Raw genomic sequence first — 111,839 nt, 5'->3', positions numbered from 1 at the left:
CTGGCCGATACTGGCAGCGGCCAGGGGTTCCGGGTCGAAATGGGCAAAGAGCGTGTCCAGCGGCTGGCCGAATTCCTGTTCCAGCACCCTGGCGATGCCCTCAAAGGGCACCGGGTTGGCCTGATCCTGCAGGACGGCGAGCTCATCCACCCAGGCCTGGGGCAACAGGTCCGGGCGGCTGGAGAGCAGTTGACCGATCTTCAGGAAAGCGCCGCCCTGTTCCAGAGAGGTGTCACGGAAACGACGGGCATTTCGCTGATGCAGGCTCTCCAGTGCGCTCTCGCGCATGTTGCTCGGCAAAAAGGCCGAACGGGTACCCCACAGACGGTAGCTGGCAACGACCTTGGTGAGCATCCAGCCGGTTTTGCTGAGGCGCTTGAGGCGGGCGGGCCAGCGTCGCATCTCGTCGGCAAGAATCTGCATTTCCTCGTTCACAGCGTTGGCGCCCCGGCCCATCGCCTTCCAGGTTTTGACGGTCTGATCGGCGATTTCCCGGCCCTGCCAGGCGGTTTTCTCAATGGCCCGGATGCAGCCTTCCACCACCGCCAACCAGGCCTTGAGGCCGCTGTCATTTTGCTTCTGTTCGGCAAAATCATTGAGCGGCTGCCAGTTGGGTTCTGTCGGGGTGGTCGGACGTTGTGTTAATGACGTGTTTTTCATGACGCACGCCTCCGCTTTGTGAATGAGTGTTCACAAAATACCGGTCCCGGGGCGAATCTTCAAGAGAAAATAAACAAGTGTTCACAATTGTTCCGAGAGTCTTGTTGTTAGAGGGCTGCAGGCAGCTTTTATTGGCTCGCATGTCCACATATTAAGGTTTTTGCACGCTGAGGGGAAACAGGGCAAGCCGGGGGGATGCTATCCGCGGGTTCTCTTGCCGGGCACGGCTGAGGACTGCTAGGAATAACCGATATTGCTATGGGTTGATTGAATCAAGGCGTTAAGTACGAGGGGGATTTCAAGGATTGGCATGAGCGTCCCTGCCCGGGATCGGGGCGAGTGCTCAGGCCCTTATCGGCGTGACAAAGGTCCGGGGCGGTTACCCGCCCAGAAGCCGGTTTTCCGCCGCTTCCACTGCCTCCAGGGGCCCGTAGAGAATCACCGTATCTCCCGGTTCCAGAACCAGTTCCTCATCAGGGCGTTCCAGCGTCTTGTCCTGGCGCTTTACCGCCCGAATTTCCACGTCCCGCAGCGCGCAATCGGCGATGCTCCGGCCGATACCGCGGGCCTTGTCCGACAGCGTGACCGCATGCAGCAGACGGTAGGGGTTACCGGCGCTGTCGGTGGTGGGCAGGGTGTCACCATGGTAGTAGCCCTGCAGCATACGATAGCGCTCCCGCCGAGTTTTGCGCAGGGTGGCAATGACACGGTCGAAGGGCACATCCAGCATCATCAGTGCGTGGGCCACCAGCATCAGGGAGGCTTCCAGCACTTCCGGTACCACTTCCTCCGCGCCGGCGCTGATCAGGGCATCCAGATGGGTGTCGTCCCGGGTGCGCACCAGCACGCGGATATTGGGGTTGAGCTCTCGTGCGGTGTGCAGGATACGCTCTGCCAGCCGCGGATCGTCAAAGGTAACCACCAGAAGACGAGCATGCTGAATGCCCGCATTCACCAGAATTTCCTTGCGGCTGGAATCACCAAACAGGATGTGTTCGCCGGCGGCACTGGCTTCCTGTAGCCGTACCAGATCCCGGTCCACTGCCACGGCCTTCATGTGGAAGCGGTTCAGGTAGCGCATCAGGTTCTGGCCCACCCGGCCATAGCCGCAGAGGATGACATGGTTACGGGTCTCATCGGAGATCGGGATGTCCTCCGGGATTTTTTGCCAGCGTTGCAGTAGACGGCGGGTCAGGCGACCACTGTTATTCAGCAAGGCAGGCGTGCACACCATGGTCAGGACCACGATGGAGACCAGCAACCCCGCCTTGTCCGGGGTAAGGAGCTGATGGGAGACCCCCAATGCAACCAGCACAAAACCGAACTCCCCTGCCTGGGAGAGAATCAGGCCGCTTCGCATTGCGGTATCGCTGCGTTCTTTCAGCAGGCGCAGCAGTGCGAATATCAACAGACCCTTGAACAGCATCAAGGCGGCGGCGGCAATAATGATCCAGTGCCACTGATCGGCAAACAGGTTCGGGTCCACCAGCATGCCGACACTGATAAAGAACAGCCCCAGCAGCAGATCCCGGAAAGGGCGAAGATCGGCTTCGATCTGGTGACGGAAGTGGCTCTCGCCCAGCATCATGCCGGCCAGAAACGCCCCCAGAGCCATGGACAGCCCCAGCCAGTGAGTCACCCACGCGGCCAGCAATGCCAGCAGCAGGGCGGTCATGACGAAGACTTCATCAGAGCGGGCCCGACCGGTTTCTTCCAGCATGCGCGGCAGCACCCAGCGGCCGATCACATAGATACCGGCAAACAGCAGCAGGGACTTGGCCAGTGTCAGAGATGCCAGGGACCATACCGGGCCGGCATTTTCCTGGGTCAGGATCGGCAGCATCACCAGCATGATCACCGCGGCCAGATCCTGGAACAGCAAAATGCCGGTGGAGGTTCGGCCGTAGCCGGTATTGACCGAGCCCCGGGAAATCAGATCGCGGATAACAATGGCGGTGGAGGAAAGCGACAGGGCGCAGGCCGTAATCAGCGACAGGGTGTAGGAGAAACCCAGCAGCTGCATGACGGCAAAGACGGCAAGACCAGTGAGTAGCACCTGCAGCGGACCGGCACCAAACACAATCCGGCGCAGGGTCATCAGCCGGGGTATGGAAAATTCCAGGCCCAGGGTAAACAGCAAGAACACGATGCCGAATTCGGCCAGATGCTGAATGCCGTCGGTATTATTGACCCAGCCAAACCCGAACGGGCCGGCGGCCAGACCACAGAGCAGATAGGCAAGAATGGGGGGCATCCCCAGTCGACGAAACAGCACCACGGCGGCAACCGCAGTACCGAGCAGGGCCACAATCAGTGTCAGAGCGTCGTGCATAAAAAAATGGATTCCCCAATGTCCAGGCTACCAGTGTAGCAGCAGGATCCTGGCGGGTCAGAGCCGGATCTTGATAGACATCAAGGGAAGCCGGAAAGGCTTCAGAAGCAGCTGAATCGGTAGCTGTCGTCCAACGCCAGGGGAAGGGTCAGGGACTGGAAACCCAGTGCATTCATGTGCTCGCAGTGGTATCCACGGCCTGTCGCATCCTGACTGAACCGGTAGTCGATGTGCAGCACCGGTTTGCCGGCATCAATAAAGGGTTGCAGCAGATGGCATTCGCGCCATTCATGGCAGGACTCATTCACAGCGAAGTCCGCATAGTCCACCAGCTCGTTGACCTGTTGCAGGTCGTTTTTCAGAGAAACAGCCATGCCATATTTATGGGCAGTACGGAACAGGAAGCGGTTATAGGAAAGCTGTTGTCGGCTGTTGAGCGGAAAGCCGGTTTGATTGGTATAGCCATCCACATTGTCCGGGTCCACCCCGTCGCAGCCTTTCTCTGCCGCCAGTTCAATCCGGTCTGCCATGCGCTTGCGCACATTGAGGGAGCGGATATCCAGCCAGCGTTCCCCCGGCCAGTTACCCAGGCGCCGGCCCTTGTCCGTGGGCAGAAAACGGTAGCGGTCCGGGCGCCAGTTTTCGTAGGTGCCCGCGGAAAAATAGCAGATCACCTTTTTGCCTGCGGCTTGCAGGTCATCAATGACACTCTCTTCGGTATCGAAAAGGTCCAGCACATAGAGATCCACGTCGTAACCGGTGTTGACCTCACCCTGTAACTGGATATGCCACTGCACGTCCACAGGGGGCTGATAACGCTCGGCCGCCAGATTCCCGCCATCGGTGGGTAACGGCAGCAGCAGGGCGGATAGCAGACTCAGGGAAAGGTCCATAGCGGTTACCGGAATGATTTGCCCAGATGCTAACGGTTTTCCGGATTGGCGAATGTTGCGTTATGGCGTTTCTTTGTAAGAAAAAGCCGGGCCTAGGGCCCGGCTTTCGGTTGCTGGATCGTACTTCAGGGGAGCACGGTATCGTCGCGGGCACCCAGGTTCTGGATGCGTTCATCCTGGTCGGTATCGGTTTCCATCTGGTCGAACGGGGTTCCGGCGTCGAAGTTGGCCAGCAGGTATTCTGCCAGGGCGTCCTGTTCGCTGCCGGGGTCGGCAAAGGTGGCAGCATTGCTGCCTTCTGCGGGTACGGTTTCCTCTTCCAGATCCAGCCGGTTTTCCAGCGGGAAATCGAACGGGTAACCATCACCGCCCAGGCCACTGCCGCCTTCGGTGGCCAGGAAGCCCAGGGTCACCAGACGGAAGGTGCGGTTGGCATCGCCCACCAGGCTGCCGTTCTGCACCACGGTGTCGGCCACGGCGCCATCCACATCCAGTACTGCCAGGCTGCGGACTCGCTGGCCTGCCCGGTCTTCGTCGTCGCCGTTCAGTGCACTGAGTCGTGCCGGTTGTGCCGGGTCAAAACTGAAGCGCAAGCCAGCGACTTGCGGGAACTGCCCGGCGACATTTTCTACTTTGGCCACCGCGTGTTCGAGCAGCGCATGGAGCTCTGCGGCAGTGACGTCGCCTACTGTCAGGGTGTTGTTGAAGCGCAGTGAACCCTCCAGATCAAACTGGGAAATATCACCACTGGCTTTGCCAGCACTGTCGTTGGCGGCGGGCGGAAAGAATTCCAGTTCGTCGGCGGAGGTGGAGCCAGGGGGAAAGGCGAAGTAGCCGATGTCGTCACGGATGCCGCCGCCGTTCTTGATGGACACCTGTACGGCGGGGTCGTACTGACGGGCGATCCACAGGTTGGCATCTGCGGTCAGGTTGCCCAGGTTGGTTTCCTGGGTGCGCACCTGGCTACGGCGACCATCCAGAAAGACACTGGTATGGCCGAGGATGTTGCCATCCCGTTCTGCCAGTACCTGATTCAGGGTATCGACGATGGTGGTGATGTCCCCGTTAACGGTGCCTCCTTCAGCCATGGTGGCATCCGCTACGTAGGCGCCGTTGATGGTGTCGTCCAGGCGGTCGGTGAGCAACACACCATTCTCGTCAAATGCCACTACCAGCCGGCCCAGATACTTGTAGTCGCCATCGGTGTTGACCACCAGCACCGGTTCGTTGCTGGCGGAGCTGAACATCAGCGGATAGGTATCCTGAGCGTTGTCGCCCTCGCGCAGACGGTCGTTGTCGTCGGCCAGTAAGGTGTTGGAGCCGCCGGCGACGATAATATCCACGCCGTCCAGCAGGGTGGCCAGCTCCTTTTCTATGCTGAGGGTCTGCATGTGCGCGAGCAGGATGATCTTGTCGATACCCGCGTCTTGCAGCTCATCCAACGCTGGTTGAATCTCGGCGGCCAGGGCGCTATTCCCGCCAGTGGCCGGTTTGATGGTGATGTCGCCGGTGCTGGTGATATTGCCCAATGACGGGGTGGAAGCGCCGACGATACCGATCATCTCACCATTCACTTCAAGGGTACCGAAGCCGGCAAGTGCACCATTGGGCAGGCTGTCCAGGGGCTGGCCGTCCTGCTGAACAAGACCGCTCAGGAATCCATCGGTGGTGAAATCCAGATTGGCGCTCAGATAAGGAAAGTCGGTGCCGGGGTAGTTGCCTTCCATGCCGATGATGCTGGCGAATTCTTCGGTGCCCCCATCCAGGTCGTGGTTGCCCACCACGCTGGCCTGTACGCCCAGCGCATTGACCAGAGCGATATCCGCGCGGCCATTGCCTGCCACGGCGATGCCGGGCACCGCCGCCAGGGTGTCGTCAGCGGCGGCAAAATAGCGCGGGCCGGGGATGTAGTTGTCGCCGGAACTCAGTACCAGGGTATTGTCCGGGTAATCGCTGCGCAGTTTGTCGAGCACGGCAGAGAAAGGCTCCACGTTCTGCAAAGCACCGGTGGCGCCATCCATGTCGGCAAAGTGCAGCAGTTGCAGGGTGTAGGGTGCCGGCGTCTCGCCGCCGTTGTTGTCATTATTGTTGTCGCTGTCGCCGCCACAGGCGGCCAGCAGGGCGGCGGCGGTGGCAGTCAGCGCCCAGCGGGTAAATGTCGGCATGGTCATGGTCGTGATCCCGGTGGCTGAAATAGAAACAGCCCCCAGAAAAACAGTGGGCGATGACCACGCCATGACGGTTGGGCAACGGTTTGATGATGACGGTTGCTCAGCGTTAAAAGGTGACTTCCACGGTGACAGTGTCGGAATAGCTGCCAGCTTCAGCGTTGGGGTCGGCAAAGACACGCCCGAAAACAGTCAGGTTCTGCGCCGAGCCGGTGCCTTGCCCGATGCCTGTCCGTCGGGCTCCTGGCAGGTTTCCCCATACCACTGTGCGACCGCTATTCTGATAAAGCTCATAGGCAACCTGATCCGTGCCATTGCTCATTTGGCGGCTACCGGTGAGGCCGCCGTTGAGGCCCACCTCGAAATCCGTGGTGTTGGTGCAGCGAACGGTCACTGTGGAGGTGCTGTCAGCCTGGGTGAGGGGGGTGTTGCGGGTGCCGAAATCCAGATTGGTGGCGGACACCTGGCATTGGTCGGGGATATTGACCTGGGCGGTAAGGGTGTAGTTGTCAGTAATGGAGCCCGCGCCCGCACTACAACTCTGGTTGAGGCCGCCTTCACGAACGCGAACCTGGGAGTTGGTCATCAGGGCCTGGTGAAACTCTGCACGAGTGGTGCCCGGCAAGGGGCCTGGCAGTAATCCATACAGGGTGACAGTGCCGCTGTCCGTGCGGTTACCAAAGAAAGGCATGTTCACATTGATCGGGATGCCCACGTTGGTGGCGCCCCCCGGTTGCCCGACCACTTCGACCCTGGCCGCGGTTGTATAGACATTGAAAGGGATCGATGGGGGCTGGTTGCTATTGGCAACCAGTCGGCGGGGTAGCATGCCGCCGCTGTTGTCGTTGCCCACATGAACGCACATGGTGTTCTGGGTGGGCTCGAAAAAACCGCGGGTACAGGACCAGTTCACGGTCACCTGTGTCGTCACATTGCCGCCGGTAAAGGGGTCCACGTCTCCAAAATCCAGGGTGGGATTGCCCTGTAGGCTACAAATTACATCGCTCCACGCCGGTGCTGTGAGACAGAGTGCGACGCCAGTCAGCAACAGGTTTCCCGTTTTCATCATTCCTCCTCAACGGGCAAGGTCAGTTTCTTGCCGTTGGCGGTGACGCTGATCGCTGTCGGCTGGCCATCCCGGGGGTCGTAATCAAACCCTAAATCGCTATCGGGAAGCACATAACCGGCCAACCCTTTGCGGATCAGGCGGGGTTGTTGTTTGTCATCCAGCCAATAGGCATTCACAAGGCGGGCGTGGCCATTGCCTTTGTTATGAATGACAAAGCGATTCTGTTGCCGCGTTACTGTCAGGGCATGGGTCTGGTTTTTGTCTCCGACAAAAACCGGCACGGAAAGCCTGAGCAGGACTTTCAGTTGAGCGCCACGTTCCGATTCGGTATCCGGTACCTCACTGATTATCAGGCGGTAACTTTTTTCCTTGTCGGACACCGTCGGGCGCTGACGGACCACTCGCACCACCTGATCACTGTTGCCGGGAATCATGGTGACCGGGGGAGTGATGATCAGATCGTGTTGCTGTTTGAGTACCGTCTCCCCCTTTTCCTGTTCCCAGGCAAACAGCTGTAATTGATAGAAGCCATCCTCATTGGAACCGTTGGTGAGCGTGAAGGTGGCATTGGGCTGTGTAGGGCCCATCTGCAGGCGAATGGGCGCCACGGTAAGCTGCCCGGCTGTTAATGGCCCCGCCAGGGCTGACAGCAGGAAAACCAGAAAGATCGAAAAGCGTTTCATCATGATGCACATCATCCCTTATGGATCACGGGTGTCCGATGTTGGTCTGCAAGTAAAGGGACCCAGACGTGGCAGGGTTCCCGGCGCGGGTGTGAAATCGAAGCGCACGGTACACAGGCTGCCATCGTTAAGGATTCCCAGCTCATTACTGCCCGCTTGCAACCCCTGAATGAAGACCTCCCCATCGTAACCTACAACGGTGGCGTCGGCGTCACTGAACAGCACCCGGCTGCCGGCGGGAACGGGTTCGTCGCTGCCGGTGTGGATGACCAGAACGGCACTATGTCGTTGCTCCACCGAGAAGCGGGCAGTGATGCCGGTAAGGTCGGCGGGTTTGACCAGTAACTCCGTGTCTCCGATCCGGGCATCCACCGGCAGATCGTTGATGTCGATGTTCAGCTTGTTTTCCGTGAACGGAACCATGTCCGGCAACAACAATTTGCCGTTGCGGTTGGTATGGCCGATCACCCGGTTGGCCCGGCGCACTGGCACATCGGCGAAACCGCCGGCATCCACGATGGCAAAGCTGTTGTTCATGGTGTTGGCGGCAAACACATCCTCGTAGTTGGTCACCAGGGAGCCGCTCAGATTGGTAAAGGTGCTGGTCGTGTCCTCCTGACGGAACACGCCGGCCTGGACATCCAGATACGGCGTCCACCAGCGGCCGCTGGCCCGGCGAATACCGTCGGAGTCAGGGCTGTAGGCCAGATCCCAGCCCAGGTCCCAGAACTGTTCCACCGGCCGCTGCAGGGTCAGCAGCGTGCTGGTGCTGTCGTCCCTTTCATCATGACTGAAGCGGGCACCCGCCTGGACGGAGCGATCCCGGCCGCGGTCAAGGTAGTAGTTGAAGGACGCCAGCCAGGTCCGGTCTTCACTGTCCTCCAGGTTCTGGTTCACGCTCAGGGTAAGAGACAGCCGACGCCACAGCGTGCGGTTATAGCCGATCACCAGGAAGCGGTTTTCATCGTCATTGAATTGCCGGGTGTCCAGATAACTGGCATTGAGACTGCCATGCTGTTCCAGGTTCAGGCTGCCGTTGACCTGCAGGCTGCTCTCGATGGCCGGGCGCACATCCAGGCTGTTGCTCAGGTCCCGGTACCCCTCGGTGCGACGGGTATACTGGGCGCTGACCCCAAAGCGGCGGGTGCGGAATTCATGGCCGGCCACCCACTGGGTGCCCTGGCTGAGATCGTCCTCGCCATGGGCCAGGGCCAGGTTGCTGACGCCCAATAGCCAGGGTCGAAAGACGACCCCGGCACCGGCTGGTCAGTGATTCGCTGGCGCTGGCTGTGGCCTCCAGGGTAAGCCGGTCATTGAAGCCGTAACGTGCCACCCCGGTAGCCACCGTGTCGTCATCGTAATCGTTGGAGCGGGCGCTGTAGAAACGTCGGGGGGCGCCGACAGTGGCGGAATAGTCCCAATATCCCTCACGCAACAGTTGCGGGCTCACGTAGAAGGGAACGGTCTGGCTGACTTGCCGGCCCAGCGTGTCGGTGGTCACCACCTGTACTTCCCCCAGGCCGGTGAGCCGAGGGGAGGTTTCCAGCAGAAACGGGCCCGGCTGAACATCCTGTTCGGTCAGGCGCAAGTCGTTGACGAAGACTTCCAGGGCGGAGGGCAGTGTGGCAGAACCGCTGATTTGCGGCAGCGGGAAGGTGATCAGGTCCGGCCGCGATGCAAAATTCCGCGAGATCTGAACCCCGCCGAGTCGTACGGTGGGGGTCCAGCTGAGGGCACCACTGAGGGTGTCTCCGACCACATAGGTGCGCATCCGGTCCGGGTTGGTATAGCGCCAGAAACTGTCCAGGCGTACATAGTCCCCGGAAGTATCCGGGTCCGCATCATTCCAGCGTACTACACCGCTACTACTCAGGGCGCCCCAGTCACCAAACAGGCGCGCTTCATGGCTTGCCGAGGTGGTTTTCTCGCCATCGTCCTGCCAGGTACTGAAGGCATCGTAGTTCAGCAAGGCGCCCTGGCCACGTTGCACCGGGGTGTTGTTCTGGAATGTGCCTGCGGTCAGAGATTGTTGGGGCAGCCATTGCGCCGGCACCACCAGATTGATCTGTTGGGCGTTATTGTCATAACGGCCCGCGATACCCAGTTCGTTGAGGGTTTGCCATTGGGCCTGGGGCGGGGTCGGGAACTGAACACCGATTTTTTCCAGTTCCCGGGTCTCCACCGCCAGCTCCTGGCCATACACCTGGGTGGGCAGCATGTGCGGGGTGGCGGAACCGTTGAGGATCAGTTGCGGGTAGGCAATGTAGGCGGCGTTGCTTTTGCCGCTGGCCTGGGCGCGAAGGCGAGCAATGTCTGATTGCGACAGACTCTGGTTCAAGGATACCCGATTTTGCGGTGCCTCCCCGGCGTCAGCGAGCTGGGGTTCCTGGCCCTGGACCGATCCGGCGTAAAACAAAAACACCGCCAGCAGACTGGCACGGGCACTGGGCTCCCGTGTGTCTGGCAGGCGGCGTATTGACGCGGATGATGGCTTCACGCAAATGCATCCCCGATCCTGTCCGCCCCACAGCGGGGGCGGTAAATAGTGGTTATGCGGATCAGAATGTGACGGTCACGGTAATGGTATCTTGCAGATTGATACCGCTCATGCCGTCAATGTCGTCGGCTGCATCAATGGTGGCAGCGTCTACGGGAATCAGGCCATAGACGGGAAAGTCTTGTTGGTTACCGTCACCAACATCTGAGACCACGGAGGTATCGTCCCACTCGGTGGTTCTGGCGCTATTTTGGTACAGCTCATACGCTACTGTTGAATTTCCTGAGCCTTGGGAGACCATTTCGCGGTCAGCATTTGTTCCGCTAAGGCCGATGTCATATGCCGTGCCGTTAGAGCAGGTCACACTGATCTGACTCTCGGCGGTAACAGTGCCACCGTTCACGGTGGTTTCGTTTTCTGTGCCAAAGTCCATGTCAGTGGCTTGGTTAATGGTGCAAGAAGCAAGCAGCGTGAGCAGGACATCAAAGGTTTCAGTTTCCGTGGCCGCCTGGCTGGCCAGGGGAGCACCGAACAGTGCCGCGGTCATGGCAGAAGCAGTGAGAAGTTTCTTCATCTTGAGTCTCCTGGCCGGTCTGGGACCGGATTGTTGCATATGAATTTTGTGACGCATGTCGCAGTTTGTTTGTGATCGAGACATTGATGAATTTCGGCTGGTTAGTAAATAACCAACCTGTAAGAAGGGGTAAAATGCCGATGAACGGAATTTAGTACTCATTGAGTGGTAGCAAACAGGGTGTGAGTGGTTTGTGAAAACAGGGGCGTCTTGCGTGTATGCGTCCATGACAACACCTGCCACTGGCCGGGCAGGGTAAAATCAGGGGAATGAAAAACGGGCCCGCCATCTTGCGATGACGGGCCCGTGCTCCCTGGTCCAGAGGGAGGTAACCGATCAGGACTGCGGGGTGCGAATCACCAGAAGTCGTTCTTCTGTCATGTCGTTGATGGCCCAGCGGATACCTTCACGGCCCAGGCCGGAATCCTTCACGCCGCCATAGGGCATGTTGTCCACCCGCCAGCTGGGCACGTCGCCGATTACCACGCCGCCCACTTCCAGCTCGTCCCAGGCTTTCTGGGCCTTGTACAGGTCGCGGGTGAAGATGCCGGCCTGCAGGCCGAACTTGGAATCGTTGACGGTGTTCAGGGCGTCGTCGAAATCGCTGAAGCGGCTGACCACGGCCACCGGGCCAAAGGCTTCCTCTTCCACGATGTTGGTGCCCTTGGGGGCATTCTCCAGCAGGGTGGCTTCCAGCATGGCGCCGTTGCGCTGGCCGCCCACCAGCAGGGTGGCACCGGCATCCACGGCTTCGTTGATCCAGTTTTCCAGACGTTTGGCTTCGCCTTCGGAGATCACCGGGCCGATAAAGGTGTCTTCGTCCTTCGGATCGCCCATTTTCAGGGCGGCGGTTTTTTCCACCAGCCGGGCTTTCAGTTCGTCGTAGATGGCATCGTGAATCAGGATGCGCTGGACGCCGATGCAGCTCTGACCGGACTGATAGAAAGCACCGAAGACAATACGTTCCACCGCATCGTTCAGGTCCGCATCCTCATCCACGATCACCGCCGCATTGCCGCCCAGTTCCAGGATCACCGGTTTTTTGCCGGCACGGGCTTTCAGGTCCCAGCCCACGTCCGGGCTGCCGGTGAAGCTCAGCAGCTTGAAACGCTCGTCGGTGGTGAACAGGTCGGCGCCTTCGCGATGGCAGGGCAGAATGGAAAACGCGCCCTTGGGCAGATCGGTTTCCGCCAGCACTTCCCCGATGATGATGGCGCCGATGGGGGTGCGGCTGGCCGGTTTCAGGACAAAGGGACAGCCGGCGGCGATGGCCGGGGCGACCTTGTGTGCAGCCAGGTTCAGCGGGAAATTGAACGGGGAAATAAAGGAGCAGGGGCCGATGGGCACGCGTTTGACCATGCCCCGGTAGCCCTTGGCCCGGGCGGAGATTTCCAGGTTGGGCATCTCGCCATCGATGCGCACGGCTTCTTCGGCGGCCACCCGGAAGGTGTCGATCAGTCGACCCACTTCGCCGCGGGCATCCTTGATCGGTTTGCCCGCTTCGATACACAGGGCCAGGGCCAGTTCGTCGTAGCGCTCTTCAAAGCGTTTCACGCAGTGGTAGAGAATCGCCTGGCGCTCGTAGGGGGCCAGTTTCGCCATGGCGCCGGCGGCCTTATCGGCGGCGTCGATGGCTTTATCAATGGTGGCCGCATCGGCCATGGCGACGCGGGTCGCCACTTCACCGCTGTATTTGTCGGTGACATCCAGATCCTGGTTGGCGAAGACCGCTTCGTTGGCCAGGTAATAGGGGTAGGCGTCTTTTAGCATGTCGGTTCCTTAAGGCGTTTCAGTGGGCCATGAGGTTGGGTGCTGTTTGTTTGGCGTCGGATGTCAGACGTCGGACATCCCACGCTTAAATCAAAATCCCGGACGGTGACGTTTGGCCACATCGTCCGGGCTGTGGTCACAACTTGCTGCTCAACTCCCGAATTTCCTGATTGAGAATCCGGTTGTTGTCCGTGTAGTTCACCCGGCAGTCGATGACGTGGACGCCGCCGGTCTGGTAGCACTCTTCCACCAGCGGCGCCAGGCCGGCGGTGGATTCCACTCGATGCCCATAGGCGCCATAGGAGCGGGCATAGTCGACGAAATCCGGGTTGCCGAAGTCCAGGCCGAAGTCCTGGAAATCCATATCGTTCTGTTTCCACTTGATCATGCCGTAGCCATCATCGCGCAGGATCAGTACCACCAGATCCAGCTTCAGGCGCACGGCGGTTTCCAGTTCCTGGCTGTTCATCATGAAGCCGCCGTCACCGACGATGGCCATCACGCGGCGGTCCGGGTAGACCATCTTGGCGGCCATGCCGGAGGGCAGACCGGCGCCCATAGTGGCCAGGGCGTTATCCAGCAGTACGGTGTTGGGTTTGCTGGCCGGATAGTTGCGGGCGAACCAGATCTTGTACATGCCGTTATCCAGGGTAAGGATGCCATCCTCCGGCATGATCTTGCGGATCTCGTCCACCAGTCGTTGCGGGCGGATCGGGAAGCTGTCGTCCTGGATACCTTCGCGGATGTGTTTCTGCAGGGCATCGCGGATGCGGTGGAAGTCGGAGAAGCTCCAGTGCTCCTGGGGATCCAGACGTTCCTTGAGCTGCCACAGGCTGTTGGCGATGTCGCCCACCACTTCAATCTGCGGGAAGTACACCGGGTCCACCTGGGCAGAGTTGAAGTTGATGTGAACCACTTCGGCACCGCCGGGGCGCATGAAGAACGGCGGTTTTTCCACCACGTCGTGGCCCACATTGATGATCAGGTCGGCCTGGTCGATGGCGCGATGTACGAAGTCGCCGTCGGACAGGGCTGTGTTACCCAGGAAGTGCGGGCCGGTTTCGTCGACCACGCCTTTGCCCATCTGGGTGGTGATTACTGGAATGCCCAGCTTTTCCACGAACTGGCGCAGCATCTTGCTTGTCAGCTTGCGGTTGGCGCCGGCGCCAGCCAGCAGTAGCGGCTTGCGGGCACCCTGGATCGCTTCGATGGCCTTGCAGATGGCCTTGTCTTCGGCAATCGGGCGGCGGGTGGCGCTGGGCTCGGTGACCGGCATGGTGGAGTGTTCGCGGGCAATATCTTCCGGCAGTTCCAGGTGGGTGGCGCCGGGGCGCTCTTCCTGGGCCAGGCGGAAGGCCTCGCGGATGCGGGTGGGGATGCTGTCGCCGCTGACTACCTGTTTGGTGAACTTGGTGAGCGGGCGCATCATGTCGACCACATCGATGATCTGGAATTGCCCCTGTTTGCTGGTTTTGATCGGCTTCTGGCCGGTGATCATGACCATGGGCATGGCGCCCAGCTGGGCGTAGGCGGCGGCGGTCACGAAGTTGGTGGCGCCTGGACCCAGGGTGGACATACAGACACCGGCCTTGCCGGTGAGGCGCCCATAAGTGGAGGCCATAAAGCCGGCGGCCTGCTCGTGACGGGTGATCACCAGTTTGATTTTCGAGCCGCGCAGGGACTCCAGCAGGTCCAGGTTTTCTTCACCGGGAATGGCGAAGACATGCTCCACCCCTTCAGCTTCCAGGGCGCGAACGAACAAATCTGATGCTTTCATGGTGCGTTGTCTCCAGTTGATCCCGCTATGGATTTCGATTCTCAGCGGGAGTCCACGATGCGTGGCTGTCAAAATTCACCGCGGTTAATGCAAGGATGGTGCCGCATTTTCCTCATGCTGGTGCAGGAAAAGTGCCTTAAATTAGTGCGCCAGCTACGTGGCGAGCTTCACTATAGCGCGCCCGGGCCCGGAACAGGTATGCGGTAATCTGATCTGTTTCATTAACAAATGTGATATTTGCGCTTGAGGCTGCCGTCAGCTCACGGCAGAGTCAGCGCAAAGGAGCGATCACTATGAAAAAAGTCTGGATTATCTGTGCGTTGTCCCTGCTTGCGCTGCTGGTGGTGGCCGTGGCGGGAGTGCATCGCTGGTTCAATCCGCCGCCGCCGCCTGTGCAGCTGTTCACCAACGGTACCATCCTGACCATGGACCCGGGCAATCCCCGTGCGGATGCCATGTTGGTCAAGCGCGGTGAGATTGTTGCCCTTGGCGCCAGTGATACCTTGCGTGATCAGGTCAGTCGCGATGTGCGTGTGGTCGATTTGCAAGGCGGGGTGCTGATGCCCGGCTTTATCGAGGCCCACGGCCATTTCCCGGGCGAAGGGTTGTCGGCGGTGGCGGTGGATGCCAACAGTCCGCCGATTGGTGACCTGGACAGTATCTCCACCCTGCTGGAACGGCTGCGCACCCTGTCTCAGCGACGTCTTGACGGGGCGCTGCTGGCCTACGGGTTCGACGATACCACGGTGAAAGATCAGCGTTATCCCACCCGGGCAGAACTGGATACGGTTAGCGAAACCCGACCGATCATGGTGATGCATATCTCCGGCCATCTGGGGGTGGTGAATTCGGCTGCCCTGAAAGCCATGTCCATCAGCGAGAACGTACAGGATCCACCCGGTGGTTATTATGGTCGCGACGGCGACGGCCGCCTCAATGGCCTGCTGGCGGAGACGGCCTTCAATCCGGTGCGAGCCAACATCATGAAGTTGTCGGCTATGGACGGCTACCGGGTCATGCGACGGGCTTCGCGGCTGTACCTGTCACGGGGGGTGACTTTTGCCCAAAACGGCCTGGCTGACACCACCACCATCAAGGCGCTGGTACCGGCGTTGCGATTCGGGCTGATTCCGCTGCGGTTGAGTGTCTGGCCGGATGCAGCTGCCGAGCAGGCTCGAAAGAATGGTCAATGGGCCTTGCCGGAGGGTGAGCGGGTGCATCTGGGGCCGGTGAAGCTGGTCAGCGATGGCTCCCTGCAGGGCTATACCGGTTTTCTGGAGGAACCCTATTACAGGGTGCCCGACGATCATCCGCCGGAATACCTGGGCTTTCCCAATCAGTCTCCAAAGCAGCTTGCCCGGCAGGTGGTGCAGTTCCACTGTGCCGGCAGGCAGACCGCGATCCATGCCAATGGCGATGCGGCCATTACCATGAGCCTGGACGCGGTGGCGCAAGCGCGTCAGCAGTGCCCGGAAGTGGCAGTGCAGCCGGTGTTGATTCATGCACAGATGGCCACCCGGGACCAGTTGGCCCGCATGCAGGCGCTGGATGTAATTCCGTCGTTTTTCAATAACCATGTGTACTACTGGGGCGATCGCCACCGGGATCTTTTCCTGGGGCCGGAGCGGGCTTCCCGGATCAGCCCGCTGGCGGAAGCCGCCCAGCAGGGGCTGCGTTTTACCCTGCACGCGGACTCACCGGTGGTGCCGTTTCAACCGTTGCAGCTGGTCTGGAATGCGGTCGAGCGGCGCACCGCCTCCGGCGACTTGCTGGGGCCGCAGCAGGCGATTTCCGTGGAACGGGCTCTGCAGGCAGTGACCGTGGATGCCGCCAGGCAGTTGGGTGTGGACGATCGGGTCGGGCAATTGCGTACCGGCATGCGCGCGGACCTGGTCTGGCTGGATCGGGATCCGCGGGAATTTATCGGTGACTGGTCGTCTATCCAGGTGCGAGGAACCTGGGTGGATGGGGTACGCCGTTATCCGGAAAGGATCGCGGAGTAGGGGTGTGAGCCTAATCACTCTCTCTACGCCGCTGAGCCGGAGGCGATTTTTTCTCCAGCTCGTGGCGCCGATTGTGATGTGTAGTTTGCCTACATGAACAGACGGTAACGCGGGCTGGAGGAAAAATAGCCCCGGCCCTTCGGGTTGTGCTGAAAATGCCGCCATGCTGTGTTGCGAGTCTTGAATTTGGTCCACCAAACCCTGCGACTCGCGCCTTGCCTGGCGGCATTTTCAGCGACAACTCAGTGGCGTAGAGAGAGTGATTAGGCTCATGGGGGTCATCGATGCGGCCCCTGTCACTTCAGGCTGAGTGGAACTAGTGCCAGGTCCCTTCCAGGTTCTCGCACTGTTCCAGGAATTCCTCGGCGCTCATTTCAACCGTGTACGGGTCCAGGTGTGAGGCCACCTGTTCTTTCAGCTGCCCGACCACCTTGGACATGACTGTCAGGGTTTCTTCTACCTGTTCAATCGTTTCCAACAGGTCTTCGGCTTCTTGCTGGTAATCATCTCTGTCGTCGTAATCGCTCATGCGAAGCCTCCTGCAGTTGGGATGAGCCTGTGTTGCCCTGTTCAGGCTCTACTCCATGTTGCCAACGATGCCGGCACAAAACAAACGGGAAATCTCCGGGGTTGGTGAAAGTTTCGCCACTCAGGACAGGTGGTCATTGTCCTTTCGTTAACGGCTCAGTCCTGCTGGCCGGTTGTGGTGCCGCCGGTGCCGTCGCCAAGGTCGGTGATGCTGAAAAGTTTGTCACCTGTTGCGCGCATAAAAAAGGGCGCCGAAGCGCCCTTTTTTGTTGCAGCTTTTGTGGAATTTAATCCCAGCTCAGCGCACCGCCGACCTGATACTCGGTCACCCGCGTTTCGAAGAAGTTCTTCTCCTTGCGCAGGTCCATGATTTCGCTCATCCACGGGAAGGGGTTGTTCACGCCTTTGAACTGCTCCGGCAGGCCCAGCTGGACCAGGCGACGGTTGGCGATGAACTGCAGGTACTCTTCCATCATGGCGGCGTTCATGCCGAGCACACCGCGGGGCATGGTGTCGCGGGCATACTGGATTTCCAGCTCGGTGCCTTCCAGGATCATCTGGGTGGCCTTGTCGCGCATCTGGGAATCCCACAGGTGCGGGTTTTCCAGTTTGATCTGGTTGATCACGTCCACGCCGAAGTTCACGTGCATGGATTCGTCACGCAGGATGTACTGGAACTGCTCGGCCACGCCGGTCATCTTGTTACGGCGACCCATGGACAGGATCTGGGTGAAGCCGCAGTAGAAGAAGATGCCTTCCAGTACGCAGTAGAAGGCGATCAGGTTTTCCAGCAGTGCCTTGTCGGTTTCCACGGTGCCGGTGGTGAATTCCGGATCGGACAGATCGCGGGTGTACTGGATACCCCACTGGGCCTTCTTGGCCACTGAGGGAATCTCCTGATACATGTTGAAGATTTCGCCTTCGTCCATGCCCAGGGATTCAATGCAGTACTGGTAGGCGTGGGTATGAATCGCCTCTTCAAAGGACTGACGCAGGATGTACTGACGGCACTCCGGGTTGGTGATCAGGCGGTAGATGGCCAGCACCAGGTTGTTGGCGACCAGGGAATCGGCGGTGGAGAAGAAACCCAGGTTACGCTTGACGATGCGACGCTCGTCGTCGGTGAGACCGTCGGCCTTTTTCCACAACGCCAGGTCGGCGTTCATGTTCACTTCCTGGGGCATCCAGTGGTTGGCACAGCCATCCAGGTATTTCTGCCAGGCCCAGTCGTACTTGAACGGTACCAGCTGATTCAGGTCGGCGCGGCAGTTGATCATGCGCTTGTCGTCCACTTCCACACGACCGGCGGTGCCTTCCAGCTCGGCAACCCCTTCGCTGATATCCATTTTCGCCACGGTATCGCGGGCGCGGGCTACGGCGTCTGTGGTGGCTCGTTCTGTTCGTCCTTGTCGCTGCTCATCGGCTCCTCCAGTAATCGGCGCACTTCCCGCTGCCGATGTTTGAGCTTGAGGTGCCGCTTGGTCAGATACCGTCTCAGGTTGCGGCGGCGTTGGGGCTTTGGGCTGTTGTTTGGCGACAGGCGTCTCTTGCGCATTAAATTCGTCCCAGTTCAGCATGTGCTCTCTCCATTCCGTGCTTACAAGTTTGGTGGTGTTGATCACCGCTTGCGTATTCTTTGGTGGGTCGGACGTCAGAAGTCTGACGTCGGACGCATTTATCTTTTGTCGTCAGACGTCCGATTCCGGACGTCCGACCCATTTCCGGCAGCGCTTACTGGCAAGCCTCGCAATCCGGGTCATCAATGGAGCAGGCCTGTGGTACATCGGCGGCCTGGCCAAACTCGGCGGTCTCTTCCACCTTGGAGGAGACCCGGTTGAGCTTGCCATCATTGATGGTGGATTTTTCCGTCTGGGTGGCACCGATGGCGCGCAGGTAGTAGGTGGTCTTCAGACCCAGCAACCAGGCCATCTTGTAGGTCACGTCCAGTTTCTTGCCGTTGGCTTCGGCAATGTACAGGTTCAGTGACTGGGCCTGATCAATCCACTTCTGGCGACGGCTGGCGGCTTCCACCAACCAGCGCGGCTCCACTTCGAAGGCAGTACGGAACTGTTCTTTCAGGTCCGCCGGCATGCGCTCGATGGGTTGCACGGAACCGTCGTAGTACTTCAGATCATTGACCATCACGTTATCCCACAGGCCACGCTCTTTCAGGGCGTTGACCAGGTAGGGGTTCACCACGGTGAATTCGCCGGACAGGTTCGATTTCACGTACAGGTTCTGATAAGTCGGCTCAATGGACTGTGAAACACCGGTGATGTTGGCGATGGTGGCGGTGGGGGCGATGGCCATCACGTTGGAGTTACGCATGCCTTTCTTCGCCATCTCGCGCACGCTGTTCCAATCCAGGGTCTGGCTGCGATCCACCTTGCAGTAGTCTTCGCCACGCTGCTTGACCAGGATGTCGATGGAGTCGATGGGCAGTACGCCCTGGCTCCACAGGGATCCTTCGAAGGTCTGGTAGGCACCGCGTTCTTCGGCCAGTTTGGCGGAGGCCTGGATGGCGTAGTAGCTCACTGCTTCCATGGAGTTGTCGGCAAACTGCACGGCGCCTTCGGAGGCGTAGCTGATGCCCTGCTTATAGAGCGCGTCCTGGAAGCCCATGATGCCCAGACCCACCGGGCGGTGCTTCATGTTGGAACGCTCGGCCTGGGGCACGCTGTAGTAGTTGATGTCGATCACGTTGTCGAGCATGCGCACGGCGGTATTAATGGTGCGCTGCAGTTTGTCGGTGTCGAGACCATTCGCGTCCACGTGCTGGGCCAGGTTCACGGAACCCAGGTTGCACACGGCGATTTCTTCCTTGTTGGTGTTCAGGGTGATCTCGGTGCACAGGTTGGAGGAGTGCACCACACCCACGTGCTGCTGCGGGCTGCGCAGGTTGCACGGATCCTTGAAGGTGAACCAGGGGTGACCTGTCTCGAACAGCATGGACAGCATCTTGCGCCACAGGTTGATGGCGGGAACCCGCTTGAACAGCTTCATTTCACCGTTACGGGTTTTCTCTTCATAGGCCAGGTAGGCCTTTTCGAAGGCTTCGCCGTACAGGTCGTGCAGGTCCGGGGCATCGTTGGGGCTGAACAGGGTCCAGTCTTCCTCGTTGATGACGCGCTTCATGAACAGGTCGGGAATCCAGTTGGCGCTGTTCATGTCGTGGGTACGACGGCGGTCGTCACCGGTGTTCTTGCGCAGCTCCAGGAATTCCTCGATATCCAGGTGCCAGGTTTCCAGGTAGGCACAGACCGCGCCTTTGCGCTTGCCACCCTGGTTCACGGCCACGGCAGTATCGTTGACCACTTTCAGGAACGGTACCACGCCCTGGGAGCGGCCGTTGGTGCCCTTGATATAGGCGCCCAGTGCACGTACCGGCGTCCAGTCGTTACCCAGGCCGCCGGCAAACTTGGACAGCATGGCGTTGTCCTGGATGGCGCCGTAAATGCCGTGCAGATCATCAGGCACGGTGGTCAGGTAGCAGCTGGACAGCTGCGGGCGCAGGGTGCCGGCGTTGAACAGGGTCGGCGTGGAGCTCATGTAGTCGAAGCTGGACAGCAGGTTGTAGAACTCGATGGCGCGTTCTTCCCGGTTGTCCTCTTCCACGGCCAGGCCCATGGCCACACGCATGAAAAAGCACTGCGGCAGCTCGATGCGGGTGTCGTTGTGATGGATGAAGTAGCGGTCATACAGGGTCTGCAGGCCCAGGTAGGAGAACTGCAGATCACGATCACCATTGATGGCGGCGCCCAGCTTTTCCAGGTCGAATTCGCCCAGTACCGGAGACAGCAGCTCCAGTTCGATACCTTTGGTGATGTAGGCCTTGAGGGCATCGCTGTACAGGGCGTTCATTTCCTCGTGGCTGGCACGCTCGGCCACGCCCAGATACTGCAGGGCTTCGGCGCGGATCTTGTCCATCAGCAGGCGAGCGGTGACCTGGGAGTAGTTGGGCTCCACTTCGATCATGGTGCGGGCGGTGATCACCATGGAGGTGTTCACGTCATGAATGGAGACTCCGTCGTACAGGTTTTTCACCGTTTCGGTGATGATCTTGTCGGCGCTCACATCGTCCAGGCCGGAGCAGGCAGAACGGATCAGATGTTCCAGGCGCGCCATGTCCAGGGGAGCCTTGCTGCCGTCTTCCATGGTGACGGTCATGTCCACCTGGTGGGTGGGTTCGGGCAGGTTGTGATTTTGCTCGGCACGCTTGGCCGCCTGGCGCTCACGGTACAGCACGTAATCGCGGGCCACTTTCTGCTCACCGTTACGCATCAGGGCCAGTTCTACCTGGTCCTGGATTTCCTCGATGTGGATGGTGCCACCGGAGGGCATGCGACGCTTGAAGGTGGCAGTGACCTGCTCGGTGAGGCGCGCCACGGTTTCATGGATACGGGAAGAGGCGGCTGCCGTGCCGCCCTCTACCGCCAGAAACGCCTTGCTGATGGCCACGGTGATCTTGTCGTCATCGTAGCCCACCACTTTGCCGTTGCGCTTGATAACGCGCAGCTGACCGGGGGCGGTGCTGGCGATGGACTGGTCCTGGTCGCTCTCGCCGCTTGCCGGGGAGCCGGTCTGGTTGGGGTTTTGGCTCATATCCGTCTGCATGGTGCGCTCTCCGTTGTTTGTGCTGTTCTGCCTGTTGTCGGTTTGTGTGGTGGTGCCGGCGTGGTCTGATGCCGCGTAGGGCACACCACGCAAAACGCCACAGCGGTCAGGCCGTGGCGCAGTAAAATCCGTGTTGGGTGGTGCCTGGTGGTCTGATTTGGGTGTGGACCACTATATCTTGTGTCTTGTCCATGACGATGTACTTGCCCCTGGTCGCCAGAAAAGCTCTAAATGGCTGATGTGGCTGTATTTTTCGGTACGCTGGATGCGGTTATCCTGGGGTGGTAGCGATTTTACAAAAACCCAATATGTTGGGGTCGCCGCCCGACTTCAGTACAAGTTATAGTTGTGTCTATGGATTTGCAAGCACTTCGCCTGGGGAAATTTTGTGGATAAGTTGTGGACCACTGTGGGTGCATTTGGGTTGCACTTTTGCGGGGCAGGGCGGTACTAGATATTGTGTTTGTCAACGGAAAAAAGTACACCGTGAAGCAGCTTCAATGTACCTTTGGTATCAGTAAGGTTGCCGTGGACAGTGTCTATGCGTATAAACACCTGATAGGGATACGTTTGTTACAGTTTGCCGCCTTGGGCTCTGTGTACCAACGACAATAATGATACGAAGTGAAAAAGGATAAGGACGGGATGACAACGGTGCAGGATAACCCGCCAGCCATCATGATCGTGGAAGACGACGAAAGACTTGCCGATCTTACCTGTGAATATCTGCAAACCAATGGTCTCAATGTGACGGTAGTCAGTGATGGCGAAGAAGCTATCCGTCGCATTCGTGCCGAGCAACCGGATCTGGTGGTCCTGGATCTGATGTTGCCCGGAGCCGACGGTCTGACCGTCTGCCGCGAGGTTCGCAGCGCCTACAAGAATCCCATTCTCATGCTCACCGCCCGCACCGATGATATGGATCAGGTACTGGGCCTGGAGATGGGGGCCGATGACTATGTGGCCAAACCGGTGAAACCCCGGGTGTTGCTGGCACGTATCCGCGCCCTGCTGCGCCGGGTGGAAACCGACAGCGAACGGGACAGCTCACCGGCCCGGCTGGAATTTGGTGCCCTGGTGATCGATAACTCCGCCCGGGAAGTGACCCTGGCCGGGGAATCCGTGGATCTGACCAGTGCGGAATACGACCTGCTCTGGTTGCTGGCGTCCAATGCGGGCACGGTGCTGTCCCGGGAAACCATTTTCGAGAAGCTGCGCGGTATTCAGTACGACGGGCAGGACCGCTCGATTGATGTGCGCATTTCCCGGATTCGTCCCAAGGTGGGGGACGACCCGGAAAACCCCAAGCGTATCAAGACGGTGCGCTCCAAGGGCTATTTGTTCGTCAAGGAAATCGGCGCGGCCTGAGCGTTTCTGTGCCGCGGCGTGACGCTGGGTGACGCTTGAATAGTATTTTCCTGAGGCTCTACGGGGGCTTGTTGCTGGCGCTGTGTTTTATCGGCGCCATCACCTATGCCGCCGTGCAGCTGGTTAACAGCTACCGCTCGGATATTTACCGGGAGGAGATGGCGCGGGGTACCTTCTACCTGATGGCGGAAGGCTACCAACGCTATGAGCCCGGGGAGCGTGACCGCTGGAGCCAGGTGCTCAGCAAGCTGTTCAGTGCGGAGATCCAGCTGCAGTCTGCCAACGAGCTGGAACTGGGCTACCGGGAGACGTTGCATCTGGAAGACGGCCTGGTGGTGATGCGCCTGAATGATGAGGAAGGCTACGCCGATATCCTTTTTCAGTTGCCCGGAGAACCCGAATACATCACCACCCGCATGACCAAGGTGTCCGAGCAGCAGGCCCGGGCCACCGCCGTGCTGGTGCTGAACCATCTTTCCCACTTCCCCGAAGACGAATGGGAGCAGGCCCTGGGCCGGCTCCAGCAGCATTTCGGCTTCCCCCTCAATCTTGTGCCACGGGACCAAGTCTCCCTGGACCCGGAACAGGAGCAGCGGCTCAATCGTCGCGAAGTGGTTATCGGTCTGGATGACAGTACCCGTAACAACTCCAGTATCCGCATTTATGCTCCGGTGGCGCAGACCGGCAAACTGCTGGTGATCGGCCCCCTCAGTCTGTTCGACCAGTTCCCCATGGAATTGCTGCTGGTGGCCGGGGCCCTCAGCCTGTTGGCAGTGGCGCTGGCCACCTATCTGCAAGTGAGCCCGTTGCAACGGCGCCTCAAGCAGCTCGACCAGGCGGTGAGTCAATTGGGCAGTGGTGACCTGGGGGCCTACGCCAATATTGAAGGCAACGATGCCATCGGCCAGGTGGCGGCCACCTTTAATGGCATGACCGCCCACATCCGCCGACTGATTGAGTCCCAGCGGGAGATGACCCGGGCGGTGAGCCATGAATTGCGCACCCCGGTGGCGCGGCTGCGTTTCGGTCTGGAGATGCTGGCGGATATCGAGTCGGCGGAATTGCGCCGGGAAAAACTCAATGCCCTGGACCATGATATCGAGCAGCTGGATCAATTGATCGATGAAATTCTGACCTATGCCCGCCTGGAACAGGGCACCCCAAATATTGAATTCAAGCCGGTCCTGGTGGGGGAGCTCTGCGAGCAGCTGCGTGACGAACTGGAAACCATTCGGGGTGATACCGTTATCAGTGTGGAGTGCGGGCAGCCCACCCTGGAAGTGGAAGCGGAAGAACGCTACCTGCACCGGGTACTACAGAATCTGGTAACCAATGCCCTGCGCTATGCCGGCTCGCGGATCGTGATGGTGGTTGAGGGGACTGAAAGCCAGGTGGTTATCCATGTGGATGACAATGGTCCCGGCATTCCCGAGCACGAGCGCGAGCGTGTGTTTAAACCCTTCGCCCGGCTGGACAAGAGTCGCCATCGTGCCAGTGGTGGCTATGGTCTTGGCTTGTCCATTGTGAAACGGATTGTGGATTGGCATGGTGGGGATATCCGCGTGGATGAAAGCCCCATGGGCGGCGCCCGATTTACCGTCATTCTGCCGCGCCACCAACAGGGCCAGCATGTGCTGGGGCGGGTCAATTAAGCTGCAAGCTTTCTTCGCAGTCGCTGTAGGAACGGAGTGTAGCGGAGTAACGCACGTAGTTCCGTGCGGCCCGAAGGGTGAGCGAAGCGAATAAACTGCTTGAGGTGCGAACCGCGCTTGCGCGGATATCGACCGAAGGGCGGTCAGGGTTTTCAAAGCGCAACAGATGTCGACAACCCGGCAGCATCGTAGGGTGGGTTTAGAGGCTCTTAAATCGCCGATAAGGTCCATCGGGTTGTCCGTTATCGTTCAATCTGCCATCGCGCCATCATGTAAAATACGGTTCCTGGCGCCTCCACGCAGCGTCTGACTGATCCAGCCTCCAATTCTGATAACAGGGTTAGCCGAGCCATGTCATACATCCTTTCCATCGACCAGGGCACCACCAGCTCCCGCGCCATTGTTTTTGATGCCAGTGGGCGGGCCTGTGGGCAGGCACAGAAAGAGTTCCGCCAGCATTTTCCTCAGGATGGCTGGGTGGAGCACGATGCCCTGGAAATCTGGAAGGACACCCTGGCGCTCTGCCAGCAGGCCCTGAGAAATGCCCGTGTGGAAGCCCAGCAGCTGGCGGCTGTTGGTATTACCAACCAGCGTGAAACGACGGTGCTGTGGGATCGCCAGACCGGTGATCCGCTGGCCAGAGCGATTGTCTGGCAAGACCGGCGCACGGCAGAGTACTGCCAGCGCCTGCGTGATGCCGGCCATGAAGACAGTGTTCGCAGCAAGACCGGACTGTTGCTGGATCCGTACTTTTCGGCCACCAAGCTGGCCTGGTTGCTGGATAATGTGCCCGGCGCCCGCCAGCGTGCCGAAGCCGGTGAGTTGGCGTTCGGCACCATCGATTGCTGGCTGCTCTGGCAACTCACCCGTGGCAAGGTCCACGCCACCGATGCCACCAATGCCTCGCGCACCCTGTTGTTCAATATCCACGAACAGGCCTGGGACCCGGCCTTGCTGGAGTTGTTCGCTATTCCTGCCGCCGTACTGCCGGAGGTGCGTGACAATGCCGGTGAGTTCGGTTCCACGTGCCCTGAACTGCTGGGCGCCGCGGTGCCGGTGGCCGGCATTGCCGGGGACCAGCAGGCGGCACTGGTGGGGCAGGCCTGTTTTCAGCCAGGCATGGTGAAAAGTACCTATGGCACCGGCTGTTTCATGGTGATGAATACCGGCGAGGCGGTGGTGTCCCATAACCGTCTGCTTACCACCGTGGGCTACCGGCTCAATGGCAAAACCACCTATGCGCTGGAAGGCTCCATCTTTGTAGCGGGCGCCGCCATCCAGTGGTTGCGCGATGGCCTCAATCTGATTCGTGATGCCAGTGAAACCGAGGCACTGGCCCGCCGCGCCGGCTCTGCCGGTGGCGTCTATCTGGTACCGGCCTTTACCGGTCTCGGTGCTCCCTGGTGGGATCCCCACGCCCGCGGTGCCCTGCTGGGGCTGACCCGTGACACCGGCATTGCCGAAGTGGTAACGGCGGGGCTCGAGGCGGTGTGCTATCAGTCCCGGGACCTGCTGGATGCCATGGCGGCGGATTGCGGTACCCGGCCCACCACCTTGCGGGTAGATGGCGGCATGGTGGTCAATAACTGGCTCAGCCAGACCCTGGCTGACGTGTTGGGAGTGTGCGTGGACCGTCCCATGGTCACCGAAACCACCGCCCTGGGCGCGGCCTACCTGGCAGGGCTGGGCGTGGGTCTGTACGACTCACTGGACGCCGTGGCCGAGCAATGGCGCTGCGAGCGGGAATTCTCACCACTGTTGGAAGATGACGAGCGCCAACGCCGCTATCAGGGGTGGCGGGAAGCAGTGGCCCGGGTCTGTCAGAGCCCGGTCGGTGAATAGGCTGCAAGGGTAATGCCCGAAAAATCAGGGACTTCTGTGCCACTTTTTTCATTGGCACGGTGATGGACGGTCCGGTTTCAGGGATGAAAACTGTGACGCGGTAGACATTTAGGGTTAGAGTTCACACAACAATAATACTAAATGACTACCATTGGGTGCGGCTGCTGGTGGGAATGGCTGCACCGGATCGGGAATCCGGCATGGATCAATCATTAACGCTCAATCCTGCAGCCCTGCAGTCCCAGAGACTGCGCCGGGTGCTGTTTGCCATCCTGGCCGGGGGAAGCGCCCACACCCTGCTATGCTGGATTGCCCTGCAGCTGGATTTCTTCCGCGGCGGTTCCGCCCTTTTTTACGGCATGTTCGCTGCCATTTGGGTGGGGCATCTGGGCTTCGTCCTGTTCATGCTGCTGGGGTTGAATCGCCGGCTTTCCGAACCTTCCATGATCATGCCGCTGATGGTCTGGTCCACCACCGGGATTCTGCTGACTGCCCTGGTGGTGGACCAGGTGCGCCTGTGCGTGATGATGATTTTCTTTGCCATTGTCCAGATGGGAGTGCTGCAGGCGTCATTCCGACAGTTCGCCTGGCTGGCCGGTTATTGCGTATTCGGTTATGCGGTCATTCTTGGTGTGGTTTCCGGCTACTGGCCGGAGGTGGTGGACCTGCGGGGCGAATGGATACAGTGGGGGCTGTTCTCGGTCATGGTGCTGGCGATGATTCTGCTGGCCTCGGAAATTTCCACCATCCGCTCCCAGTTGAGTCGCCGCAACCTGCAGCTGGCGGACATTGTCGAGCGTATCCACGATATGGCCGTGAAAGACGAGATGACCGGCTTCTATCGGCGCCGCCATGCCATGGAGTTACTGGCCAAGGCCTGTGGCCAGTCGGCACGTGGCGCCTACCAGCTGGCCGTGGTGTATCTGGATCTGGATCATTTCAAGCGTATCAATGACGACTATGGACACCGTATTGGGGACCGGGTGCTGGAGCGCTTTGCCGAGGTGGCTCGCCGTCACCTGAGCGGGCAGGATTTTGCCGCCCGGCTGGGGGGAGAGGAGTTCATGCTGGTGTTGCCGGTCAGTGATCCGGATGAGGCCAGTAACCTGGCCGAGGGGATCCTGCTGGGTATGCGCAGCCAGCGCTTTGAGGAGGCACCGGGACTCGCCGTCACGGTCTCCGCGGGGTTGGCCATGTACCGGCGTGAAGAAACCCCGGAGCAGGTGATCCTGCGTGCGGATCGGGCGCTCTATCAGGCCAAGGAGTCCGGCCGCGACAAACTGGTGGTGGAGCAGAGCGAATGAATCAGGATCTGCGACAGGCGGAAAAGCTGACCCTCAGCGAGAAGCGTTTGCTCAAGCGGCATAGCCGTTCGGCCATTGCCATCATGGCCATGCATACCTTGTTATGCGTGGTGTATTTCCAGTTCGGCTATTTTGACGTGGCGCTGGAACAGGGGCTGGTGATGCTGTTCGTGGTCTGGGCCTCCCTGGTGGCCTACCAGCTGCTTCTTGCCACCGGCTGGACCCTGCGTCTGAGTGAACCGAGTCTGTCCTTGCCGCTGGTACTGCACTTCATGGTGGTATTCATGGTCTCCGGTTACTACGTGGACGAGTTCCGGCTCAGTGTGGTCACCCTGTTTTTTGCCGGCCTGTTGCTGGTCTCGTTCCGGCTTTCCGGCAAGGTAATGATCGGCGTGGCGGTGCTTGCCAGTGCGGCCTATGCGGTGATGCTGTGGTTGGCCATGAACGACCGCTGGGTGCAACTGAGTCTGTCCGTGGAAGCCTTGCAGTGGCTGGTGTTTTCCATGATCTCGGTGAGCTTTGCCATTACCGGCGGGGGCATCAATCGTTTGCGTGACGCCTTGGCCGACAAGAACCATCAACTGGCCCGGGCGGTGGAGCAGGTCCGTGAAATGGCCATACGGGATGATCTGACCGGCCTGTTCAATCGTCGCCACCTGCTTGAGATCCTGGAGCGTCAGCGGGCGCTGTTTGCCCGCAAGGGGCTGCCTTTTGCCATCTGCTATGTGGACCTGGACCATTTTAAACAGATCAACGACCGTCACGGTCATGACTGGGGAGACCGGGTGTTACGCCGGTTTTCCGCGCTGGCCCTGGCGGGCATGCGTGATGGTGACTATTTCGGTCGTCTCGGTGGGGAAGAGTTTCTGCTGATTCTGCCCCAGAGTGACGAGAGCGGTGCGCTGCGGGTGGCGGAGCGTTTGCGCGAGCGCTGGCGCGAAGAAAGCTTTATGCAGGAAGGCGGGCCCGGCGCCGTCAGCCTGTCGGTCGGTGTGGCCGCCTGCCAGGAAAACGAAACCATTGACGAGTTGATCAACCGTGCGGACCGGGGCTTGTACAAGGCCAAGTCCGGGGGGCGCAATCAGAGCCGGGTGGCGTGAAAAGGCAGTGAATAGTTAACAGTGAACAGTTAATAGTTCGCGCCTGACTTTTGTTTTGTGTTGAAACGCATGAGGCCGCGCCCAGGTTTTGGGCGCGGCCTCATGCGTTTAAAATTGCGGTCGTCTTTCGCGCGCGCTGTTCACTGTTAACTATTCACTGTTCACTGACCGTGAACGCCACCAGGTGCTTGGTCGCCAGTCGCACGCGTAATACATCGCCTTCCACCACGTTGGTGTGGCTGTCGGTCTGGCAGAGCAGGGTTTCGTCGGCGCCGACGCGCAGGTGATAGAGGATGGTGGCGCCGGTGAACTGGCGGCGGGTCACGGGCAAGGCCAGGTGCGCGCTTTCGTCGGCGATCACGTCTTCCGGGCGTAATAACACATCCACCTGGCTGCCCGGTATCAGTGCAGCATTGCTGCGCCCGGTGAGCTCCCCCAGGCTGGTCCTGACGGTGTTTTCATCGAGCACCTCCCCGCGCAGAAAAGAGCCGTAGCCGGCGAATTCCGCCACGAAACGGTTGGTCGGGGCGTGGTAGATATTGTACGGGCTGTCCCATTGTTCCAGCCGGCCCTGATGCATTACGCCGACCCGGTCGGCCAGGGCGAAGGCTTCTTCCTGATCGTGGGTGACCAGCAGGGTGGTGACATTTTCCTGGCGGAGAATATCGCCCAGTTCACGGGCCAGGGCTCGGCGCAGGTCCAGATCCAGGCTGGCAAAAGGTTCGTCCAGCAGAAGCAGGGCCGGGCGGGGGGCCAGTGCCCGTGCCAGCGCCACCCGCTGTTGCTGGCCACCGGACAGCTCATGGGGGTAACGGTCTTCCATGCCGGCCAGCCGGACCCGGTCCAGGCACTCGCTGACTCGCTGGCGTTGTTGCGCGCGAGGCTGTTTGCGCAGGCCGAACGCCACATTGTCGGCCACGGTCAGGTGGGGAAAAAGGGCATGTTCCTGGAACACCATGCCCAAGCTCCGTTGTTCCGGAGGCAGTTGACGGCTGCGGCTGGAGACCTGCCGGCCCTGGATATGGATGCTGCCACCAGAGACCGGTTCCAGCCCGGCAATGGCGCGCAGGGTGGTGGTTTTGCCACAGCCGCTGGGCCCGAGCAGGCAGGCAATTTCGCCGGTGGCCAGCTCCAGGCTCAGATCCTTTACCACGGCTTGCTGGTGGTAACCGCAGGCCAGGTTTTCAAGGGTAAGCAGCGGCGGGTTCATTGCGTTTGCGCCTTCTGGAGATGTTGGAGGCTGGCTCGGGGCGAAAGCCGGAAAATATTCGCCCTGCGAGCAAGACTCCAACGGTTTACGGGTTTGTATCAGTGCTGGCCTGTGAGCAGGAACTCCAGCAGCGCCTTCTGGGCATGCAGACGGTTTTCCGCTTCATCCCAAACCACCGAGCGCGGGTCGTCCATCATCTCGTGGCTGACTTCCTCGCCGCGGTGGGCAGGCAGGCAGTGCATGAAGAGGGCGTCCGGGTCGGCCCGATCCATCAACTCGGGGGTCACCTGGTAGCCTTCAAAGGCATTGAGGCGGGCTTGCTGCTCGTCTTCCTGCCCCATGGAGGCCCACACGTCGGTAACGACCAGATGCGCCCCTTTCACGGCTTCGTTCACGTCGGCTTCCAGACGCACCCGCTCGGGATAACGGTTGAGCAGTTCGCTGTCCGGTTCAAAGCTGTTGGGACTGCTGATCACCAGCTCGAAGTCGAACTGGTTGGCGGCATTGATATAGCTGGCACACATGTTATTGCCGTCGCCCACCCAGACCACCTTTTTGCCCTGGATGCTGCCACGATGCTCCACAAAGGTCTGCATGTCGGCCAGCAATTGGCAGGGGTGGAAATCGTCGGTGAGCGCATTGATCACCGGCACCGCCGAATGCTGGGCGAAGGTTTCCACGGTGGCGTGGTCGAAGGTGCGGATCATCACCGCATCCACCATGCGTGACAGCACGCGGGCGGAATCTTCAATGGGCTCGCCGCGCCCCAGCTGGGTGTCCCGGGGCGACAGGAAGATGCTGGCCCCGCCGAAGTGGGTCATCGCCACTTCAAAGGATACCCGGGTACGGGTGGAAGATTTCTCGAAGATCATGCCCAGGGTCTTGCCCAGCAGGGGCGTATGGCTCTGGCCATTACGCAGCATGGTTTTCAGTTCAATGGCGCGCTGGATCAGGTAGCCCAGCTCGTCCCGGCTCAGATCGGTGAGCGTCAGGAAGTGGCGGGTCATGCGACCTCCTGTTCGTTGGCGAAGTCATGAATGACCTGGGAGAGAGTCTCCACCAGGTGCTGCATCTCGGTCTGGTTGATCACCAGTGGCGGAAGCAGGCGTACCACGGAGCCTGCGGTGACGTTGATCAGCAGGCCGGCTTCCCGGGCCCGGTTGACCAGCTCGGCGCAGGGGCGATCCAGCTGGATACCCAGCATCAGGCCGCGTTGACGGATTTCCTTGATCATGGGCAGATCGGCAAAGGCGTCAGTAAAGGCGTGCTTCAGCCAGGCCCCTTTCTCCGCGACCCCTGCCACCACGTCATCGGTGAGGGTGTTGACCACGGTCAGCGCGGTGGCGCAGCCCAGCGGATTGCCGCCGTAGGTACTGCCGTGGTTGCCGGGGCCGAACACCCCGTCGGCCTTGCCGGCCACCAGGCAGGCGCCGATGGGGAAGCCGTTGCCCAGGCCCTTGGCGGTGGTCAGCACGTCAGGCGTCACCTTGTCGCCCACGCAGGCGAAGTAATCGCCGGTCCGGCCATTGCCGGACTGGATTTCGTCCAGCATCAGCAGCCAGTCATGCTGGTCACAGAGGGCACGCAGGCCGGGCAGATAGTCACTGGCGGGGACATTGATACCGCCTTCGCCCTGTACCGGTTCCACCAGGACAGCGACCACATTGGCGTTGTCGCCCAGGGCGCGGACCGCGTCCAGATCGTTAAACGGCACCCGCACAAACCCCTCCAGCAGCGGGGCAAAGCCTTCCTGTACTTTGGCATTGGCGGTGGCGGACAGGGTAGCCATGGTGCGGCCATGGAAGCTGCCCTCCATGACCACCACAGTGGGGCGGCTGACGCCCTTGCGTTGACCAAAGAGCCGGGCAATCTTGATGGCCGCTTCATTCGCTTCGGCGCCGGAGTTGGAAAAGAACACGCTCTGCATGCCGCTCACTTCGCACAGGCGCTGGGCCAGGGCTTCCTGGGACGGAATACGGTACAGGTTGGAGGTGTGCATAAGCTGCCCGGCCTGATCGGCCAGGGTGCGGGTTACCGCCGGATGGCAGTGGCCCAGGTTGCAGACCCCGATACCGGAGATGGCATCCATGTACTTGTGGCCGGCCTCATCGTAGAGCCATACCCCTTCACCGCGCACAAACGCCAGCGGTTGCCGTGCATAGGTGGGAATCAGATATTGCGACATAACAGGCAATTGATAATCGATAATGGAGAATTGATAACGGGCACCGGACCGTTGATCACAGCACCGTCTGTACGCGTCCCAAATAAAAAACGGCAGCCGAAGGCTGCCGGAACCGTCGATAATAGCGCACAATTCAGTGAATAGTTAACAGTGAATAGTTAACAGCGGTAGGCTGTTGTCCTGTTTTTAGTTATTAACTATTCACTATTAACTGTTAATTGCCTCTATGAATCCTGTCCAGCTCAGTATTTTCGCCAACCGCCTGTCAGGGATCTGTGACGAGATGGGGGCGGTGCTGCGGCTCAGCGCCCTCTCGCCGAACATCAAGGATCGCCTGGATTTCTCCTGCGCCGTTTTCGACAAACAGGGCAGGTTGTGTGCCCAGGCAGCCCATATTCCGGTGCATCTGGGGTCCATGGCCTATGCCATGGCGGATCTGGTCAGTGGCCGGGATTGGCAGCCCGGCGACCTGCTGGTGGTCAATGACCCCTATCTGGGCGGCACCCACTTGCCGGATGTGACGGTGGTGGCCCCGGTCTTCCAGGCATCCTCCTTGATCGGCTTTGCCGTGACCCGGGCTCACCACGCCAATATCGGCGCCCACAGTCCCGGATCCATGCCGGTGTCGACCCATCTGGAGGAGGAGGGCATCGTCATTGCTCCCAGCTGGCTGAAACGGGCGGGACAGTGGCAGGTGCCTTTGTGTCGACACCTGGCCGGGCTGGATGAGAGCGGGGGGCTGCCGGTGGAAAACCGGCGGTTTGCCGATTTTGTCGCCCAGGCCAGCGCCTGTGAGGCGGGGGCTCGGCGTCTGGCAGAACTGGCGGAACAGCAGCCCGACCTGGTTGCTGCCTTCGATGCCCTCAACGCCTATGGGGAAAAACGGGCCCGTGCCCGAATCGCAGCGTTACCGGACGGCTGTTACCGGTTCCGGGATTACATGGATGACGATGGTCAGGGTCAGCAGGACATCGTCATTGCCGTCACCCTGACCATTGCCGGGGAACAGGCCAGCCTGGATTTCTCCGGCACCGCTGACCAGGTGGCAGGCAACATCAATTGTCCGCTGTCAGTGGCCGCCGCCGCCGCTTATTACTGCTTTCGCTGCCTGATGGACAATGATGTGCCCGCGTGCGATGGCCTGTTTCGGCCCATCAGTTTGTCCGCGCCGCAAGGTTCGCTGCTGAATGCCAATCGTCCGGCGGCGGTGGCGGCTGGCAATGTGGAAACCAGCTCCCGGGTGGTGGATGTGGTGCTGGGGGCGCTGGCCCAGGCTGCCCCCCAGGCGATTCCCGCTGCCAGCCAGGGGACCATGAACAATGTGGCCATGGGCGCCGCCGGAGAGGATGGCTGGGATTACTACGAAACCATGGCCGGGGGCACTGGCGCCCATGCCGGTGGTCCGGGGTTGTCGGCGGTGCACAGCCATATGACCAATACCCTGAATACCCCCATCGAGAGTCTGGAGTCCCACTATCCGCTCAGGGTGCACCGCTATCAGCTGCGCCGGGGCAGTGGCGGTGAAGGGCAGTTTGCAGGCGGTGATGGTCTGGTGCGTGAGCTGGAATTCCTGGGCGATGCCCATGTGACCCTGCTGACCGAGCGCCGCCGTCACGGACCTTGGGGACTGGCAGGGGGACAGGATGGGGCGGTGGGGGAAAACCGTCATAACGGGGAGTTATTGCCGCCGAAAACCAGCTTTTCCGCTCGCGCCGGTGATCGTTTGGTAGTGGCTTCACCCGGTGGGGGAGGGTATTGCGATACGGAATGTAAATGAGAATGATAGTGAATTGATATCGATTCGTTTTCGCTGTATCTTCTCTGCGCTTACGATTTTTACATTTTTGTCATTTGCGTCGGGAAGGAACAAACATGCATTTACAGCGTCGCTTGCTTTGCTGTGCCATCGCGTCTGCCGTGGCCGCCGGGGCTGCTCCGGCTTTTGCCGATCAGGCCAATGAGCTGAAACCGGTACAGATCCTCGGGGATCGTCAGAACACCTTTAGCGTTAGTGGCTCTGCCCACGTGCTCTCCAACGAAGACCTGGAAGAAAAAGAAAACACCGATGTGCATCGCATGCTGCGGGATGTGCCCGGCGTTTACTTCCAGGAAGAGGAAGGTTACGGCCTGCGTCCGAACATCGGTATCCGTGGTTCCGGTCGTGATCGTTCCAGCAAGGTTTCCCTGATGGAAGACGGGGTGCTGATCGCCCCTGCTCCTTATGCTGCCCCGGCTGCCTATTACTTCCCCAGCGCCGGTCGCTTCTACGGTATTGAGGTACTGAAAGGCCCGGACACCCTTCGCTATGGGCCCTTCACCGTGGGCGGTGCCATTAACTTCCTGTCCACCCCGATTCCTGCCCGTGCCTCCGGCATGGTCAATGTGGAAGGCGGTGAAGACGGTGCCCAGCGGGCCCATGCCTACTATGGTGCCACTGAAGGCCAGTTCGGCTTCATGCTGGAAGCCCATCAGCAGCGCACCATGGGTTTCAAGGATATTGACCGTTCCAACCGCGACAGCGGCTTCGACAAGCGGGACTATGTCGCCAAGCTGCGCTGGCAGGCCCCGGAAACGGCAGATATTCAGCAGGCGTTTGAGCTGAAACTGGAGCATTCCAGTGAAGTGTCCGACGAAACCTATCTGGGTCTGACCGACCGTGATTTTGAGCGTGATGCCAACCGTCGTTACGGCATGAGCGACATCGATCAGATGGACAACGACCGGGATGCGGTTTCCCTGCGTCATACTCTGGTATTTGACGAGAATACCCAGTTGAACTCCGTGGTGTACCGCAACGAGTTCAACCGTAACTGGTACAAGCTGGCCAGCGTCGAAGGGCAAGGCATTGGTGGCTTTGTGGCCGACGCCAACGCCAATGGAGGTGCGAAGCAAGCGATCTTGCGCGGTGCCGATGCGGATGATCTGGTATTCAAGAACAATAATCGTGAATACGTCTCCGAAGGCGTGCAGACTGAATTGAACCACCGTTTCCAGACCGGTTCCGTTGACAACGACCTGATTGTCGGTGCCCGTTACCATCAGGATGAGGTGGATCGCTATCAGCCCACCGACACCTTTGACCAGCGCAATGGCAGCCTGGTGTACCAGACGTCCACTCTGCCCACCGGCGGTGATAACCGTCTGGAAAACGCCGATGCCATGTCCGCCTGGATCATCGATCATGCCTACATCGGTGATTTTATTGTCACCGGCTCCCTGCGTTATGAGAACGTGGAAAGCAAGAGCAAGCGCTGGGGTGATCCGGCTCGCAACACCGTCAGTGCCCGTACTGAAAACCGTAACGAAGAACTGATGGCCGGCCTGGGCGCCACTTGGCTGCTTAACGACAACTGGTCTGTTCTGGCCGGTGTGCATCAGGGCTTTGCTCCGGCGGGTGCTTCTTCCAAGAAAGGCACCGATGCTGAAAAGAGCGTTAACTACGAAACCGGTTTCCGCTATTGGAACGAGAACTTCAGTGCGGATGTGATCGCCTTCTACAGCGATTATGAAAACACCATCCAGAACTGCTCCATCGCTAATCCATGCCCGAATGGCAACGATTCCGGCACGCAAAGCTTTGGTGAGTCCGAGGTTCGTGGTCTGGAAGTAGGTCTGAATAGCGTGGTCTGGGAAGGTGACAGCGGTCTGCAAGCTCCGGTTCGTCTGACCTATACCTATACCGACGGCGAAATCACCAAGGATGCGGATGATCTGTCTGTGCTGGATGGCGATGTACTGCCTTACCTGCCGGAGCATCTGGCCAGCCTGACCTTCGGCTTGGAAAAGCCGGCGGCCTGGTCTGCGCTGATGTCTGTCAGCCACACTGAGGGTATGTGCATCGACAATAGCTGCGACCGTCCTGGCGAAGTGACCACCTTCAAACGCACCAGCGATTACGTGATTGCGGATGTGGTGGCTACTTACCACGTGAACAGCGATATGGAAGTGTATGCCAAGGTGAATAACGTGTTTGACGATCAGGAAATCGTCTCCCGTGACCCCGCCGGCGCCCGTCCCAACAAGCCGCGTACCGGCTACCTGGGCATGAAAGTGCGCTTCTGAGCAATGTGCCTGTAGCAAGGAAAAGGGGGCTTCGGCCCCCTTTTCTGTTGGTGGCGCCCCTTGAAGGGGGAATGCCACGGCCCCATCTGGGAGGGGCAGGGCCAACAGTGGTAGAATGGTGGCCAACCACAGCTAATACACCCCAAACCGCCAGGTAGTCAGTATGGATGTTATCCAGGTCATCAAAGACCAGATCGAAAAGAACCCGGTGATCCTCTACATGAAGGGCACCCCGCAGTTCCCCCAGTGCGGTTTTTCCGCCCAGGTGGTGGAAGCCATGACCGCTGTCGGCAAGCCGTTTGCCTATGTGAACATCCTGGAGGCGCCGGAAATCCGCCAGAGCCTGAAGGAATATGCCAACTGGCCGACCTACCCGCAGCTTTGGGTGGGCGGTGAGCTGGTCGGCGGCTGCGACATCATCATGGACATGTACCGTTCCGGTCAGCTCAAGGAGCTGGTGGACGGCGCCGCCGTGGATGCCGACGACAACGCCTGATACTGTCGTCGCGTCTGACAAAAACCCGGCCTCGCGCCGGGTTTTTTTGTGTCCGGCGTTGGGGCGGGCCTGACACTTTCGCTCAGCCAGTGGGATGATCCCGGTGTTGGCTCCGCTGCCGTAGCGCCTACAATCGAAGCGGATTATTCGCCGTCGCGAGGAAACCCGGTGAAACAACGCAAACCCACAGGTGGATGGCGTCGCTGGCATCGCTGGCTGGGCCTGCTGGTGGCCATGCCGGTGCTGGTGCTGTCGGTCACCGGGATTCTGCTCAATCATGTGGAGTCACTGGATTGGGCCAGTGAGCCGCTGCCGCCCACCCTGGCACGTAGCTACGGTGTGCCGATACCGGAGCAAATCAATGGTAGCCCGGTGGACGGGCACTGGTACGCTCAGGCCGGAGAGCGACTCTTTGTGGATGGCCGTGCCGTGGCGGCCTGTTCGTCGCCGTTTCAGGGGGCGGTGGCGGTGCAGGGGCTTATTGTGGCCGGCTGTGGCGGTGAGTTGCTGTTGTTGCAGGGAGAGCAACTGGTGGAGCGGCTACGGCCTGCCCAGGGCGTGCCAGCCTTTACCCGTCTGGGAGTGGCGGCAGGGGCACTGATCCTGGAGACAGATAATCGCTTACTGCAGTTTGATCCGGACAGGCTGGGCAGCGCGGGGGCGCCCTCGGGGGACTGGCAGCCTGCTCCGTTGGCTTCGGTACCATCGACAATACTGTCCGATTTGCAGGCGGCCAGTGTGCCGGCGGCATTGAACTGGCAGCGATTGTTGCAGGATCTCCATGCCGGGCGTCTTTTCGGGCGGGTCGGGCAGTGGCTGATGGATCTGGCGGCCCTGGTGTTGGTGGTGCTGGCGCTGACGGGAGCGCTTGTCTGGGCCCGTAGCCGGCGATAATTTGAACGGCTGAGGCCGAATTCACGGACATTGGCCGGCCTGCCTATTGAAAGCATGGCCATAATCCCCATGATAGTGCCATGCAGCGCGACGGTAGCCGTTGTACTATCGCTGCTCGGATTCAATGTTGGTTCCGGCACCCTGACGTGCCGGAGAGTCAATCTAGTCATAATGGAGAGAAGCAATGGGCGTTCTGGTAGGTAAACCTGCACCTGATTTTACGGTTCCCGCAGTACTGGGCGATGGCAGCATCGTTGACGAATTCACCCTGTCCGAAGCCATCAAGGGCAAGTATGGTCTGGTGTTCTTCTACCCGCTGGACTTCACCTTTGTCTGCCCCTCCGAGCTGATCGCTCTGGATCACCGCATGGACGCGTTCAAAGAGCGCAACGTGGAAGTAATCGGTGTGTCCATCGACAGCCACTTCACCCACAACGCCTGGCGTAACACCCCGGTGAACGAAGGCGGTATCGGTCCGGTGAAATACACCCTGGCCGCTGACATGAACCACGGCATTGCCCAGTCCTACGACGTGGAATCCGAAGGTGGCATGGCATTCCGTGGCGTGTTCCTGATCGACCAGAACGGCGTGGTACGCAGCCAGATCGTTAACGATCTGCCGCTGGGTCGTAACATGGACGAGCTGATTCGTCTGGTTGACGCCCTGCAGTTCCACGAAGAGCACGGCGAAGTGTGCCCGGCGGGCTGGCAGAAAGGCGATTCCGGCATGAACGCCTCCCCGGACGGCGTGGCCGAGTACCTGTCTGGTAATGCAGACAAGCTGTAATAAAAAAAGCAGCACAAAAAAGGGCGGCCCAATGGCCGCCCTTTTTTTGGCTGCAAACTTCTGCGGTATTCAAATGTAGGGTGCACTGAGCCTAAGGCGAACTGCACCATCAAATGCCGGATCGGTGCAGTTCGCCCTAGGCTCAGTGCACCCTACGCAATCAGAGGCGGTGTTCCGGGATTCAGAGGTGAGGTCCAGTCTTGTCTCGATGTCCTCAGTGCCCTCTGTTAAAAACCGCAGTTCAGTCCAGCTGTTTGGCCAGCGTCGGCGGCATATCCTTCGGCGGCGGGGGCGGCCAGCCGCCCAGGTCCTTGAAGCGATTGACCATGGAGCAGAACAGCTCCGCGGTTCGGGTGGCATCGTAGAGCGCCGAGTGGGCCTCGCGCTGACTGAAGCGGATGCCGGCGGCTTCGCAGGCCTTGGCCAGTACGGTCTGGCCATATACCAGTCCGGCCAGGGCGGCGGTATCGAAGCTGGAGAACGGGTGGAAGGGGTTGCGTTTGATATCGGCGCGTTCGGATGCCGAGTTCAGAAAGCCCTGATCAAAAAAGCTGTTATGCCCCACCAGCACCGCGCGGGTGCAGCCATGCTGTTTGATTGCCTTGCGCACCGGTTCGAACACGCCTTTCAGGGCCGTTTCCTCGGGCACGGCACCCCGCAACGGGTTGTCCGGGTCGATGCCGGTGAAATCCAGTGCCGCCTGTTCGATATTGGCCCCCGGGAAAGGGTCCACATGAAACTGGATGCGAGTGGAGGGGCGCAGATAGCCCTGGGCATCCATATCAATCAGGACGGCGGCAATTTCCAGCAGCGCGTCGGTCTGGGCATTGAAGCCCCCGGTTTCCACATCAATCACTACCGGCAAAAAGCCCCGAAACCGCAGCGCCAGGCTGGGGTGCTGATCATTCATGATCACTCCATCAGACACACGAATCCCGTCTTGCCGTCAGTGACGGCTGCGAGAGGAGGCTATGCTACCGGAAAGCCTGCAGGGGCAACAGGCGAGAAAGTGGATCGGAGATGACGCCAGCCGGGCAGGGCGGGTACAATACGCGGCCTCGATTCACCGGGGGGCGCCTGATAGCGGGGCCTCTCACATGCGGAGTCTTTCAATGTCCAAGATCAACAAGGTGGTACTGGCCTATTCCGGTGGCCTGGATACCTCGGTTATCGTCAAATGGCTGCAGGATACCTATGACTGCGAGGTGGTGACCTTTACCGCCGATATCGGTCAGGGCGAAGAAGTGGAGCCGGCCCGCGCCAAGGCAAAAGCCATGGGCGTGAAGGAAATCTACATTGAAGACCTGCGCGAAGAATTCGTGCGCGACTACGTATTCCCCATGTTCCGCGCCAACACCATTTACGAGGGTGAGTACCTGCTGGGTACCTCCATCGCTCGCCCGCTGATTGCCAAGCGACTGGTGGAAATTGCCGAAGAAACCGGTGCGGATGCCATCTCCCATGGCGCCACCGGCAAGGGCAACGATCAGGTGCGTTTCGAGCTGGGCGCCTATGCCCTGGCCCCGGGCATCCAGGTGATTGCGCCCTGGCGGGAGTGGGATCTGAACTCCCGCGAGAAGCTGATGGCGTACTGTGAAGAGCGCAATATCCCGGTGGATTTTTCCAGCAAGAAAAAGAAATCCCCATACTCCATGGACGCCAACCTGCTGCACATCTCCTATGAAGGCGGCAACCTGGAAGATCCCTGGTGGGAAGCGGAAGAAGACATGTGGCGCTGGAGCGTGAGCCCGGAAGCGGCGCCGGACCAGCCTACCTACATCACTCTAACCTACGAGAAGGGTGACATCGTTGCCATCGACGGCGAGCGTCTGAGCCCTGCCGAGGTGCTCGCCAAGCTCAACAAACTGGGCGGTGACAACGGCATCGGTCGTCTCGACATCGTCGAGAACCGCTATGTGGGCATGAAGTCCCGTGGCTGTTACGAAACCCCGGGCGGCACCATCATGATGCCGGCTCACCGTGCCATTGAGTCCCTGACTCTGGATCGCGAGTCCGCGCACCTGAAGGACTCCGTGATGCCCAAGTATGCGGAGCTGCTCTACAACGGTTACTGGTGGAGCCCGGAGCGTCTGGCCCTGCAGAAGCTCATCGACGCCACCCAGGAACACGTGAATGGCGAAGTGCGCATGAAACTGTACAAGGGCAATGCCACCGTGGTGGGGCGTCGTTCAGACAATGACAGCCTGTTCGACGCGTCTATTGCCACGTTCGAAGACGATGCCGGCGCGTACGACCAGAAGGACGCGGAAGGCTTCATCAAGCTGAATGCCCTGCGCTTGCGTATTGCCGCCAAGAACGGCCGCAAGTTGCGTTAAGGCTTCCGGGCGTTTCCCGTCCCGGAGCTGACCCCAGGAAAACCGCCACAGCCGGCAGGCTGCGGCGGTTTTTTTGTGCCTGTTGCAGGGGATTGGCGGTTACATAACGACAAGGAAAAGGCATTTAATTTGCACGGTAGTCTCAATTAGCCTGAGAGCAGCAACATTCTTACAACAACAGGCTGATCGAGGAGCTTGCCATGACTATCGGGCAATACCGTTTTTCCGTTAAGGATCTGGGGATTCTGACCCTGCTGACCGCGTCGTTACTGGTCGGCTGTGGCGGCGGGGGCAGTGATTCTGCAACACCTGCCTCTACCGGTGTCGATGAGGCCCAGCGCGAAGCGCCACAGCAGGAGGGAACGCCTGATGAGGTGGCTGAGGAGGTACCGGAAGAGACTGACGACGGCCCACGTTCGGTGATCTTCGTGGGCAATAACTGGGAAGGGGTGATTGATGTGATCGATGCCTCCAGCTACCAGCGCCTGGGTCGTATCAGCGGGATTCCGGACCAGAAGGAACGGGAAAAAGCGATTGCCCTGAACCCCCTCGATCTGCTGTTTTTTCAGGGTATTCGGGTATTGATCGGTGAGGGCAACCACCAGTATGTGGACGACATGTACAGCTCCCCGGATGGGCGCCTGCTGATCGTTTCCCGGCCCAGCTACGCGGATGTGGTGGCCATCGACGTGGTCAGTGGCGAGATCGCCTGGCGCTTTGAGGTGGACGGTTACCGGTCTGACCATATGGCCCTGTCACCGGATGGCACCCAGGTGGCGGTATCCGCCTCCACCGGCAACGTGGTGCACATTCTGGATGTGGAAACCGGTGAGGAGCTCGGCCGTTTCCCGTCGGGAGATTCCCCCCACGAGAATATCTATTCCGAGGACGGTGAGCGGATTTATCATGCCAGTATCGGCACCGTCTACACGCCCCTGGACAATCAACTGATCGGTGACCTGACTGACGGCCTGCTGGGACAGAACCTGCTGGATGCCACCAAGGGCGAGCGGGTGTTCCAGGTGGTGGATGCCAATAGTCTGGAAATCATCAAGCAGCTGGATCTGGAAAAAGACCTGGCAGAGGCCGGTTATGGCAATCTCAGCACGGCGGTGCGGCCCATGGCACATACTGCCGATGAGCGCTATTTCTACTTCCAGCTGTCCTTCCTGCACGGGTTTATCGAGTACGACATGCAGGAAGAAAAAGTGCTGCGTCTGGCCGAGTTGCCGGATTTGACCAATGGACTGCCACGGGAACTGTACGTGAATGATTCCGCCCACCATGGCATCGCCATGAGCGCAGATGATTCGACGTTGTGTGTGGCGGGGACCATGAGTGATTACGTGGCCCTGGTAAATCGCGAGGATTTCTCCCACCAACTGAAAACCGGCATTGGCGAGAAACCCTACTGGGTGACCACCAGCGCCGATGGCAATCACTGCTATGTGTCCTGGAGCGGGACCGACCAGATGTCCGTGTTCAATTACCAGACCGGCCAGGAAGTGGCTCGCGTGGACGTGGGGGATCATCCGCAACGCATCCGCGAGGGGAGTGTGCCGGAGGCATGGGTCGAGGCGCAGGGCAGCCTGTTCCTGCCCTGAATCGCGATGCATAGCGCGTTGCCCGTCGGGGCGGCGCTGGCGGCGCGATCGCCGCAATGCCCGCCAGTCTACAACGAAGCGGCTGTAGGCGTTCCTCTCGAGGGACGATCCACGCATCAGCGTGGAAATAGCCCCAAGCGCCGATCCAAGATTCGGTTCGGCGCAGATTCGTCCCTCGAGAGGAACTCCTGCAGTGGCTTTGTCGATATCACGGTTCGCGCTGCCAGTAACGTTGTTGCGGCGGGATAACGTCCAGACTGTCTGCCATGAGCGGCGATTACCTGGATGTTTTACAGTGTTCCCCTCCGTAAACCCACTTTTTCATTGTCAATCCTCCCCTCTGCCACCACTATTCGCCCTGTAGATAGCTGGGGCTCCGTGCCCGCTGAATTTTGCTGATATCAGGAGCGAAGCAAGCAATGCGAATCCTGCATACCATGCTGCGCGTGGGCAATCTGGATCGGTCCGTGGCCTTCTATACCGAGGTGCTGGGCATGAAGGAGTTGCGCCGCAAGGAATACCCGGAAGGCCGCTTCACCAATGTCTTTGTGGGCTATCAGCCGGAATCCCGGGGCGCGGTGCTGGAGTTGACCTTTAACTGGGATCAGCACGAGTACGATCTGGGTGATGGCTATGGCCATGTGGCCCTGGCGGTGGACGACGTGTACGCTGCTTGTGAACGTATTCGCCAACGGGGTGGGCGCATTACCCGCGAACCCGGCCCCATGAAACATGGCAGTACCATTCTGGCCTTTGTGGAAGACCCGGATGGTTACAAGATCGAACTGCTGGAAAGGGACTGATGGGCTCTCCAATGGCAACCAAGGTCACCGTCGGCTGGCGGGAATGGGCAAGCTTGCCCGAACTGGACATCGAAGCCATCAAGGTCAAGGTGGACACCGGGGCGCGGACGTCGGCGCTGCATGCTTTTCAGGTGGAAAGCTTTATGCGCGATGGACAGGAATGGGTTCGTTTTTCTATCCATCCGATTCAGGGGCAGGACCAGGTCAGCCATTGTGAAGCGCCGGTACTGGACCGTCGGGTGGTGACTGACTCCGGTGGTCACAAGGAAGAGCGCCCGGTGATCTGCACCGATATTGAACTGGGTGGCCGCCGCTGGCCCATCGAGATCACCCTGACCGACCGTGAAAACATGATATTCCGTATGCTGCTGGGACGCACCGCCATGGGCGAGATCATTGTCGATCCCACGGCATCTTTTTTATTAGGTGGAAACAAAGAGCAACCATGAAAATTGCCATTCTTTCGAGAAACAAGCGACTGTACTCCTCGCGCCGACTGGTGGAAGCGGGCGAGGCTGCCGGTCATGAAATGCATGTGATCGATACCCTGCGTTGCTATATGAGCATGGTGGCACACAAGCCGGAGATTCATTTCAAGGGCGAAGTCCTGGAAGGCTTCGATGCGGTGATCCCGCGGATCGGTGCCTCCATCACCCAGTACGGTACGGCAGTATTGCGCCAGTTCGAAATGATGGGCGTCTTCCCGGTCAATGAATCCGTGGCCATTTCCCGGTCCCGGGACAAGCTGCGTTCCCTGCAGCTGCTGTCGCGCAAGGGCGTGGGCCTGCCGATCACCGGTTTTGCCCACTCTCCGGATGACATTCCCGATCTGATCAACATGGTTCGCGGTGCGCCACTGGTGATCAAGATGCTGGAAGGCACCCAGGGTATTGGTGTGGTGCTGGCGGAAACCCGCAAGGCGGCGGAATCGGTGATCGAGGCCTTCATGGGGCTGAATGTGTCGGTGATGGTCCAGGAATACATCAAGGAAGCCGGCGGCGCCGATATCCGCTGTTTCGTGGTGGGCGGCAAGGTGATTGCGGCCATGAAACGCCAGGCCGCGCCCGGCGAGTTCCGTTCCAACCTGCACCGTGGCGGCAGCGCCAGCCTGATCCGCATTACCCCGGAAGAGCGCGCCACCGCCGTGCGGGCCGCTCGTATCATGGGCCTGAATGTGGCCGGGGTGGATATCCTGCGTTCCAACCACGGCCCCGTGGTCATGGAAGTGAACTCCTCGCCGGGCCTGGAAGGCATCGAAACCGCCACCGGCAAAGATGTGGCGGGGATGATCATGAAGTTCATCGAAAAGGATGCGCGCCCCTACCGGACCCAGACCAAGGGGTCAGGCTGAACCGACGCCTCGCAGGAGCCGTGCTTGAGGGTTGCAGCTCGCAGTCTCGGGTCGGCGTCCCGGGGGGAGCCGTTAGTCTGGTTGGGTCTGCAAGGTAGAGAAAAACAGAATGAAAAACAGCAAAGAACCGAAAAACACCCCTTTTGAACTGGATGGCGTGACGGTAGCGCCCGGTACCCGGGCCAAAGTGGAATTGCCGCTGGCGCAGCTTTATACCCAGACGCCCTTGAATGTTCCCATCCATGTGATCAATGGACGCAGACCCGGCCCGGTGCTGATGGTCAGCGCGGCCATTCACGGGGATGAGCTCAATGGCGTGGAAATCATCCGTCGCCTGCTGCGTCACTCTGCCCTGAAAAGCCTTAATGGCACCTTGCTGGCAGTGCCGGTCGTGAACGTGTTTGGTTTCATTCACAAGACCCGCTATCTGCCGGACCGGCGTGATCTGAACCGCTGTTTCCCCGGCTCGGAAACCGGCAGCCTGGGCGCGCGAATGGCCTGGCAATTCAAGAGTCAGGTGCTGGACCGTGCCACCCATGCGGTGGACCTGCACACCGGCGCGATTCACCGGGCCAACCTGCCGCAGATCCGCGCCGACCTGTCCAACGAGGATACCGCTGCCATGGCCAATGCCTTTGGCGTGCCGGTGGTGATCAATTCGGTGCTGGGCGAGGGCACGTTGCGGGAAGTGGCCGAGGCCCAGGGCATCCCGGTGATCACCTATGAAGCCGGTGAGGCATTGCGCTTCGAAGAATCCTGTATCCGGGCCGGTGTGAAAGGGGTGCTCAATATCATGCAGCACCTGGGCATGACCGGTAGTCGCCGCACCAAGGCGCCCACCGAACCCTATATTGCCCGCTCATCCAGCTGGGTTCGTGCAGAGCGGGACGGGGTCTTCCTGTCACTGGTGGCACTGGGGGCGTGGATCAAGAAGGGGGATCTGATCGGTCGTATTTCCAGCCCCTTTGGCGGGGAGGATGTGAATATCTTCGCGCCGGCTGCCGGCATCCTGGTGGGCCGTAATAACCTGCCGCTGGTGAATGAAGGGGAAGCGCTCTATCACATTGCCCGCTTCGAGGAAGTCAGCGAAGTGGCGCAGTCACTGGAAGTGTTTACCTCCGATATCGAAAAGGGCCCGACCCTGGCAGGTGAGCCGCCGATCGTCTGAGCGTCTCAACGGAAAACGTGACCACACAAAAAACGGGCCCTGGTGGCCCGTTTTGCTGTGGCTCGGCTTACGCCTTCTTGAGCTTTTTCTTCAGTTTCTTCAGCACAGATTCCTGCTTGTTGATCTTGGCCTTGCTCTGCTTGATGGCTTTTTTCAGCTTTTTCTTCTTGGACATGATGTCTCTCCATTTTCGCAAGTGATGGCCGAGCCCTCGGCTACTCGCCGGATGTCGACTCCTGGGCCTTGATAAAGTCACGAATAAACCGGCGGACTTCACGCGCGGCGCTGGTATCCAGCTCTTCGCAGAGCTCGATAAAGCGCAGACGTTCTTCGTCATTGATGCGAACGATGAGCTGACTGTTCTTCTTGGCCTTGCCTTTTTTTGCCATACAGAGACACACCACAGGAAAACAGGCTGCATCGTCGCTGGAATATTAGCGACTTGCAAACAGACTATTGGCTATCTTATAGATAGTCAATGTATATACATTTTTTTCAGGATAAGGGGATCTTAAAGGGGGAGGGAGCTTTTGGGGACGCCGTGACGGGGCGGGCGGGGCACGCAAGTCATTGTTGAGTATGGCTCTTTACTGATCGGGCTGGCGCGTTGCCGCTTTTTTACGTCCGCCCCCCTTGCCGGGCCGACCTGCTGCCGATCCTTTGCTATACTGCGCCGCGATATGGATACCCCGTTGATTGAGCATTTGGAGTGAATAGATGGTCGCTTTGGTCAAGCCGCATGGTGCGGACGCATTGAAACCCCTTTACGTTGCTGATGAAGATGCCCGCGTTGCCTTGCAGCAGGAAGCGGAATCTCTGCCTTCAGTGGTGATCAGCTCGGCCGCTGCCGCCAATGCGGTGATGATGGGTGCCGGTTACTTCACCCCGCTGACGGGCTACATGAACAAGGCTGACATGCTGTCAGTGGCGGAAAACATGACCACTGCCGATGGTCTGTTCTGGCCGGTGCCGATCGTCAACATGTTGAAGGATGTCAGCGCCATTGAAGGTGCCAAGCGCATAGCCCTGCGCGACCCCAATGTGGAGGGCGAGCCGGTGATTGCGGTGATGGATGTGGCGGCGATCGAGGAAGCCTCCGACGCCGAACTGGAAGCCGTTGCCGAGCAGGTCTTTGCCACCAATGACAAGGAGCACCCGGGTGTGGCCAATTTCCTGGCCGCCGGCAACTTTATCGTGTCCGGTGACATCCAGGTCCTCAATTACTCCTATTTCGCCGACGATTTCCCCGATACCTTCCGTACCGCGGTTTCCATTCGCAATGAGTTCGTTGAGCGTGGCTGGAGCAATGTGGTCGCGTTCCAGACCCGTAACCCCATGCACCGCGCCCATGAAGAACTGTGTCGCATGGCCCAGGAGGCGCTGAACGCCGACGGTATCCTGATTCATATGCTGCTGGGCAAATTGAAGAAGGGTGATATTCCGGCTGACGTGCGTGATGCCTCAATCCGCAAGATGGTGGAAGTGTACTTCCCGCCCAACACCGTGATGATCACCGGGTACGGGTTTGACATGCTGTACGCGGGCCCCCGTGAGGCGGTGTTGCATGCGGTATTCCGCCAGAACTGTGGCTGCAGCCATTTGATCGTTGGCCGTGACCATGCAGGGGTGGGTGATTATTACGGCGCTTTCGATGCGCAAACCATCTTCCAGGAAAAGGTGCCGGCCGGTGCCCTGGAAATCAAGATCTTCGAGGCGGATCATACCGCCTATTCCAAGAAGCTTGATCGTGTGGTCATGATGCGTGATGTACCGGACCACACCAAGGACGACTTTGTGCTGCTGTCAGGTACCAAGGTGCGTGAGATGCTGGGCCAGGGCATTGCCCCGCCGCCGGAGTTCTCTCGTCCGGAAGTGGCCCAGATCCTGATGGACTACTACCAGGCGCTGGACGCCGACAAGTAACAGGCTGAGTGCTCCGCACTCAATGCCCTTCGGGAAAAGCCTCTTTCGAGAGGCTTTTTTCGTTTCCGTCAAGGCGCTCGCCAGTGCGAAATGCCCCCGGCGCTGTCGTAACCCAGGACGGATAGCGCCGAGCAGCGGCGGAAAATTACCGATGTGGCTCCGGTTTTGCGGGCCAGGATCAGGTAAAATTCCGCCTAATTCATTTTCCGGGTGCCGCGGTTCACTGGCGAACCCCGTTAGCAAGAGTGAAAAGGGACAGGTTATGGCCGTTATTGTGGTCTGTTTGCTGGTCTATGTGGGCTGCATTGTGTTTATCCGTATGCGTAACCGGGAGCCGTTTGGTCTCAAGCGCCAGCTTTCCGATTTTTCCACCTTCATGGTGCCGTTCAATATTCCGGCATATCTATTGTCGAAGGTGCCCACCACGCCCCGCATGGACAAATCCTGGTTTCCGGAGCTGCAGCTGATCGAGGATAACTGGGAAACCATCCGTGACGAGGCGTTGGCCCTGTATCACGGCGGCAACATCACCGCCAAGGAAGACCTGCCGGCCAGCAGTTTCTACAAGGACAATCGCTGGACCAGCTTTTACCTGAAGGTTTATGACAACAAGCTGCCTTCCGCCTATGAGCTGGCACCGAAAACCATGGCCCTGCTGGACCAGCTGCCGTCCATGAACATTGCCCTGTTTGCCGTGTTGATGCCGGGCAAGAAGCTTAATCGTCACCACGATCCGTTCGCCTACACCCTGCGCTATTCCATGGGGCTGAGCACCCCCAACGATGAGGGCTGCGGCCTGACGGTGAACGAGGACGACTATATCTGGCGCGATGGCGACAGCATCATCTTCGATGAAACCTATATCCATTCCGCCTGGAACCGCACCGAGACCCCGCGAATCATTCTGATGACGGATGTGGACCGGCCCATGAAGTGGAAGTGGGTACAGAAGGTGTACTGGTACTTCGGCTGGTTCTTCAATCGCCTGTTCTTTATCGACAACCTGGATAGCAGCCATACCGGGGTGGGTAACAAGCTGGGCAAAGGGGTGCTGGCCTACAAGGGCTTCCTGAAGTCTGTAAAGCGGAAAAACAAGACGTTCTATGTGACCGCCAAGTGGGCCGTGGTGCTGGCGGTACTGGGGAGTATCGGCTACCAACTGGTGTAGCCTGGCGTAGAGGTTGGCAAGAAAAACTGCCGAGCGGTCGTGGTTTTGCGTCCGACTGGCTTGGGACGTATTACTGCCTCGTGCCACCATGCCGGTGAACATATCGGCAGGGAATAACAATAATGATAAGGAACATCATTGCCGGGGCCGTTATGGCCTTGGCGTTTGTCGGGGTCACCAGCGCAGAGGTGACGGTGGCGCCGGCGGGGGCGTTTTCCGCCAGCGGTAAACTGGCCATGAAGAAAGGTGCCATCCCGGTCAGTTGCCATACCACGTTTAACGGCCATGTCAGTGAGCAGGGGGCGATCCGGGTGACCGAGGTCATCTTCGGTGGCATCAACCCGTTGTGCAAAAGCATCAAGGCGCTGGCGCTGCCCTGGCAGGGCCAGGTAGAGCACCCGGGGCGCCTCACCGTGGATGACATGCAGGTCAAGGTCAGGGTGCCGTTACTGGGGGGGATCTGTGGGCCCGGGCCGGTGACCCTGGTGTGGGGCAACACGGACGGTTCGGCCACGTTTGATGCGGTGACCCTGGGCCCGGACTGCGCCATGGACGGAACCATGATCACCTCTCCCCAGGTAGATATCCGCCGTGCCAAACCCTCTGCCTCTTCCTCACAGGCGGTCCGTCAACCTGCTGTTACCCACAGCGGTGGCTCCTGAATCACGCCTGGGGGACTTGGCATGGCCTGAAAGCCTGCGCCTGCAAGGCGTGATTCAGACGCGCCAGGTTGATACTCCTGCGTATAAGCTTTGTTATTCCGGCCCGATTGGCGTTTCCCCTCGGGCCATGGCCCCGCTATCATGAGTTTTTTGAGTGACAGCAACTGTTTGCAAGGCAAGGACATAACAATGCAGAACGTGGTGGCGATTCCCGCTAACCCGGCGCTGGTCAACAGCACCGAAGACTTCCTTCATGCCGTCGAGCACGATCGTAAAGACAGTGCCGAGAAATTCATTCACATGGTGGACCATCTCACCGACCGGATTCTCAGCCTGTTTCTGGTGGAGCCGGCCAATATGACCGAGCTGTCAGGGGGCCAGAAAAAGGTGATCGATTTTGCCGTGTCCACCGCCGGCAAGGCGTCCAGCATGCTCACCCGCCAGATTTTCAAGAAGGTGTCCAACGCGGAATTCGCCCCGGTGGTGAAGAACGTGAAGGCCATGTACTGGCAGGCTGGCGACGACAACGATAATCACGCCAGTATCGCTTTCCCGGTGGAAGACAGCTTCGCCGCTGATTTCCGCAAGGCCACCGAGCTGTGTGCGGCAGGCAAGGGCACCGAAGACGTGGCTCTGGTCACCCGGGTGATGAGCGCCATGTCGGACAAGATCATCGATGAAGTCTTTGTCGCCAACACCAAGGAAGTGAAAATCGGTTTTGTGACCCAGAAGGCCTTGAACGTGGGTATCGACGGTAGCCGCAAGGCGGTGCATGCGGTCAACAACAAGGTGCTCAAGGACCTGAGCGATGACGAGCTGAAAGGTTATATGGCTCACTACCAGGGGTTGCTGCGGCAGCGGTAAGCGATGTTAGAGTCAGAAAAAAGGCGCCTCTCAGGCGCCTTTTTTCGTTCAGGACTGGGCTTGCGGCCGGCGGTTGCCTGCCGGGCGACGCCGTCGCTGGCTGTTGCCACCGGGGCGGCTGTTGTTGGCAGGCCGTGCCTGGCGGTTCTGGCCATTGCCGCCTCCGCCATTGCCTTTGCGAGCCTGGCCGTTACCGCCGCCATTGTCCGGACGGGAGTGGGCCGGTTTCGCTTTCTTCGGGCGTTTGCGCTTGGGTGGCTGTAGCGCCCCCGCTGCCGGTAGCGGTTCGCCGGGCTCAAAGCCGGCCACGATTTTGCGCTCCAGCTGTTGCTGGGTCAGCCGTTCGATATCTTTCAGCTGTTGGGCCTCATCGGCGCTGACCAGGGAGATGGCCTGGCCGGTGGCGCCGGCACGGCCGGTGCGCCCGATGCGATGCACGTAGTCTTCCGGCACATTGGGCAGGTCCACGTTGACCACCTGGGGCAGCTGCTCGATATCCAGACCCCGGGCCGCAATGTCGGTGGCCACCAGGGCGCGGATCTTGCCGTTCTTGAAGTCTGCCAGGGCACGGGTACGGGCATTCTGGCTCTTGTTACCGTGGATGGCCGCGGCTTCGATGCCGTTGCTTTCCAGTTGTTTGGCCAGCTTGTTGGCGCCGTGCTTGGTACGACTGAAGACCAGTACCTGGTACCAGTTGTTGTCCTGGATCAGGTGGGTAAGCAGGGCGGCCTTGCGCTGTTTGTCCACCGGGGCAATCCACTGGGTAACCAGCTCGGTGGTGGTGTTGCGCGGGCTCACATCGATTTCCACCGGGCTGTTCACCAGGCCCTTGGCCAGGGCGCGGATTTCCGGTGAGAAGGTGGCCGAAAACATCAGGTTCTGCCGTTTGGGGGGCAGCTTGGATAGAATCTTGCGGATGTCATGGATAAAGCCCATGTCGAGCATGCGATCCGCTTCGTCCAGCACCAGGATTTCCAGGCGGTCGAATTTCACCGCGTTCTGCTGATACAGATCCAGCAGACGACCGGGTGTCGCCACCAGGATATCCGCGCCGCCGCGCAGCCGCTGCATCTGTGGATTCACCTTCACACCGCCGAAGACCACGGTGGAGGTGAGGGGCAGATGCTTGCCGTAGGTGGCCACACTGTCGGCGACCTGGGCGGCCAGCTCCCGGGTTGGGGTCAGTACCAGGGCGCGTACCTGGTTATGGCTGGCGGGCTGGCCGGCGCGCAGGCGCTCCAGCAGGGGCAGGGTAAAACCAGCCGTCTTGCCGGTGCCGGTCTGGGCAGCAGCCATCACATCACGGCCGCTGAGTACGGCAGGGATGGCCTGGGCCTGGATCGGTGACGGGGTGTGATAACCCTGATCGGCAACAGCGGCCAACAGGTCATCCCCCAGTCCAAGGGAAGTAAAAGGCATGTAATTGGGTCTGACATAAGAAGGGGCGGCAAGCCTACCGCATCCCGGGGCGGAACACGAGCCCGGCGGTCCGGTGCCCGACGGTGCCTCATTCCCAGGCTCGCTAGCGTATCGGCGCGGTATTACTGAGGATTTCGTCGACCCCGGAGCGCAGCGCCTGGCGCTGCTGCTCCCGTCCCTCCGGCAGGAACGCCAGCACCCGGCCGCCGAGACGGTGATAGGCATCGACCAGAGAGTGCCGGAACAGGGGCAGGCCGTGAAACACCGGTGGCAGGGAATAGGTGCGACCGGCGCGTATGGCGGCCAGCGGGCGAAGCCCCATCAGCAGCGACAGGCCGGCTCGGCGGCATTCTGTCTGCGGCGCCATGGTGATAGCGGCGGGGAAGTGCTGGCGTAGCAATCGAGTGTGCTCCGGGTGCCAGAGCAGGAAACGGGCCTGGCGGCAGAGCCAGTCGCCTTTCTGTTGCTGGTCGGCCCAATGGCGCAGCGCTGCCAGGGTGCGTGCCGCGCTCTCCGGTTTGATGTCGAGAATCCAGCGCTGGTCGGTAAAGGTATGGGCGAAATGCTCGAAGGTAAGCAACGGCTGGCCATCATGGAGTCGATGGCGTAGGCATTGGTCCCTGTCCATGTCTTCGATAACGGCGTGACTGCCGGTGGTGCGAATCAGGGAGGCATCATGATGGAGGACGATCTGGCCATCATGGGTGGTGCGCAGGTCGGTTTCCAAGGTGTGGAAACCGGCTTCGGCGGCGGCCTCGAACGCATGCAGGCTGTTCTCTCCATGGCGTTGGTGCAGGCCGCGATGACTGATCCATATCACATCCATGGGAGTATTCTCCCCCGGACGCGGGTCAGGTTAAAGCGCCGCAGGTCGGGCGAGGATGCGGGATGGCTGGGCTCTCTCAGGCCGCGTGGGCGGCGGTGCTTTCCGCGTCAATGGATTCCCATTGGCCGCAATGATCCGCGTGGGCATCCTCAAAAACCCCTGCCAGGGCGTCAGGCACCCATTCCAGATCCAGCTGCACGTCTTGTTCCATGGTTTGTCCCCACAGTATCTTTTTTGAACAGGATCAAGAGTAGCGTGGCTATGGCCATGGCTCTGTTGTCTGGGTGTAAGCTTTTGCTTACAGAGAGTGACAAAGCGTGCTGCAAAATTTGGCGTAGCCCGGGCCTTTGTCACGGCAATGCTGGCTAAGGAGAGTGCGTATGCAGGAGTTAGGGAGCCTCTGAATAACGCTTTGCGTACTCAGCGTGACCTGAAGGGTGCAGCTGTTGTGTTTTGGTGCGACGGACAGGGTGGTTCCCTTTCCTAGCGACAAAGCGCAGCAGATGTGCCCTTCAGGTCGCGCCCTTCGGGGCTTCCAGGCTGGCCCACACTCGTTGTTGCACTTTCTCGACAGGCAACCAGCATGCCTTCAAAAGCGCGCCTAGATTGTGAGCCAGCCTGAAAGCCTGAGCATGCAAGGCGTTATTCAGAGGCTCCCTGGACTGGAACCAGGTCGTTACCCACCTGTACCAACTGGGGATTGCCTTTGTGTTGGCGTTACCGGTGGCTTGGAATCGGGAGCAGCGCGCCCGGGGTGCGGGCCTGCGGACCTTCCCGCTGGTATCCATTGCCGCCTGCGGTTACATGCTGGTGGGGATGCAGGTCTATAGCGGCTCTGATGCAGAAGCCCGGGTGATGTACGGGATTATTACCGGCATGGGCTTTATCGGCGGCGGGGCGATTCTCAAGGATGGGGCCAGTGTCAGTGGTACTGCCACGGCGGCCAGTTTGTGGAATACCGGGGCCATTGGCATTTCGGTGGCTTACAGCCGCTATGAAATCGCCCTGGTGCTGTCACTGATCAACTTTCTGATCCTGCAGTTCTCCCGTTCATTCAAACGGCTTCCGGTGGAAGACTGAAGGCGGATGGGCGGTACAGGCGCTTTTATGCCGTGGCAAGGATGGCCTGACGGACGCAGTGCAGGACCCCGGTCGGCCAGTCGTCGGCCAGCAGGTCTTTCAACTGTCGGTAGCTGAAGGTGTCCTCGGCCAGGTTGGGTTGGCTGAGCAGCGCATCCTGGATGATGCCGATCTCGGTTTCGCTGATCCCCAGCGCCTGCTCCAGGCTGAGCTGATGGGTGGTAACCAGCTGTGCCAGCTCCCGGTACACGGTTTGCTCGTTCAGATTCTGCTGGCGGGCGATGGCGGCCGGGCTCATGTTGGCCTGGGCCAGAGCGAGAATCTCGTTGCGATCCGGGCCGACGGGCTCGGCGACACCGGCGGCATCATCCTTCCCGTTGAGAATGTCCAGAAACGCATCCCCGTAGCGTTCCAGCTTGCGGTCGCCGACGCCGCTGACGGCGGCCATTTCCATCCGATTCCGTGGGCGAATGGCGAGCATGTCCATCAGGGTGGCGTCGTGGAAGACCACATAAGGTGGCACGCCTTCTTCATCCGCCAGCCGTTTACGGCAGGCGCGCAGGGCTTCCCAGAGAGTGCGGTCGGCGTCAGCGATATTGGCGTGCGCGCGGCGGGTGGAGGCTTTCCTGGCCTTGGCCATTTCCTTGCGCAGGTGAAGGGGCTGTTCGCCGCGCAGGTAGGGGCGACAGGCTTCGGTGAGTTGCAGCGCGCCAAAGCCGTTCATGTCCACGGTCAGCAGGCCACGGGCCACCAGTTGCCGATAAATGCTTCTCCACTGGCTGGCGCTGAACTCATTGCCGATGTTCCAGGTGGAGACATGGTCGTGACCGGCGCTGGCCACCTTGTCGGAGCGGTTGCCGGTGAGCACGTCGATCAGGTGATTGGCGCCAAACCGTTGGCCGGTGCGGTACACGCAGCTTAGCGCTTTCTGGGCGGCCTCGCTGGCATCGAAGGTCTGCGGCGGGTTCAGGCAGGTATCGCAGTTTCCACAGGGCTGCTCCAGGGTCTCACCGAAATAATGCAACAGGGCCTGACGACGGCACTGGGTGATCTCGCACAACCCCAGCATGGATTCCAGGCGCTGATGTTCGTTGCGTTTGTGCTGCTCGTTGCCGTTGCTCTGGGCCAGCATCTGCTTGAGTTTGATGGCATCTTCCAGGCCATAGGCCATCCAGGCAGTGGCGGGCTCCCCATCACGACCGGCACGACCGGTTTCCTGGTAATAGGATTCGATGCTTTTTGGCAGGTCCAGGTGGGCCACGAAGCGCACATCCGGTTTGTCGATCCCCATGCCGAAGGCAATGGTGGCCACCATCACCAGCCCATCCTCGCGCAGGAACCGTTGCTGGTGGTTTTCGCGGGTTTGCGCGGGCAGGCCGGCGTGGTAAGGCAGAGCCTTGACGCCCTGCTGGCACAGCCATTCGGCGACCCGTTCCACCTTGTTGCGTGACAGGCAGTAGACAATCCCGGCATCGCCGTCATGCTCGGCACGAATCAGGCGCAGGAGCTGATTCCGGGCGCCATCCTTGCGCTCGATACGGTACTGGATATTGGGCCGATCAAAACTGGAGACGAAGTGACGGGCCTGGGTCAGGTCCAACCGTTCGGCAATTTCCGTTCGGGTGCGTTGATCCGCCGTGGCGGTCAGGGCGATGCGCGGTACATGGGGAAATTCCCGGTGCAGCAGGGACAGTTGCAGATAGTCGTTGCGGAAATCATGGCCCCACTGGGAGACGCAGTGGGCTTCGTCGATGGCAAACAGGGCAATCTGTGCCTGGTGCAACAGCGTCAGGGTGCGAGGTTGTATCAGCCGTTCCGGGGCGATGTAGAGCATGTCCAGTTCGCCGTTGAGCAGGGCATCTTCCAGGGCGCGCTGCTGCTCCATATTCAGCGTGGAATTGAGAAATCCGGCTCTGACGCCCAGCGCCTTGAGGGCATCCACCTGATCCTGCATCAGGGCAATCAGCGGGCTGATCACCACGCCGGTACCAGGGCGAACCAGCGCCGGAATCTGGTAGCACAGGGATTTGCCGCCGCCAGTGGGCATCAACACAAGCGCATCGTCGCCCTGGATCAGGCTATCGATAATGGTCTGTTGCTCACCACGGAACTGGTGATAGCCAAAGACATGCTGGAGAACGGAGTGGGCATCGGATTGCATGGGGCGAGTATACCTGCCGCCGACCGGCACTGACATCCGCCCGCCAGCAAACTGTGCTAGGTTCTGGTGAAATTTCAGCGGGAATACTTGTCAGTGATGCGCGATATCTTTCGTCAGTTTCTGTTGCTGGGGCTGATCAGCTTTGGCGGGCCGGCGGCCCACGTGGGGTATTTTCACCGTCGCTTCGTGGAGGAATTGCAGTGGCTGGATGAGGCGGAGTTCGCTCGCCTGCTGGCGCTGACACAGTTTCTGCCCGGGCCGGCGTCCAGTCAGTTGGGCTTCGCCATCGGCCGGGTGCGCGGGGGGATCTTCGGGGCCTTTGCAGCGTTTGTTGCCTTTACCCTGCCGTCTTTTCTGTTGATGGCGCTGTTGGGGATTTACGCCGCCTCTTTGCCGGACTGGCTGCAGGGTGGGGCAATCACCGGGCTGAAGTGGCTGGCGGTGATCGTGGTGGCCGATGCGGTGTGGAATATGGGCCAGCGTTTCTGTGCCAACGGTCTGACCCGCTCCATCGCGGCCTTGGTGGCTGTGCTGTTGGTGCTGTGGCCGGCGTTGCTCGGGCAGATGCTGGCCTTGCTGATTGCTGCCGCCATTGGCTGGCACTGGCTGCGACCGGATCAGGGCGTGGCGGCACCGGGTAAACCGGTGTGGCGCCGTGGGCCGTTGCTGCTGTTCGCGTTGCTTACGGTTGTCGCCCTGCTGCCGGCGGGGCGGATGTTGGGCCTGTGGAATGATTTCTTTGCCGCCGGTTCCCTGGTGTTTGGTGGGGGGCATGTCGTGCTGCCCCTGTTGCAGGAACTGGTGGGGCCGCAGATGTCTCCGGATCAATTCCTCACCGGTTATGCCGCCGCCCAGGCAGTGCCCGGGCCCATGTTCTCGCTGGCATCTTATCTGGGTGCTGTGCTGCTGCCGGCCAGCCCCTGGTGGGGTGCACTGATCGCTACCCTGGCGATTTTCCTGCCGGGCTTTCTATTGGTGCTGGGACTGATGGAAGGGTGGCAGTGGCTCTCTTCCCGTCCGGCCCTGGCCGGGGCAGTAGCGGGGATCAATGCGGCGGTGGTGGGGCTGCTGCTGGCGGCCCTGTATCAGCCGGTGTTCGTCTCTGCGGTGAATGATCTGTGGGATTTGTTGATCGTGGTGACGGGGTTTGTGGTGCTGCGTAGCAAGACAGTGCCGTTATGGGGGATGGTGCTAGGCATGGCGGCGCTGGGGGTGATGACCAACCTGCTGTAGGAGCGCCTCATGAGGCGCGAATCCGAGCCTTTGGCGAGGGATTTGTCATCCGATCAGGCAAATTGCCAATAGATTCGCTGGTGCTATCTGCAGCCGGTTCTTCGCCTGGGCTCAGGTTCGCGCCTCCAGAGGCGCTCCTACGGGGGAGCTGGGGTGCGCGACAGGCGGCGCTTGCCTGAAAGTCGGAATCATGGTTCACTTCTTTTAAGAAATGAATATGGATTCCGATTATGGCTTACCGGGAAACCGCCAATGTGAAAGCGCGCAAGGCGGCCCAGCGTGACCATCTGCTGGTTTGCGCTGAGCAGCTGGTCCGCGAGGGCGGCTTTGCCAATCTCACCATGCAGACGCTGGCGGCCAAGGCCGGGGTAGGCGTGGGCACCCTGTATCGCTATTTCGACAACAAGGCGGTGCTGGCGGCGGAGGTCTTTCGTGTGGCCACCGAGCGTGAAGTGGCTGCAGTGGCAAAGGCGATGGGGCATCCCGGCAGCTTTTCCGAGCGGCTCTGCCATGTGCTGCAGGTCTTTGTGCGGCGTGCCCAGGCGGCACCGCGGCTGGCCTGGTCGTTGATCGCCGAGCCGGTGGATCCGGCCGTGGACGCGGAGCGTCTCACCTATCGCCAGCGCTACGCCGCGCTTTATCAGCAGTTGCTCAGCGATGGGGTTAGCCAGGGGGCGCTGCCCATGCAGGATACGGCGATCAGCGCGGCGGCGCTGGTCGGCGCCATTGCCGAAGCCCTGGTGGGCCCATTGTCCGACCCGTTGGCCAAAACCCAGCTGGCGGAATCCCTGACCCAATTCTGTCTGCGAGCCGTGGGGGTACCTCCGGCGCAGACCCAGTTTATCGAGCAGCAACAGACTGCATGATTTTTTCGGGAGAGCACCAATGACCGCCAAGCACGATAACCTGAAGCCGGACCCGCTGGCCCAGACCCACGAGGTCTTCAACCAGGCCCGGGCCCTGGAAGACTACAACGCCTACGACAACGATACGGCCCTGCGTGAAGCGGTGCGCCGCCACGGAGCCGGGTGGGCAGAAGACCGCCTGTCTGCCCACGGAGCCAAAACCGGCAGCGCGGAAGTGATCGAATGGGGCTTCCTGGCCAACGAGCACAAGCCGCAGTTCTTCTCCCACGACCGTCAGGGCTATCGCGTGGACGCCGTGAAGTACCACGAGGCCTACCATCGCCTGATGACGCTGGGTCTGGAGTCCGGGATTCATTCGGCTCCCTGGACAGACCCCAGGCCGGGTGCCCATGTGGCCCGTGCGGCACAGAGCTATCTGCAAGGTCAGGTGGAGGCGGGCCATGGCTGCCCGTTGACCATGACCTTTGCCTCGGTGCCCTCCATCAAGCTGACGCCCTCGCTGGCAAAGGAATGGCTGCCGAAGATTCTCAACAATGCCTATGACCCCCGTAATGTGCCGCATACGGAAAAGCAGGCGCTGACCATCGGCATGGGCATGACCGAAAAGCAGGGCGGTTCCGATGTACGCGCCAACACCACCCGGGCTTACCCGGTGTCAGCGGAAGGCCCCGGTGAAGCCTATGAACTGGTGGGCCACAAGTGGTTCACCTCGGCGCCCATGTGTGATGCCTTCCTGGTGCTGGCCCAGACCGACAGCGGCCTGAGCTGTTTCCTGGTGCCCCGCTGGCGTCCGGACGGCAGCAAGAACCCGATCCAGGTGCAGCGCCTGAAGAACAAGATGGGCAATGTCTCCAATGCCTCCTCGGAGATCGAGCTGCGCGGCGCTCTGGGCTGGATGGTCGGCGAGGAAGGGCGCGGCGTACCGGCCATTATCGAGATGGTGGCCATGACCCGCTTCGATTGCATGGTGGGCTCCACCTCCGGTCAGCGTCAGGCCGTGGCTCAGGCGGTGAACCATGCCATGGGCCGCGCCGCCTTCGGCAAGACCCTGATTGATCAGCCATTGATGCGTAACGTGTTGGCAGATTTGCAACTGGAGGTAGAAGGCTCCCTGGCCATTACCATGCGCATGGGGGAGGCACTGGATAACAGTACCCTGGACCCGGCCAATGAGCATGAGAAACTGCTGTTGCGGTTAGGTCTGCCGGCGGGCAAGTACTGGATCTGCAAGCGCACCCCGTTCCATGCCTATGAAGCCATGGAGTGCCTGGGGGGGAACGGTGTCACCGAAGACTTCATTATGGCGCGCCTGTATCGCGAGGCGCCCATCAATGCCATCTGGGAAGGCTCCGGCAACGTGCAGGCCCTGGACATGTTACGGGCCCTGGCCAAGACCCCGGCGGTGCTGGAGGTGTGGTTCGCCGAGCTGGCGAAAACCGCCGGCAGTGATAGCCGTCTTGACCAGGCAGTGACGTCGCTCAAGCGTGAATTTTCGGACATGGATGAGGCCGAATACCGGGCCCGGGACATCGTCGATCGCCTGTCCCTGACCCTGCAGGCCAGCCAGCTGGTGGCCGCCGGAAATGGTGCAGTCGCCGAGGCCTTTATCGCCTCCCGTCTGGGCGAGCACGGTGATCGAAACTATGGGACGCTGCCGCGGGGGCTGGATCTGGATGAGATTCTGCGGCGGGCAAACCCGTGGGAGGGCAGTTGACAGTGGACAGTTGAAAGTTGACAGCTACGCGAGAGGGTTCTCTGTTTTTTCAACGCTTGAGTACGCGGCCAAACCAAGGGCGCGGACTCAAGTGTTTAAGGCAAAGACGAAATCCAGATCGCGAGCTGTCAACTGTCCACTATCAACTGTCAACTAGAGTTTAAGTTTTCCTGCGATCTCGAACCACATGGCCCGGAAGGCCTGGGCGGAGGGGGTGTAGGGGGCAAACTCGCCGACCGGGGCGCGGTGATCGCCCATCTGTTCCACATGGGTGGAGTAGGGGATCCAGGTCTTCAGGCCGCCTTTCATGCTTTTGGGACGCTTGACCAGCATTTCCACATGCAGGTCCCGGTGGCGGTCCACCATGTTGAAAAAAGGCACCACGGTGAGGTTCTTGACGTTCTTGCTGGCCAGCCAGTCCAGCACCTGCTCATAGGCCCGCACTGACAGGTGGGTCGGGATCACCGGGACAAACAGGTAATCCACCGCGGCAAAGATGCTTTCGGCCATCGGGCTCAGGGTGGGCGGGCAATCCAGAATGACCAGTTCGTAGCTTTCCCCCAGGGGGGCAATCAGCTGCTTCAGGCGACTCTTGGCGCCGCCGTTTTCCATCAGCTTGATATCCGCGTTGCGCATGGAAATATCGGCGGGGATGGCATCCAGATTCTTCCAGCGGGTTTCCCGTTTCAGTCGACCGATGGGTTGTTTGCCCTTGATCAGATTGCCGGCCTTGTAGCCGTCGCCGTCATCCACCCCCAGATAGAAGCTGGCGGCGCCCTGGGGGTCCAGGTCCCAGAGCAGGGTACGGTGCTTCCAGCGCGCGGCATGCCAGGCCACATTCACGGCCGAGGCGGTCTTGCCCACGCCACCTTTCAGGTTGTAAAAGGCTATGGTTTGCATGGCGTCCCATTCCTGTAAGCTTACAAAAAGCGCTACGATATTGATTGTTAGTGCTGGCGCCGTGAGTTGTCCGGTGCAGCGGTTTGTGCTCAGGCTAGCATGAACCGCTGGGATGTCCCACGATCGGGGGGGGGGGCTCCGTCAGGTCCTGCGGGTTGTGATGAGGACCCACAGGCGGTTTAATAGCCAGCCAAAAAGTGCCCGCGAGGGCCGAACTCGACGCTACAGGTACCCAGGGTGACAGCGACGAAACGCTACCAGGTCTTTATCAGTGCCACCTTTCCCGATATGCAGGGGGCGCGCCAGGCATTGATGTTGCCGTTGATCGAGCACGGCATGATTCCCACGGGTCTGGACAGCTCCGCTGCGGATGGCAATACCCTGTTGCCGGTGATCCAGAAACTGATCGAAACCAGCGATTATTTCGTGCTGATCGTAGGTGGCCGCTACGGCACGCTCTCACCCATGGGGCTCAGTGAGCTGCACCGCGAATATATCTTTGCCGCCACCAAGCGCAAACCCATTGTCGCCTTTATCCATGATAACCCTGCCATGTTGCCCGCTGACCAGCAGGAACCCACCCGCGATGGCCAGGTGCGCCGGGATGATTTTGTGCGCCTGCTGGAAGAGAAAGTGGCCTGCTTTCGCTGGACCACGGAGAGCGGTCTGGCAGAGCTGGCCCACAAGGTGATCCCCAATCTGATGCGGGAACATCGAGCTGACGGCTGGGTGCGCGCAGACCAGGCCGGTATCGGTGGCGGCGGGGCTGAGGTCGAGGCCCTCAAAGCCCGTATCGAGATGCTGGAAAAGGAACGCGAAGACAGCATGAGCCAGGCCCGGCCCCCGCTGAAAACCCTGTCCCGGGGTGGCGATCTGGTGGCGCTGGATTACTCCTGTAATGTCTATGAAGGCGGTGATTGCAAACTGGCCATGGTCACCACCCGGATCAGCTGGGATCAGGCGTTCTCCTGTGTGGCTCCGCTGATGCTCAATCCGGCATCCGAACCGGTGATGCAGAAAGCGCTGGAAGATTTCATCGGTCGCAAGGCTCTGGGCGATGTGCAGCAGGACTTCCCCCGTGCCCATGCGGTGCGCAACGTGGTGCTGGCTGCCCATGCGTTCAACCAGATCAAGATCCATCTGCGGGCGCTTGGCTTGATTGCCAAATCGTCGGAGAAAGATAATCGCGGCCTGCCGTTGTGGCAGCTGACGGCCCACGGAGATAACACCATGAGCCAGGTGATGGCGGTAAAGCGGTCTATAAAAATCTAGTTAATAGTGAACAGTTAATAGTTAACAGCGGCGCGGAACAGCGTTGTCTGTTCTGGAAGCAAAGAGGCCGCGCCCATGGTTTGGGCGCGGCCTCTTGCGTTTCTAGTTACGAGGCGCTGGCGCGCGTCGCTGTTAACTGTTCACTATTAACTGTTAACTCAGCCCAGCTTCCCTTTCAGGAATGCTAGAACTTCATCCATGGCCACCTCGGTATTCTCCGCATCCCCTCGCCCTTTATATTCGAGCACCCCATTGTCCATGCCCCGTTCGGCGATGACGACGCGGTGGGGGATGCCCAGCAGTTCGCTGTCGGCCAGTTTCACGCCCAGGCGCTCTTTCTCGCGATCATCGAACAGCACCTCGATGCCGGCCTCTGTCAGCTCGGCGTAGAGTTTTTCGGCCAGTTCCCGCTCGCGGGGGCTCTTCTTGATGTTTACGGGTACCAGGGCCACCTGGAAGGGGGCGATGGCCGCCGGCCAGATAATGCCGCGATCGTCATGGTTCTGTTCAATGGCAGCAGCCACCACCCGGGTAACGCCGATGCCGTAGCAGCCCATGGGCATGACCACGGACTTGCCGTTTTCATCCAGAACCTTGGCGCCCAGAGCCTCGGAGTACTTGGTGCCCAGCTGGAAGATATGGCCCACTTCAATGCCACGCTTGATGGTCAGTGTGCCCTTGCCGTCCGGGCTGGGGTCGCCTTCCACGACATTGCGCAAGTCGGCCACCTGGGGCAGTGCCACGTCCCGTTCCCAGTTGATGTTGAAGTAGTGCTTGCCGTCTTCGTTGGCGCCGGCACCAAAGTCACTCATCACCGCTACGCTGCGGTCGATGACAATGGGGATCGGCAGCCCCACCGGACCCAGGGAGCCAGGGCCGGCGCCGATGGCCTGGCGAATTTCCTCCTCGCTGGCGAACTCCATGGGCGCAGCCACGGCGTCCAGCTTCTCCGCCTTGATATCGTTCAGCTCGTGGTCACCCCGAACCAGCAGGGCGATCAGCTGGCCTTCCTCCGCCCCCTTCACCACCAGGGTCTTGACGGTTTTTTCCATGGGCAGATCGAACTGCGCGACCAGCTCTTCGATGGTTTTGGCGTTGGGGGTATCCACCTTTTCCATGGCCGCACCGGGGGCCGGGCGCTCAGTGGCGGGGGCCAGGGCTTCCGCCAGTTCCACATTGGCGGCGTAATCGGAGCTGTCGGAGAAGGCGATATCATCTTCACCGGAGTCGGCCAGCACGTGGAACTCGTGGCTGGCGGCGCCGCCGATGGCACCGGTATCCGCTTCCACCGGGCGGTAGTCCAGGCCCAGACGATCAAAGATGGCGCAGTAGGCCTGGTGCATGACCTGATAAGTGGCGGCCAGGGATTCCATGTCCGCATGGAAGGAGTAGGCATCCTTCATGATGAATTCCCGCGAGCGCATGATGCCGAAGCGCGGGCGGATCTCGTCCCGGAATTTGGTCTGGATCTGGTAGAAGTTGGCCGGCAGCTGCTTGTAGCTGTGCAGCTCGTTTCGGACCAGGTCGGTAATCACTTCCTCATGGGTCGGGCCCAGGCAGAAGGGATTGTTGTGACGGTCGGTAATCCGCAGCAGCTCCGGGCCGTAGGCCGGTGCCCGGCCGGACTCTTCCCACAGCTCCATGGGCTGAACCACCGGCATCAGCACTTCCTGGGCCCCGGCACGGTCCATTTCCTCGCGGACAATTTGCTCCACCTTGCGCAGCACGCGCAGGCCGGTGGGCAGCCAGTTGTACAGGCCGGAAGCCAGCTTGCGGACCATGCCGGCACGCAGCATGAGCTGATGGCTGATGACAACGGCATCGGCCGGGGTTTCTTTGACGGTGGCAAGCAGGTACTGGGAAGTGCGCATAGGAGACAGTCTTTGACCGGTTATTGCTGAAGCCGGTTATTTTAGGGGCAAAGACGTCTTGTCACCAGCCATCATGATTGCTGCTGGGATTGTTGCACGGGCTTTCGTATCCTCCCCGTATCCAGAATTAAATGGCGAGTCATATGCTGAATGCACAAGAAGTACAGGACGTGATCTATCAGGGATTGCCGGCGGCGTCTGAGGAAGGTCTGCGGGTCGAAGCGGTGGGCGAACGACGTGCCCGGGTGCGCAGTCCGTTCCGGCCGTCCACTATTCGTCCGGGCGGTACCCTGTCCGGCCCCACCATGATGGGGCTGGCGGATGCGGCCATGTATGCGGCGATTCTTGGCGAGCTGGGTCGCGTGGAAATGGCGGTGACCCAGAACCTCAATATCAATTTCCTGTCCCGCCCGGCACAGAAGGATTTGATTGCCGACGCGGTGATTCTGCGTCTGGGACGGCGTTCCGCCGTGCTGGAAGTGCAGCTGTTCAGCGAAGGCAGTGACGAGATGGTGGCCCATGTGACCGGAACCTATGCGCTGCCGAGGAGTTGAAAGTTCAAAGTTGAAAGTTGCAAAGCGCGAGAAAAGCAGGGCAGAAATGTCTAGGCCGTGCCCGCGATGACCGGTCAAGGTGATTACTTCAGACGCCGGCATCCAGTAAAAAACTGCCTTGCGGCGCGGCTAAAGGGTCTATCGCATGGCAACCAATCTGGATCGCGCTTTGCAACTTTCAACTTGAAACTATTCACTGCAACTCCTTCTCCCAGATCAGATCGAGGCTGTTGGCGCGGGTGCTCGAGCGGGCTTCCAGGTGCAGCTGTCGGGTCAGGGTGTAGCGCAACATCACGGTGGAGACTGCATCGAACAGTCCCACCGCATAGGTCAGGTACAAGCGGTCAGACAGCTGTTTGCCCAGCATCAGGGCGGCATCGTCGGTTTCCCAGTCGCTGCCCACGCTGATTTCATCCACTCCCAGTTTGTCCCCGAGTTTTTCCGTGACGCCGCTGCCTTTTTCCAGGCCGTAGAGTGCCAGCGCCTGGGCGATGCGGTTGTTGTCGCCTTTGGAGCCTCTTTCCAGTGGTCGGCCGGTCAGCAGGTAGGACATGGCCTGGCTTTGTTCCATGCCCGGCTCCGAGAACAGGCTGGCTTCCGGTGCCTGCAGGGTGCCGCTGAGCTGTACCCCGACCACCACGTTCTCACTGGGTATCTTGCGGATGGCACGGATATCCAGCCCGGGGTTGTCCGGCGGGCCCTGGAAGATCAGTTGACCGTCACTGATGGCCAGGTTTTGGCCGTAAGCCCGGTAGCGACCTTCCCGGATTACCAGTTCGCCGTTCAGTTGAGGGGGTTGTTGCGGTTGCTGGTTCACTTGCAGAGTGCCGCCAAGCATGGCGTCCAGGCCAAAGCCCTTGAAGTGCACCTTGTCACCCAGGTTGACGATGACATCAATCCCCAACGGCAGGCCACTCTGCTGTTTTCCCTCCTGATGCACCAGGACCTGATCCTGACTGACGGTAACCGCGCCCTCGGGAAGCTCCGTGGGCTGGATTTCCGCCTCCGGGATGGTCAGTTTGCCGCCCAGCTGCAACTCATCCAGGTCGCCCTTGAGGGTCAGGCTCGGATTGAGCAGCACGCGGGCATCGGGTCTGTCCGCCACCCGCAACCGTTGGCCATCCAATGACAGGTTCACCGTGGCTGGCCACTCCCTGGGATCCAGTGTGCCGGTCAGGGTCAGGGTGCCTTCGCCCAGGGTCGCCGACCCGTTCACATCCAGTTGTCCCCGGGGCGAGCCCTGCACATCCATCTGCAGGTTGGTGACGGCGACGCCGAGGGCGGGGACCAGGGCGCTGCCGTTATGCAGACGGATGTTGCCGTCCATCAATGGTTGTCGAAGGGTGCCAGCCAGGGCGAAATCGCCACGGACCTGACCGCTGATTTCGCGCAGGTCGGTGGTAAGCAGCGCCAGCGGTGACAGACTGGTGAGCTGGAAGGCTACCTGGCCGCTCAGGGGGCCGTTGGCGTCCAGGCCATGCTCCAGGGAGGCGTTGGCGCTGGCCAGGTCGGAGACCAGGGTCAATTCGCTGGTCAGCCGCTGGTCTTGCAGCTGTCCTTTCATGGAGAGCTGCTCGATAACCAGCTCCTGGGGAGTGTCCGGGGTGCGCACGGCCAGGCGGGCATTGTCGGTTTGCAGCTGAAACTGCCCAGCCGGGTTTTCCAGCGGGCCTTGCAGGGAGGCGTCACCGTTCAGGTTGCCCTGCACGGTAAAGTCCGGTCCCAGCAAGGCGCCGGCCAGCGCCAGCGGCAGGGCGTCGACGGAGGCGCGGACGTGGACCTGGTTGGCGTCGTCCCGTTTGCCTTCCAGGCAGAGTTGGCTCGGCGCTTGCTCAAGACAGAAAGCGCTCAGGGACTGCTCTGTGGCGGACAGCACCAGCGACGTGTCCCGGCTTTGCTGCCAGCGCCCCAGTTGCGCGTGTACCAGGCTGGTATCGGACAGCGAACCCTCCCAGCGGGGCGCGTTATGGAGGGAGACCAGGCTGCCTCGCAGGCCTGTCTCCAGGCGGACATCGTCACGACGGAAACGTGCCGTGGCACGATGGTCGGCCAGGGTGCCGTTGAGGCTGAGCTGTGCGGTGGCCAGTTGTTCGCTGTTGCCCTGCTGCAACGTCCCGGTGTTCAGCTCAAGCATCATGGTTTGCGCGCCCGGGCCGAGTGCGCGGAACCGGGTTTGCAGGGAGGCCAGCGACCAATCCTGCCAGCCCAGCTGCCGGCCGTTCAGAGTGCCGGTCAGATGGGGGGTGGCCAGGGGACCACGGATTTGCACTTGACCGCTGAGCTGGCCCTGAATATCCGGGTAGAGCTGGTCCAGCCGCGGCAGGGCCAGGGTGGTGTCCAGGGACCAGTCGGGCAGGATGGCGCCGCGGCCGGTGAGCCGGTTGTCTCCCCAGCGGATGTTGCTTTCCAGTTGCAGGCCTTGCTGACGGCTTGCCACGGTGGTTGTGGCGGTCAGAGGCTGCTGGCGAACCCGGCCTGCCAGTTCTAGCCGGCTGGGTGACAACTGCCATTGCCCGTCTGCATGGGTGCCCTGGCTGTTGCCTTTCACATTGAGCTGGCCCGGGAAGTGCGGATGCAGCAGGCCGGTATCCAGTTTGCCCTCCAGCTCCAGGTCCCAGCTCAAGGGGCTGAACTGCAGCTCACCGTGTCCTGCCAGTTGTTGCTCGCCGTCATCAAGCTGCAGCTGCTGCAGTGCCAGGCCACCGTGGGTGAGCTGGCTGTTCAGTGACAGATGCACTGTCTTGTCGCCACTGCTCAGGCGACTCTCGCCTGTTATTTGCAGCGTTGCCAGTGGACCTCGGGTGGTCAGCCTGCCGTCGCCCACGGAGAGTGGTTGCGGCAACACCAGTGGCAACGGCTGTGCCGGCCACTGGTGTTCCAGGGCCAGGGGCCGTTCCGGATCAGCGAGTTGCCATTCGCCCTGGCTGTGAATTTGCACCGGGGCGCTCAGTTCATGATCCAATATCAAGGTCGAGAGCGATCCGCGGATATTGAGCTGGCCCGCTGCTTTCTGCGCGTTGAGGGTTTCGTTCTCGGCCAGGGGCATCTGCCAACGGGCTTGCCCCTGAATCTCCATGGGGGCGGCAAGACTGCCCTGGGCGGTGGCTTCCACGCTGATATCGGCCACCGTGCGGGTGGTCAGGCTGGCCAGTTGAAAGCGACGCCAGGCAGCCAGCTGTCGGGCATCCAGCCCACTGACCAGCTGGGTGTCGTTGAGGCGAAGTGAGGCCAGGGTCAGGGTGTCGATGCGTACCCCAAGGGGGAGTGCCAGGCTGTCAGGCAAACCGGCCGTGGCGGTGTCCTCTGTTTTCGGATCCGGGGGCAGTGACAGGCGGAGATCGCCCAGGGATAAGGTGGTGAATTCCAGCCAACCGCGGGTGAGGGAAGCGGGTACCAGCTCCGCCTCGAGACGATCCAGAGTCACCGACACCCCGTCCAGCTGATAGTGCACACCGGTGACCGTGACCCGGTCCAGCAGACTGCCCTGCCAGTCTTCCACCTGCAGATCGCCGGGGATCCACGCGCTGACCTGACCCAGCAACCAGCGGTTGCCGGTGGCCGTGCCCAGCAGCAGCCAGGTGGTCAGTACCACCATCAGGATCAGACTGAACAGCACCCCGAGCAGGCCGACACTGAAACGCTTGAGGGTTCGCTTTATCACAGGTCCGGCCCCATGCTCAGGTGCACGCGCCAGTCGCGGTGTTCATCCACGGCCCGGGCCAGGTCCAGCCGGATTGGTCCCAGCGGGGAGCGCCAGCGGATGCCGAACCCGGCGCTGCGGCGGATTTCGAAATCATTGACGTTATTGAAGGCATTGCCGCCATCGGTGAAAACTGCCAGGTGCCATTTCTCGGTAATCGGATGGTCATACTCCAGGCTGCCGGTGGCCAGATGTCGACCCCCAATCACATCCCCATTGTCGGCCCGTGGGCCCAGGGATTCATAGGCGAAACCGCGAACACTGGAGTCACCGCCGGCGAAGAAACGGATAGAGGCAGGCAGCTCCCGGACATCCGTGACTTCTGTATAGCCCAGGTCCCCGCGCATCAGTACGCGCCCCCCAAGCAACGGGAAAAGCAGCTTGCCACTGCCGGTCAGTTGCAGGAAAGAGGCTGTGGAAGACAGGTTACGATTGGCGAAACGGATTTTGCTGCTCAACCGCCAGCCGAAAGACGGATAGATGGGGTCGTTGGCCTTGACGCGGCTGAGCTGGAAGCCGGGAATGATCAGCTCGGCCTGATCCACTTCCCCGGCGATCTCGTAGGTCTCGCGCAGGTAGGTCAGTGACGTGGTGGTGACCCAGCGATTTTGCAACTCGACGATATAGTCGGCACCGGTGGTCCAGCGTTCATTGTCTTTGCTGTCGGTGACTTCATTGACATAGCTGGTGTGAAAATCCAGCCGTTCCCGTTGCGGATCTTTCAGCGGGATCTGGTAGCTGGCACCGGCCCCTTGCTGCACCTGGGAGACTTCCGTTTCCGCCCGGAAGCGGTGACCGGCCCGGTTCACCCGGCGATTTTCCACCCCCAGGCGCACCCGTGGTCCGGTATCGGTGCTGGCGCCGACGCCGGCGAGCAGTGACCAGCGATTGTTGTCTGTCAGGTTGATGCTCACGGGAATGGTCCGGCTGTCATCATCCGGGGTGCCTTTCTGGACCCGCACGGCACTGAAATACCCGGCGCCCAGAAAGGCCTGCTGGGTCTCCAGCAGCTGTTTGCTGTCGAAGGGCTCACCTTCATGAAAGCTCACGTAGGCATCGACCAGCTTGTCCCTCAGTTCACTGCCGGTCAGGGTGATGGCGCCGAAGTCGTAGCGGGGGCCGCTGTCCATATGCAATGTGATGGTGGCCTGACGTTTTCGGGTGTCCACGCTCAGTTGATTGCGGGTCAGTTGTCCCTGCACATAGCCACGACTGATCAGCTGTTGCTGCAGATTTTTTTTCAGGGAGGTGTACTGGTCATGTTGCAGTCGCTGGCCGATGGCCAGTTGCGCAGTGGCCACCAGCTGATTGAATGCAGGATCATTGGCGGCATCGCCGCGGATGCGGATGTCGGCCCGCTGCAGGATCACCGCCGGCCCGGTATTCACATCCAGCGTGACGCGTGCGCAGCCGTCTTGCTGGTCGGTTTGCAGGGATAAGGTGCTCTCGTAGTAGCCCATGGCCTGCAAGGCTTGCTGGCTATTGGCGAGGATCTGCCGGCGGATCAGGCCGAACTGGGCCGTGGGTGGCTCGCAGGGGTAGCGGGACAGATTGACCAGGGCGCGAATGTTGCTGTTGACCGCGTCGCTGGCGTTGCCAGTGATGCGCAGTTGCGGGGCGTCATCAGCAAAAGCCGGTACGGCGAGCAGCATCAGAAATAGCGTTAGGAACCAGGTTGTCTGCTGCTGTGCCCTCAAGTCTTGCATCCCTGTGCGCTGTTTCCCGGCGGCATGTGGATTTGATGCTGTGTCCCACCGGTTGGGTATGTTGCCACTCGCCCAACAGTGTAAGGCAAGTTGTGACAGTCAGTCTTCGCGAAAGTGCTTGTCGCGTTGGTAGTCACTGGCGGTAGGGCGCTTTTTCAGCCGTCGTTGCAGGGTACGGCGATGAATGCCCAGGGCGTCGGCGGCCCGTGAAATATTGCCATCATGGGCATCCAGGGTGCGCTGGATGTGCTCCCATTCCAGCCGTTGCAGGGACGGGGGCGTGGCGGGTAAGGGCAGGGCCGGGTTGGCCGGGTCGGTATCCAGGGCCTGCAGGATATCAGCAGGGCTGGCGGGCTTGGTGAGATAGTTGCGGGCACCACGATGGGTTGCCGCCACCGCCGCGGTAATGCTGCCGTAGCCAGTGAGCAGAATGATACGGCAGTCCGGGAAATGTTCGAGGATCGGGACAATCAGATCCAGGCCGTTGTCGCTGCCCAGATTCTGGTCGAGGATGGCGCCTGCCAGGTCTGGCAAGCGGGCAAGCAGGGCGAGGGCCTGTTCCGCGTTGTGGGCCACGGCCACACGATTGCCACGATGCTCCAGGGCGCGAGCGGTCTGTTCGGCCAGCGGCTCATCGTCTTCAACCAGCAGGAGTTGGCGCACAGTCATCTGGCGAGCTCCCGTGGCCAGTCGATACGAGCCTGGGTCCAGCGAGGTCCCAATTCCATTTCCAGGTGTGCGCCCATTTGCTCCAGCGTGGTGCTGACCAGCGTCAGGCCAATCCCCATGCCTTCCCGCTCCGACGGGGCGTGGGCGGGGCCGTCATCGCTAACTTGCAGGCGGTAACTCTGATCCCGGTCATGCAGCGTGATTGCCAGTCGCGAGGCGCCGGCATCCATGGCGTTATAACCCAGGTTGCAAAGGACCCGGAACCAGCCTTCCGGGTTGGCCACGTTGGGGTTGGTATCCAGTTGATGGGTCACAGAGAGGGTCGGTGCCAGATGCCGAAGGTGTTGTTGCAGCCTGGTCAACAGCTCACTGAAAGGCAGGGATTCCGGTAGCGGGGTGTCGTCGCCCTGTTTCAGGCGTCGGGCCACGTTTCTTGCCAGTTGTTCCATCTGTGTCACTTCATCACGAAGCGCGCCGGGCAGTTGTGGCGAATGCAACAGATTGTCTGCCAGCATTACCAGCGTCCCCAGCGGGGTATTCAGCTCATGGGCCTGGTCAGCCAGGGTCGCGGCGATCTGGTACATGTGCTCGCGGCGACCGGCCAGGTCAATGGCCTGCTCCTGCTGGCGTTGCTGTTGGCGCATCAGGCGCTGGATCACCTGTCCCAGCAAGGTCAGCATGACCAGCAGGGCGATAAAAACCGCGGCCATGCCGACCCCATGCAAACCGCTGAGTTGGTGGCTGAGAGCATGAAGGGGGCTGTCCATGGCCGGCATCTGATACCAGCTCATGGACACCATATAGCCGCCCAGTGCCAGGGCGGCCACCAGCATTCCGCTTCTCAGTGGCAGGGTCAGCGAGGCCAGCAGGGCGGGGACCAGCAGATAGAATGACAGCGGGTTGCCGGCGCCGCCGAACCCCTGGATCAGGCCGGTAAACAGGATCGTATCCAGGGCCAGTTCCAGTGTTAGCAGCGGAGCGTGGCGCTGGCGACCCACCCGGTGTGACAGCAATGTAATCAGGCTGGGCAGCAGCAAGGCCGCCAGCCAACCCAGCTCATTCAGGCGATAGCCGCTATGCCCCTGACTTTGCAGCACCATCAGGGCAAGGGTAATGATCAGCACCAACAGACTGCGCAGCCATATCAGGCGCAGTCGCCAGTTCAGTAAGGGGGGGCGGTTATCCATGGGGCTATTGTAAAGGCAAAGTGCCGCGAGTGGGTGTGGCAGTTTGTCCCGTCGGGTGAGTTGAAAGTTCAAAGTTTAAACGCGTTCCGGGGTGCCGCCTCCCGGAGCCTCACTCTCCGCGCTCATGGGTTTGAGCGCGGGCATGGCATAGCAGCGCACCAAGCGTTGTCTCGCGCTTTTGAACTTTCAACTTTGAACTTTTAACTGGGTTTCAGCAGCGCCCCGTCAAGCAACTCCCCGGCAAAGGCGGGCAGTTTCGGGTGGCGGCGGTGGCTGGCCTTGTGCAGGCGGAAACCGGCTCCACGGAAGATGCTGGCGGTATCACGGGTGAGTTGGCAGCCGCAGGCCAGGTGCTTCCAGGCCGGGTTCATGCCTTTTTGCAGGCGCTGCACCCACCGACGTTCGCTGAGTACATGCTCCAGTGCCAGCAGGGTGCCGCCGGGTTTGAGTACCCGGAAGGCCTCTGCGGCGGCCCGCTCCGGATCCGGGATGGTGCAGAATACCAGGCAGGCGACCACGGTATCGAAGTGGTGGTCCGGGTAGGGAAGTTGCTGGGCATCACCGGTTCGCAACACAAACCGCTCCGGCCGCGCACACTGGCTGGCCGCTTCCTGCGCCAGCGTTAACAGCGCCTGAGCCGGTTCGATGCCGTGGATCTCTGTGGCCGCATCGCCATAGAAAGGAAAGTTGCTGCCGGTGCCGACCCCCAGTTCCAGAACACGTCCCCGGGCCTGGCCGATGATCCGCTCGCGATCCCGGTAGACCGGACGGGTTGCCCAATCCAGTAATACCGGGAACAGCGTATCTTCGTAGAGTGACATCAGCCGCGTGGGGGCAACACGTAGTTTTCCGGATTGTTCAGCATATCCATGGTCAGCGGATCACTGATGATGCTGGTCAGATTACGGTCCGTCTGCTTGCTGAACTTGCGGCGCAGCTTTTCAAACTTGCGGAAGCTGCGGAAGTTCAGGGCATACAACCGCACTTCCTGCAGGCGCTTGTAGGAATACATCACGTCCAGGGCATCCATGGAAAATTCCGGACGGATTTTCATGGCCTTTTCCAGGTAGCTGATCGCTTCATTCAGATCGCGCTTGCGGTTCATGTAAATGAGGGCGTTGGCGTATTCATAGTTGACGATGGGAATGTCGCCAGCCATTTCCAGCGCTTCAGCGAAGGACTCTTCCACGGTGGTGGTGCGTGCCCCGTAGGTCATGCGGCCGGTGAACTTGCCGACCCGGCGCATGATGCCGGCATCCACGCCTGCGCGGAAAGCATGGGCGAGCGGTTGCTCCGGCATGACTTCCACCACTTCCTCGGCGCTGCTCTTGATCTTGCCGATATAGCGTCGTGCGACAACGATGGGGACCGGAGACTCTTCGGCGATACGCGCGATGGCATAGGCGTAACCCAGCTTCACGGTGGCCACGATCGGCGCTACCTCCGGGTCATCCTCGGCCTCCTTCATATCGTCGAAATATTCCTGGGCCTGGTTCGCCACGTCCTGCAGCATCATGTACTTGGTGCTCTGGCGGTCCGCCAGGTAAATCGCATACATGAGCTGGGAGAACAGGGAAGGAATCTTGCCGATGGCGCCCAGTTTCAGGCCCTCTTCCCGTGCTTTCTGGAAATCACCGGCAAAGAACATTCGCCACACTTCCAGGTAACGACGTTCCAGACCGTCGAAATCCTTGCCATCCCAGTTCTGGATGTCTTCAGACATAAAGGGGTATTTCTTGAACTGGGTGCGCATGTAGTCCGCAGAGGGGTAGGGGACTTTCAGGCCGCGCATCAGGTAATCCCATTTTTCCCGGATTTGCGCGTCGGTGTAGGTGAAGTAGCTTTTCTTGTAGGGGACGTCGTTCCATTTTTCCTGGAAGATGCGTTCATCCACGGGGATTTCCTGCATTTGCAGTTCTTCCGCGGTGACTTCGTCCATTTCATCATCGTAGTCATCGTCCCGCGCCGCATGAAGTTGCAAGCTCAATGTACAAAGCGCGATCAGACAAAGGGAGTGCCAGAGTCGTTGAGGATATGCTGTCATGATGGTTACAGCTCTTGTTGTTGTTGTGTGTTTTATCAGGGTAGGGAATACAACGTGCTGTAGTCCTTGCCGCCCGCTGCCTGTGAAGACAGAGGAAACAAAAACGTCAGCGAAGCCTTGTCAGGCTTTTCCCAATACCCCGTTTTGGAGGCGATATGATCGCCGGGCCCCGATAGCCCTTGTAATGGCTTAACAATGCCATGGGCTTGGGCGGTGGACAAGTTTCTGAGGGTATCTATTTCCCTTGGGAAATGTATCTGTAGGGTTGCTGCCCGACAGGAGTCAGGCGACGGGGGAGGTCTCAGGGAGCCGCTGGGCAACACCTCGCCGGGTACGCAAGGGGTTACTCAGAGACTCCCTGGCAGCCAGCTAGCGGGTGCCGCCGGCATCACGAAGCAGCTGGGCATAGTCGCTGCACTTCGGGTGGCTCTCGATCAGGGCCAGCAGGGTGCGGCCCTTGGGGTCACGGGCGTTGATATCCCGGCCGTTTTCCTGAAAGAACCCGATGAAGCGCTCGAAATCTTCGGCCCGCAGGGCCCGGTAGGCTTTCTCGAGCACGTGGAAGTCGGCGTCGACCCCTTCCTCGCTGGAGAAATCCAGGAAAACCTTGATCTGTTCGTCGGTCATCGGCTCGCCGATTACCTTCTTTTTGTCCTTACGCTCTGCCATGGGCGCGCTCCTAGTGTTGTGCAGGGGCTGAATGCTGGCGCCTCGGAGTGGCTGCGGTTGGCCAGAAAACAACCAGGGTCAGTCAGCGTGATATCAGTGGGCGCGGATTATAGAGGCTGGGGTGGCCAGGGGCCAGAGGAGGGAAAAGAGAAGGTCAACCGCCGGGCCGGAGCCCGGCGGTGGCAAGCGGCATCAGGATGCCATGTCCTTGAGCTTTTTCAGCGGACGCACTTTTACCATGGTGCGGGCCGGCTTGGCGGCGAACGTGGTTTCTTCGCCGGTGAACGGGTTGATGCCCTTGCGTGCCTTGGTGGCGGGTTTTTTCTGGGTGACGATTTTCATCAGGCCCGGCAGGGTGAACTGGCCAGCACCGCGTTTCTTCAGATGACCTTCCATGATGTCGGCCAGCTCATCGAATACGGCGTTGACGTCTTTCTTGGTCAGGCCGGTGGTATCGCTGATCTGGTTAACGATCTGGGTCTTGTTCATCGGTTCGGTGATGGTTTTAACCTTGCGAGCCGCAGTAGCGCTGGTGGCTTTGGCAGCTGTCTTTTTCTTTGCAGCCATGGATTACTTACCCCTTGTTTTGTGTCTTCCTGAGAATGTGTGTCTCCGCCGATCGGCGGGGAACCGGTCTTGCTTCCCTGTCAGGTACGCCCCTGGACTGCGCAAACTCAGAGGGCCACTGAATTGGTTCGCATCTGTTATATGCCATGAATTTTCACTGCACAAGCCGTGAAACCACTATTTTTTACGGACTTTCAACAAAAATGGGGCGGATGTGGCCTGTTTGGCAGGGAATCGCCCCCCGGCATGGCTCGCAGGCGGTGGAATCGCTATACTGTGGCGCCTTTTTCAGCGACCCGGGGACTGGCACTGCCGACAGATGCGGTTGGCCCCGGGTAGCGCCCTCAGAAATACAAGCGGAAGTTAAGCATGCGAAGCCATTATTGCGGTGATTTGCGAGCCTCCCACGATGGAGAAACAGTTGAGCTTTGCGGTTGGGTCAGTCGCCGCCGTGACCACGGTGGGGTGATTTTCCTCGACCTGCGTGACCGTAATGGTCTGGTGCAGGTGGTGTTCGATCCGGACACCGTGGAAGCCTTCGCGCTGGCCGACAAGGTTCGCAGCGAATACGTGGTGCGCCTGACCGGTCTGGTGCGTATGCGCGATGAAGCGGTGCGCAACAGCAAGATGGACACCGGCGATATCGAAGTGCTGGGCAAGGAACTGACCATTCTCAACGAGGCGCAAACGCCGCCGTTCGAGCTGGATGCCCATTCCGCCGCTGGCGAAGAAGTGCGCCTCAAGTATCGCTATATGGATCTGCGTCGTCCCGAAGTGCTGCGTAACTTCCAGTTCCGTTCGCGGTTGACCCACGTGGTCCGCGCCTTCCTGGAAGGCGAAGGCTTCATGGATGTGGAAACCCCGATCCTGACCCGGGCCACCCCGGAAGGTGCCCGGGATTACCTGGTGCCCAGCCGTACCCATCCCGGTAGCTTCTTCGCCTTGCCGCAGTCTCCGCAGCTGTTCAAGCAGCTGCTGATGGTGGCGGGCTTCGACCGCTACTACCAGATTGCCAAGTGCTTCCGAGATGAGGACCTGCGCGCCGATCGTCAGCCGGAGTTCACCCAGATTGACCTGGAAGCTTCCTTTGTGGAGGAAGAGGACATCATGGGCATCACCGAACGCATGGTGCGCTCGGTGTTCAAGGAGCTGCTGGATGTGGAGCTGCCGGACTTCCCGCGCATGCCGTTCTCTGAAGCCATGCAGCGTTTTGGTTCCGACAAGCCGGACCTGCGTATCCCGCTGGAGCTGATCGACATCGCCGATTTGCTGGCCGGTGTGGACTTCAAGGTGTTCTCCGGCCCGGCCAACGATCCGAAAGGGCGTGTGGCGGCCATGAAAGTTCCGGGAGGGTGCAGCCTGTCCCGCAAGGACATCGATGGCTATACCAAGTTCGTCAGCATCTACGGCGCCAAGGGGCTGGCCTATATCAAGGTCAACGACCTGGCTGCCGGGGCCGAAGGTCTGCAATCGCCGATCCTCAAGTTCCTCACCGAAGAGGCCATCCAGGGCATTCTGGAGCGCACCGGCGCCGAAACCGGCGACCTGATCTTCTTCGGTGCCGACAAGGCCAAGATCGTCAACGAAGCGCTGGGTGCGCTGCGCGTCAAAGTGGGCCACGACCTGAGCCTGGTCGAGGGCGACTGGGCGCCGTTGTGGGTGGTGGACTTCCCCATGTTCGAAGAGGACGAGGGTCAGTACTACGCCCTGCATCACCCCTTCACCATGCCCAGCTGCAGCCCGGAAGAACTGAAGAGCAACCCGGAAGGGGCCCTGTCCCGTGCCTATGACATGGTGCTCAACGGTACCGAACTGGGTGGGGGTTCTATCCGTATCCACAACCCGGCCATGCAGCGTACCGTGTTCGAGGCCCTGGGTATTTCCGATGAAGAGGCGGACGAAAAGTTCGGCTTCCTGCTCGACGGTCTCAAATACGGTGCACCGCCCCACGGTGGTCTGGCTTTCGGTCTGGATCGCATGGTCATGCTGATGACCGGCTGTGACTCCATTCGTGACGTGATCGCTTTCCCGAAAACCCAGACCGCCTCCTGCATGATGACCAATGCGCCGTCACCGGTGGACAGCAAGCAGCTGCGTGAAGTGGGTGTGCAGGTACGAAAAGAAGACAGTTGATTCGATAACAACCGGCGGCGCGGCCCGGCCGCGCCGGTCTGTTCGTAGCAATTACGGGAGACACCATGGCAGGACACAGTAAATGGGCCAATATCAAGCACCGCAAGGCGGCCCAGGATGCCAAGCGCGGCAAGATCTTTACCAAACTGATTCGTGAAATCACCGTGGCGGCCAGAATGGGCGGCGGTGAAACGGCGGACAACCCGCGCCTGCGGGCGGCGGTAGACAAGGCCCTGGGTCAGAACATGACCCGCGATACCATCGACCGGGCCATCAAGCGCGGCGCCGGTGGTGATGACGATGCCAACATGGAAGAGATCACCTACGAAGGCTACGGCAAGGGAGGCGTGGCGGTGCTGGTGGAAACCATGACCGACAACGTCAACCGTACCGTCGCCGAGGTGCGCCATGCATTCTCCAAGTTTGCCGGTAATCTGGGCACCAGCGGTTCCGTGGCCTTCCTGTTCACCAAGCGTGGCGAGATCTTCTTCGAGCCCGGCGTGGACGAAGAAAAGCTCATGGAAGTGGCCCTGGAAGCCGGTGCCGAGGACGTGGAAGAAAACGACGATGGCAGCTTCCTGGTGATTACTACGCCGGACAAGCAGTTCGGTGATGTGGTTGACGCCCTGCGCGAGGCCGGCCTGGAGTTTGCCGATGCGGAAGTCACCATGCATCCCTCCACGGAAGCGGAGATGGATGCGGATACCGCTGAAACCGTGCAGAAGATGATCGATATGCTGGAAGATCTGGACGACGTGCAGAACGTTTACACCAATGCCAGCTGGCCGTCGGAAGAAGAGGAGTAGCTTCCAGCGGTGAGCTGCTAGCGACGAAGAAAACAAAAAACCCCGCGAGTCGGGGTTTTTTGTTATCTGGCGTGTGCGTCTTTCGAGCCGGACTACAATCCGGCTGGAAGTTGCCCCAACTGGACATATGGACAGCTGTAAGGTACAACTGAACCAGTTTTTATTTTCGGGTCAGCGGCTTATGGCATTACTACTGGGGATCGACCCCGGCTCCCGGCGAACCGGCTACGGTCTGGTGGAGCAGGTGGGCAACCGCAGTCGGGCAGTGGCCTTCGGGACCATTACCACGACCCATAAGGACATTCCCCCGCGCCTGGGTGAGATTTTCGCCGGTATTCACCAGGTGGTGATGGATTATGGTCCAGCGGAAGTGAGTATCGAAAAGGTGTTTATGGCCCGCAACGCGGATTCCGCCCTGAAACTGGGGCAGGCCCGGGGAGCGGCCATTGCCGCGGTGATGCAGGCTTCGCTGCCGGTGTTTGAATACTCTGCCCGCCAGGTAAAGCAGGCAGTGGTAGGGCGCGGCGGCGCGGAAAAGGGGCAGGTGGCGGAAATGGTCAAGTATCTGCTTGGCCTGGAAAAGCGCCCCCAGGAAGATGCCGCCGATGCGTTGGCCATCGCCTTGTGTCATGCCCATATGCGTGTGTCACTGGCCCGGATGGGCGGAGCCACCGCAGTCAGAAACGGACGAATACGCTAAAAAGGACAGTAAAACACAGCCATGATAGGACAACTGCGCGGAACCCTGCTCGAGAAACGCCCTCCGGTGCTGTTGCTGGATGTGAACGGGGTGGGCTATGAAGTGGAAGCCCCCATGACCGTTTTTTACAGCTTGCCGGAGACCGGTGAGCCGCTCACCCTGCACACCCATTTCGTGGTGCGTGAGGACGCCCAGTTGCTGTATGGCTTTGCTGATCGCTACGAGCGCGAGCTGTTTCGGGCGCTGATCAAGGTCAACGGCGTCGGCCCGAAAATGGCCCTGGCCATTCTCTCCGGCATCGAGGCAGACCGGCTGGCGCAATGCATTCACGATCAGGACACCACCTCACTGGTGAAAGTGCCGGGCATTGGCAAGAAAACCGCCGAACGACTGGTCATCGAAATGCGTGACCGGCTCGACAAGATTGATGGTGGTCCAGTGTCCCTGCCGGGGCAGACGCCTCTGGCCCAGCCGGACGATGCCCGCTCCGATGCCATCGCTGCCCTGGAAGCGCTCGGTTACCGTAACAAGGATGCCGCCGCCGCCGTTGGCAAGGTGGCAGAGGAAGGCGCCACCAGTGAGCAACTGATCCGCCTGGCACTGAAAAGTCTGGCGCGCTGACCCTGGTAGGAGCCATGCTCGCATGGCGAACCTGGCGGCGAATCCACTGAAGGGCGTTTGAAAACCTGACGTTTTTTCGTGGCTCGCATTGCAGCCTTGGCATCATGGTTTACTTTGCGACCCATCACAGGGCGCCTTCGGCAGGCTCTTCCAGGAAATCTACAGGGAAAGATGACTGCCGGTACCAATCCGTCTACGCTAGCTCAACATCACTCTCATAACGCTGGGTCTCCCTACTGCAAGCATGGAAAACGACCGTCTGATTTCAGCTGCCGCTGTTGGCACCGGTGAAGAACAGCAGGACCGGGCCATCCGCCCGGCCAGTCTGGCTGACTACAAAGGCCAGCCGAAAGTCCGCGAGCGCATGGAAATCTTCATTGATGCTGCCCGCGGCCGCCAGGAAGCGCTGGATCACACCCTTATCTTTGGCCCGCCAGGTCTGGGTAAAACCACCCTGGCGCATATCATTGCCCGGGAAATGGGCTGCGAACTCAAGTCTACCTCCGGGCCGGTACTGGAAAAGGCCGGCGACCTGGCGGCCATCCTCACCAACCTGGAAGAGGGTGATGTGCTGTTCGTGGATGAGATCCACCGCCTGTCACCGGTGGTGGAAGAGATCCTCTATCCCGCCATGGAAGATTACCAGCTGGATATCATGATCGGTGAGGGGCCGGCGGCCCGCTCCATTAAACTGGATCTGCCGCCGTTTACCCTGGTGGGTGCCACCACCCGGGCGGGCCTGCTGACTGCCCCTCTGCGTGATCGGTTCGGGATTGTTCAGCGGCTGGAGTTCTACTCCGTGGAAGATCTCTCCGGGATTGTGATTCGTGCCTGCGACATTCTTGCCATTCCCATTGATGATGCCGGCGCGCTGGAAGTGGCACGTCGTGCCCGTGGTACGCCGCGCATTGCCAACCGGCTGTTGCGCCGGGTGCGCGATTACGCGGAAGTGAAGGGCGAAGGGCGAATTACCGAAGCCATGGCCCAGCGTGCGCTGGACATGCTGGAAGTGGATAGCTGCGGCCTGGACGGCACTGACCGGCGTTTGCTCGACATGATCATGCATAAATTTGATGGTGGTCCGGTGGGCCTGGAGTCCCTGGCGGCGGCGCTCAATGAAGATGCCGGCACCCTGGAAGAAGTGGTGGAGCCCTATCTGATTCAGCAGGGCTTCATCCAGCGTACCCCGCGCGGCCGGGCTACCACCAACCATGCCTGGCGGCATTTCGGGTTGCAGCGGCCGCGCAAGGACGGTGATTTGTTTAATGATTGAAAAAAAGCCGCAAAACGGGGAATTTACCCTGCCGGTGCGCGTCTACATCGAGGACACCGATGCCGGTGGCATCGTCTATTACGTGAATTACCTGAAATTCATGGAACGGGCGCGCACGGAATTCATGCGCACCCTGGGTTATCAGCATTATGTGCTGGCCGATGAGAACTTCCAGTTTGTCGTGCATTCGGCCAATGTGCAGTACCGTCAGCCGGCTCGCATTGATGATGCACTGGTAGTGACCGCCCGCTTGAAGCAACTGGGCAAGGCGACGCTGTTTTTCGAGCAGCAGGTTCGCCGGGCTGACACACTGCTTTGCCAGGCCGAGATCAAGGTTGCCTGCGTGAATGCAGATACATTGAGGCCCGCCGGGATCCCGGTGGACCTGTACAACAAATTCAAAGCAGCCAGCGAAGGAGAAGGGCTTAATGGTTGAGGCATCCAGTATGTCCGTCATCAGTCTGATCAGTCATGCCACCATTGTGGTGCAACTGGTCATGGTGCTGTTGGTGCTGGCGTCGTTGACGTCCTGGTACATGATCGTCAGTCGGTATCGGGTAATGGGCCGGGCCCACAAGGCGGGGCGAGCGTTTGAAGAGAAGTTCTGGTCCAGTGATGACCTGGCGTCGCTTTACAACCAGAGTCGCAAGGATCCGGACGTGGACGCAGGCACGGAAGCCATTTTCCGCGCCGGTTTCCAGGAATTCGTGCGCCTGTCGAAAAGCACCCGTGGCGCTGAAGCGGTGATGGATGGCAGCCAGCGTGCCATGCGTGTAGCCCTGCAGCGTGAACAGACCCGCTTGACCAAGCACCTTCCTTTTCTGGCGACAGTGGGGTCCACCAGTCCCTATGTGGGGCTGTTCGGTACGGTGTGGGGCATAATGAACTCATTCATGGCCCTGGCCAACGTGAAGCAGGCCACGTTGAGTGTGGTGGCACCCGGCATCGCCGAGGCCTTGATTGCTACGGCCATTGGTCTGTTTGCCGCCATCCCGGCAGTGATGGCCTACAACCGTTTCTCTGCGCAAAGTGATGCTCTGCTCACCGAAAACGAAATGTTTGCCGAGGAGTTCTCCTCGGTACTGCACCGTCAGGTTCACGGACGCGAGGGGTAAGCCATGAGCGGCGTGAAGATCAGGGTGCCGCGCAAGCTCGTTGCCGAGATGAACGTGGTGCCCTACATCGATGTGATGCTGGTGCTGCTGGTGATTTTCATGGCCACGGCGCCGATGATGACCCAGGGCATCAATGTGGACCTGCCCGACAGCAACAGCGAGCCCATTGATACCACCAAGGATGAGCCGGTGATCATTTCGGTGACCGCTGATGGCAGTTACTACATTGATGTGGGCAGTGACAGCCGCAAGTCTGCCAGCCTGGAAACGGTGCAGGGGCATGCCTTGCGGATTCACAAGCAGAAACCTGCCACCCTGTTTTTGGTCGAAGGCGATGGCCAGGTGGCCTATGCCAAGGTAGTCCAGTTGATGGGTGCCTTGCAGGAAGCCGGCATTACCCAGCTGGGTCTGGTAACGGAACCGCAGGGCAGCAATGAGTGATCGTGGCGCCGCGCTGCTGTTTACCCTGTTCATTCACCTGCTGGTGTTTGGGCTGCTGGTGTTCAGCTGGAGCACCGACCCGGCATTGCACAAGGCGCCGGTGATCCCTCCCCATGTGAAAGCCACCATGGTGGAAACGTCCAAACAGAAAAAGGCGCCGGTGAGCAAGCCGAAGCCGGAGCAAAAGCCAACGCCGAAACCGGAACCGAAACCCAAGCCAAAGCCGAAACCCAAACCGGAGCCCAAGCCCGAACCCAAGCCTGAGCCTAAACCCAAGCCCAAGCCGAAACCGGAGCCTGCCAAAAAGCCGGCGCCGAAGCCGAAACCGGAGCCCAAGCCGGATCCCAAACCGGTCATCCCCGAGATTGAGGAGCCGAGCCTGGAAGAAATGCTGGCCGAGGAAGAGCTGGAAATGGCAAAGCCTGCGGAGCCAGCCCAGCAGGAAACACAAGATGCGGCCAGCAATGCGGATCAGTCGGATGTGGAAGTGGCCAGCTTTACCGATGCCATTTCCGCACAGGTAGGGCAGCGCTGGCGGATTCCCGGCAACTATCGCAACCGGGATGACATCAAGACACAGGTGCGGATTCAGATGATTCCCGGCGGTGAGGTGATCAACGTGTCTGTGGTGAAAAGCAGTGGTTATCCCGATTTTGATGAGTCGGTCATGAATGCGGTGAAGCTGGCCAGCCCCCTGCCGGTTCCAGATGGCCCGCTGTTTGATAAACAGTTTCGCTCACTGGTGATCGAATTTGATCCTGGAGTTGCACAATGAAGTTGGAATATAAGGCACAGAAAATCTGGCGGATTGGCCTGGCGGCCATCCTGATGTTCGGCGCCGTGATGGCCCGGGCAGAATTGCTTATCCGGGTCACAGAGGGCCGGGTGGATGCGGTGCCCATCGCCATCGTGCCTTTTGAGGGTGCGCAGAACGCGCCCGAAGATGTGTCACAGATTGTGCAGGCGGATTTGCACCGCAGTGGCCAGTTCAAGCCATTGCCGGCGGAGGATATGCTCAGCCGCCCGCGCAACGAAAGTGAGGTCATCTACCGGGATTTCCGCGTGCTGGGGGTGGAGTACATCATCACTGGCAGCATGAAGGCCCAGGAGAGCGGTGGGTATGAAGTGAGCTACGCCCTTTTCGATGTGAATCGTCAGGTGAAGCTCATGTCGGAGACCTATCGCCCGCCGGTCTCACAGCTGCGGGATGTGGCCCATGCCATCAGTGACCGGATCTATGAGCAACTCACCGGTATCCCGGGGGCGTTTTCCACCAAAATTCTCTATGTGACGCATAATCGTAGTGACAAAAACCCTTTCCAGCTGCAATATGCCGACGCCGACGGGCACCGTGTTACCACTATCCTGCGTAGCCAAGAGCCGATCATGAGCCCGACCTGGTCACCAAATGGCAGGAAAGTTGCTTATGTCTCTTTCGAGGATGACGGGATGCCGGCCATTTATACCCATGACCTGGCAACCACCAACCGGGAAAAGGTGTCCAGCTTCAGGGGTATCAATGGCGCCCCGGACTGGTCACCGGATGGTCAGAAGCTGGCGCTGACCCTGTCGCGGGACGGTAACCCGGAGATTTACATGCTGGATATCGCCAGTAAGCAGCTAACACGGCTGACCCAGCATTACGGGATTGATACGGAGCCTCGCTGGCTGCCGGATGGTGAGCACCTGGTGTTCACCTCCAGCCGATCTGGCGGGCCCCAGATTTACAAACTGAACATAAATGATAAGTCGGTCCGGCGAGTGTCATTCGAGGGTGCGTATAATGCCCGCCCGGATGTCACGCCTGACGGTCGTTATCTTGTTTATGTACACCGGCGTAATGGAAATTTTAACGTCGGGGTGCAGGACCTCCAGCGGGGCACATTCAATATTGTGACCCGCACAGACATGGATGAATCGCCCAGTGTTGCGCCCAATGGAAGTATGGTAATTTACGGGACGCAAGATCGGGGGACGGGGGTTCTGGAAGCCGTATCCATCGATGGCAGAGTGAAAGTGACGCTGCCGTCGAAGGAAGGTGAAGTCAGAGAACCGGCCTGGTCGCCGTTCCTCTGAGTGATTCTCGGAGTCCAATACTAGGAAATTATAGGAGCTTTTCGCATGCGTTCATTTCTTAACCCGCTGTTCGCCCTGATGTTGGCAGCTGCCCTGGCAGCCTGTTCCAGCACCCCGACTGAAGATGACAGCTCTGCAACCGACGATATGTCCCAGCAGACTGATACCTCTCCGGTAACTCCGGTTGAGCCGTCTACTCCGTCCAAGCCGGACACCAGCAGCATTCCGCTGACAGCTGACAACTTCTACAACCATCCGTCCAACTACGATGGCACCACTGACAGCCGGGTGATCTACTTTGCTTTCGACAGCAACACCGTTCCGGCGGCAGCTTTCGAAACTCTGCGTGCCCATGCTACCTATCTGAAGAACAACTCCAACGCCAAAGTGCGCCTGGAAGGTCATGCTGACGAGCGCGGCACCCGCGAGTACAACGTGGCTCTGTCCGAGCGTCGTTCCAAGGCCGTAGAGAAGTTCCTGCGGGTTCAGGGCGTGTCTTCTTCCCAGCTGGAAATCGTTTCCTACGGTGAAGAAAAGCCGGCGGCATTTGGTCACAGCGAAATGGACTGGGCCAAGAACCGTCGTGTAGAAATCAACTACACTGCCGGCCGTCCGTAAGGCATGAAAGCAGTAAAGAGAACGCGCCTGCTCGCAGGCGTCGTGCTCGGCTCCCTGGTGTTCTGTGCGCAAGCACAGAACACCGGGCCGCTGGCCGTTGAAGAGAGAAGCCTGGCGCAGGCCCGCTCCGGTGGCAGCAGTGCCGGTAGTAGTGCAAGTCAGGATGGGTTGCTGCTTCTCATGCAGCAACAGCAGCAGTTCGAAGAGCAGATACAGCAACTCCAGGGTCAGATCGAAGAGTTGCGGCATGAACTACAGGTCATGAAGGACGCTGAACGTGAGCGCTACCTGGACCTGGATACCCGAATCAATACGTTGGCTGAGCAGAGCAAGACCGAGCAGCCAGAAGAGAGCGCCGACAGTGCGGCGCCCAATGACCCCGAAGCCGACCGTGATGCCTACAGTGCCGCCAAGGACAAGCTGATCAAGCGTGACTTTGATGCGGCGGCAGAAGCCTTCGAGGGTTACCTCAATGATTTTCCCAACGGGCAATTCCGTGCCCACGCCCACTTCTGGCTGGGCAAGGTCTACAGTAACCTGAAGACCCCGAAGCCGGAGAAGGCCCAGGCCCAGTTCCAGGCAGTGGTAGACGACTACCCGGAACACAGTAAAGCGCCCACCAGCCTTTATACCCTGGCAGTGATGCAGGCCCGTGACGAGCAGGTCTCCCAGGCCAAGGTGAACCTGCACAAGCTGGTCAAGCAGTATCCGGACAGCTCGGAAGCCAACCAGGCGAAGACGCTGTTGGAACAACTCGATAAGTAATCCCTATCGTTGCCTTGCCGGCGGCACAGACGCCGGCAAAGGTGATAGAATCCGCCGCATTTCCCCCTCCCGGGTGCTCAGGAGATGTTGTGGACCTCCGTCTGACCGAAATTTTCTATTCCCTTCAGGGCGAGGCGCGAACGGTGGGCCGGCCCACGGTGTTCGTTCGTCTGACCGGCTGCCCGCAGCGTTGTGTCTGGTGCGACACCGAGTACGCTTTTTCCGGTGGCGAGAAATGGCCTCTCGAGGCGATCCTGGATCAGGTGGCCGGTTACCAGGCCCACTACGTGACGGTCACCGGCGGCGAGCCCCTGGCCCAGCCCAACTGTCTGGGGCTGCTGACCGCCCTGTGCGATCAGGGGTATGAAGTCAGCCTGGAAACCGGTGGCGCCATGGATATTGCGGAGGTGGACCCGCGCGTCTCCGTGGTCATGGACCTGAAAGCGCCGGGCTCCGGCGAGCAGCACAACAACCGGCTGGAAAACATTCCGCTGCTGCGCCCCCATCACCAGGTCAAGTTCGTGCTGGCGGACCGCAAGGACTATGACTGGGCCCGATTCATGCTTGATCAGCATCAGCTACACCAGCGGGTCGGCGACGTGCTGTTTTCTCCGGTACAGGGGCAGTTGGCCCCGGGAGAGCTGGCTGACTGGATTGTGGCGGACCGCCTGCCGGTGCGGTTTCAGCTGCAATTGCACAAACTACTCTGGAATGACGCCCGCGGGCGCTAGCTGACAGGTTTGAAGGAGAGCCATCAATGAAAAAAGCCGTGGTATTGCTGTCCGGTGGTCTGGATTCGGCCACCTGTTTGGCCATTGCCCGGGATCAGGGCTACCAGTGCCATACCATTGCTTTCGACTATGGTCAGCGCACCCGTTCCGAGCTGGATGCGGCGGAGCGGGTGTCCGCAGCCCTTGGCGCGCTCAGCCATCGGGTGATTGAACTGGGCATGGGCAATATTGGCGGCTCTGCGCTCACCGACCATTCCATTGCGGTGCCGGAGGAGGGCGGTGAGGGTATTCCTGTCACCTATGTGCCTGCCCGTAATACCGTCTTTCTGTCTCTGGCCCTGGGTCTGGCGGAGGTGGTGGAGGCCCAGGCCATCTATATCGGTGTCAACGCGGTGGACTATTCCGGCTATCCGGATTGTCGACCGGCCTTTATTGAGGCGTTCCAGACCATGGCCAATCTGGCCACCAAGGCGGGAGTGGAAGGCAGCCCGATCACTGTGGAAACGCCATTGATGCACTTGAGCAAGGCGCAGATCATCCAGCAAGGCACGGCTCTGGGGCTGGATTATGGGTTGACCGTGTCCTGTTATCAGGCTGACGAGAATGGCAATGCCTGTGGCAAATGCGACAGTTGTCGCCTGCGCAAGCAGGGCTTTGAAGAGGCATTGGTCAAAGATCCAACAAACTATCAGTAAAGGGGAAAAAAAATCGGTTTCCCCCTTGTCACCCGGAAATAAATCCGTATTATTTGCGCCTCCTTCGGGAGCGGGTCGTTAGCTCAGTTGGTAGAGCAGTTGGCTTTTAACCAATTGGTCGCTGGTTCGAATCCAGCACGACCCACCAAATTTAAAGGGCTCGCCAATGGCGGGCCCTTTTTCGTTTCCCCACTTTCTCCAATCCTCCCCACTTTTAGGGCTTCAAGGTTGCTCATTTGGTCTTGATCCGGTCCTGAATCGTGTAGTGCTTTTTGGTGGTTTGGGCCGTGGTGTGGCGCAGTAACTCCTGGGCCCGCTGCAGGCTTTCCCCGTCTACCGCTTTCTTCCGCAAGTCGTTTTCCGTGAACCGTTCGCTGACATGGCCCATTTTGACTGCTTTGGCCATGTACCTGGTCCACATGGTGTTGAAGCTGCTGGTGTCGCCCTCGAAATCGATGTAGGGCCGGCCGTTGCGGGTCAGAAACAGGTGGGCGCTACCGATCCGGCGGGGCGGGATGGCCAGAATCTCTTCCACGACGGTTCTCAGCTCCGGGGTCCATTCCACCAGGTACTCGTCATAAGGCGGTTTGTTGTTCCTGAACTGGATCCCGTCTTTGGTCAGGTGATTGACAGTCAGGCGCAGAATCTCGCCTTTGCGCCGGCCCCGGGTGAGCAGCTTAAGGCTGATGTAGAGCTGCCACTTGCGCGGCAGGGTTTCCGCGAAGGCAATCAGGTCTTGGTCGGTGACTCTGTGCTTGCGGGTGCCGGCGGAAAATTTGAAGCGTAGGCCGCGCATTGTGTGGCGGTCCAGGTCGCCCCATTCGATCATGCAACTGAGTGCATGAGATAAGGTCTCCATGTCCACATTGGCCCATTTCTGGGATTTCACCTTGCTGACGTGGTCCCGGTACCGGTAGATCATCGACGGTGTGAGCTCGTGGGGTGCTAGATCGCCAAAAGCGGTCATAAGCCGAGGCAGCGAATAAGAGCGCTGTTTCTGGGTGCTGGCTGCTTTCTTGGGCATCACCTCGGCCCGGTACCGTGTGAAGCCCTGGCGGAGCGTGTAGGCCCGTTCCTGGATCCGTTTGCGGCGGGCCCATTCCTCGTAAGCCTCTGCTTCGGTCCGGCCAAGTTTAAACTCGGCCTTGCCGTCAAACAGCTCGCGCTCTCTATCCGGTACCCGATACCAGAAGAATCCCTTCCTGAAGCGCCACCCGGTGGGCAGGCGGCGGTTGTCCTTGTTGCGTTTCTGGGGCATCAGGCTACCTCGTCTATGTGCAGCCGGTCTTCGGGGTCGTCGGGTTTGCCCTGTGTAGGCGCTGTGGGGGCTCCCAAAGCCGTTCTGGCAGCTTCGCGCATGGCAATGAGGGTTCCGCTACGGTTTACCCAGCAGGGCACGCCACGGTGCTTCAGGTAGCTTTCCTGATCGCTTACCCGCTTGTAGCCAGTCAGGGCCTTGGCTTCCTCATAGCTCAGCAGTTCATCTGTGATCATGTGGCCTCCCAGGGTAGCCAGGCGGCAGTGGCGTTGATCGACAAGATTCGGCGCTGGTGTTCCGCCTTGTCATCTGGGGCCGGGTTGGTCCGGCAGGGTTTGGCTAATGGGCAGCTATCGCAGCCAGCGATAGGACCGTGGCGGCGGTATTGGCGCTCGCAGAAGGCCTTGGCTTTCTTGCTCAGGGTCTCCAGGCCCTGCTGCTGCAGGCGCTGCTCATCGGTGATCATGGTGGCTCCTGTGGTCATGCTGCTGCCTCCATTGATTGAACCATATTTGCCTCCACCAGTGCCCGGCAGGGGTAGGGTGAGACGCTGTTGCCGCACATCTTCACCTGGTCGGCCTTGGTGAGGCGGGTGCCGTCGAAGGTGTGGGTGTGGATGTAGTCGGCCGGGAAGCCCTGGGCGGCGAACAGCTCGTGGGGCTGCAGCATGCGCATGCCGATATCCACGATCTGGTAGGGCTCGCCTTTCACCATGACCAGGCCGAGCCGGTCTTTGGTGGGGATGGTGTGCAGTGGCTCTTTCAGGGCCTGCCACTGGCCGCCCTCGCTGTAGTACTTCATCAGGAAGGCGTGGACCATGGCCGCTTTGCCACCACCCCCAGCAGTGACGGTTCCGATGGGCTCCCTCATGCTGCTGCCCACCCTGTTTCCGAAGTCCCGCTGAATGTGGGCAGTTACTAACCCGTGGTGATTGCCCTGGGCGCTGATGGTGTGAAGGGGGGCGCGAGCAGCATGGCCCACATTGGTGCCGCGCAGCTTCACCATGTGGCTGGTCACCAGGCTGTGGTGGTCCACGGTGGTGATGGTGCCCAGGGGTTTGCGCAGGTCGGTACCGACTACGCCGGTGTAGTGTTTGGCGAGGAAGGCTTTTACCAGGGCATAGCCGTTCTTGCTGGTGACGGTTTGCAATGGATCGGTCAGCTGCTGCCCCCTGAAATAACCGTACCCATGATTGGTTTTGATGATGAAGGGGTCCGGATCCTCAACGACAAAGCGGCGGATACCCTCAGCGATTCTGCGACAAGTGTTGTCGGCCAGCGGGCGCTTGCGGTCGAAGATGCTGGGGCAGGGCAGGCTCCAGTCGATGATGTCCGCCGCGGTGCGGTAGGGCTTGAGGCCCGGGCCGTGGGTGGGTTTCGGCCAGGCGATGGGCTGGCCGTCGCAGCGAGCTACCAGGAATAGGCGCTTACGGATGGTGGGGGCGCCGTAGTCGTGGGCGCGCAGTTCTTTCCACTCTACCTGGTACCCGTGGCTTCTGAGGGCATTCACGAAGCTGCGGAAGGTGTGGCCCTTGCGCTTGGGGCAGGGCAGGTGGATCACGCCGTCAGGGGTTTTCTTCTTGATCACCGGGCCCCAGGTGACGAACTCTTCCACGTTCTCGAGCATGATCACCCGTGGCTTCACGGTACCCACCCAGCGCATCACTACCCAGGCCAGGGCGCGTACCTGTGGGGAAATCGGCTTGGAGCCCTTCGCCTTGCTGAAGTGGCGGCAATCTGGGCTGAACCAGGCGAGGCCCACCGGCCGGCCCTGGGTGACCTTGCGCGGATCCACATCCCACACGGATTCGCAGTAGTGCTTGGTGTGGGGGTGGTTGGTTTCGTGCATGGCCAGTGCCACCGGGTTGTGGTTGATGGCGATATCCACGGGCCGGCCAATGGCCTGCTCGATACCGGTGCTGGCACCACCGCCGCCGGCGAAGTTGTCCACGACCAGTTCATCGAAGTTGAAGCCGGCTTGGGGGTGGGTGCGGAAGTGGTTCATCTCGAGGCCCATGCTTTGGTAGGTTTATTGATCGAGTGCTCAGTTAAAGTCATGATCGAAATCGCTTTCATACAGATCATGAGGAAAATATGTGGGATTGGTTGATAAGTGAGCAGGGGAAAATGCTTGCGACTTGGCTTCAGGTATTCGGGACTTTGGGTGCGATATTGGTCAGTCTTTTCGTTACAAACTTTACTCTGCAGCGTCAGAGAAAAGCTGCGATTAAGAGCAAGCAGGATGAAAGACTTCAGAATCTTGCGAGAGGGACGCTGCTTATTTTTAATGTGAGAGAAGACCTTCAGATACTTAAAGACGCTTCTGCTAACAACGGGGGTAAAAAACCTGTAAGGGCGCTCAAGCATATTTCTAATCTGATAATTGAGGATTATAAAGCTCTCCGGGATGTGATGCTCCGTGACCTTCCGAATAATGGGGCTCTTCTTCTTATGGCGTCGGCAAGCAACCATATAAAAGAAATTGAGCAGGCTTTTGATGCTTGGATTGCAGGGAAGCACCTGGAGGAATATGAATCTCTGCTTCATATGGTGATTTCTAAGCTCGACTTTTATGGCGATTTGCTGGATAGATATCAGGTTGAATATTCCAAAGACATAAATGCCCTTCTCGAAATACCTGATCAGGATGAAATCGCTGAACAGGATCGCTTGATAAGAAAGGGTGCGTGACTGATTTATGATTAAAGTCATGGATTCCTATTACCTCAACAAAAACACCTGAAACCCGGCATCGGTGACGGTCATGTCCAGCTCGGTGAGCATGTCGTCGATGCACTGGGTGGCGGTGTCGAGCACGTCCACCAGGTTGCAGGGGTTTTGGTTGCGGATTTCGTCTGTGCTGCGGTCGGGCCCGTTTCCCGCGTGGATCTTGATCAGCCATTTCCGGCTCCCAAGGCGGCGGGCCTTGGGGCTGATCCATGGTTGTTCGACGTGCACCGAGAAACGGGCGACCAGCATGATTGGCTCCTGTTAGGCGCTGAAGACGCCGATGGTGACCGGCAGGATGTCGCCGAACTTCTGCTGCAGCAGCTCGGCGAATTCCTCGGCCATTTCCTCTTCATGCTGCTCCGGGCGGATGATCCGCAGGGCCAGCAGGGGTTTGTCTTCGTCGGCGCGCAGGCTCATGCGAAGGGTGAAGGTGCGTTCACCCAGGCCAACATAAGGGGTGCAGGTGAACTGGATGAAGCTGGGCAGTGGTTCGCTGTTGCTGCTGGCTTCAACTTGTTCCAGCGAGGAACGGGTGGCGCTGAGCTGTCCCTCGGTGTGGTCGCTGGTGCTGCCTGCCTTGATGGTGATCCGGCGGATGGCGGCGATCACCTTGCTGGCTGACATTTCCTGCTCATTGCTGGTGAGGCCACAGATGTTGTCGCGCCAGTCTTCCAGCCATTCGGCCAGCTGCTGCTGGGTGCGGGTGTTGCCGTCGATGTTGTTAAGCGCAATGAAGGCGGCGGTACGCTTCAGCTTCATCTGAGCCTGGCTGTCGGCATGCCCGGGGGCTGAGAGATCGCCAAGATTGAGCACGGCAGTGGCGGTCATGTCGTCGGGGTAAACGAAACATTCGGCGCCGAGGTCGGCTTTGTTTTCCGTGTAGTTCACAAAGTCGTCGATGCTGCGAGTTACAAAGTGACCCCGAAACCGGTTTCGCCGGGGTTTGAATTTCTCCAGTTCCAGCACCTTGGTGTCGTCAGGAAGGGCGGCTACGTCAAGATTGAGCTCGGCTGCCGTGAAGTTGAACGCCAGGCGAGTGCCGTTATCCTGGATGTATTCCAGCATGCTGGTTGATGTGATTGCTTCCATTGGGTTATTGCTCCTCTGTGACTTGGGTTTTCAGGAAATCCATCTGGGCATCGGGAGCGATGGTCATCTTGCCGCCCTTGCCCACATACATCGGGGTGGTGGTGGTGTCCTCTTCGGTGGCTTTGCCCCGCAGAGTGGGGCGGGACACCTTGAGGGTGTGGCTGATCTGGACCTGGTGGGATTCGCCGATTTGCTGGATATCCAGCTCCAGAACGATTTTCCCTTTCTTCCTGCCTTTGCCGTGGTCGATGGTGCCGGCGGCAACATCGGAGAGGGCCTGGCCGAGCTTTTCGACGAAGACGCCGCCGTCCAGCTCACTGATAAAGTCTTCTACGTTGGTACGCATGGTTCTCTCTCCCGTAAGGGTGGTTGGTGGTTAAAACTCAGGTGAGCGCCAGAGTCAGATAAAGTCCGAGGCCTGCGAGGCAGAGCAAGGTGATCATTACGCGCTCGCCTCGGTGTGGTTGCCGCTCTGTCGGCAGAGGAAGCTGCATAAGCCGCTCACGGCGGCGTGGGCCAAACAGGCGGCTTTGGCTGCGTCCGCTGTCGGGTAGCAGCCGATGCACTGGTGAACCGATGCCTGCCAGTTCAGGGGCTGATAGGCGGGTTTTGGGGGCCAGGCGGTGAATACCCGGGTTTCCCCGGTTTGGCTGAGGCTGACCCGGTAGCTGCCGTTCTTCAGGCTGTATTTGCTGACGGTTTCCCATGCCATGTATCTCCCTCATTGCCTTACGCGGCGCGTCTGATGCGGGCCCAGAGCTCAACCAGGCCGGCTTCGGTAATGTCGATACGTGTCCGCCACTTCCAGCCCACTACGGGGTGGTGGTATTGGCGGTGGTCTTCTTTGAGCCAGCCCTCGCGCACCCAGGCCGGGTGGGCCCGTTCGTCTTCGGTGATAGCGCCCATGGCCCGCAGCTGGTGGCGTAGCTGGCTTGGCTTGGTGCCAAGGCGCTGCGCTGCTTGCTTGATGCGGTAGGTGGGCTGGCTCATGGTGTTACTCCCCCTTCACTGGATGCATGGCCCTGGCGCTGGTGGCGCGGCTGACGGTGAGGCCGAGCTTGCGGTAGGGCCCGGCGTACAGGTTTTTTACGACCCAGTAGCCCACCATCAGCGCCCGTTGCTCGCTGCTGGCCCGCACATAGGTGGTGTGGGCCTGCTTGGCTTTGCGCTGGCCGTGTTCGCGGAGGCCCACGAGCACGGCATAGTTCGCGGGCTGGTGTTTGCGGGGCATATTGCGAAGGGCTGCGCGTTGCTGGTCAGTGAGCATGGCGGCCTCCGAATGGCTCCCTGCCGATCAGCCGGCCCGGTTTGGCGGTGTGCCACCATTCCCGGGGCTGGTCAGATTGGTAAATTCGGTATTCGTAGTGGGGCCAGTGGACGCCCAGGCCGTGCAGAAAGCCCCATTTGTGCTTCCAACCGGTGTGGATGAAGAGCGTCCAGGTTTCCGGCTTTACCCCGGCAATTCGGTGCAGGGTTGCCCGGGTGATGTGGTTGAGCCAGCGCACTGGGCGGGTCTCTACGGTGGCCACCACCAGGTCCGGTTCAATCCACCGGGCGAAGGGCGCGTGGTGTTCTTGGTAATGGCCGGTAAGCACTAGGCTGATGGCGTGGTTCCACGGGTGGTTGTGCAGGCTGCGTTCGTGGTCGTCGCGCACGAACCGGTGCAGGTAGACCGTGAGTCCCAGCAGCTGACCGATGAAGTACCGCTCCATATAGGGCTGGCCTTCGATCTTGATCAGCCGGGTGGGGCGGTTGGCTGTGAGTCGGTAAAGCAGGCGGGCTAGCAGGTTCATGCTGCACCCCCAGCCCATTGACTTGATGGTGCAAGCTGGAAGATGGTTATCCCTTTGATATTGGGAGGGAAACCATGATTTGTGATAATTGGCTGTGTGTTGGTACTTGGTTCGGCAGCGGTGCTGGTGCTGCTTGGGTGCAGGCTCTGCTTACTTTTATGGTTTTTCTTTACTCGGTCAATTCTACGAAAAGAACCTTCAGGGAAGATCAAAAGCGCACGCGCAGAATTTTTAGCCACGAGCGTGAATTGGAGCGTGAGCGTCAGGCTAAGCAAGACCTTAAGGATGAGGCTGCAAGGTATAAGCGCTTTGAAGATACGCTGACCTATATATCGCTTTCCCTTGGCTTCATTTCTGGAGCTCTTAAAACCACGAGAACGAGAGCGGAAAACCCGGAAACCGCGAATATAATTGCGTTTGAATACACAATCCGAAATTTGGAACACACAGAAGAGGGTATGAAGCTGATCTTGCAAGAACCCATGCCGACGATGGCGACCTTCGCTAGAATAAGAACAGCTATTATTCTTATCCATAGTGCTATTACGTTTATAAATTTGGGTAAAGAGCATCCAAATGAGAAATTGGTTGAAGCTATTAATGGCGTCATTGAACCAATTAATGAAATTAGTCAGCAGAATGATAGGCTTCTGAAAAGGGTGAGAGCTGTTGCTAGAAAGCTGAAAATAGAAAGTTCTCATATGACACCTTGAGCCTTTATGTAACCCTTTTTCGTACATGCCCAACTCCTGACGATCGCGCAGGCGGTTTTGATCAGGTCTTCCTTTGTGCCGTTGTTCAACAGGTACTGATCGCCTTGGACAAAAGTGATCGGCTGGTTGGTGCTGTGCTGGCTGTCGCTGGTCGCTTCCGGGCGGCTGACGTGGATCACCAGGCCCTTCATCGCCCGCACCCAGTAGGCTTCTTCTTCGGTGCGCAGGTCAGTGATCACCGCCAGTTCGGGGGTGTCCTGGCTTTCTTCCAGTTCGCGCATGGTGTCCACCAGGCGCACGATCAGATAATCCGGGCGGATGGTGGTGCGGATGGCGTCACCCAGCTGCTCCAGCAGGGCGCGGATGGTTTGGTCGCCCTGTTGCTTGAGCGCATGAATCTCTTCCACAGTGAGGCCTAGGGCCACGGCGGCCATTTCATACAGCGGGGCCGCAAACGACACTTCAGCAGTGTGGTATTGGGCGCCAAGTGCCTGGGCGGCGGTGTTCTTGCCGGCGCCGCCGGGGCCGGTGAAGGCGATGATTCTCATACAATGGCTCTCTCTATGGCTTCGGCGGCGGTGGCGTACACGACGCCGCCAACGCGGCTGCTGAAGTTGCAGATGGATACCTGGTCGGTACCACCGGTCGGGCGGACCATGCAGTTGATATCCTTCTGGAAGCGGTAAACCGTCACGTCCAGATCCACACCGTGCACGGTGATGCGGTTCGTCACCGGGTTCTGGCTGTGCTGGCCGGCCTTGATGGCCGCGCGCAGGCTGCGCTCTTGCTCGGTGGTGAGGTTCACGCCGCCTTCCTCCCGGCCTTGTACCGCTCGCACTTCTTCAGGTACTCATCGGCCATCTGGTTGATCTGGGCGCGTACCCGAAGGGTGGTGTTGCTGACAGGCACTTCGCTCAGGTAGTGGTCCAGCAGGCGGCCGGTGTTCACCAAGGCCTTGTCCATGTCGGCCGTGATGATCAGGCGGCCAAAGGCCCGCTTGGCGTTGTGGATCAGGGCCGGGATGTTGGTGTGGTTGGTATTCATCACTGTCACCTCGGATCAGGCCGCAGAGGGGCCATCGCCATTCGTCCTGGCATCAAGGAATGCATGCCGAGTAGCAGGCTTGGGTGCGTGGTGGTTGCTGAAACGGTTCAGGTTGACAAGCTGGGCAGTCTTCCCGGTGATGACGGCGACAAGGCCTGTGCGGGCCTGCAGGGATTTGATGCAGGCTTTGCTGGTGGCAGTGGGGTGGATGTGGATTGTTGACATGACTTTCTCCCGAATACTTTGGTATTAGTTAAAAGTACCAAAGTAGTCATGTCAACTACTAAAAGACTATTTGTAGTATTTTAGTATTCAGAGGGAAGCGCGGGGCTGGAGATGCTTTCTTTGGATATGAGTGGCAGGAGGGAGGGTGCAGAAGGGTGCTTTAATGGGGGCCGCCATCGGGGCTTGTAGCTTAGAAGTCGTACTCCATCCTTTTTACCACCCCTACGATGTTGCAGTTGCCGTTGATTTCTATCATGGGGTAGGCCGGATTCAGGGGCTTGAGCCACTTTCTTCCTGCGTCGATCACCAGTTTTTTCAGGGTCACTTCGTTGCTGTCAACCAGCTTGGCGACGACGAGCTTGCCGTTATCGGGTGGAAGATCTGGATCAACCAGCACAATGGACCCTTCAGGAATGGAGGGGTTGCCGTTGGGGTTGGTCATGCTGTCGCCCACTACTTTCAGCCAGATCGCGTTTTCTGAGGTGCCAGCGGGTACTGATCGATGCTCTATACCGTCGCCAGGCGAGTAGAGGTCGATGGCTTCTGCCCATTGCCCAGCTTGCACGTGGCTGATGACAGGTGCGGTTGCTATTTGATTGGAGTAGCGAGCGGGAGATTCTGCCAAGTTTGAGTGTGGAGATTTCGGGCCGTGGCCGGTTTGTAGCCATTTTGCAGACACTTCGAGTGCTTCTGACAAGGCGAGATCGTAGCGGGAGGTTTGCTGATCTCCGCGTTCGATTTTTGAGATGGTGCCTTGTGGCACACCAGAGACCTCAGCCAGTTGTTGCTGGCTGTAGCCTTTGGCTGTCCGGGCATTGCGTAGTCTGTCGCCATATTCCATTGGGAAATTTAATACCCTTGTAGTATTAAAAACAAACTACCTAGGTATTGACCTTCCAAATACCTAGGTAGTAATCTGCTGGCATGGAGGATGCCCATGTCACTTAAAAACTATCGTCAGAAAGCAGGCTTAACTCAGTTGCAGTTGGCAGAAGCTGCAGGGGTCAGTCAGTCGCAGATTACCCATCATGAGTGTGGCCGCCGGGCGAATATTTCCCTGGGCCAGGCCCGGGCGATCGTGCGAGCGCTGAATGATCGTGGTGTTAAGTGTTCCCTTGATAGCGTTTTCCCCTGTGAGGAAGCCAAAGCAGCTTGATTGGTTACACGATAGTGGCAGCGGGCCTGCCTGTTTAGAGAAACCCGGGAGAGAGTTTCATCATGCCTATTCCACGCATGAGCCGCATTGAGTTGGCTCAGAAGATCTTGCCTGATCTGAAAACAGCGCTGTCGATGACAGCAAAGCGGCAGGGACTGAAGAAGATTGCCGCGACTTACGACCTTCACCCCCAGCAGCTGTACAACAACCTCAACCTCAACGATTCCGAACGAAATCCGACCCTGCAGCAATTCGAGTTAATTACCGAGTACGCCCGTGACCATGGCGATCTGGATCAAATTCTGGATGCGCTGGCGTTGATTACGGGCTGTGTTTGGTTGCCGATGCCTGCTGAGGAGGATGTGGGGAAGACTGAGCTTTTCAGTGAAGTGGCTGAGTTGATTACCCGGGTAGGGAAGATGACCAGCAACACTCGTGATGCCTTGGTTGATGGGCGGGTTGATGCGGATGAGTTGGCGGTGCTGGAGAAGGACTTGCTGCGGCTGGTTCAGGCGGGGTTCCGGTTAGTGGAGGCTGCGAAGCTGTTTAGCGAGGTGCCCCATGGGTGAGCCGTTGCCGATTCATGAGGCGGAGCAGGGCTTGCTGTATATCAGCCCGGATTGTGACCGGGATACATGGTTTTCCATCGCCGGAGCGCTGAAGGATGAATATGGCGAGGCGGGATTTGAGCTCTTCGATAGCTGGAGCCAGCAGGGCCAGAGCTTTGACAAGGGGGGTTGTAAGACCACCTGGCGTAGCGCCAAGGCGGGGCATTACACGATTGCTACGCTGATCAAGCTGGCTGTGCAGGGCGGGTGGCAGCGGCCCAGGCGAGAGCTTACGGCAGAGGAGAAACGCACTCTGCGGGCGGAGAAGGAGCGTCGTCGCAAAGAGCGGCAGGCGGAAGTCGAGAGGGATGAAAAGCGACACCAGGCCATGCAGGAAGCCGTGAGTGATGCTTGTTGGGCGATATGGCAGGAGCACACCCATGCCATTGGCAGTTCGCCTTACCTGGGGAAGAAGGGCGTTGGGGCCTATGGTATCCGGTTTTTCAAGCGGTCTGTGTTGTTGGTGATTGATGATAGGGACTGCCGTTGCCAGGTGCTGACGGGTATCGCTGTGCGGGAATTCTTTCGCACTTTGCCCAGGCCGAAGCCTGAGCATATTTCATTTCTGCGATTCTCTCATGAAACCATAGCGGTGCCGCTGGTCGATATCGATGGAAAGCTGTGGGCGATCCAGTCGATCAATGGGCTGGGTACCAAGATGTTCCCGAAGTATGGCCGGAAGAAGGGCTGTTTCCATTTGTTTGGTTCCCTGGAGGGGGCTGAGCTTGTGGGTTTTTCAGAGGGTTATGCCACTTCTGCCTCGGCGTTTGAGTTGGGGAGTGGCTGGCCTGTAGTTGCCTGCTTTGATTCGGGCAATATGCTGACTGTCGGTAAGGCTTTTCTTGAGGCCGGGTGGCTGGAAGGAAAGACGCCGGTGTGGATGGCGGATAATGACAAGCTGAACCCGGAAACCGGGAAACGGGCGGGGCAGGATGCTACCGCGGCCTGCCAGGCTGAGCTGGGAGGGGTGGTGCATCTGCCGCCGGCGCCGGTTGGGGAGGCTGCTTGATGTTAGTTGAAGTCTTTAAACCGCAGCCCTTTGCCGGTGTATACAGGGACGGGCTCGGCGATGCCGGTAATGGCGTTCTGTTGTGGGTCGATTCTGCATCCGTATTCGTAGCGAAACTCAAGGCCATCGGGATGATGTCCCTTCATTTCTATTCCACGCAATATGTACTCTCCATCTGTGTTTTTATTGATGCGGCCACTGAAGAGTTTATAGAGGTCTTCATCGCCCTGCGGGGTGAAATTGGTGGTTCCCTCGAGTTCAAGCCATGCTTTGCACTGCTGGCCCCATTCGGAAACAGCTCCATGGCGGATACAGTTATTGTTTTGCCTTGGGCATTCTTTCTCGGCCTGAGAAATGGTAGTGATGTGACTCCAGTTTGGGGTGGTGGTCTTATTGGCGCTCTCAATTCTACTTTCGGCTGGCTGTTGGGTGGCCGGCTGTTGTTCGACGGGGTCACTGTCACTGGTGAACATGTAAATGGCTCCTACCCACACCCCAATGCCGGCAACGGCGGCAACCAGCACATTTGCTTTGTTATTCATTTCGATCCCTGCTTTCGTCTCTCTCTGAACTCTGTTTCTACCCGGTTGGTCCGCTCTGTGCAATCACATGCAGGGGGTGCCCATGGCGGATAATGAATGGACGGGTGACTGGAATGACTTCCACCAAGCCCTGGGTAAGCGTGAGGCGAAGAAACGTTTCCAGGCGCAGCTGCAAGATCTGCTGGCTGCTAACGATAGTTCTGTTACCGCCTCTCCCGCGCCCTCTGATACCGGCGGGGATACTTCTTCTGGTGGTCCGATTATGGATCTGGAAGAGGCGCTTAAACGGTTCGCCTGGACAGTGCCTGATGGCCGGATCTGGGATAACCAGACGCACAAGCTGCTGAAGGAAAAGCAGGTCAGGGACTGGATCGGTGCTGAGGTTTATAAGGTGTGGAAGGGTAGCGACAAGCGCCGGGCTGTTCAGCATGCTGATGTGGTGCGTAAGGCCTCCGCCGCCCAAAAGAGGGGGGGAGGGGAATTAGCTATGGCGCTCCGGCGCTTTGTACTGCTTTATCCTTCGCAGAATGCCTGGGACAGGGAGCGTCGTGAGGTTGTCGGGTTGAATGACCTGAAGCCGCTTTTGCACCGCTGGTACTCCCAATGGCTTGAGCATCCGGATCGTGAGTTGATCGACCGGGATAAGCTGGTTTTTGATCCTCTGCAACAGCACAGCCCTGAAGACGGTTACATCAATATGTTTCGCGGGTTGCCGCTAAAGCCTGCTGGTGAGCTGGTGCAATGTAACTACATCCTGCGCCTGGTGGATCACCTGTGTAATGGTGATCAGGTTGTGGTGCGGTGGTTTCTAAGGTGGCTGGCGTTTCCGTTGCAGCATGTGGGGGCGAAGATGGCCACGGCGGTATTGATGCACTCAGAGACGCAGGGCACGGGTAAGAGCCTGTTGTTCGAGCGGGTGATCAAACCCATGTATGGCGAGTATGCCGCTACTCTTGGGCAGCATCAGTTGGAATCACAGTACACCGATTGGCGCAGTCAGAAACTGTTCGGGCTGTTCGAGGAGATCTTTAGCCGGGATCAGAAGTACAGCCATACCGGTACGCTGAAGCACATGATCACCGGCGATACCCATCGCATCGAGAAGAAGTTTGTGAGTGGCTGGGAAGAATCCAACCACATGAATGCGGTGTTCCTTTCAAATGAGTTACAGCCTTTTCCTGTTGAACCTAGCGACCGGCGCATGCTGGTGGTGTGGCCTGAAACGAAGTTAACGCACGATCTGAAGCAAGGTGTTCTGCATGAGTGTGAGCACGGTGGGCTTGAGGCATTCTATCAGTTCCTTTTGCAGATTCGAATGGAGTGGAGTGATCGTGATGATCCTGAACCTCTCCCTTTCGATACTCACCGTGAACCCCCGATGACAGAAGCCAAAGCTAGGCTGATTGATTTCGGGCGGCCAAGTTGGGATCTATTTCATCAGGATTGGAAGGCTGGGCACATGGGCCCGAAATTCCCTTATGAGACGTGCCTGGTGAATCACTTGTACAAGTTGTACCGGCAGTGGTGTTCAGATGCTGGTGAGCGATCTATGACGCGCGAAAGGTTTTCTGGCGCCCTTTCCGGTAGGGAGCGGCGCAGGCGCGATGTGAAGTATCAGATGGGCGTTAACGAGCGTAAGGGCACGTTTTTCCAGGTGGGTGAGCCTCCAGAGGGCAAGTCGCAGAAGGACTGGTTGGGTGAGTTTGTGCTCCGCTGGGAGAAGAACCTGGAGCCAAAAGATGATTAGGCCGGAGGGTGGCCGGATGCAGGCCGGAGGGTGGTGTTATCGTAAGCGCCTGAAATCCATAGAAAGGCCGGAGGGCCGGAAGGGCCGGTGGGTTGTCACGCGCGCGTGGGTGCGCGTGTTTATGTTCTCTACGGGGTGCGGTTTAAATTCAATGTACCCACACGCGAGAAACATCCTCCGGCCCTTCCGGCCCTCCGGCCTTTCGTTATTTTTCAGTATGTTAAGGGTCGCTTACCCTCCGGCTTACCCTCCGGCCTGCATCCGGCCTTCTATTTTTTCATGTTCCACGACAAACAATTCAGAAATGGTCAGGGGAGAGTTATGAATCCGATCCGGTTGATGGCGAAGATGACGGCGAAAGGGCTGTTGATTGATGGTTCCGGCTTTGGCGGTGGTTCTGTAGTGATTACCCAGCATGATGTGGCTGGGGCTATGGGTATGGGTAAGCTGCCTGCTGAGGCAGTGCTGGTAGGGCGGGCCAAGTTCTCTGACGACAACCAGGCTCAGCTTTCGTTGGCGGGGTGGGTGCAGACTGAGTTCCGGCGGGTGTGTATGCGCAATGGCTGGAAAGCGGACTACTGCGAAGGCTTGGCTACGCTGTGTGTGTTTGAGCTGGTTTACCCGATGCGGTGCAGCCACTGCATGGGCAGGGGCAAGACCTGGCAGCAGGAGCCGGAGCAAGCTGATGACGGCTCGTTATTGCGCATGGCAGATCGGTGGCTGGTGTGTAAGCCATGCAAGGGCACCGGGCAGAGCGTGTTGACGGTGCGGAACCGGGCGGCAATTGCGAAGATCAGCAAGAGCCGATTCAGTGAAACTTGGGCAGCTCGTGCTGATGACATGATGAAAACGCTCTATACCCTGGAGGATATGGTGCTGCGCCACCTGTGGCACCAGTTTTCTGATAGGGCTGCATGAGAGAATTCTAATTATTTTTCTCTTGACCTGTTGACGACCGGGACAGAAATGGCCATGATTTTCCCAACGTGGAAAAGCCCGCCCTGAGAAATCTCGGCGGGTTTTTTTTTTGCCTGTCTTTTGAGCCCGCTGGTGTTTGCCTGCGGGCTTTTTTTGTTTCTGATGCAGCGAAGCTCAATGGTAGAGCGGCGAGTTTCTACACGCGACACACGCCTTGTATGGGTAACCCATCCATGCACAGGAAAATGTGTATGTCAGTGAGGTGCTGACCGGAGCAGGTTCAATTCCTGCGGCTGCATCCAATTTTCTCCCGGTCCCGCTTCGGCGGGGCTTTTAATTTCTGGTGGTGGGGGCTTTATGCAAGACGATCCGGGTGTGCTGGCGCAGTTGGTGAGCGCTGGTGGTGACCTGGCGCGCCATGCGTGGGCCCTGGCCATGGGCGCCTTTGGCGCCATGCTCGGGTATGTGTACCGGCATTATCAGCGACGCGAGGAAGGTGAAGAGGTGCGACCGATTGACTGGCTTCGAATGTTACTGGAAGGCCTTACCTGCGGCTTTATCGCAGTGACAGTTTCCTACGGTCTGGAAGCTACGGGTGCACCGGTTGCCATGGGCAACTTCATTGGTGGCTCACTCGGTTTTGTTGGCACTAAAGCTGCCAGTGAATGGGCCATCATGTTTGCTAAGAGGAAGACAGGCGGATGAAGGGCCACCGGTTCGGTAAACGATCCATGGGGCACCTGGCCGAGGTGCACCCGCATCTTGCCATGCTGGCCGTGCGAGCTTTGCAGTTGTCGCCAGTTGATTTCGGGGTGACCGATGGAAAGCGGACGATGGCCGAGCAAAAGCAGGAAGTTGCTGAGGGAGACAGCCAGACCCTGAACAGTCGCCACCTGACCGGTCATGCAATTGACGTGATGGCGTATGTGGATGGGCAGGGCAGCTGGGAGTGGGAGTACTACGAACAGATTGGTGAAGCCTTCAAGGCTGCCGCCGATGAGTTGAAAGTTCCCATTGTTTGGGGCGGCGACTGGCAAAGCCTTAGGGATGGCCCGCACATTGAGCTGGCCCGGAGAGCCTACCCATGAGCCCGGCCACTATTCGCGGTATTGCGCTTCTGCTGGTCGTGTCAGTGATCTATGGGGCTGGGCTTTTCACGGGCCGTGCCATGGTAGGGCAGGAGTTTGCTGAGTATCGAGAGGATACCGCATTGGATGCGCTGGTTGACCAGGCGCACTTCACTGTTGAACAGAACAAGCTGAACACAAAACTGGCCGATCTGAGCCAGTTGCACCAACAGGAGAAAGCTCGTGCTGAAGCTGCTGAGAGCAAGCTGCTTGCTGATGTGCAGTCTGGTGATCGTCGGCTGTCAGTCCTCGCCAACGGTTGTACAGCCACCACATCGGCCACCTCCGGAAGCTTGGATGATGCACCCCCGCGAACCGAACTTGACCCAGCGCATGCTGGACGAATTGTCACCATCACCCAAGACGGAGACGACGGAATCCGAGCGCTGAACGCCCTGCAGGATTATGTGTGCACGGTTTGCCAGCCTGAAGAGGCTGGCTGGTCATTTTGTGACCGCGATGGCCGAGCGCGGGTCCTTCCGGAGACCGAGTGAATACGGGTGCGCGGAGCGCGGGTTGTTTGCAGATCTGCGATTGCATAGGGGGTTGTAGTTGTTCCCCGGTTATTGGGTGATTTCATGGACATTGATTCTCAGGTAAGTGCTTCAGCGTTTGGCAGGCTGGTAAATATCAGCCAGCAGGCGGTGAGCAAGCATGTGGCGGATGGCCACCTGAGAAAGAGCGGCACTCTGGCTGAGTGGCTGTTCGATTACTGCGAGCACCTGCGGGTGCAGGCTGCGGGCCGTGGCGGTGACAAACAGGCCGATCTGGCCGCCGCCAAAACAGAAGAGGCTCAGGTGAAGGCGGCGCTTGGCCGCCTGGCTTACAACGAAAAGCTGGGCACCTTGGTGATCGCCGATGATGCAGCCCAGGCCGTAGTGAACTGGGCCGCGTATGCGAACCGGGAAATTCGTGGCGCTGTTGAACGCCTGCGTCAGGCACTGGAAAAGGAGCATGGCATTTCTATTGATGCCAGCACATTAAGCGATGTCGTTGAACCTGCAATCGAGCGAATTGGTGAGTTTGCGGGCGACGTTGCGGAAGGTCTTACTGACAGCAGCGAGTAAGTTTCGGCCTCGCCGCCATGTGCCCACGGCCCAGTGGATGCAAGACAATTATCACCTCCCGGAAGCCATCGGTGATCTGGCTGGGCTTTACGATTTCTACTACTCCCCGTATTTCCTCGGGGTGGCTGCGGCGCTGGATGACGCCAGCGTGGATGAAGTGGATTTGATGAAGGCGGCCCAGCTGGGCTGGACCTACTTCCTGATCGGGTACCTGGCAAAGCGAGTGGACTGCCATCCGGCACCGCTCATGGTGCTGTTTGCCAAAGAGAAAGACGGAAAGGCCTTCCACGATGAAAAGCTGGTGCCTGCGCTGAGCTCCACGCCAGCCATGAAAGGCGTGATCGATGTGACCACCAGCCGAAAGGCTGGCAACCGCTGGGATCTGAAATCCTACCCGGGGGGCTTTCTAAAGCTGGTGGGTTCCAACAGCCCTGGCAACGTGAAATCCACCAGTTCGGTGGGTGTGGGTGTGGTGGAAGAGCCTGACGACACCAGCGTGGACGTAAAACGTCAGGGTGACGCCATCGGCCTGCTGGAAGAACGCCTGAAGCGATACATCGGCAGCAAGCTGATTGTTGGTGGCACCCCCACGATCAAGAATCTCAGCAAGACTGAACACCGGGTGCAGGAATCGGATTGCCGGGTTCTGCCGGTGGTATGCCATGAGTGCGGCGAGAGCCATGTGCTGGCTTGGGAGAACGTTAGCTGGCTGGATGCGGATGACGACAGTCCTGTGCATGAGGTCTACGGCAGGGCCCTGCCGGACACCGCCGTTTACTGCTGCCCCCACTGTGGCAGCGGCTGGGATGACGATCAGCGGCAAACCAACATCCGAAACACCGTTTTCAACGCGGTGGAGGCCGGTGACCCGCTGTGTGGCTGGGTGCCGACGCGGCCTTTTCACGGCAAGGCGGGCTTTACTGAACTGAGTGAGCTGTATGCCTGTGTCCCCGGCACCACGCTTTCGGATGTGGTGCGGGACAAGCTCAAGGCGGATCACCTGGCAGAGAAAGGCGATCTGTCCGGCCTGATCACGTTCACCAACCAGAAGCTGGGCCGAACGTTCGAATACGAAACTGCAGCGCCGGATTCTGAAGAACTGCGCAAGCGTGCTGAGGATTACCCCGAACTGATTGTCCCTGCTGGAGGCCTGATCCTCACAGCCGGGGTGGATGTGCAGCGTGATCGCCTGGCGGTGGTGCTGCGCGCCTGGGGCCGTGGCATGGAAAGCTGGCTGCTCTACTGGGGCGAGTTCTACGCCAAGGTGAGCACCACGGATACCAGCGACCCTGTGTGGAAGCAGCTGGATGATTTTCTGTTCACCCCGCGCAAGCATGAGAACGGTTTCAGCCTGATCCCCAAGGCCGTGAGCATTGACTCCGGTGGCCACAGCACCGAGCAGGTTTACAACTGGGTGCGGCCTCGCCAGAAACGTGGCGTGATGGCCATCAAGGGCAGCAGCAACGACTACGGCAAGCGCGAGATTTTCAGCGCCCCGCGCAAGGCTGATTACAAAAACGGCCACAAAACCAAGGCCGCCAAGTTTGGCCTGCAGGTGTACCAGGTGGGCACCCATAAAGCCAAAGACCTGATCTTTGGTGAAGGCGGCCGGCTCAGCCTGAAAGGCGAAGGGCCCGGGCGCATGCACTGGTTCAACTCAGTGCGTGACGACTACTACGAACAGATCACGGGTGTGATCAAAGCCCCCAGCGCCAGGCTGGGCGGCAAGCTGATCTGGCACGACAAGCCAGGCCAGCCGGTGGAGGCGGCAGACTGTGAGGTTTACGCCTTGCATGCGGCCTACAGCCAGCGCCTTCACACCTGGAAAGACGACCGCTGGGATCAGCTGGAATCTCAGCTGAAACAAAGCGACCTGTTCGGCGCTACAGAGAAGCCGGAACACACCGGTGATGAGCGCCGCAAATCCTCTTACTGGTAACCGCCCATGGCTTACACGCAATCAGACCTGGATCGCATCGAAGCGGCGATTGCGACGGGCACCCTGCGCATTACGCACAATGGCAAGACCACGGAATTCCGAAGCCTGAACGAGATGATCCGTGTGCGGGATCTGATCAAGGGTGAATTGGCTACCGGCAGCACGACGCCTGCGCGTCAGCACTACGCCCCCAGTTTCGACAGGGGGTACCAATGAGCTGGTTGGATCGCGCCATCGGTTGGTTTTCCCCTGAAGCCGAAGCCCGCCGCACCCGTGCCCGGGTGGTAACGGATCGCCTACGCGCAGTGAACGGCTACGACGGTGCTGGCAAAGGGCGCCGCAACAAGTGGACCCGTGGCCGCGACAGCAGCGCCAACGCTGAAAGCCGTGCGGCCCTGCCGTTGCTGCGTGCCCGGCACCGTGAAATGGTGCGCAACAACCCTTATGCGGCCAGCGCCCTGCGGGTGCTGACCACCAACATTGTCGGCACAGGCATTCGCCCCCGGGCGATGGTGGAAGATGCTGACATGAAGAAATCCCTGCAGCAGCTGATGCTGGGCTGGGCAGAAACCACGGCTGTCGATTACGACGGGCGGCTGGATCTGTACGGCTTGCAGGCCCAAGCAGTGCGCACTGCCATGGAAGGCGGTGACGCACTCATTGTGCGCGTCACCGAGCGCGACCCAGCCTTGCCGATCCCCCTGAAGGTTCGGCTGCTGGAAGGCGATTATCTGGACCACACCAAGAACGGACCCATGGAAGGGGGTTATGCCGTTCAGGGCGTGCAGTTTAACAACGAACATAAGCGGGTGGGCTACTGGCTGCACCGTACCCACCCCGGCGATGTGCTGGGTGGTTTCAGCGCCAGCAAGCTGACTCCCGCTGAAGACGTGATCCACCTGTATGAAATGTTGCGCCCTGGCCAAGTGCGTGGCGTGCCCCGCGGTACCGCCGCGCTCATGCGCATGAAGAGCTTGGATGATTATCAGGATGCGCGTATCGAGGCTGCCAAGAGCGCAGCCTGTTTGGTGGGCGTGGTCGTCGAGCCGGAAGGTGATGTGGACAAGCCCGGCAGCGTGCTCCCGGAGAAGCTGGAGCCGGGCATGTTCCCGCGCCTGAAAACCGGTGAAGACGTTCGCTTCAACAACCCGCCCAGCGTGACCGGTCATGGTGAATTCGTCAGCACGGAGCAACATGCGATCGCGATTTCCTACGGGGTCCCATTTGAAGCCCTCACGGGTGACCTGAGCCAGGTCAACTACTCCAGCGCTCGCATGGGCTTCATGGAGTTCGGCCGCAATGTGGAGCAGTACCGCTGGTCCACCCTGATCCCAATCCTTTGCCAAGGCCTGGCCCGGTGGTTTAACGATACCGCCATGCTGGCAGGAAAATTGTCTGGCCCGGTTCGCTGGGAGTGGTCGCCCCCCCGCCGGGAAATGATCGACCCCAGCCGCGAAGTGCCGCCCATGGTGGATCTGGTTCGTGCCGGTGGCAGCACGCTATCTGAGTGGATCCGCACCATGGGCCATGAGCCTGATGATGTATTCACCGAACTGGCCGAAGAACGGAAGCGCCTCGATGACGACGGCCTGATCCTGACTACCGATGCCGGCAAGGTCAGCAACGCAGGCGTCACCAATGCCCGGGGCCCCGGGCAGCAATTCCCTGAACCTGGGAACGACTGACCGGAGAGACTCATGAAATGGAAACTCAAAGCGCTGGCCCAGGGGGTCAGCGGTGGACTTGCTTTGTCCGCAACAAACCAGATCAACGCCAAAGGTGAGCTGCTGCTCTACGGCGTCATCGGTGATTGGTGGGATGGCTTGGACGCCATGACCATCGTGAGGGAAGTGGAATCCCTGAATGAAGGAACACTGCCAGTACGGATTCACTCAGAAGGTGGGTTCATCACCGAGGGGCTGGCTATCTATAACGCGCTGAAGAATAGCCAGCAGCTCGTAGAAGTCACCATTGACGGTATTGCCTTGAGCATGGCCAGCGTGATCGCCATGGCTGGTGATGTGGTTCGTATGCCAGCCAATGCCTTCCTGATGATCCACAAGCCGAACGGGCCCAGTGTCGGCGAGGCGGACGATCACCGCCGCATGGCTGATGTGTACGACCAATTTGAAGACAGCGTGGCGGGCATCTACGCCACCAAGACCGGCCTGGATAAAGACACTCTCAAGGCAATGATGGCCGCTGAGACCTGGCTGAACGGTGAACAAGCCGTAGAAATGGGTTTCGCGGATGAACTGATCGAACCGGTACAGGCTGTCGCCCAAGCAGATCTGGCCGCTTTCCAAAATGCTCCGGCAGGAGCGTTGAACCTCTATCACCGGCCGCAAGGCCAACCCCCGGCGGCCACCGCCGCCACCAACCTCAACCAAAAAGGTAATGTTATGAACCTTGATGATCGCGCGAAGGCGGTGGGCCTGACCCGCCGGGAAGGCGAAACCGATGCGCAGCTGAAGGTCCGCGTCGAAGCCGCTGAAGCCAATGCCCAGGCCGCACAGAATGCTGCTGGTTGTGAAGGCGATGATGACACTCCGCCGGCAGCTGCAGCCACTGGTGCCCAGAACCGTGGTGGCCGTACCGATCCTCCGCCGGTACCGGCAGGTACCGATGCCCAGGCGGCGGCGACTTCGGCTGTTGCTCAGGAGCGCACCCGCATCAGTGAGCTGCGCAACCTGGCCCGCACCCATCGCATTGAAGATGCTGACCTGAACCGCATGATCGATGCAGGCACCAGCGTGGCGGATGCTCGCAATGAAGTGCTCAACCTGCTGGCTACCCGCAGCCAAAACAACGTGCCGGGCGGTCATGTGGCGGTAGTCCACGATGGTGAAGCCCTGCGTGTTGGGCTGGTCGGTGCCCTCATGAACCGCGTGAACCCCGGCCAGCACCCGTTGACTGATGGCTCCCGCGAATTCCGCGGCATGAGTCTGATGAACATGGCGGCGGAAGTGATTCACTCCGGTGGCGGCACCACCCGTGGCATGACCCCCATGGAGATCGCGGCCAAGGCCATGCACTCCACCAGCGACTTCCCGGCCATCCTGGCGGATGTGGCGAACAAGACCCTGCGTAACGGCTACGAAGCTGCCCCGCGTACCTTCACAGCCTTCTGTCGCCAAGCCAGCGCCAGTGACTTCAAGTTCATCAACCGTGCCCAGCTCGGTGAAGCGCCGGAACTGGAAAAGGTGAAGGATTCCGGTGAATTCAATTACGGCTCCATGGGTGAAGACAACCAGCGCTACAAGCTGGAAACCTACGGCAAGATCATCGCCCTGACTCGCCAGACCATCATCAATGACGATCTGGATGCTTTCAGCCGTGTGCCTGGCGCCTTTGGTGCCAGTGCTGCAGAACTGGAGAGCAACGTGGTGTGGGGCCTGATCACCGGCAACGTGAAGATGGCCGATAACAAGGCGCTGTTCCATGCCGATCACAACAACCTCGGTACCGGTGCTGCCCTGAGTGTGGATAGCCTCTCTGAAGCGCGCAAGAAGATGCGTCGCCAGACTGGCATCAACGCCAAGCGGCCGCTGAATCTGATGGCCGAATACCTGATCGTGCCGGCGGCACTGGAGACCAAGGCCCAGCAGATCGTTGCTGAGATCCTCAGCGCCAAGAGCGCGGACGTGAACCCCTTCGCCGGCAAGCTGCAGGTGGTGGTAGAGCCGCGTCTGGATGACGCGAGCGAAACGTCCTGGTACCTGTCTGCCGCGCCTGCCCGCATCGACACCATCGAATACGCTTACCTCACCGGTGAGGAAGGCGTGTACATCGAAACCCAGCAGGGCTTCGACGTGGATGGCGTGAAGATCAAGGCGCGGCTGGACTTCGGTGCCGGTGTTATCGATCACCGTGGCCTGTTCAAGAACGCCGGGGCATAACCCCGGCTGACCGTCTCTCCCCGCGGTGCCCTTCGGGGTCCGCACCTAATTTACCAATGATGCAAAGGTGCAATCATGGCTAAGAACTTCATCCAACGCGGCGATAACATCACTGTTATCGCCGCTGCCCTAGCCGCCTCTGGCGACCTGATTGTCATGGGCTCCCTGTTCGGTGTGGCATTGCACGATGCTGCCGCCAACGAAGAGCTCACCCTGAAAACTGGCGGTGTTTGGGAACTGCCCAAAACCTCCGCCGATACTCCCGCCGTGGGGGCGGATGCTTACTGGGATGACGCAGCCGGCGAAATCACCACGGTAAGCACCGATAACACCAAGGTCGGTGTGTTCGTAGAAGCGGCGGCGGGTGGTGAAACCGTGTGCCGGGTGCGTCTTAACGACGCCTTCTGACCATGAGCCAGTTCGATGGCTACAAAACGGCGCTGGATAGCGCCGTTTTCAATTTCTACGGTGACCCGGCCACCATCACAGCCGGGCCACTGAAACCGGAGCGGGGCAGCAGCCCGGTAACCGTCGCCACCCTCGACTACGAAGACGTGCGCGATGACATGGACGCCCTGATCGCCACGCTGATTTACGTGGAATACCCCAAAGCCGCCTGGCCCTACCCGCGCCGGGGTGACCAGATCGCCCTGAACGGGAAGACCTGGACCATTCAGCGGCTGGAGCGTGACGAAAACACCACCCTGATTGTTGAGGTGACCCAATGAGCCGTGCCACCCGGGACATGAAAATCGTGCTGGATGCCATTGCCCAGATTGGGGGAAAGCATAGCGCTGTGGCAATCCAGAGCGTTCTGAGTGATGCGGCTAAGCAAGGCCGGGAAACGTCGGTCAGCGAAATCAGCAAACAGGTTGCACTGAGCAAGTCCTATATCGCCCGGCACCTGCGGGTAATGCCGCCGGCGCGCAAGGGCGATTCCTGGGAAGCCGGTGTGCAGGCAACCCGGCGGGGCGTGCTGCTTTCCCGATTTGAAAACCGTGGCTTGCGGGTGCCGAAGAAACACCCGGGGCGCGGCAAGGGCAGCACGAAGCACGGTGGCGTAACCGGCATGATCAAAGCTGGCAGCCGTTACACCGCGAAAAGCTTTTTCTATGTTCCTGGGTTGCGGGGCAGTGGAGCCACAGGTATTGCGGTGCGTACCGGCCAAGGGCGGGGTGCATTCAAGGTGATGCATGGCCCCAGTGTGAGCCAGGTGTTCCAGTCTGTGCGCAATGATATCGCGCCGGAACTGCAAGAGCGGGCAGCGCGCAAAGTAGCTGGCCTGTTGCTGGAGCTCTTCGAATGATACCAAGCGAAGCTATTTATGCCGTTTACCGTGAGCGGCTGAAATCCATCACTACTGCCAACGGGTATCACAGTGATGCCGGCCTTGAGGTTTATGAGGGGTGGTTGGCTCACGCCCTGGTGATGGATCAGCAGCAGGAATTTCCGTTTATCGCCCTGCAGCCGGGGCAAGATCGGCGGGCCAGCAAAAGCAGCGGTGGGCGGCTTGTTCGCGAGATCAATTTCGAGATCATCGTGGCCGAAAAAGCCGCTGATGGGGTGTCTGCAAGGTTGCTGCAGCATGAGTTCGATTTGATCCATGCGTTGGCCGATCGCAACAACACAGAGCAACTGAATGGCACGGCCCTCAGCAATGAGGTGGGTGATGCCGACTACAACATTCCCGAGGATGGTTACCCGGTGGCCTGGGTGGCGCTCACGGTAACGGCCCGCTACCAGCTAATTCTCGACCCTGATTCCCAAACCTAAACCCGAAACCTGAATCATCGGCGCCCTGCGCCAAAGGAGATAATCATGTCTTACCAGGACACCGGCCTCATCTTCGCCGGCAAGGTATTCATTGCCCCGGTAGAGCAGGGCGTTATCGGCGCTTTCAACGGCCCTATCAACGTCCCCAGCTTTGAGCTGACCCCGCCCAGCACCGAGGTCCGCAACCGCGTTTCCAAACAGCCTGCCTCCTATGGCCAGGCGCTGGACGTAGTGAACATTCCGGGCGATCCGGCCCAGATGTCCATTTCCTTCGACTCCCTGCCGGCGGTGTTGTTGGCTGAAGCTCTGGGTGGCACCAGCGCGTCTCACTCGGTCACTGCCGGTAGCGTGACTGATGAAGCAATTACGTTGGTAGAGGGCCAGTGGGTCAAGCTGGCGCATTCCAACATTGATGGTGCCTCTGTTGTTGTCACTGACCCAACC

111 protein-coding genes and 2 tRNA genes (2 of these 113 running past the window's edge) are annotated in these 111,839 nt (G+C 59.6%); 64 read left to right on the top strand and 49 right to left on the bottom strand.

Annotated features, from left to right (window positions below):
- The 11 genes from C4S63_RS02420 to C4S63_RS02370 all read right to left on the bottom strand — a co-directional run.
- Positions 1-660 carry the start of an AarF/ABC1/UbiB kinase family protein gene (locus tag C4S63_RS02420; protein ID WP_103916588.1) on the bottom strand. 933 nt of this gene lie to the left of the window's left edge, so the window shows 660 of its 1,593 coding nt (coding positions 1-660); its start codon is at positions 658-660; its stop codon lies off the left edge, out of view.
- Between the two features lie 379 nt (positions 661-1,039).
- The gene (locus C4S63_RS02415) at positions 1,040-2,992 is read right to left on the bottom strand and encodes a monovalent cation:proton antiporter family protein (protein ID WP_103916587.1); all 1,953 of its coding nucleotides are present in this window, start codon (positions 2,990-2,992) and stop codon (positions 1,040-1,042) included.
- 101 nt (positions 2,993-3,093) lie between these two features.
- Positions 3,094-3,885 (bottom strand): endo alpha-1,4 polygalactosaminidase, encoded by a 792-nt coding sequence (locus tag C4S63_RS02410; RefSeq protein WP_103916586.1) that lies wholly within the window; start codon positions 3,883-3,885, stop codon positions 3,094-3,096.
- A gap of 125 nt (positions 3,886-4,010) precedes the next feature.
- Positions 4,011-6,056, bottom strand: coding sequence for a bifunctional UDP-sugar hydrolase/5'-nucleotidase (locus tag C4S63_RS02405; protein WP_103916585.1), 2,046 nt, complete (start codon positions 6,054-6,056; stop codon positions 4,011-4,013).
- Between the two features lie 106 nt (positions 6,057-6,162).
- Entirely contained in the window at positions 6,163-7,122 is a 960-nt protein-coding gene (locus tag C4S63_RS02400) for a spore coat U domain-containing protein (protein ID WP_103916584.1), read from the bottom strand.
- The gene (locus C4S63_RS02395; protein ID WP_160052699.1) at positions 7,119-7,808 is read right to left on the bottom strand and encodes a molecular chaperone; all 690 of its coding nucleotides are present in this window, start codon (positions 7,806-7,808) and stop codon (positions 7,119-7,121) included. The genes C4S63_RS02400 and C4S63_RS02395 overlap by 4 nt, the downstream gene beginning before the upstream one ends.
- A 15-nt stretch (positions 7,809-7,823) precedes the next feature.
- Entirely contained in the window at positions 7,824-9,035 is a 1,212-nt protein-coding gene (locus C4S63_RS02390) for a fimbria/pilus outer membrane usher protein (RefSeq protein WP_103916582.1), read from the bottom strand.
- The gene (locus C4S63_RS02385) at positions 8,959-10,302 is read right to left on the bottom strand and encodes a fimbria/pilus outer membrane usher protein (RefSeq protein ID WP_103916581.1); all 1,344 of its coding nucleotides are present in this window, start codon (positions 10,300-10,302) and stop codon (positions 8,959-8,961) included. Before C4S63_RS02385 ends, C4S63_RS02390 begins: the two co-directional genes overlap by 77 nt.
- 61 nt (positions 10,303-10,363) lie before the next feature.
- Positions 10,364-10,876: a spore coat U domain-containing protein gene (locus C4S63_RS02380; protein WP_160052688.1), complete on the bottom strand. Its 513-nt coding sequence runs from the start codon at positions 10,874-10,876 to the stop codon at positions 10,364-10,366.
- Between the two features lie 336 nt (positions 10,877-11,212).
- Positions 11,213-12,646, bottom strand: a complete 1,434-nt coding sequence (locus tag C4S63_RS02375) for an aldehyde dehydrogenase family protein (RefSeq protein ID WP_103916579.1) — start codon at positions 12,644-12,646, stop codon at positions 11,213-11,215.
- 136 nt (positions 12,647-12,782) lie between these two features.
- Positions 12,783-14,423 (bottom strand): acetolactate synthase large subunit, encoded by a 1,641-nt coding sequence (locus C4S63_RS02370; protein ID WP_062816851.1) that lies wholly within the window; start codon positions 14,421-14,423, stop codon positions 12,783-12,785.
- A 293-nt stretch (positions 14,424-14,716) separates the two neighbouring features.
- Here C4S63_RS02370 and C4S63_RS02365 point away from each other — a divergent pair, with 293 nt between their 5' ends.
- Positions 14,717-16,426, top strand: a complete 1,710-nt coding sequence (locus C4S63_RS02365; protein ID WP_103916578.1) for an amidohydrolase — start codon at positions 14,717-14,719, stop codon at positions 16,424-16,426.
- 316 nt (positions 16,427-16,742) lie between these two features.
- Here C4S63_RS02365 and C4S63_RS02360 read toward each other — a convergent pair whose 3' ends face one another.
- From C4S63_RS02360 to C4S63_RS02350, 3 genes are all read right to left on the bottom strand, one after another.
- Complete coding sequence (locus C4S63_RS02360; RefSeq protein WP_035248960.1) at positions 16,743-16,955, bottom strand: hypothetical protein; 213 nt, start codon at positions 16,953-16,955, stop codon at positions 16,743-16,745.
- 286 nt (positions 16,956-17,241) lie between these two features.
- Positions 17,242-18,531: a ribonucleotide-diphosphate reductase subunit beta gene (locus tag C4S63_RS02355; protein ID WP_062816882.1), complete on the bottom strand. Its 1,290-nt coding sequence runs from the start codon at positions 18,529-18,531 to the stop codon at positions 17,242-17,244.
- A gap of 154 nt (positions 18,532-18,685) precedes the next feature.
- Positions 18,686-21,568 (bottom strand): ribonucleoside-diphosphate reductase subunit alpha, encoded by a 2,883-nt coding sequence (locus C4S63_RS02350; RefSeq protein WP_062816883.1) that lies wholly within the window; start codon positions 21,566-21,568, stop codon positions 18,686-18,688.
- A gap of 645 nt (positions 21,569-22,213) precedes the next feature.
- Between C4S63_RS02350 and C4S63_RS02340 the strand changes: the two genes are divergently transcribed.
- The 5 genes from C4S63_RS02340 to C4S63_RS02320 all read left to right on the top strand — a co-directional run bounded on the left by C4S63_RS02340 (position 22,214) and on the right by C4S63_RS02320 (position 28,834).
- Positions 22,214-22,936 carry a response regulator gene (locus tag C4S63_RS02340; protein WP_062816885.1) on the top strand — a complete coding sequence of 241 codons (723 nt, stop codon included), beginning with the start codon at positions 22,214-22,216 and terminating at the stop codon, positions 22,934-22,936.
- A 35-nt stretch (positions 22,937-22,971) separates the two neighbouring features.
- Positions 22,972-24,588, top strand: coding sequence for an ATP-binding protein (locus C4S63_RS02335; RefSeq protein WP_062816886.1), 1,617 nt, complete (start codon positions 22,972-22,974; stop codon positions 24,586-24,588).
- A 351-nt stretch (positions 24,589-24,939) separates the two neighbouring features.
- Positions 24,940-26,430, top strand: coding sequence for a glycerol kinase GlpK (gene glpK, locus C4S63_RS02330; protein ID WP_103916577.1), 1,491 nt, complete (start codon positions 24,940-24,942; stop codon positions 26,428-26,430).
- 200 nt (positions 26,431-26,630) lie between these two features.
- Positions 26,631-27,734 carry a diguanylate cyclase gene (locus C4S63_RS02325; protein ID WP_062816888.1) on the top strand — a complete coding sequence of 368 codons (1,104 nt, stop codon included), beginning with the start codon at positions 26,631-26,633 and terminating at the stop codon, positions 27,732-27,734.
- Complete coding sequence (locus C4S63_RS02320; protein ID WP_062816889.1) at positions 27,731-28,834, top strand: GGDEF domain-containing protein; 1,104 nt, start codon at positions 27,731-27,733, stop codon at positions 28,832-28,834. The genes C4S63_RS02325 and C4S63_RS02320 overlap by 4 nt, the downstream gene beginning before the upstream one ends.
- Positions 28,835-28,988: 154 nt before the next feature.
- Here the strand turns inward: C4S63_RS02320 and C4S63_RS02315 are convergent, their stop codons facing one another.
- The 3 genes from C4S63_RS02315 to C4S63_RS02305 all read right to left on the bottom strand — a co-directional run bounded on the left by C4S63_RS02315 (position 28,989) and on the right by C4S63_RS02305 (position 32,229).
- Complete coding sequence (locus C4S63_RS02315) at positions 28,989-30,044, bottom strand: ABC transporter ATP-binding protein (protein ID WP_103916576.1); 1,056 nt, start codon at positions 30,042-30,044, stop codon at positions 28,989-28,991.
- 98 nt (positions 30,045-30,142) lie between these two features.
- Positions 30,143-31,051, bottom strand: a complete 909-nt coding sequence (argF, locus tag C4S63_RS02310) for an ornithine carbamoyltransferase (protein ID WP_062816891.1) — start codon at positions 31,049-31,051, stop codon at positions 30,143-30,145.
- Positions 31,048-32,229: an aspartate aminotransferase family protein gene (locus C4S63_RS02305; protein WP_062816892.1), complete on the bottom strand. Its 1,182-nt coding sequence runs from the start codon at positions 32,227-32,229 to the stop codon at positions 31,048-31,050. Before C4S63_RS02305 ends, argF begins: the two co-directional genes overlap by 4 nt.
- A gap of 226 nt (positions 32,230-32,455) precedes the next feature.
- Here C4S63_RS02305 and C4S63_RS02300 point away from each other — a divergent pair, with 226 nt between their 5' ends.
- The 5 genes from C4S63_RS02300 (at position 32,456) to C4S63_RS02280 (ending at position 38,468) form a co-directional block, all read left to right on the top strand.
- On the top strand, positions 32,456-34,006 hold the full coding sequence (locus tag C4S63_RS02300) for a hydantoinase B/oxoprolinase family protein (RefSeq protein WP_103916575.1): 1,551 nt from the start codon (positions 32,456-32,458) through the stop codon (positions 34,004-34,006).
- Positions 34,007-34,101: 95 nt separating this feature from the next.
- Entirely contained in the window at positions 34,102-36,291 is a 2,190-nt protein-coding gene (locus C4S63_RS02295; protein ID WP_103916574.1) for a TonB-dependent receptor domain-containing protein, read from the top strand.
- Positions 36,292-36,454: 163 nt separating this feature from the next.
- A complete protein-coding gene (gene grxD / locus C4S63_RS02290; RefSeq protein WP_062816895.1) occupies positions 36,455-36,787 on the top strand; it encodes a Grx4 family monothiol glutaredoxin in 333 nt (110 codons plus the stop codon).
- 168 nt (positions 36,788-36,955) lie between these two features.
- Positions 36,956-37,681 (top strand): PepSY-associated TM helix domain-containing protein, encoded by a 726-nt coding sequence (locus C4S63_RS02285; RefSeq protein WP_103916573.1) that lies wholly within the window; start codon positions 36,956-36,958, stop codon positions 37,679-37,681.
- A gap of 184 nt (positions 37,682-37,865) precedes the next feature.
- Positions 37,866-38,468 carry a peroxiredoxin gene (locus C4S63_RS02280; RefSeq protein ID WP_062816897.1) on the top strand — a complete coding sequence of 201 codons (603 nt, stop codon included), beginning with the start codon at positions 37,866-37,868 and terminating at the stop codon, positions 38,466-38,468.
- A 241-nt stretch (positions 38,469-38,709) separates the two neighbouring features.
- Here C4S63_RS02280 and rnt read toward each other — a convergent pair whose 3' ends face one another.
- Positions 38,710-39,378 carry a ribonuclease T gene (rnt, locus tag C4S63_RS02275; RefSeq protein WP_062816898.1) on the bottom strand — a complete coding sequence of 223 codons (669 nt, stop codon included), beginning with the start codon at positions 39,376-39,378 and terminating at the stop codon, positions 38,710-38,712.
- 202 nt (positions 39,379-39,580) lie between these two features.
- On the opposite strand from rnt, the gene C4S63_RS02270 reads away from it, so the two are divergent.
- The 6 genes from C4S63_RS02270 (at position 39,581) to C4S63_RS02245 (ending at position 45,730) form a co-directional block, all read left to right on the top strand.
- Complete coding sequence (locus C4S63_RS02270) at positions 39,581-40,804, top strand: argininosuccinate synthase (protein WP_062816899.1); 1,224 nt, start codon at positions 39,581-39,583, stop codon at positions 40,802-40,804.
- Positions 40,805-41,004: 200 nt separating this feature from the next.
- Positions 41,005-42,408, top strand: coding sequence for a YncE family protein (locus C4S63_RS02265; protein WP_103916572.1), 1,404 nt, complete (start codon positions 41,005-41,007; stop codon positions 42,406-42,408).
- Between the two features lie 419 nt (positions 42,409-42,827).
- On the top strand, positions 42,828-43,211 hold the full coding sequence (gene gloA, locus C4S63_RS02260; RefSeq protein ID WP_062816901.1) for a lactoylglutathione lyase: 384 nt from the start codon (positions 42,828-42,830) through the stop codon (positions 43,209-43,211).
- Entirely contained in the window at positions 43,211-43,660 is a 450-nt protein-coding gene (locus C4S63_RS02255; RefSeq protein WP_231883050.1) for an ATP-dependent zinc protease, read from the top strand. The genes gloA and C4S63_RS02255 overlap by 1 nt, the downstream gene beginning before the upstream one ends.
- The gene (gene rimK / locus C4S63_RS02250) at positions 43,657-44,562 is read left to right on the top strand and encodes a 30S ribosomal protein S6--L-glutamate ligase (RefSeq protein ID WP_103916571.1); all 906 of its coding nucleotides are present in this window, start codon (positions 43,657-43,659) and stop codon (positions 44,560-44,562) included. Before C4S63_RS02255 ends, rimK begins: the two co-directional genes overlap by 4 nt.
- Before the next feature lie 109 nt (positions 44,563-44,671).
- Complete coding sequence (locus tag C4S63_RS02245) at positions 44,672-45,730, top strand: succinylglutamate desuccinylase/aspartoacylase family protein (protein WP_062816903.1); 1,059 nt, start codon at positions 44,672-44,674, stop codon at positions 45,728-45,730.
- A 215-nt stretch (positions 45,731-45,945) separates the two neighbouring features.
- Here C4S63_RS02245 and C4S63_RS17420 read toward each other — a convergent pair whose 3' ends face one another.
- Positions 45,946-46,119: a hypothetical protein gene (locus C4S63_RS17420; protein ID WP_197461915.1), complete on the bottom strand. Its 174-nt coding sequence runs from the start codon at positions 46,117-46,119 to the stop codon at positions 45,946-45,948.
- A gap of 328 nt (positions 46,120-46,447) precedes the next feature.
- Between C4S63_RS17420 and sat the strand changes: the two genes are divergently transcribed.
- The 4 genes from sat to C4S63_RS02225 all read left to right on the top strand — a co-directional run bounded on the left by sat (position 46,448) and on the right by C4S63_RS02225 (position 50,347).
- The gene (gene sat, locus C4S63_RS02240; protein ID WP_082810852.1) at positions 46,448-47,653 is read left to right on the top strand and encodes a sulfate adenylyltransferase; all 1,206 of its coding nucleotides are present in this window, start codon (positions 46,448-46,450) and stop codon (positions 47,651-47,653) included.
- 262 nt (positions 47,654-47,915) lie between these two features.
- The gene (locus C4S63_RS02235; RefSeq protein ID WP_062816904.1) at positions 47,916-48,821 is read left to right on the top strand and encodes an aspartyl/asparaginyl beta-hydroxylase domain-containing protein; all 906 of its coding nucleotides are present in this window, start codon (positions 47,916-47,918) and stop codon (positions 48,819-48,821) included.
- 122 nt (positions 48,822-48,943) lie between these two features.
- Positions 48,944-49,483, top strand: a complete 540-nt coding sequence (locus C4S63_RS02230) for a hypothetical protein (protein ID WP_062816905.1) — start codon at positions 48,944-48,946, stop codon at positions 49,481-49,483.
- Between the two features lie 189 nt (positions 49,484-49,672).
- Positions 49,673-50,347: a hypothetical protein gene (locus C4S63_RS02225; protein WP_062816906.1), complete on the top strand. Its 675-nt coding sequence runs from the start codon at positions 49,673-49,675 to the stop codon at positions 50,345-50,347.
- A gap of 48 nt (positions 50,348-50,395) precedes the next feature.
- Here the strand turns inward: C4S63_RS02225 and C4S63_RS02220 are convergent, their stop codons facing one another.
- The 3 genes from C4S63_RS02220 to C4S63_RS17575 all read right to left on the bottom strand — a co-directional run bounded on the left by C4S63_RS02220 (position 50,396) and on the right by C4S63_RS17575 (position 52,803).
- On the bottom strand, positions 50,396-51,766 hold the full coding sequence (locus C4S63_RS02220; RefSeq protein ID WP_062816907.1) for a DEAD/DEAH box helicase: 1,371 nt from the start codon (positions 51,764-51,766) through the stop codon (positions 50,396-50,398).
- Positions 51,767-51,869: 103 nt separating this feature from the next.
- Complete coding sequence (locus C4S63_RS02215) at positions 51,870-52,592, bottom strand: glycerophosphodiester phosphodiesterase family protein (RefSeq protein ID WP_062816908.1); 723 nt, start codon at positions 52,590-52,592, stop codon at positions 51,870-51,872.
- A gap of 76 nt (positions 52,593-52,668) precedes the next feature.
- A complete protein-coding gene (locus tag C4S63_RS17575) occupies positions 52,669-52,803 on the bottom strand; it encodes a hypothetical protein (RefSeq protein ID WP_255357632.1) in 135 nt (44 codons plus the stop codon).
- A 446-nt stretch (positions 52,804-53,249) separates the two neighbouring features.
- Here C4S63_RS17575 and C4S63_RS02210 point away from each other — a divergent pair, with 446 nt between their 5' ends.
- Positions 53,250-53,672 (top strand): MgtC/SapB family protein, encoded by a 423-nt coding sequence (locus tag C4S63_RS02210; RefSeq protein ID WP_063508667.1) that lies wholly within the window; start codon positions 53,250-53,252, stop codon positions 53,670-53,672.
- Positions 53,673-53,697: 25 nt separating this feature from the next.
- Here C4S63_RS02210 and recQ read toward each other — a convergent pair whose 3' ends face one another.
- Positions 53,698-55,833 carry a DNA helicase RecQ gene (gene recQ / locus C4S63_RS02205; protein WP_103916570.1) on the bottom strand — a complete coding sequence of 712 codons (2,136 nt, stop codon included), beginning with the start codon at positions 55,831-55,833 and terminating at the stop codon, positions 53,698-53,700.
- A gap of 96 nt (positions 55,834-55,929) precedes the next feature.
- On the opposite strand from recQ, the gene chrA reads away from it, so the two are divergent.
- The 3 genes from chrA (at position 55,930) to C4S63_RS02190 (ending at position 59,646) form a co-directional block, all read left to right on the top strand.
- Complete coding sequence (gene chrA, locus C4S63_RS02200) at positions 55,930-57,066, top strand: chromate efflux transporter (protein WP_103916569.1); 1,137 nt, start codon at positions 55,930-55,932, stop codon at positions 57,064-57,066.
- 230 nt (positions 57,067-57,296) lie between these two features.
- On the top strand, positions 57,297-57,932 hold the full coding sequence (locus C4S63_RS02195; protein ID WP_103916568.1) for a TetR/AcrR family transcriptional regulator: 636 nt from the start codon (positions 57,297-57,299) through the stop codon (positions 57,930-57,932).
- Between the two features lie 19 nt (positions 57,933-57,951).
- Positions 57,952-59,646: an acyl-CoA dehydrogenase family protein gene (locus C4S63_RS02190; protein WP_103916567.1), complete on the top strand. Its 1,695-nt coding sequence runs from the start codon at positions 57,952-57,954 to the stop codon at positions 59,644-59,646.
- Between the two features lie 153 nt (positions 59,647-59,799).
- On the opposite strand, the gene C4S63_RS02185 is transcribed toward C4S63_RS02190, so the two are convergent.
- On the bottom strand, positions 59,800-60,546 hold the full coding sequence (locus C4S63_RS02185; protein ID WP_062816914.1) for a ParA family protein: 747 nt from the start codon (positions 60,544-60,546) through the stop codon (positions 59,800-59,802).
- A gap of 237 nt (positions 60,547-60,783) precedes the next feature.
- On the opposite strand from C4S63_RS02185, the gene C4S63_RS02180 reads away from it, so the two are divergent.
- Positions 60,784-61,818, top strand: coding sequence for a DUF4062 domain-containing protein (locus C4S63_RS02180; protein ID WP_082810853.1), 1,035 nt, complete (start codon positions 60,784-60,786; stop codon positions 61,816-61,818).
- 158 nt (positions 61,819-61,976) lie between these two features.
- On the opposite strand, the gene C4S63_RS02175 is transcribed toward C4S63_RS02180, so the two are convergent.
- Positions 61,977-63,689, bottom strand: a complete 1,713-nt coding sequence (locus C4S63_RS02175) for a proline--tRNA ligase (protein WP_103916566.1) — start codon at positions 63,687-63,689, stop codon at positions 61,977-61,979.
- A 143-nt stretch (positions 63,690-63,832) separates the two neighbouring features.
- On the opposite strand from C4S63_RS02175, the gene C4S63_RS02170 reads away from it, so the two are divergent.
- Positions 63,833-64,243, top strand: coding sequence for a PaaI family thioesterase (locus C4S63_RS02170; RefSeq protein WP_063509041.1), 411 nt, complete (start codon positions 63,833-63,835; stop codon positions 64,241-64,243).
- 193 nt (positions 64,244-64,436) lie between these two features.
- Here C4S63_RS02170 and C4S63_RS02165 read toward each other — a convergent pair whose 3' ends face one another.
- From C4S63_RS02165 to C4S63_RS02130, 8 genes are all read right to left on the bottom strand, one after another.
- Positions 64,437-67,904 carry a translocation/assembly module TamB domain-containing protein gene (locus C4S63_RS02165; protein WP_234999909.1) on the bottom strand — a complete coding sequence of 1,156 codons (3,468 nt, stop codon included), beginning with the start codon at positions 67,902-67,904 and terminating at the stop codon, positions 64,437-64,439.
- On the bottom strand, positions 67,901-69,595 hold the full coding sequence (locus C4S63_RS02160) for an autotransporter assembly complex family protein (RefSeq protein WP_234999908.1): 1,695 nt from the start codon (positions 69,593-69,595) through the stop codon (positions 67,901-67,903). Before C4S63_RS02160 ends, C4S63_RS02165 begins: the two co-directional genes overlap by 4 nt.
- Before the next feature lie 153 nt (positions 69,596-69,748).
- On the bottom strand, positions 69,749-70,318 hold the full coding sequence (locus tag C4S63_RS02155) for a response regulator transcription factor (protein ID WP_063509044.1): 570 nt from the start codon (positions 70,316-70,318) through the stop codon (positions 69,749-69,751).
- Positions 70,315-71,505 (bottom strand): HAMP domain-containing sensor histidine kinase, encoded by a 1,191-nt coding sequence (locus C4S63_RS02150; protein WP_103916564.1) that lies wholly within the window; start codon positions 71,503-71,505, stop codon positions 70,315-70,317. Before C4S63_RS02150 ends, C4S63_RS02155 begins: the two co-directional genes overlap by 4 nt.
- A 200-nt stretch (positions 71,506-71,705) precedes the next feature.
- Positions 71,706-72,326: a class I SAM-dependent methyltransferase gene (locus tag C4S63_RS02145; RefSeq protein ID WP_062816921.1), complete on the bottom strand. Its 621-nt coding sequence runs from the start codon at positions 72,324-72,326 to the stop codon at positions 71,706-71,708.
- Positions 72,326-73,549 (bottom strand): hypothetical protein, encoded by a 1,224-nt coding sequence (locus C4S63_RS02140; protein ID WP_062816922.1) that lies wholly within the window; start codon positions 73,547-73,549, stop codon positions 72,326-72,328. The genes C4S63_RS02145 and C4S63_RS02140 overlap by 1 nt, the downstream gene beginning before the upstream one ends.
- A 369-nt stretch (positions 73,550-73,918) precedes the next feature.
- Complete coding sequence (locus C4S63_RS02135) at positions 73,919-74,218, bottom strand: PA4642 family protein (protein WP_062816923.1); 300 nt, start codon at positions 74,216-74,218, stop codon at positions 73,919-73,921.
- Between the two features lie 192 nt (positions 74,219-74,410).
- Entirely contained in the window at positions 74,411-74,785 is a 375-nt protein-coding gene (locus C4S63_RS02130; RefSeq protein ID WP_035248851.1) for an HU family DNA-binding protein, read from the bottom strand.
- Positions 74,786-75,154: 369 nt separating this feature from the next.
- On the opposite strand from C4S63_RS02130, the gene aspS reads away from it, so the two are divergent.
- From aspS to C4S63_RS02055, 15 genes are all read left to right on the top strand, one after another.
- A complete protein-coding gene (gene aspS / locus C4S63_RS02125; protein ID WP_103916563.1) occupies positions 75,155-76,918 on the top strand; it encodes an aspartate--tRNA ligase in 1,764 nt (587 codons plus the stop codon).
- Positions 76,919-76,983: 65 nt separating this feature from the next.
- Complete coding sequence (locus C4S63_RS02120) at positions 76,984-77,724, top strand: YebC/PmpR family DNA-binding transcriptional regulator (RefSeq protein WP_062816925.1); 741 nt, start codon at positions 76,984-76,986, stop codon at positions 77,722-77,724.
- A gap of 181 nt (positions 77,725-77,905) precedes the next feature.
- Positions 77,906-78,424 carry a crossover junction endodeoxyribonuclease RuvC gene (gene ruvC / locus C4S63_RS02115; protein WP_062817027.1) on the top strand — a complete coding sequence of 173 codons (519 nt, stop codon included), beginning with the start codon at positions 77,906-77,908 and terminating at the stop codon, positions 78,422-78,424.
- 21 nt (positions 78,425-78,445) lie between these two features.
- Entirely contained in the window at positions 78,446-79,045 is a 600-nt protein-coding gene (gene ruvA / locus C4S63_RS02110) for a Holliday junction branch migration protein RuvA (protein ID WP_062816926.1), read from the top strand.
- 244 nt (positions 79,046-79,289) lie between these two features.
- Positions 79,290-80,318, top strand: a complete 1,029-nt coding sequence (ruvB, locus tag C4S63_RS02105; protein WP_062816927.1) for a Holliday junction branch migration DNA helicase RuvB — start codon at positions 79,290-79,292, stop codon at positions 80,316-80,318.
- On the top strand, positions 80,311-80,754 hold the full coding sequence (gene ybgC / locus C4S63_RS02100) for a tol-pal system-associated acyl-CoA thioesterase (protein ID WP_062816928.1): 444 nt from the start codon (positions 80,311-80,313) through the stop codon (positions 80,752-80,754). Before ruvB ends, ybgC begins: the two co-directional genes overlap by 8 nt.
- Positions 80,747-81,433: a protein TolQ gene (gene tolQ, locus C4S63_RS02095; RefSeq protein ID WP_062816929.1), complete on the top strand. Its 687-nt coding sequence runs from the start codon at positions 80,747-80,749 to the stop codon at positions 81,431-81,433. Before ybgC ends, tolQ begins: the two co-directional genes overlap by 8 nt.
- A gap of 3 nt (positions 81,434-81,436) precedes the next feature.
- Positions 81,437-81,874 carry a protein TolR gene (tolR, locus tag C4S63_RS02090; RefSeq protein WP_062816930.1) on the top strand — a complete coding sequence of 146 codons (438 nt, stop codon included), beginning with the start codon at positions 81,437-81,439 and terminating at the stop codon, positions 81,872-81,874.
- Complete coding sequence (locus C4S63_RS02085; protein WP_103916562.1) at positions 81,867-82,649, top strand: cell envelope integrity protein TolA; 783 nt, start codon at positions 81,867-81,869, stop codon at positions 82,647-82,649. Before tolR ends, C4S63_RS02085 begins: the two co-directional genes overlap by 8 nt.
- Entirely contained in the window at positions 82,646-83,950 is a 1,305-nt protein-coding gene (gene tolB, locus C4S63_RS02080; protein WP_103916561.1) for a Tol-Pal system beta propeller repeat protein TolB, read from the top strand. Before C4S63_RS02085 ends, tolB begins: the two co-directional genes overlap by 4 nt.
- A 45-nt stretch (positions 83,951-83,995) precedes the next feature.
- Positions 83,996-84,568, top strand: coding sequence for a peptidoglycan-associated lipoprotein Pal (pal, locus tag C4S63_RS02075; RefSeq protein ID WP_062816933.1), 573 nt, complete (start codon positions 83,996-83,998; stop codon positions 84,566-84,568).
- Between the two features lie 3 nt (positions 84,569-84,571).
- Positions 84,572-85,333 (top strand): tol-pal system protein YbgF, encoded by a 762-nt coding sequence (gene ybgF, locus C4S63_RS02070; RefSeq protein ID WP_103916560.1) that lies wholly within the window; start codon positions 84,572-84,574, stop codon positions 85,331-85,333.
- 89 nt (positions 85,334-85,422) lie between these two features.
- Positions 85,423-86,064, top strand: a complete 642-nt coding sequence (queE, locus tag C4S63_RS02065) for a 7-carboxy-7-deazaguanine synthase QueE (protein WP_103916559.1) — start codon at positions 85,423-85,425, stop codon at positions 86,062-86,064.
- A 26-nt stretch (positions 86,065-86,090) separates the two neighbouring features.
- A complete protein-coding gene (gene queC, locus C4S63_RS02060; RefSeq protein WP_062816936.1) occupies positions 86,091-86,759 on the top strand; it encodes a 7-cyano-7-deazaguanine synthase QueC in 669 nt (222 codons plus the stop codon).
- 72 nt (positions 86,760-86,831) lie between these two features.
- Positions 86,832-86,907, top strand: a tRNA-Lys gene (locus tag C4S63_RS02055).
- A gap of 84 nt (positions 86,908-86,991) precedes the next feature.
- On the opposite strand, the gene C4S63_RS02050 is transcribed toward C4S63_RS02055, so the two are convergent.
- Genes C4S63_RS02050 through C4S63_RS02035 form a run of 4 tightly spaced genes read right to left on the bottom strand, consistent with a single transcriptional unit; the run spans position 86,992 to position 90,021 of the window.
- Positions 86,992-88,017, bottom strand: coding sequence for a hypothetical protein (locus tag C4S63_RS02050; RefSeq protein ID WP_103916558.1), 1,026 nt, complete (start codon positions 88,015-88,017; stop codon positions 86,992-86,994).
- Positions 88,017-88,253, bottom strand: coding sequence for a DUF4224 domain-containing protein (locus tag C4S63_RS02045; RefSeq protein WP_103916557.1), 237 nt, complete (start codon positions 88,251-88,253; stop codon positions 88,017-88,019). Before C4S63_RS02045 ends, C4S63_RS02050 begins: the two co-directional genes overlap by 1 nt.
- Complete coding sequence (locus C4S63_RS02040) at positions 88,250-88,501, bottom strand: hypothetical protein (RefSeq protein ID WP_103916556.1); 252 nt, start codon at positions 88,499-88,501, stop codon at positions 88,250-88,252. Before C4S63_RS02040 ends, C4S63_RS02045 begins: the two co-directional genes overlap by 4 nt.
- On the bottom strand, positions 88,498-90,021 hold the full coding sequence (locus C4S63_RS02035; protein WP_103916723.1) for a DNA cytosine methyltransferase: 1,524 nt from the start codon (positions 90,019-90,021) through the stop codon (positions 88,498-88,500). Before C4S63_RS02035 ends, C4S63_RS02040 begins: the two co-directional genes overlap by 4 nt.
- A gap of 89 nt (positions 90,022-90,110) precedes the next feature.
- Between C4S63_RS02035 and C4S63_RS02030 the strand changes: the two genes are divergently transcribed.
- On the top strand, positions 90,111-90,707 hold the full coding sequence (locus C4S63_RS02030; RefSeq protein WP_103916555.1) for a hypothetical protein: 597 nt from the start codon (positions 90,111-90,113) through the stop codon (positions 90,705-90,707).
- A 30-nt stretch (positions 90,708-90,737) separates the two neighbouring features.
- On the opposite strand, the gene C4S63_RS02025 is transcribed toward C4S63_RS02030, so the two are convergent.
- The 7 genes from C4S63_RS02025 to C4S63_RS01995 all read right to left on the bottom strand — a co-directional run bounded on the left by C4S63_RS02025 (position 90,738) and on the right by C4S63_RS01995 (position 93,628).
- Positions 90,738-90,995 (bottom strand): hypothetical protein, encoded by a 258-nt coding sequence (locus C4S63_RS02025; protein WP_103916554.1) that lies wholly within the window; start codon positions 90,993-90,995, stop codon positions 90,738-90,740.
- 12 nt (positions 90,996-91,007) lie between these two features.
- Positions 91,008-91,835: a DUF2303 family protein gene (locus C4S63_RS02020; protein ID WP_103916553.1), complete on the bottom strand. Its 828-nt coding sequence runs from the start codon at positions 91,833-91,835 to the stop codon at positions 91,008-91,010.
- Positions 91,836-91,839: 4 nt separating this feature from the next.
- A complete protein-coding gene (locus tag C4S63_RS02015) occupies positions 91,840-92,181 on the bottom strand; it encodes a hypothetical protein (RefSeq protein WP_103916552.1) in 342 nt (113 codons plus the stop codon).
- Positions 92,182-92,277: 96 nt separating this feature from the next.
- A complete protein-coding gene (locus C4S63_RS02010) occupies positions 92,278-92,547 on the bottom strand; it encodes a hypothetical protein (protein WP_103916551.1) in 270 nt (89 codons plus the stop codon).
- Between the two features lie 17 nt (positions 92,548-92,564).
- Positions 92,565-92,825: a hypothetical protein gene (locus C4S63_RS02005; protein ID WP_103916550.1), complete on the bottom strand. Its 261-nt coding sequence runs from the start codon at positions 92,823-92,825 to the stop codon at positions 92,565-92,567.
- Positions 92,826-92,829: 4 nt separating this feature from the next.
- On the bottom strand, positions 92,830-93,102 hold the full coding sequence (locus tag C4S63_RS02000; protein WP_103916549.1) for a hypothetical protein: 273 nt from the start codon (positions 93,100-93,102) through the stop codon (positions 92,830-92,832).
- Positions 93,092-93,628, bottom strand: coding sequence for a hypothetical protein (locus C4S63_RS01995; RefSeq protein WP_146063345.1), 537 nt, complete (start codon positions 93,626-93,628; stop codon positions 93,092-93,094). Before C4S63_RS01995 ends, C4S63_RS02000 begins: the two co-directional genes overlap by 11 nt.
- Before the next feature lie 74 nt (positions 93,629-93,702).
- Between C4S63_RS01995 and C4S63_RS01990 the strand changes: the two genes are divergently transcribed.
- Positions 93,703-94,341, top strand: a complete 639-nt coding sequence (locus tag C4S63_RS01990) for a hypothetical protein (RefSeq protein WP_103916547.1) — start codon at positions 93,703-93,705, stop codon at positions 94,339-94,341.
- Here the strand turns inward: C4S63_RS01990 and C4S63_RS01985 are convergent.
- From C4S63_RS01985 to C4S63_RS01975, 3 genes are read right to left on the bottom strand one after another with little or no spacing between them, the layout of a single operon-like run.
- On the bottom strand, positions 94,326-94,889 hold the full coding sequence (locus tag C4S63_RS01985) for a hypothetical protein (protein WP_103916546.1): 564 nt from the start codon (positions 94,887-94,889) through the stop codon (positions 94,326-94,328). The two genes, C4S63_RS01990 and C4S63_RS01985, sit on opposite strands and share 16 nt — an antisense overlap.
- Positions 94,886-95,146, bottom strand: a complete 261-nt coding sequence (locus tag C4S63_RS01980; protein WP_103916545.1) for a hypothetical protein — start codon at positions 95,144-95,146, stop codon at positions 94,886-94,888. The genes C4S63_RS01985 and C4S63_RS01980 overlap by 4 nt, the downstream gene beginning before the upstream one ends.
- Positions 95,143-95,385 carry a hypothetical protein gene (locus C4S63_RS01975; protein WP_103916544.1) on the bottom strand — a complete coding sequence of 81 codons (243 nt, stop codon included), beginning with the start codon at positions 95,383-95,385 and terminating at the stop codon, positions 95,143-95,145. The genes C4S63_RS01980 and C4S63_RS01975 overlap by 4 nt, the downstream gene beginning before the upstream one ends.
- 63 nt (positions 95,386-95,448) lie before the next feature.
- Between C4S63_RS01975 and C4S63_RS17350 the strand changes: the two genes are divergently transcribed.
- Positions 95,449-95,607: a hypothetical protein gene (locus tag C4S63_RS17350; protein ID WP_160052676.1), complete on the top strand. Its 159-nt coding sequence runs from the start codon at positions 95,449-95,451 to the stop codon at positions 95,605-95,607.
- A 193-nt stretch (positions 95,608-95,800) separates the two neighbouring features.
- Here C4S63_RS17350 and C4S63_RS01970 read toward each other — a convergent pair whose 3' ends face one another.
- Positions 95,801-96,451: a LexA family transcriptional regulator gene (locus C4S63_RS01970; RefSeq protein ID WP_103916543.1), complete on the bottom strand. Its 651-nt coding sequence runs from the start codon at positions 96,449-96,451 to the stop codon at positions 95,801-95,803.
- A 96-nt stretch (positions 96,452-96,547) separates the two neighbouring features.
- Here C4S63_RS01970 and C4S63_RS01965 point away from each other — a divergent pair, with 96 nt between their 5' ends.
- The 3 genes from C4S63_RS01965 (at position 96,548) to C4S63_RS01955 (ending at position 98,383) form a co-directional block, all read left to right on the top strand.
- Positions 96,548-96,766 (top strand): helix-turn-helix transcriptional regulator, encoded by a 219-nt coding sequence (locus C4S63_RS01965; protein WP_103916542.1) that lies wholly within the window; start codon positions 96,548-96,550, stop codon positions 96,764-96,766.
- Between the two features lie 62 nt (positions 96,767-96,828).
- Complete coding sequence (locus C4S63_RS01960) at positions 96,829-97,335, top strand: phage regulatory CII family protein (protein ID WP_146063344.1); 507 nt, start codon at positions 96,829-96,831, stop codon at positions 97,333-97,335.
- Positions 97,336-97,366: 31 nt separating this feature from the next.
- Positions 97,367-98,383 (top strand): PriCT-2 domain-containing protein, encoded by a 1,017-nt coding sequence (locus C4S63_RS01955; RefSeq protein WP_160052671.1) that lies wholly within the window; start codon positions 97,367-97,369, stop codon positions 98,381-98,383.
- 2 nt (positions 98,384-98,385) lie between these two features.
- Here C4S63_RS01955 and C4S63_RS01950 read toward each other — a convergent pair whose 3' ends face one another.
- Entirely contained in the window at positions 98,386-98,925 is a 540-nt protein-coding gene (locus C4S63_RS01950; protein WP_103916539.1) for a hypothetical protein, read from the bottom strand.
- Between the two features lie 82 nt (positions 98,926-99,007).
- On the opposite strand from C4S63_RS01950, the gene C4S63_RS01945 reads away from it, so the two are divergent.
- The 16 genes from C4S63_RS01945 to C4S63_RS01875 all read left to right on the top strand — a co-directional run.
- Positions 99,008-100,672: a DUF5906 domain-containing protein gene (locus tag C4S63_RS01945; RefSeq protein WP_146063343.1), complete on the top strand. Its 1,665-nt coding sequence runs from the start codon at positions 99,008-99,010 to the stop codon at positions 100,670-100,672.
- A 105-nt stretch (positions 100,673-100,777) separates the two neighbouring features.
- Positions 100,778-101,590, top strand: coding sequence for a hypothetical protein (locus C4S63_RS01940; RefSeq protein WP_146063342.1), 813 nt, complete (start codon positions 100,778-100,780; stop codon positions 101,588-101,590).
- Positions 101,591-101,753: 163 nt separating this feature from the next.
- A tRNA-OTHER gene (locus tag C4S63_RS17345) sits at positions 101,754-101,892 on the top strand.
- Between the two features lie 55 nt (positions 101,893-101,947).
- Positions 101,948-102,295: a phage holin family protein gene (locus C4S63_RS01935; protein WP_103916536.1), complete on the top strand. Its 348-nt coding sequence runs from the start codon at positions 101,948-101,950 to the stop codon at positions 102,293-102,295.
- On the top strand, positions 102,292-102,678 hold the full coding sequence (locus tag C4S63_RS01930) for a M15 family metallopeptidase (RefSeq protein WP_103916535.1): 387 nt from the start codon (positions 102,292-102,294) through the stop codon (positions 102,676-102,678). The genes C4S63_RS01935 and C4S63_RS01930 overlap by 4 nt, the downstream gene beginning before the upstream one ends.
- Positions 102,675-103,211: a lysis system i-spanin subunit Rz gene (locus tag C4S63_RS01925; RefSeq protein WP_103916534.1), complete on the top strand. Its 537-nt coding sequence runs from the start codon at positions 102,675-102,677 to the stop codon at positions 103,209-103,211. Before C4S63_RS01930 ends, C4S63_RS01925 begins: the two co-directional genes overlap by 4 nt.
- A gap of 84 nt (positions 103,212-103,295) precedes the next feature.
- The gene (locus tag C4S63_RS01920) at positions 103,296-103,784 is read left to right on the top strand and encodes a putative peptidoglycan binding domain-containing protein (protein ID WP_103916533.1); all 489 of its coding nucleotides are present in this window, start codon (positions 103,296-103,298) and stop codon (positions 103,782-103,784) included.
- A 37-nt stretch (positions 103,785-103,821) separates the two neighbouring features.
- A complete protein-coding gene (locus tag C4S63_RS01915) occupies positions 103,822-105,723 on the top strand; it encodes a phage terminase large subunit family protein (RefSeq protein WP_160052669.1) in 1,902 nt (633 codons plus the stop codon).
- A 6-nt stretch (positions 105,724-105,729) separates the two neighbouring features.
- The gene (locus tag C4S63_RS01910) at positions 105,730-105,939 is read left to right on the top strand and encodes a phage head-tail joining protein (protein ID WP_103916531.1); all 210 of its coding nucleotides are present in this window, start codon (positions 105,730-105,732) and stop codon (positions 105,937-105,939) included.
- Complete coding sequence (locus tag C4S63_RS01905) at positions 105,936-107,408, top strand: phage portal protein (RefSeq protein WP_103916530.1); 1,473 nt, start codon at positions 105,936-105,938, stop codon at positions 107,406-107,408. Before C4S63_RS01910 ends, C4S63_RS01905 begins: the two co-directional genes overlap by 4 nt.
- 12 nt (positions 107,409-107,420) lie before the next feature.
- Positions 107,421-109,622 carry a ClpP-like prohead protease/major capsid protein fusion protein gene (locus tag C4S63_RS01900; RefSeq protein WP_103916529.1) on the top strand — a complete coding sequence of 734 codons (2,202 nt, stop codon included), beginning with the start codon at positions 107,421-107,423 and terminating at the stop codon, positions 109,620-109,622.
- A gap of 75 nt (positions 109,623-109,697) precedes the next feature.
- Positions 109,698-110,030 carry a DUF2190 family protein gene (locus tag C4S63_RS01895; protein ID WP_103916528.1) on the top strand — a complete coding sequence of 111 codons (333 nt, stop codon included), beginning with the start codon at positions 109,698-109,700 and terminating at the stop codon, positions 110,028-110,030.
- Positions 110,031-110,032: 2 nt separating this feature from the next.
- Positions 110,033-110,350: a hypothetical protein gene (locus tag C4S63_RS01890; RefSeq protein ID WP_103916527.1), complete on the top strand. Its 318-nt coding sequence runs from the start codon at positions 110,033-110,035 to the stop codon at positions 110,348-110,350.
- Complete coding sequence (locus C4S63_RS01885) at positions 110,347-110,928, top strand: hypothetical protein (protein WP_103916526.1); 582 nt, start codon at positions 110,347-110,349, stop codon at positions 110,926-110,928. The genes C4S63_RS01890 and C4S63_RS01885 overlap by 4 nt, the downstream gene beginning before the upstream one ends.
- Positions 110,925-111,395: a hypothetical protein gene (locus C4S63_RS01880; RefSeq protein ID WP_103916525.1), complete on the top strand. Its 471-nt coding sequence runs from the start codon at positions 110,925-110,927 to the stop codon at positions 111,393-111,395. Before C4S63_RS01885 ends, C4S63_RS01880 begins: the two co-directional genes overlap by 4 nt.
- A 45-nt stretch (positions 111,396-111,440) precedes the next feature.
- Positions 111,441-111,839, top strand: partial view of a hypothetical protein gene (locus tag C4S63_RS01875; RefSeq protein ID WP_103916524.1) — the 5' portion only. It continues 354 nt past the right edge of the window; only the first 399 of its 753 coding nucleotides appear in the window; the start codon lies at positions 111,441-111,443; its stop codon lies beyond the right edge, outside the window.

It is taken from the genome of Alcanivorax sp. DSM 26293, from assembly GCF_900107995.1.
Lineage (GTDB): Bacteria > Pseudomonadota > Gammaproteobacteria > Pseudomonadales > Alcanivoracaceae > Alcanivorax.
This window is presented reverse-complemented; position numbering and strand designations above follow the sequence as displayed.

Excerpts from the sequence above, each read along its gene's own strand:
- aspS (WP_103916563.1), top strand. The coding sequence starts at position 75,155 with ATGCGAAGCCATTATTGCGGTGATTTGCGAGCCTCCCACGATGGAGAA.
- C4S63_RS01985 (WP_103916546.1), bottom strand. The coding sequence starts at position 94,889 with ATGAGAATCATCGCCTTCACCGGCCCCGGCGGCGCCGGCAAGAACACC.
- C4S63_RS01900 (WP_103916529.1), top strand. The coding sequence starts at position 107,421 with ATGAAATGGAAACTCAAAGCGCTGGCCCAGGGGGTCAGCGGTGGACTT.
- C4S63_RS02410 (WP_103916586.1), bottom strand. The coding sequence starts at position 3,885 with ATGGACCTTTCCCTGAGTCTGCTATCCGCCCTGCTGCTGCCGTTACCC.
- C4S63_RS02395 (WP_160052699.1), bottom strand. The coding sequence starts at position 7,808 with ATGATGAAACGCTTTTCGATCTTTCTGGTTTTCCTGCTGTCAGCCCTG.
- tolR (WP_062816930.1), top strand. The coding sequence starts at position 81,437 with ATGAGCGGCGTGAAGATCAGGGTGCCGCGCAAGCTCGTTGCCGAGATG.
- C4S63_RS01880 (WP_103916525.1), top strand. The coding sequence starts at position 110,925 with ATGATACCAAGCGAAGCTATTTATGCCGTTTACCGTGAGCGGCTGAAA.
- C4S63_RS02370 (WP_062816851.1), bottom strand. The coding sequence starts at position 14,423 with ATGAAAGCATCAGATTTGTTCGTTCGCGCCCTGGAAGCTGAAGGGGTG.
- C4S63_RS02130 (WP_035248851.1), bottom strand. The coding sequence starts at position 74,785 with ATGGCTGCAAAGAAAAAGACAGCTGCCAAAGCCACCAGCGCTACTGCG.
- C4S63_RS17420 (WP_197461915.1), bottom strand. The coding sequence starts at position 46,119 with ATGGCAAAAAAAGGCAAGGCCAAGAAGAACAGTCAGCTCATCGTTCGC.
- C4S63_RS02040 (WP_103916556.1), bottom strand. The coding sequence starts at position 88,501 with ATGACCACAGGAGCCACCATGATCACCGATGAGCAGCGCCTGCAGCAG.
- C4S63_RS02245 (WP_062816903.1), top strand. The coding sequence starts at position 44,672 with ATGAAAAACAGCAAAGAACCGAAAAACACCCCTTTTGAACTGGATGGC.
- C4S63_RS02415 (WP_103916587.1), bottom strand. The coding sequence starts at position 2,992 with ATGCACGACGCTCTGACACTGATTGTGGCCCTGCTCGGTACTGCGGTT.
- tolQ (WP_062816929.1), top strand. The coding sequence starts at position 80,747 with ATGGTTGAGGCATCCAGTATGTCCGTCATCAGTCTGATCAGTCATGCC.
- C4S63_RS01895 (WP_103916528.1), top strand. The coding sequence starts at position 109,698 with ATGGCTAAGAACTTCATCCAACGCGGCGATAACATCACTGTTATCGCC.
- C4S63_RS02155 (WP_063509044.1), bottom strand. The coding sequence starts at position 70,318 with ATGACTGTGCGCCAACTCCTGCTGGTTGAAGACGATGAGCCGCTGGCC.
- C4S63_RS02350 (WP_062816883.1), bottom strand. The coding sequence starts at position 21,568 with ATGCAGACGGATATGAGCCAAAACCCCAACCAGACCGGCTCCCCGGCA.
- C4S63_RS02380 (WP_160052688.1), bottom strand. The coding sequence starts at position 10,876 with ATGAAGAAACTTCTCACTGCTTCTGCCATGACCGCGGCACTGTTCGGT.
- C4S63_RS01930 (WP_103916535.1), top strand. The coding sequence starts at position 102,292 with ATGAAGGGCCACCGGTTCGGTAAACGATCCATGGGGCACCTGGCCGAG.
- rimK (WP_103916571.1), top strand. The coding sequence starts at position 43,657 with ATGAAAATTGCCATTCTTTCGAGAAACAAGCGACTGTACTCCTCGCGC.
- C4S63_RS02195 (WP_103916568.1), top strand. The coding sequence starts at position 57,297 with ATGGCTTACCGGGAAACCGCCAATGTGAAAGCGCGCAAGGCGGCCCAG.
- C4S63_RS01950 (WP_103916539.1), bottom strand. The coding sequence starts at position 98,925 with ATGAATAACAAAGCAAATGTGCTGGTTGCCGCCGTTGCCGGCATTGGG.
- C4S63_RS02085 (WP_103916562.1), top strand. The coding sequence starts at position 81,867 with ATGAGTGATCGTGGCGCCGCGCTGCTGTTTACCCTGTTCATTCACCTG.
- C4S63_RS01905 (WP_103916530.1), top strand. The coding sequence starts at position 105,936 with ATGAGCTGGTTGGATCGCGCCATCGGTTGGTTTTCCCCTGAAGCCGAA.
- C4S63_RS02005 (WP_103916550.1), bottom strand. The coding sequence starts at position 92,825 with ATGAGCCAGCCCACCTACCGCATCAAGCAAGCAGCGCAGCGCCTTGGC.
- ruvB (WP_062816927.1), top strand. The coding sequence starts at position 79,290 with ATGGAAAACGACCGTCTGATTTCAGCTGCCGCTGTTGGCACCGGTGAA.
- C4S63_RS02235 (WP_062816904.1), top strand. The coding sequence starts at position 47,916 with ATGGCCGTTATTGTGGTCTGTTTGCTGGTCTATGTGGGCTGCATTGTG.
- C4S63_RS02030 (WP_103916555.1), top strand. The coding sequence starts at position 90,111 with ATGTGGGATTGGTTGATAAGTGAGCAGGGGAAAATGCTTGCGACTTGG.
- C4S63_RS02355 (WP_062816882.1), bottom strand. The coding sequence starts at position 18,531 with ATGCTGAACTGGGACGAATTTAATGCGCAAGAGACGCCTGTCGCCAAA.
- C4S63_RS02000 (WP_103916549.1), bottom strand. The coding sequence starts at position 93,102 with ATGCTCACTGACCAGCAACGCGCAGCCCTTCGCAATATGCCCCGCAAA.
- C4S63_RS02010 (WP_103916551.1), bottom strand. The coding sequence starts at position 92,547 with ATGGCATGGGAAACCGTCAGCAAATACAGCCTGAAGAACGGCAGCTAC.
- C4S63_RS02375 (WP_103916579.1), bottom strand. The coding sequence starts at position 12,646 with ATGCTAAAAGACGCCTACCCCTATTACCTGGCCAACGAAGCGGTCTTC.
- C4S63_RS02295 (WP_103916574.1), top strand. The coding sequence starts at position 34,102 with ATGCATTTACAGCGTCGCTTGCTTTGCTGTGCCATCGCGTCTGCCGTG.
- C4S63_RS02280 (WP_062816897.1), top strand. The coding sequence starts at position 37,866 with ATGGGCGTTCTGGTAGGTAAACCTGCACCTGATTTTACGGTTCCCGCA.
- tolB (WP_103916561.1), top strand. The coding sequence starts at position 82,646 with ATGAAGTTGGAATATAAGGCACAGAAAATCTGGCGGATTGGCCTGGCG.
- C4S63_RS01935 (WP_103916536.1), top strand. The coding sequence starts at position 101,948 with ATGCAAGACGATCCGGGTGTGCTGGCGCAGTTGGTGAGCGCTGGTGGT.
- C4S63_RS01925 (WP_103916534.1), top strand. The coding sequence starts at position 102,675 with ATGAGCCCGGCCACTATTCGCGGTATTGCGCTTCTGCTGGTCGTGTCA.
- C4S63_RS01915 (WP_160052669.1), top strand. The coding sequence starts at position 103,822 with ATGCAAGACAATTATCACCTCCCGGAAGCCATCGGTGATCTGGCTGGG.
- C4S63_RS01890 (WP_103916527.1), top strand. The coding sequence starts at position 110,033 with ATGAGCCAGTTCGATGGCTACAAAACGGCGCTGGATAGCGCCGTTTTC.
- sat (WP_082810852.1), top strand. The coding sequence starts at position 46,448 with ATGGTCGCTTTGGTCAAGCCGCATGGTGCGGACGCATTGAAACCCCTT.
- C4S63_RS02175 (WP_103916566.1), bottom strand. The coding sequence starts at position 63,689 with ATGCGCACTTCCCAGTACCTGCTTGCCACCGTCAAAGAAACCCCGGCC.
- C4S63_RS02035 (WP_103916723.1), bottom strand. The coding sequence starts at position 90,021 with ATGAACCACTTCCGCACCCACCCCCAAGCCGGCTTCAACTTCGATGAA.
- glpK (WP_103916577.1), top strand. The coding sequence starts at position 24,940 with ATGTCATACATCCTTTCCATCGACCAGGGCACCACCAGCTCCCGCGCC.
- C4S63_RS02220 (WP_062816907.1), bottom strand. The coding sequence starts at position 51,766 with ATGCCTTTTACTTCCCTTGGACTGGGGGATGACCTGTTGGCCGCTGTT.
- ruvC (WP_062817027.1), top strand. The coding sequence starts at position 77,906 with ATGGCATTACTACTGGGGATCGACCCCGGCTCCCGGCGAACCGGCTAC.
- C4S63_RS02320 (WP_062816889.1), top strand. The coding sequence starts at position 27,731 with ATGAATCAGGATCTGCGACAGGCGGAAAAGCTGACCCTCAGCGAGAAG.
- C4S63_RS02325 (WP_062816888.1), top strand. The coding sequence starts at position 26,631 with ATGGATCAATCATTAACGCTCAATCCTGCAGCCCTGCAGTCCCAGAGA.
- ybgF (WP_103916560.1), top strand. The coding sequence starts at position 84,572 with ATGAAAGCAGTAAAGAGAACGCGCCTGCTCGCAGGCGTCGTGCTCGGC.
- C4S63_RS02400 (WP_103916584.1), bottom strand. The coding sequence starts at position 7,122 with ATGATGAAAACGGGAAACCTGTTGCTGACTGGCGTCGCACTCTGTCTC.
- C4S63_RS02270 (WP_062816899.1), top strand. The coding sequence starts at position 39,581 with ATGTCCAAGATCAACAAGGTGGTACTGGCCTATTCCGGTGGCCTGGAT.
- queC (WP_062816936.1), top strand. The coding sequence starts at position 86,091 with ATGAAAAAAGCCGTGGTATTGCTGTCCGGTGGTCTGGATTCGGCCACC.
- C4S63_RS02230 (WP_062816905.1), top strand. The coding sequence starts at position 48,944 with ATGATAAGGAACATCATTGCCGGGGCCGTTATGGCCTTGGCGTTTGTC.
- C4S63_RS02020 (WP_103916553.1), bottom strand. The coding sequence starts at position 91,835 with ATGGAAGCAATCACATCAACCAGCATGCTGGAATACATCCAGGATAAC.
- C4S63_RS01965 (WP_103916542.1), top strand. The coding sequence starts at position 96,548 with ATGTCACTTAAAAACTATCGTCAGAAAGCAGGCTTAACTCAGTTGCAG.
- C4S63_RS02255 (WP_231883050.1), top strand. The coding sequence starts at position 43,211 with ATGGGCTCTCCAATGGCAACCAAGGTCACCGTCGGCTGGCGGGAATGG.
- rnt (WP_062816898.1), bottom strand. The coding sequence starts at position 39,378 with ATGAATGATCAGCACCCCAGCCTGGCGCTGCGGTTTCGGGGCTTTTTG.
- pal (WP_062816933.1), top strand. The coding sequence starts at position 83,996 with ATGCGTTCATTTCTTAACCCGCTGTTCGCCCTGATGTTGGCAGCTGCC.
- C4S63_RS02315 (WP_103916576.1), bottom strand. The coding sequence starts at position 30,044 with ATGAACCCGCCGCTGCTTACCCTTGAAAACCTGGCCTGCGGTTACCAC.
- C4S63_RS02225 (WP_062816906.1), top strand. The coding sequence starts at position 49,673 with ATGCAGAACGTGGTGGCGATTCCCGCTAACCCGGCGCTGGTCAACAGC.
- C4S63_RS17350 (WP_160052676.1), top strand. The coding sequence starts at position 95,449 with ATGCCGAGTAGCAGGCTTGGGTGCGTGGTGGTTGCTGAAACGGTTCAG.
- C4S63_RS01910 (WP_103916531.1), top strand. The coding sequence starts at position 105,730 with ATGGCTTACACGCAATCAGACCTGGATCGCATCGAAGCGGCGATTGCG.
- C4S63_RS01990 (WP_103916547.1), top strand. The coding sequence starts at position 93,703 with ATGATTTGTGATAATTGGCTGTGTGTTGGTACTTGGTTCGGCAGCGGT.
- ruvA (WP_062816926.1), top strand. The coding sequence starts at position 78,446 with ATGATAGGACAACTGCGCGGAACCCTGCTCGAGAAACGCCCTCCGGTG.
- C4S63_RS01920 (WP_103916533.1), top strand. The coding sequence starts at position 103,296 with ATGGACATTGATTCTCAGGTAAGTGCTTCAGCGTTTGGCAGGCTGGTA.
- C4S63_RS02160 (WP_234999908.1), bottom strand. The coding sequence starts at position 69,595 with ATGCTGCTCGCCGTACCGGCTTTTGCTGATGACGCCCCGCAACTGCGC.
- gloA (WP_062816901.1), top strand. The coding sequence starts at position 42,828 with ATGCGAATCCTGCATACCATGCTGCGCGTGGGCAATCTGGATCGGTCC.
- C4S63_RS01960 (WP_146063344.1), top strand. The coding sequence starts at position 96,829 with ATGCCTATTCCACGCATGAGCCGCATTGAGTTGGCTCAGAAGATCTTG.
- C4S63_RS02050 (WP_103916558.1), bottom strand. The coding sequence starts at position 88,017 with ATGCCCCAGAAACGCAACAAGGACAACCGCCGCCTGCCCACCGGGTGG.
- C4S63_RS02015 (WP_103916552.1), bottom strand. The coding sequence starts at position 92,181 with ATGCGTACCAACGTAGAAGACTTTATCAGTGAGCTGGACGGCGGCGTC.
- C4S63_RS02045 (WP_103916557.1), bottom strand. The coding sequence starts at position 88,253 with ATGATCACAGATGAACTGCTGAGCTATGAGGAAGCCAAGGCCCTGACT.
- C4S63_RS02140 (WP_062816922.1), bottom strand. The coding sequence starts at position 73,549 with ATGACAGCATATCCTCAACGACTCTGGCACTCCCTTTGTCTGATCGCG.
- C4S63_RS02150 (WP_103916564.1), bottom strand. The coding sequence starts at position 71,505 with ATGGATAACCGCCCCCCCTTACTGAACTGGCGACTGCGCCTGATATGG.
- C4S63_RS02145 (WP_062816921.1), bottom strand. The coding sequence starts at position 72,326 with ATGTCACTCTACGAAGATACGCTGTTCCCGGTATTACTGGATTGGGCA.
- ybgC (WP_062816928.1), top strand. The coding sequence starts at position 80,311 with ATGATTGAAAAAAAGCCGCAAAACGGGGAATTTACCCTGCCGGTGCGC.
- C4S63_RS02170 (WP_063509041.1), top strand. The coding sequence starts at position 63,833 with ATGCTGAATGCACAAGAAGTACAGGACGTGATCTATCAGGGATTGCCG.
- C4S63_RS02360 (WP_035248960.1), bottom strand. The coding sequence starts at position 16,955 with ATGAGCGATTACGACGACAGAGATGATTACCAGCAAGAAGCCGAAGAC.
- C4S63_RS01885 (WP_103916526.1), top strand. The coding sequence starts at position 110,347 with ATGAGCCGTGCCACCCGGGACATGAAAATCGTGCTGGATGCCATTGCC.
- C4S63_RS02185 (WP_062816914.1), bottom strand. The coding sequence starts at position 60,546 with ATGCAAACCATAGCCTTTTACAACCTGAAAGGTGGCGTGGGCAAGACC.
- C4S63_RS02025 (WP_103916554.1), bottom strand. The coding sequence starts at position 90,995 with ATGCTGGTCGCCCGTTTCTCGGTGCACGTCGAACAACCATGGATCAGC.
- C4S63_RS02265 (WP_103916572.1), top strand. The coding sequence starts at position 41,005 with ATGACTATCGGGCAATACCGTTTTTCCGTTAAGGATCTGGGGATTCTG.
- C4S63_RS02215 (WP_062816908.1), bottom strand. The coding sequence starts at position 52,592 with ATGGATGTGATATGGATCAGTCATCGCGGCCTGCACCAACGCCATGGA.
- C4S63_RS02365 (WP_103916578.1), top strand. The coding sequence starts at position 14,717 with ATGAAAAAAGTCTGGATTATCTGTGCGTTGTCCCTGCTTGCGCTGCTG.
- C4S63_RS02300 (WP_103916575.1), top strand. The coding sequence starts at position 32,456 with ATGAATCCTGTCCAGCTCAGTATTTTCGCCAACCGCCTGTCAGGGATC.
- C4S63_RS01975 (WP_103916544.1), bottom strand. The coding sequence starts at position 95,385 with ATGAATACCAACCACACCAACATCCCGGCCCTGATCCACAACGCCAAG.
- C4S63_RS01945 (WP_146063343.1), top strand. The coding sequence starts at position 99,008 with ATGGCGGATAATGAATGGACGGGTGACTGGAATGACTTCCACCAAGCC.
- grxD (WP_062816895.1), top strand. The coding sequence starts at position 36,455 with ATGGATGTTATCCAGGTCATCAAAGACCAGATCGAAAAGAACCCGGTG.
- C4S63_RS02190 (WP_103916567.1), top strand. The coding sequence starts at position 57,952 with ATGACCGCCAAGCACGATAACCTGAAGCCGGACCCGCTGGCCCAGACC.
- C4S63_RS02135 (WP_062816923.1), bottom strand. The coding sequence starts at position 74,218 with ATGGCAGAGCGTAAGGACAAAAAGAAGGTAATCGGCGAGCCGATGACC.
- C4S63_RS01995 (WP_146063345.1), bottom strand. The coding sequence starts at position 93,628 with ATGAACCTGCTAGCCCGCCTGCTTTACCGACTCACAGCCAACCGCCCC.
- C4S63_RS01970 (WP_103916543.1), bottom strand. The coding sequence starts at position 96,451 with ATGGAATATGGCGACAGACTACGCAATGCCCGGACAGCCAAAGGCTAC.
- C4S63_RS02340 (WP_062816885.1), top strand. The coding sequence starts at position 22,214 with ATGACAACGGTGCAGGATAACCCGCCAGCCATCATGATCGTGGAAGAC.
- recQ (WP_103916570.1), bottom strand. The coding sequence starts at position 55,833 with ATGCAATCCGATGCCCACTCCGTTCTCCAGCATGTCTTTGGCTATCAC.
- chrA (WP_103916569.1), top strand. The coding sequence starts at position 55,930 with ATGCGCGATATCTTTCGTCAGTTTCTGTTGCTGGGGCTGATCAGCTTT.
- C4S63_RS02120 (WP_062816925.1), top strand. The coding sequence starts at position 76,984 with ATGGCAGGACACAGTAAATGGGCCAATATCAAGCACCGCAAGGCGGCC.
- argF (WP_062816891.1), bottom strand. The coding sequence starts at position 31,051 with ATGACCCGCCACTTCCTGACGCTCACCGATCTGAGCCGGGACGAGCTG.
- C4S63_RS17575 (WP_255357632.1), bottom strand. The coding sequence starts at position 52,803 with ATGGAACAAGACGTGCAGCTGGATCTGGAATGGGTGCCTGACGCCCTG.
- C4S63_RS02305 (WP_062816892.1), bottom strand. The coding sequence starts at position 32,229 with ATGTCGCAATATCTGATTCCCACCTATGCACGGCAACCGCTGGCGTTT.
- C4S63_RS02405 (WP_103916585.1), bottom strand. The coding sequence starts at position 6,056 with ATGACCATGCCGACATTTACCCGCTGGGCGCTGACTGCCACCGCCGCC.